The sequence below is a fragment of the Pseudomonas medicaginis genome (assembly GCF_965119365.1).
In the GTDB taxonomy this organism is placed as follows: domain Bacteria; phylum Pseudomonadota; class Gammaproteobacteria; order Pseudomonadales; family Pseudomonadaceae; genus Aquipseudomonas.
This window is the reverse complement of the sequence record NZ_OZ221631.1, coordinates 112,349-225,387: the sequence shown is the minus strand read 5'-3', so window position 1 is coordinate 225,387 and position 113,039 is coordinate 112,349. Positions and strand designations below refer to the sequence as shown.

Below are 113,039 nucleotides of genomic sequence, written 5' to 3'. Positions count from 1 at the left end.
GGCGTTGGGGCTGATCAGCCGGCGTCGGCGCAACGCGCGAATGTCGGCTTCCTGAGATGAGGAACCCATTGTGGGAGCGAGCTTGCTCGCGATAGCGGCATTGCAGGCACTACAGGTGCTGATGGATGACCCCATCGCGAGCAAGCTCGCTCCCACAGGGCAGGTGATATCGCCGTGGAGCGCTGTTCCTACATCTGCGTCGCCATGCCCTCCACATTCATGGCCGCCTGGCGCAACGCCTCCGAGCGAGTAGGGTGTGGGTGGCAGGTCAGGGCGATGTCCTCGGCTGAGGCGCTGAACTCCATGGCCACGCAGTATTCACCGATCATCTCGCTGACGCTCGGGCCCACCAGGTGCACGCCAAGGATCTCATCGGTGCGTTCATCAGCCAGGACCTTGGCGAACCCTTCGGTCTCATGGTTGATCTTGGCTCGGCTGTTGGCAGTGAAGGGGAACTTGCCAACCTTGTAGGCACGGCCTTCAGCCTTGAGTTGTTCCTCGGTCTTGCCGACGCTGGCCAGTTCCGGACGGGTGTAGATGACGCTGGGAATCAGCGCATAGTTGACCTCGGCGGCCTTACCGGCGATCTGCTCGATGCAGACCATGGCTTCGTCTTCGGCTTTGTGAGCCAGCATGGGACCGGCCGTCACGTCGCCGATCACCCAGACGCCGGGTGCTTCGGTGCGGTGATTCTGGTTGGCGAGCATGCCGCGTTTATCGGTGCTCAACCCGACGTTCTCCAGCCCCAGCCCTTGGGTGTAAGGCCGACGACCGATGGCGACCAGCACGTAATCGGCGTCCAGGGTCTGTGCTTCACCGCCCGCCGCCGGCTCGATCTGCAATTGCACGCCGCTGGCCGAGATGACGGCGCCGGTGACCTTCGAGCTCAGCTTGAACTGGATGCCCTGTTTACTCAGGGCCCGTTGCAGGGTCTTGCCGGCTTCGCCGTCCACCCCCGGGCAGATGCGATCGAGGTATTCCACCACGGTCACTTGGGCACCCAGGCGCCGCCAGACCGAACCCAGTTCGAGGCCGATGACGCCTGCGCCGATCACCACCAGATGCCGGGGCACCTCACTCAGGGACAAGGCGCCGGTGGAGTCGAGGATGCGTTGGTTATCGATGGTCACGCCTGGCAGGGGCATGGGTTCCGAACCGGTGGCGATGACGATGTCCTTGGCAATGAGTTCGGTCTTAGCGCCATCGTCGCCGGTAACGATCACCTTGCCGGGCCCGTCGATGTGGCCCCAGCCTTTGATCCAGTCGACCTTGTTCTTGCGAAACAGGAACTCGATGCCCTTGGTCAGGCCGGCCACGCTTTCGTTTTTCTGCTTCATCATTTGCGCAAGGTTGAGGGTGGGGCTGACTTCAATGCCCAGATTGGCGAATTCCGATCCCGTGGCGGCTTCGTACAGTTCCGAGGCGTGCAGCAAGGCCTTGGAGGGCATGCAGCCGACGTTCAGACAGGTGCCGCCCAGGGTGGCTCGGCCTTCGACACAGGCGACTTTCAACCCCAACTGCCCGGCCCGAATCGCCGCGTTATACCCGCCGGGTCCGCCGCCCAGAATGACCACGTCGTAGCTGCTCATCGCTGTTCTCCCGCTTGGCTTGATAAAAAATTATGTGCGTAATATGGGCGTTTTCAGAGTTTTCGGTCAAGGCTTAAGTCAAGAGGCCGACGCAGGCCTTGGCATGAAGAATTCAAAACGGAAATTTCACAGGAATCGTTATAAGGTAACGGCATATAACGGAGCGTCGGTGGCGTCTGTCCACGGGCCCGGATTCTGATCGCCACGAGTGCTGGGGTGGTATGCAAGTCGATCTTGATGTCGAGGGGGCACAGGTGGCCGAATGGCCGCGTTTTCAGCAAGCGTCGTTCCAAGGGCGCCGCTTGAAGCAGATCGCCTTCGCCCTGGGAAGCGTGGCGGTTTTGGGTCTGGTATTGGCGTTTTTTATCGGGGTGTTTTCGCCGCAATCGCTGTGGCCGGCCTTGCTGGTCAGCCAAGGCGCGGGGCTCCTGGTGCTGGTAGCGGGTCTGCAATCGGCCTGGTGGGTGACGCAATGGCGTAGCAGGGCGCTGCTGCCGGCTGTGGATAACCTGCCGGCGCAAGACGAGCCTGTTGATAATCTGGGTTGGTATGAGCGCTTGCTGGACGGCATCGGCGCTCGCTCGCTCGGCCTGCTCAGGCAAATCGGTGCGCCTGCGCTGTGGCTGGCCGGTTGGGCCGTGCTGGTATTGCTGAGCCTGGAGCAAGCCTGGAACTTGCAATTGCCGCCTGCTGCACTCGGCGTCTCGGCCAGCGTAGGGGCGGTGCTGTCGCTGTTATTGGGGTTCGGCTTATTGGTGCTCGAGCGACAATTGGCCCAGCAATCCCCCTTGGAATGGCCAGAAGCGCTGGCGCTGGCGCAGTTGACGCGCGTGGCGATCATCGTGCTGGTGCTCGGCGCCTTGTGCCTGCTGTTTTGCGCAGAAACGTCCACTTGGCCGTTGCGCCTGGCGGTGCTGATGGGGCTATTGCCGGGGCTGGTGGCGGCGGAGTTGCTATTGCGTGCGGTGCTGTCGTTGTTCATCCCACGCAGGGACACCCTGGAGCCGACGTTGCTGGGGCGCAGTGTCATCGCCGATCTGCTGCGCTGGCCGCCGCAGCCGCTGCTGGCCTTGCAGCATGAACTGCACAACCGTTTCGGTATCGACCTGCGCCAGATCTGGGCTTTCAGCTACATGCGCCGGGCCTTTTTGCCGGTGTTGATGCTGGTGGCACTGGTGGGCTGGTTGCTGACGGGGGTGCATGAAGTGCCGCTGCAGGAGCGGGGCATCTATGAGCGCTTCGGTAAACCGGTGGAGGTCTTCGGCCCGGGCCTGCACGTCGCACTGCCTTGGCCGTGGGGCAGGGTGCTCAACGTCGAGAATGGCGTGGTGCATGAACTGGCCACCAGCGTCGCGGATAGTCGCGCAGTGGTCGAGGCTGAACCGGCGGAGGGGCCGGCGCCGGCAGTTGCCAATCGGTTGTGGGACGCCAGCCATGTGAACGACAAGTCCCAAGTCATTGCCAGCCGTCGTGCCGATCAGCAGAGCTTCCAGATCGTCAACATGGACGTGCGCTTTGTCTACCGCATCGGCCTGACGGATGCTGCGGCACTGGCGGCGACCTACAACAGCGCCGATGTGCCGACGCTGATTCGCAGCACCGCCAGCCGCATCCTGGTGCATGAGTTTGCTTCGCGCACGTTGGACGGTTTGTTGGGTGCTGACCGTGTCAGCCTGGCCGACGAAATCGGTCGGGCGGTGCAGGCGGATTTGCAATCCCTCGACAGCGGAGTGGAAATCCTGGCGACGGTGGTGGAGGCGATTCATCCCCCGGCCGGTGCGGCCAATGCCTACCACGGCGTGCAGGCGGCGCAGATCGGCGCGCAGGCATTGATCGCCCGAGAGCGCGGCGCGGCGGCGGAACAGACCAACCAGGCGCAATTGCAAGCCAGCGTCGTCCATGACCAAGCCATGGCCACCGCCCGGGAAATCAACGCAACCGCCCAGGCCGCCGACCTGCGCTTCAGTGCCGACCGCAAAGCCTACGCCACGGCGGGGCACGCTTTTGTACTGGAGCACTACCTGGGCCAACTGAGCCAGGGCCTCGCCAATGCCCGGTTGCTGATTCTCGACCATCGCTTGGGCGGCAGCGGTAACGCGCCGACCATCGACTTGCGTACCTTCACGCTGCCGGCAGACCCTGCGTCGCCGCGTAACCCTGTCCCGCCAGGAGCTGCCCATTGAGCCAGTCCTCTTCACACGATCACCACGACCACGCTGGTCACGATCACGGCCATGCCGGTCATCACCATGGTCATCATCACCACCATCATGGCGATCCGCAGCAGGCCGGTCCGTTCCCGTGGCGGCGGATGGGTTGGGCGGTGTTGCTGGTGGCGTTTGCCATTGCGGCTGCAAGCCTGGTGCAAGTGCGCTCGGGGGAGGCCACGGTCATCACTCGTTTCGGTAATCCGGCGCGGGTGCTGCTGCAACCTGGCTTGGGTTGGCGCTGGCCGGCACCGTTCGAGGCGGCGATCCCGGTGGACCTGCGGTTGCGCACTACGTCCAGCGGTTTGCAGGATGTCGGAACCCGTGATGGGCTGCGTATCATCGTCCAGGCCTACGTGGCGTGGCAGGTGCAGGGTGACCCGGAAAACGTGCAGCGTTTCATGCGCGCGGTGCAGAACCAACCGGACGAAGCCGCACGGCAGATCCGCACCTTCGTCGGCTCGGCGCTGGAAACCACCGCCGCCAGTTTTGACTTGGCGAACCTGGTTAACACCGATGCCAGCCAAGTGCGCATCGCCGATTTCGAAGCTCAGCTGCGTCAGCAGATCGACCAACAGTTGCTCACCACTTATGGCGTGCGCGTGTTGCAAGTCGGCGTTGAGCGCCTGACGTTGCCCTCGGTGACGCTGACGGCGACGGTGGATCGCATGCGCGCCGAGCGTGAGACCATCGCCACCGAACGCACTGCCATCGGCAAGCGCGAAGCGGCGCAGATCCGCTCCGCCGCAGAACGTGATGCGCGAGTCTTGCAAGCCGATGCCACGGTGAAAGCCGCGGATATCGAAGCGCAGTCCCGGGTAGAAGCCGCCGAGATTTATGGTCGGGCCTACGCCGGCTCCCCGCAGCTCTACAATCTGCTACGTTCGCTGGATACCTTGGGTACGATTGTCAGCCCGGGCACGAAGCTGATTTTGCGCACGGATGCCGCGCCATTCCGGGTTCTGGTGGACGGACCTGCGTCGGTGGAAGGCAAAGGTGGAACACAACCATGAGTGTGGTTCCACGTGGAACAAATGAGTTATCCAGCCCGTGGATCCAGGCCGGACGCCTGGCGTTTCTGGCGCTTTACGCCGTCACGGTGCTGGCGGCGTTGGCCTGGGTCTTTTCCAACGTGCGACAGATCGACCCGCAGAATCGCGCGGTGGTGCTGCACTTTGGTGCCTTGGATCGCATCCAGAATGCCGGCCTTTTGTTGGCGTGGCCTCGTCCTGTGGAACAAGTCGTCTTGCTGCCCGCTGCGGATCGGGTGCTTGAGCGGCGGGTGGAAAATCTGCTGCGCTCGGATGCGGCCTTGCAGGCTGATCGTGTTGCCAGTTTCGCCACGCCGGTTAGCGATGCTTTGGCCGGCTCTGGTTATTTATTGACCGGTGATGCCGGCGTGGTGCAACTGGATGTGCGGGTGTTCTACAAGGTCACCGACCCTTACGCCTTCGTCTTGCAAGGGGAACATGTCCTGCCGGCACTGGACCGGCTGGCGACCCGCAGTGCCGTGGCCCTGACGGCGGCCCGGGACCTGGACACCATTCTGGTGGCCCGCCCCGAACTGATGGGCAGCGACAACCAGGCGGCCGAGCGTCGTGAACGCTTGCGCGGCGATCTGGTGCAAGGGCTTAACCGACGCCTGGCTGACCTGGCGGCGACAGGGCAGGGGCTGGGCATCGAGGTGGTGCGGGTCGATGTGCAATCGAGTCTGCCGGGGCCGGCGGTGAGTGCTTTCAATGCCGTACTGACCGCCAGCCAGCAGGCCGACAAGGCCGTGGCCAATGCCCGGACTGAAGCGGAAAAACTCACCCAGGCTGCCCGCCAAGATGCCGACCGTGCCGTGCAAGTCGCCCATGCCCAGGCCAGCGAACGGCTCGCCAAGGCTTCGGCCGACACGGCCACGGTACTGGGGCTGGCGAAGACCCAAGGCAGCGATCCGCAAATGCTGCTTCGCCTGTATCGCGAACGCCTGCCTGGGATCCTTCGCCAGGCCGGCTCAGTGACCACGGTCGACCCGAAAGACGATTCCCGCCTGATCATCCAGGGAGCCGGCCAATGACCGTCCAAAGCCCTGCAGTACCCATGTTGTCCTCGACGGAACAACGCACTGCCGCCCGGCAGTTGACCTTGGCGATGCTCGCCCTCGGCTTGCTCGCATTGGGCCTGGCATGGCGCGGCTGGTCGCCGGAGCAGAGCGGTGTCAGCCAGCTGTTGTTGGGGTTCGCCTCTCTGTTGGTGGCGGTGCCGGTGATGCGTTCGGCCTGGTACAGCTTGCGTTACCCAAGCCTGCATGGGATCACGGACCAACTGATCGCCCTGGCGATGCTCGGCGCCTGGGCCACCGGCGACCTGCTGACGGCGGCGTTGCTGCCGATCATCATGATCTTCGGCCATGTGCTGGAAGAACGCAGTGTCATTGGTTCCCAGGAGGCGATCCATGCCCTTGGCCAGCTGACCCGCAGCCAAGGCCGCAAGGTACAGGCTGACGGTTCGATCATCGATGTCGATAACGCGACGCTCCGGGCTGGCGATGTCGTGGAGGTGCGCGCCGGTGACCGGGTGCCGGCCGATGGTCGGGTATTGTCGGGCCAGGCCAGTCTCGACACTGCCCCCATCACCGGTGAGTCGGTGCCACTGGAGGCGGTGGCTGGCACGGACGTCTTTGGTGGCGCGATCAACCTCGATGGCCTGTTGCGGCTGGAGGTGACCCGCACCGGCGAGGAATCCACCCTGGGCAAAGTCATCGCCCTGATGCAAAACGCCGAACGCTCCAAGCCACCCATCACCCGTTTGCTGGAACGTTACGCTGGCAGTTACCTGGTATTGGTATTGCTGCTGGCCGCAGTGACCTGGTTCGTGACCAACGATGCCCAGGCGATGCTGGCGGTATTGGTGGCTGCGTGTCCTTGCGCGTTGGTGTTGTCGGCGCCGGCCACTGCCATTGCCGGAATCGCGGTGGCGGCGCGCCACGGGATCCTGATCCGCAGCTCGGCCTTCCTGGAAGAACTGGCGGACTTGACCTCGCTGGTGGTCGACAAGACCGGCACCTTGACCTATGGCGTCCTGCGCCTGCAATCCATCGAACGGGCCCAGGATGCCCAGGCAGCGTGGCTGCTGCCGTTGGCCGCCAGCCTCGGATCGGCCAGCAGTCATCCGGTCAGTCGTGCCTTGGCGGGGTTGGTGGAGCAGGGCGATTGCTTGCCCCTGACGGACATTCGTGAGCGCCAAGGGTTGGGTGTGGTCGCGATGACCGCCCAGGGCGAAGCGGCGCTCGGTCGGCCGGAGTTGTTTGCGCAGTTGGGCATTCAAACGTCAGCGGTTCCCGAGCACGATGGCCCGATTGCCGGCCTGGCCTTGGACGGGCAGTTCCTCGCCTGGCTGCTGTTGGCCGACAGTGTCAAGGCGGAGGCGCAGGTGGCCATGGCCGAGCTGCGGGAGTTGGGCCTGGGCCGCCAGTTGTTGTTGACTGGCGACCGCCAGAGCGTGGCCGCGACCCTGGCCCGGGACGTTGGCATCGGCGATGTGCAGGCCCAGGCCTTGCCGGAAGACAAGCTCAAGCGGGTCATGGCCGAGATCGACCATGGGTTCCGCCCCATGGTGGTGGGCGATGGCATCAACGATTCCCTGGCGCTCAAGGCCGGAGTGGTGGGTGTCGCAATGGGCGCAGGCGGTGCAGACATCGCCCTGGCGTCGGCAGACATCGTACTGATCGGCAGCGATCTGCGGCGCCTCGGCACCTGCGTGCGACTGAGTCGCCAGTGTCGGCGCACGTTGCAGGTCAACGTGATCATTGGCTTGGGCTGGACGCTGGCCATCGTTGCGTTTGCCGCCTTCGGCTGGCTTGGCGCGGCAGGCGCGATGATCGCTGCACTGCTGCACAATCTCAGTACCCTGCTAGTGTTAGGGAATGCCGGGCGCTTGCTGCGGTTCCATGAGCCACTGCTCAAGCTCCAAGCGAAGGGCACCGTTGGATAGCTTCAGGCGAACTGTGCGTTGCACGTGCAGTCTGCTTTTGGAGAGGGCATACCGCCGCAGCCGTGACCCACCACAAGGAGTGACCTGGGACAGCGATAGAAAAAGGCTATAAATTCGATAGCCTGCTATTTTTCTAGCATGGTCTACCCTCATTTCAGACGTCTGAAACAAGGGGGATTTTCCATGCTCGCGCAACTTCCACCGGCCTTACAGAATCTGCATCTACCGCTTCGGCTGCGGCTCTGGGATGGCCATGAATTTTCACTGGGTGACGACCCCAGTGTCACGATCGTGGTCAAGGACCCACAAATGGTCGCGCAATTCACTCATCCCAGCCTGGATGCGCTGGGGGCGGCGTTCGTCGAAGGCAAGCTGGAACTTGAAGGCTCGATCCACGAAGTCATTCGGGTCTGCGATGAGTGGAGCCAGGCATTGGTGGAGGACGATGCCGACAACCAGCCGGTGCGCTCGGTCCACGACAAGGAAACCGACGCCAAGGCGATCTCCTATCATTACGACCTTTCCAACGCGTTCTATCAGCTGTGGCTCGACAGCGACATGGCCTATTCCTGCGCCTATTTCGAGACGGGCAGCGAAACCCTCGAGCAGGCCCAGCAAGCCAAGTTCCGCCATCTGTGCCGCAAGCTGCGGTTGCAGCCGGGCGACTACCTGCTGGATGTCGGGTGCGGGTGGGGCGGCCTGGCGCGTTATGCCGCGCGGGAGTTCGGCGCCAGGGTCTTCGGCATCACCCTGAGCACGGCGCAACTGACGCTGGCCCGGGAACGGGTCCAAGCCGAAGGCCTGGAAGATCTGGTCGAGTTGCAGCTGCTGGATTACCGTGACCTGCCCCAGGATGGCCGCTTCGACAAAGTTGTCAGCGTCGGCATGTTCGAACATGTCGGTCACGCTAACCTGGAGCAGTATTGCAAAACGCTGTTTGGCGCCGTGCGCGAGGGTGGGCTGGTGATGAACCATGGCATCACCGCCAAGCACACCGATGGGCGTCCCGTTGGTCGTGGCGCGGGTGAGTTCATTGAGAAGTATGTATTCCCCAATGGCGAGCTACCCCACTTGTCGATGATTTCAGCGCAGATCAGCGAAGCGGGGTTGGAGATCGTCGATGTGGAAAGCTTGCGCATGCACTACGCACGCACCCTCGATCACTGGAGTGAGCGCCTGGAGGACAACCTCGCGGCAGCGTCCAAGGAGGTGTCGGAGCAGGCATTGCGGATCTGGCGTCTGTATCTGGCCGGCTGCGCCTACGCGTTCGCCAAGGGCTGGATCAACCTGCACCAGATCCTGGCGGTGAAGGCCCACGCCGACGGCAGCCATGAGTTGCCCTGGACCCGCGACGATCTCTACGTCCCTTAAAGAATCGGTGAAATAAGCCGGGCGATCCGCATGCCGATCTTCTGCAGGCGGTGGGTCTCCCGGCTTTCCTGTTTGTCGATTTCCAGGGCTTGTGCGAAGTCCTCTTCGAGCATCTGCTCGACCTCGCTGGCGAATGGGATATCCACGGTGAGCAGCATGACTTCGAAGTTCAAGCGGAACGAACGGTTGTCCAGGTTCGCGCTACCAATGGCGCTGATTTCCCGGTCGATCAGCACCACTTTCTGATGCAGGAAGCCCGGCCCGTAACGGAACATACGCACACCGGCCCGCACCGCTTCAAACGCATACAGGCTGGACGCTGCGTAGACGATCTTGTGGTCGGGCCGTGAGGGCAGCAGGATGCGCACATCCACGCCGCGCAGGACCGCCAGACGCAAGGCCGCGAAGACCGCTTCGTCGGGGATGAAGTAGGGCGTGGTGATCCAGACGCGTTCGCTGGCGGCGTGGATGGCTTCGACGAAAAACAGCGAGCAGGTTTCATAGGCGTCGGCCGGGCCGCTGGCCAGCAACTGGCAAAGCACGCCGTCATCGGGATAACTGTCCGGGAGGATCAGCGGGGGCAGCGAACGGGATGCCCAGAACCAGTCTTCGGCGAACGACTCTTGCATGCTCGCCACCACCGGTCCGCGCACTTGCACATGGGTGTCACGCCATGGCGCCAAGGGTGGTTTGTCGCCCATATACTCGTCGCCTACGTTATGTCCGCCGACGAACCCTTCCACGCCGTCCACGACGACGATCTTGCGATGGTTGCGAAAGTTGACCTGAAACCGATTGAGCCAGCCGCTGCGGGTGGCGAACGCTTTTACGTGGACGCCGCCGTCGCGTAAGGCCTGCACGTAGTGGTGGGGCAGGGAGTGGCTGCCGATGCGGTCATAGAGCAGGTACACCGCCACGCCCTCGGCGGCTTTCTTCAAGAGCAAGGTGTGCAGGCGTTGACCGAGGCGGTCGTCATGAATGATGAAGAATTGAATCAGCACGGCCTGTCGTGCCTGCCCAACGGCGTGGAAAATCGCTTCGAACGTAGCGTGGCCGTTGACGAGCAAACGCACTTGGTTATTCGCCAGGCACGGTGCGCGTCCCAGTTTCGGCATGGCCCGTAACGAGGCGTAGGCCTGGGAGGCACGTGCGGTCAGGGCTTCTTCGACCCAGGGGCGCCAGTTCAGCTCGGAGATCGCCTTGCGCATTTCTTCGTTGGCTTGCCGGCGAGCCTTGATGTAACCATCGAACGTGCTACGGCCGAACACCAGGTAAGGAATCAACGTCAGGTAGGGAATGAACGTCAGCGACAGGGCCCAGGCGATCGAGCCCTGGGCCGTGCGCACTGTCAGTACGGCGTGGACAGCAGCGATGGAACCCAGGGTGTGGAGCAGCGCGATCAGGTAACCGAAAACATGCGGGCCGAAATAATCCATGGGGCAGCCTTGCTCCTGAAGTTTCAATGCTTAACAGACCATGTTCCAAGGCGAATGTCGCTATTTAATTCACGGGTCCAGGCCCTGAACCGAACCCCGTGGGCAACGTCTAACGGCCACTTGTCCTCTGGAGTGCGTGTCATGAATGTTCGTTTGCTGGGTGTGGCCTTGGCGATGGGGTTGTCGGTTCCGATGGCGGCTCAGGCGCAGATGCTCCAGCCGGGTTTGTGGGAGTTGACCACCAGTAACATGAAGGTCGATAACCAGAACCTGCCGGACCTGCAACTGATCCTAGGCCAGTTGCAAACCCAGATGACCCCGGAGCAACGGGCGATGCTGGAAAAGCAGGGCATCACCATGGGCGGTAAAGGCATCCGCGTCTGCCTGACCCCGGCCCAGGTGCAAGCCAATGACATTCCGCTGCAGGATCCGCAATCGGGCTGCAAGCAGCAGATCACCGAGCGCACCGGCAATCAGTGGAAGTTTCGCTTCAGTTGCCCGAAAGCCCAGGGTAATGGGGTCGCGACGTTCCAGAGTGATCGTGAGTTCACCACCCAGGTCAACGGCACGTTCAATGCCACCGGTATCCAGCAGAACGGCAGCCTCGACACGCGCGCGGTGTGGCTGGGTCAGGATTGCGGGACGGTCAAGCCGAGGGCTTGAAGCTTATTTGAGTGGTCGCTTGGTGAGCTTGTGGGAGCCAAGCTTGCTCGCGATGCAGACCATTCGGTGAGTCGCCAAGCGCGTCACCGTTCATCCGCGGGCAAGCCTTGCTCCCACACAGGCTCTCAAGGCCGACTCAGCGCGTCATACAACGTATTGAGGTTGTATTCGAACAGGCCGGTGAACGTGCTGGCCGGTCCGCTGGCGGCCAGTGCGTCGGAGTAGAGCGTGCCGCCAATGTGGGCGCCACTCTCGTCGGCGATCTGCTTGAGCAGGCGCGCATCCTTGATGTTTTCCATGAACACCGCTTTGACCTTCGCCTGACGGATCTGGGTAATCAGTGCCGCGACTTCTGCCGCCGACGGTTCACGTTCGGTGGATAACCCCTGGGGTGCCATGAACTCGATGCCATAGGCCTGGCCCAGATAACCGAATGCATCGTGGGAGGTCACGATCTTGCGATTACCGGCAGGCAATGCGCCGAGCTTGGTCTTGGCTTCGGCGAGCAGGGCGTAGATCTTCTTCAGGTACGCCTGGCTGTTGCGTTCGTAATCGGCCTTGTTGGCCGGGTCGGCAACTTCCAGTGCCTTGGTGATGTTGCTGACGTACAGCTGCGCGTTTGCCAAGTTGTGCCAGGCGTGCGGGTCGGGGATGGTCTCGCCATCCTCGTCCAGTGACCGCGGGATGACGCCGCGGCTGGCGCTGATTACCGGGGCGCTGGTTTCGGTGCTGGTCACCAGGCGGTCCAGCCACGGCTCGAAGCCCAAGCCATTCTTGATGATCAGTTTTGCCTTGAGCAACGATTTGGCGTCGTCTGGCGTGGGTTCGTAGGTGTGCGCATCGGCGTCCGGCCCGACCATGTTGGTGATTTCTATATGCTCACCGCCGACCTGTCGGGTCATGTCGGCGAGGATGCTGAAGCTGGTCACCACCTGGAGTTTTTCGGCGGCGGACAGGGACATGGACAGCGTCAGACTGATTAGCACGAGCAGTACGCGCATCGGGAAACACCTCATTGGGATGTGAGCAAGGGCGGGCGGCGCAGCAAACCGTGCACCGGACCGAATACCACCGACAACAGATACAACACGCCTGCCACCAGAACGATGGACGGCCCGCTGGGCAGTGAGTAATAGAACGACAACAGCAGGCCCAGCCAAACTGAGAGGCAGCCGAACAACGCTGCGATCAGCATCAGCAGTGGCAGGCGACGGCTCCAGAATCGCGACGCAGCGGCCGGTAGCATCATCAGGCCGACCACCATCAGCGCGCCGATGGCCTGGAAGCCGATCACCAGGTTCAGCACCACCAGGGTCAGGAATACGCCATGGGCCAATGGGCCGAGACGACTGACGGTTTGCAGGAACAGCGGGTCCAGGGTGTCGAGCAGCAGCGGTCGATAAATCAACGCCATCGCCACCAGGCTGATGCCGCACACCCACAGCATGCCGGTGAGTGTCGGGCCGTCTACTGCCAAGGCGGAGCCGAACAGCAGATGAAGCAAGTCCAGGCGTTTGCCAGCCATGCCGAGAATCAGCACGCCCGCCGCCAATGAAATGGGATAAATCGCCGCGAGGCTGGCGTCCTCTCGCAGGCCGGTGCGCCGGGTAATCCAGGCGGCGAGCCCGGCCATGCTCAATCCCGCGCCCAGGCCGCCAAGGGTCAGGGCTGGCAGGCTTAGCCCGGCAAACCAGAAGCCCAGGGCTGCACCGGGCAATATGCCGTGAGCCACGGCGTCACCAATCAAGCTCATGCGCCGAAGAATCAGGAACACACCCAACGGTGCGGTGCTGCACGCCAACACCAGCCCTCCCAGCAGGGCCCGGCGCATGAAGACAAACTCTTGGAACGGTTGCCAGAGATGAGCGGCCGCGAGCATCAAGCCACCCACGTCTGGGGTTGTTGGGCAATCAAGTCCACACTGCGGCCGAGCATGCAGCCCGTGTTTCTGATCAGCAGCGTATGGGGAACATGTTGGCGCACCGCCGCCAGATCATGACATACCACCACGAGGGTCCTGCCCGCCGCGTGCCAGCGATGGATGTGCTTCCACAGGAGCGCCTGGCCTGGTTCATCAAGGGCGGCATGGGGTTCGTCGAGCAACAGCAGGGGCGCATCGGCCAGACTCAGGCGAGCGAGCAGGGCACGTTGCAGCTCGCCCCCCGACAACGCCATCAGCGGGCGATGCTCAAGGCCGTTTAGTGCCCAATCGTCCAGTACCGTCTGCAGCAACTGTCTACGCATGGCTGGCGTGTGGCGACTTCCCCAAGAACCGGCCGCTACCAGGTCTTGCAAACTGATGGGAAATTGCCGGTCCAGATGTTGCTGCTGAGGCATGAACGAAACCCCGCCTCGTCGTGGAACGTTCAGGGTGACTTTGCCGGAGAGCGGTTTTTGCAGCCCCGCGAGTACTTTCAACAGGCTGCTTTTACCCGAGCCGTTGCTACCGATGATGGCGGTGAGGCTGCCTTCCGGTCGCTCCATGGTGAGTGGCGGGGTGAGCGGTTGTCCGGGAGCTCCCCAGCGCAGTGCTTGGCAAGTGATCATGATGCGCCCCGGCTCCAGCGGCTTTGCGCCACGGCGTCATGGGCATGGAGGCTTTCGGCGTGAACGACGCGGACATCCAGGGCGGTGATCTCCGATGATCGAGCCAGGGCCGTGCTCAATCGCCGGGCGGCGTCTTCGCAGAACATCAGGTTTTGGCCGTTGGCCAAGGCGAAGGCTTGTTCATCGGCGCGTTTGACGGCGGTTTGCACAGCGGTGCCGAGGGCGGCTTCGGCTTCGTTGATGAACGACTGCAGCGGCAACTCCTCGACATCGGCATGGAGGCGCAGGGTCAGGGTCGCGGTACTGCGTTGGCTATGGGGGGTGGCGACAATACCGTTCGATGAGCCTAACCAAGCGAGGACTTCGGCGTGCTCGAGTTTTTTGTTGGCAAAGTCGTCGACGAATTGCTGCTGAATCAACTGCCGGGCTAGTGCTGCCGAACAAGGGCAAGTCGAGGAATAGGGAATCTGAATGTTCAGTTCCACGTGGAACATTGTGTTTTTCAAGTGCGCTTCGATGCTCACCGGATAGCTTTTCCAGCCTACCAACGGGCTGATCAACGCCGGGCGTTTGAGCAGCAGATCCGTATGCACGCAGAGCGAAGCCCCAGTGGATAAGCCTTCATGGCTGTCGAGAAATTGCTCCAGGATTTGACGTAATAGCGCTGGCGAAAGCGGCCTCTCTTCAAGCAACCCCAGCGCCAGGTATAAACGTGACATGTGAATGCCGCGCGCTTCGCCATCATCCAGGCTGACGCCGGCGTCGGCCGTTGCGCTCAGACGCTGGCCGTCTATCAGTACCGGCGTTGCGATACCACACATGCCCACCCAATCAAGGGGTAGGGTTTGGCGTGAAACCTGCGCAGCCACGTCGGGCAGCGTTAACGCGTTCATGGTCAAGGTCCATCGAAGGTTAGAAATCACATGTTATATTATAACAGTAGATTTAAAGAAACCTTTTCCATGAAAGGTGTTTCACCTTCGCCAACGTTCACGTTCCACGTGAAACATCAGCGCTGTGAATCCTGACAACCGTTCAGGCGCCCACATACAAATACGCCTGTGCTGCCTCCCGAACTTGAGAAGCGATTGAGGGTTGTCCAGCCCACACGGCGGCTGTAACCAACCCAACTTTCGCCATCTGATGCCAACCCAGTGAAGAACGTGAGCTGACCGTAGCGGCTGTTCGTTTGCGCCCAATAGCGGCGACTGGCCGCTTCAAAACCACGCAAATAAATAGTACTTCCAGCCGTCGCGACGCTGTAGGCGTTGCCTTGGCTATCCACACAAGCCAGCAGGTTGGCGCTGCGGGTGCAGTTCGCCAAGAGCGGGCTCTGGGCCGCAGCATCCAGTGCCCATAGCAACGGCAGGCTCGCAAGAACGAATTTCAGGTGAATGCGCATGGATTGAATCTCAGAGCAATGAAGACCGGCGGGGCTGGTTGAATACTGTTGTTATACTATAACATTAAAGCATCCAGGCCCCGAACCCCGCCAAATCCTGGAACGAGCCGTCGTCGAAGCGGCCGCCCGATGAGGATATACCGATGCCCAACCGCCTTCCCGTAACCGTGCTTTCCGGATTTCTCGGCGCTGGTAAAAGCACGTTGCTCAACCACGTCCTGCGTAATCGCGACAACCTGAGAGTCGCCGTGATCGTCAACGATATGAGCGAGATCAACATTGATGGCAGCGAAGTCCAGCGAGATGTCACCCTGAGTCGTTCCGAAGAGAAGCTGGTGGAAATGAGCAACGGCTGCATTTGCTGCACATTGCGTGAGGACTTGCTCGAAGAAGTCGGGCAACTCGCCAGGGAAGGGCGTTTCGATTACCTGCTGATCGAATCCACAGGGATCTCCGAACCGATGCCAGTGGCGGAAACCTTCACGTTCCGCGATGAAGAAGGTCGAAGCCTGGCCGATGTGGCGCGACTCGACACCCTGGTAACCGTGGTCGACGGGGTGAATTTCATGCTCGATTACCAGGCCGCCGAAAGCCTGGCGTCGCGGGGCGAAACCCTGGGTGAGGAGGATGAGCGCTCCATTACGGAGCTGTTGATCGAACAGATTGAATTTGCCGACGTAATTCTGATCAGCAAGATCGACCTGATCAGTCAGCATGAGCGGGAGGAGTTGACTGCGATTCTGCAGCGTCTCAACGCCCAGGCACAGATCATTCCCATGGCCATGGGGCAGGTGCCACTGGGCAAAATTCTCGACACCGGTCTTTTCGATTTTGAACGCGCCGCCCAGGCACCTGGCTGGCTGCAGGAACTGCGTGGCGGGCATGTGCCAGAAACCGAGGAATATGGCATCGCCTCGACCGCTTATCGGGCACGTCGACCGTTCCATCCCCAGCGCTTCTTCAACTTCATCGACCGTCCGTGGCCCGATGGCAAACTCCTGCGCTCCAAGGGATTCTTCTGGCTGGCCAGTAAGCCAGAGGAGGCGGGCAGTTGGTCCCAGGCTGGCGGTTTGATGCGGCATGGCTTCGCCGGGCGCTGGTGGCGGTTCGTGCCGAAAAACCAATGGCCGCAGGATGAAGAGAGCACGGCGGCGATCATGAAAAACTGGCTGGCTGCCACAGGTGATTGTCGGCAGGAGCTGGTCTTCATTGGCCAGGGTATCGATTTCGGCCAACTCGCCGCTGAACTGGACGCTTGCCTGCTCACCGATGCGGAAATGGCCTTGGGAATTGAAAGTTGGCGCTTGTTGCCGGATCCGTTCGGGCCGTGGCACGACGAGGTGGCCGCGTGATGCTGGCGCCCAGCCTGAAAAGAGCCGTACGGGTACGGCAGGTCCAAGGTGATACGCCGAGGATATTCACGCAGATCCTGGACGATGGCACCAACCTGGCGGTCTGGCAGCGGCAGCTTCCGGCACACATCAGCGACTTTGCCACCATGGTGCTGGCGATGGACCAGCCACTGGCTGAATCACGGGTGCTCGACTTGCCAGAGGATGACACCGTGCCGGCGCTGCATGGCCTGGCCGCTGGTTTCAGCGACGTGCACGGCTATGAAGGCTTCATCGCCGATGTCTCCTGGCTGGTCAGTGCGTTCGCCTGCCTGTTGGGCGCCCAACGTGTCGGTTTGCGTCTGCGCACACTGGACAAGGCCATGTGCCCGCGCTTCCACGTCGATCACGTGCCGGTGCGGCTGCTGACCACCTACGCGGGCGTCGGCAGCCAGTGGCTCAAGGAAGAGGCCATGGATCGTCGCCGCCTGGCGCAGGCTGAGGCGCCGCCGCTGGATCCGCGCATGATCCAGCAGTTCAGTTGCGGTGATGTCGGCTTGCTTAAAGGTGAAAAATGGCACGGTAATGAGGGGTTTGGCCTGATCCATCGCTCGCCGGAGCCCGCGCCGGGAGAGCGTCGTCTGATTCTCACGCTGGATTGGCTGGCTTAAGGCTTGAGCCAGGTGCCCTGGCTTTGGCCTTCGCAAAAGGGCTGCAAGTAGGCGGCATCAGTCGCCACGCCGTAATAGTGAATATCCTGGCGGTAAGGCATATTGGCGACCTGGGCGTTGCTGCAAACGCCGAACGCGCCGCCAGGGCATTGATCGACGTATTGCACCTCGACCTTCTGGCCGGCAAGCTTTGGTTGGCAGAAGCCATCGGCAAACAGCTTCTGTGGAATGCTGCGGTTCTGTTGGCAGACTTTCACGTCGAGCCGCTCCGCCTGGCTGTGAACCACGCAGGCCTGGGCCAGCGCCTGGTTCGACGTCAATGCCAGTAACCACCAGCCGATCATTCGCATCTTCACCTTCCTCGAAAGCCGTCGATTATGTTGCAGCACATTCCCACCCATGTCATTGCCGGTCCATTGGGTGCCGGCAAGACCAGCCTGATCAGGCATCTGCTGGCCCAGCGACCGGCCGATGAACGCTGGGCGGTGCTGATCAACGAGTTCGGCCAGATCGGCCTGGATGCCGCATTGCTGACCCAGGCGGGCGATGGTATCGCACTGGGCGAAGTGGCCGGCGGTTGCTTGTGCTGCGTCAATGGCGCGCCGTTTCAGATCGGCCTTGGACGCCTTCTGCGCAAGGCCCGGCCGGATCGGCTGTTCATCGAACCCTCAGGCCTGGGCCATCCAGTACAGTTGCTGCGGCAACTGAGTGAAGCGCCATGGCTCGGCGTGCTGGCGGTCCAACCCTGTGTATTGGTACTGGATGCCCGGGCGATGGCGGACGGCAAGCCCTTGCCCGACGCACAGCAACAAGCCCTGGCGGATGCCGGATTGCTGGTGCTGAACAAGTCCGAGACCGTCACGCAAGCCGATCGCGAACGGGTGACGGAGCGACTGTCAGGGCGTGCGTTGTATTGGACGCAACACGCGGCATTACCGATCGAGCAATTGCCAGGCTTGGCGGCTCGGGGCCGCGGGACTGTGGATAACGTGAACCTGCCCAAGAGCCTGGGTCGGATTCCGGCCATGTGGACCGACCCGACGCAGCCGATCTGTCTGTATCAGCAGCAGGAAGGCGGCTGGAGCATCGGTTGGCGTTGGCACCCCAGCCAACGATTCGACGCAGCGGCGCTGACGCGATGGCTACAAGGTCAGGACTGGAAACGGGCGAAGATGGTGATCCACAGCCTCGACGGTTGGGTTTCAGCCAATGCCTTGGGAAGGGCGAGGCTGGACTGGCAAGCCAGTGAATGGCGCCAGGACTCCCGGATCGAGCTGATTTTCGATGAGCCGCAAGACGTTGATTGCCTGCAAGCCAGCCTGGTGAATTGTCGGCGACCCTGAGTCAGCGGTGTCTCAAGGCTTCCACTTGTTGTGTTCCTGGCGCCACTGGCTCAACTCGATGACTTCGGCCCTGGCCCTGGTCTGGGTCGGTTCAATGGGCGGTGACGGTGTTTCTTCGAAGGGCATCGGGTAGGGCGCCAGCTCAATTTGTGCACTGTGGGCACCAAACTGGGTGATGGTGCCCGAATGGCGGCTTTCGCCGGTGACGGTAAACTCGAAGGTATAAACACGAGCCAGGCGTCGTCGACCCTTGGCGTCCTTCACGAAGCCGATTTTTTTCAGCGCCACGTTGCCGTCCAACAGCTCGACCTTGAGGTTGGCGCAATGCTGCATGACCCTCGCCAACGCTCGCTCGCGCAAGCCATGGTTGTGCCACAGCCAGGCACCGCCGGTCGCCAGCAGCATCAGCACGAAAATGTTTCCAAGGGTCAGCATGAACGAAGTGCTCCAACAAGTTGCTGTCAGCTTAACTGTCTCTCTGGTCTGTCGTACAGGCTGCGTTTAGTCGCATACTGCGCGGCTTGAATTCCAATCGTTTTACGGAAACTTCCCGCATGAAACGTACGCCTCATCTGCTTGCCATTCAGTCCCATGTGGTCTTCGGTCACGCTGGCAACAGCGCCGCGGTGTTTCCGATGCAGCGGGTCGGCGTGAACGTTTGGCCGCTCAATACCGTGCAATTTTCCAATCACACCCAGTACGGCCAATGGACTGGAGAGGTGCTGGCGCCAGAGCAGATACCGGCATTGGTAGAAGGCATTGCAGCCATCGGTGAACTGGGGCATTGCGATGCGGTGTTGTCCGGTTACCTGGGCAGTGCGGCTCAGGGACGGGCGATTCTGACGGGGGTGGCGCGGATCAAGGCCGCCAATCCGAAGGCGCTGTACCTGTGTGATCCGGTCATGGGGCATCCAGAGAAGGGCTGCATCGTGGCGCCCGAGGTGAGCCGGTTTCTTCTGGAAGAAGCCGCTGCCGTGGCGGACCTCATGTGCCCGAACCAACTGGAACTGGACAGCTTTTCGGGGCGCAAGGCCCAATCGTTGCTGGACTGCCTGGCCATGGCGCGGGCGTTGTTGGCCCGTGGGCCGAAGGCGGTGCTGGTCAAGCACCTGGCCTACCCGGGCAAACCCGATGACAGCTTCGAAATGCTGCTGGTGACCGCCGAGGGCAGTTGGCACCTGCGCCGTCCCCTGTTGGCTTTTCCGCGCCAGCCGGTGGGCGTGGGTGACCTGACGTCGGGGTTGTTCCTGGCGCGGGTCCTTCTGGGGGACAGCCTGGTGGCAGCGTTCGAATTCACCGCTGCCGCCGTCCATGAGGTGCTGCTGGAAACCCAGGCCTGCACAAGCTATGAGCTGGAACTGGTCCGCGCCCAAGACCGCATCGCCCATCCCCGTGTGCGGTTCGAGGCGGTGCCAATCAGCCTCTGATCACTGCAAGCTCCCACATGTCGGTCAAGGCCCGTCCGCCTTGATCTCCTGGTAGCGCCTTTCCAGTTCCTGGCGGATCTGTCGACGTTGCTGGGCTTGCTCGTAGCGGCGTTTTTCTTCGCTGTTTTGCGGCTGCAAGGGCGGTACGGCGGCGGGTTTACGCAGGTCATCCACCGCAACCATGGTGAAGAAGCAACTGTTGGTGTGACGCACCGAGCGTTCGCGAATATTTTCGGTCACGACTTTGATGCCCACTTCCATCGAAGTGTTGCCGGTGTAGTTCACCGAGGCCAGGAAGGTCACCAGCTCGCCGACATGAATCGGCTCACGGAAGATGACCTGGTCAACCGACAGGGTCACCACGTAACGACCCGCATAGCGGCTGGCGCAGGCGTAGGCGACTTCGTCGAGGTATTTGAGCAAGGTGCCGCCATGGACATTGCCAGAGAAGTTGGCCATATCAGGGGTCATCAACACCGTCATCGACAGCTGGGCGTTTCCGGGTTCCATAACGTACTCACGATTCAAGGCAGCTAGGTTGGAGTACACCTCTGCGGGTGCTGGTTAAGTGGCCTGCAAAACCGGCCATCGGTTTTAAAAACCACCGATATCGGGACGCTGCGCCTGTGGTTGCCGTCACGCGCCGATGGATCTGTTTCCATATATTGCACCGTCTTTTTGTCAGAAGTCGCGGTGTTACCCTTCAAAAGCCCATTGCGAGGGCAATTGCTACCGAGGAAACGGATTTCTCCAGCTCTGCAGTGAGTCATTTGAACAGGGAGCCCCGACATGCATGCCATCAGTTTCATCCAGGATTTGGCAATCATCATGATGGCGGCGGGGCTGGTGACCGTACTCTTTCATCGTTTCAAACAGCCCGTGGTATTGGGCTACATCGTGGCCGGCTTCATCATTGGCCCGCATACGCCTCCGTTCGGTTTTATCCACGACGAAGACACGATCAAGACCCTGGCCGAGCTCGGGGTGATCTTCCTGATGTTTTGCCTGGGCCTGGAATTCAGCCTGCGCAAACTGTTCAAGGTCGGAGCCACGGCCTTCATCGCGGCGTTCCTCGAAATCGTGCTGATGATCTGGATCGGCTATGAAATCGGTCGCTGGTTCGAGTGGAGCGCCATGGACTCGCTGTTCCTTGGCGCGATCCTGGCCATTTCCTCCACCACCATCATCGTCAAGGCCCTCAACGACCTGAAGATGAAGAACGAACGCTTCGCGCAGCTGATTTTCGGGGTGCTGATCGTCGAGGATATCCTGGGCATTGGCATCATCGCCTTGCTGTCGAGCATTGCCGTCAGCGGCGCCGTGAGCTCCGGCGAGGTGTTTTCCACTGTCGGCAAGTTGTCGCTGTTCATGATTGTCGCATTGGTCATCGGCATTCTGCTGGTACCGAGGGTGCTGGCCTACGTGGCGAAGTTCGACAGCAATGAAATGTTGCTGATTACCGTACTGGGCTTGTGTTTCGGTTTCTGCCTGCTGGTGGTGAAGCTCGAATACAGCATGGTGCTCGGCGCGTTCCTGATCGGTGCGATCATGGCCGAGTCCCGGCAATTGCTGAAGATCGAGCGCCTGGTGGAGCCGGTGCGTGATTTGTTCAGCGCGATTTTCTTCGTCGCCATCGGGCTGATGCTCGACCCGGTGATATTGCTGCAATACGCCTGGCCGATTGCGGTGATCACGGGCGCAGTGGTGCTCGGCAAGATGTTGTCCTGCGGCCTCGGTGCCTTTATCGCCGGTAACGACGGACGCACCTCGCTACGCGTTGGGATGGGGCTTTCGCAGATCGGCGAATTTTCCTTCATCATCGCGTCGTTGGGGATGACCCTGCAGGTCACCAGCGATTTCCTCTATCCGGTCGCGGTCGCCGTCTCGGTGTTGACCACTCTGCTGACGCCGTACCTGATCAGGGCCGCCGACCCGCTGTCCGTCAAGTTGGCGGCGGTCATGCCGCAACGGCTGACGCGGGTGCTGGGGATGTATGGCGAATGGCTGCGTAGCATCCAGCCCCACGGTGAAGGGGCGATGGTGGCATCGATGATCCGGCGGATTTTGCTGCAGGTCGGCGTCAACCTGGCGCTGGTGATTGCGATTTTTGTTTCGGGTGGTTTTTTCGCCGAGCGGATGTCGGCTTACCTGCAAGCATGGATCAGCGACCCGAGCTGGCAGAAAGCACTGATCTGGGGCGGGGCGTTGCTGCTGTCGCTACCGTTCCTGATCGCCGCGTACCGCAAGCTCAAGGCGCTGTCGATGCTGCTGGCGGAGATGGGCGTGAAGCCTGAGATGGCTGGTCGCCACACCCAGCGTGTGCGTCGGGTGATCGCCGAAGTGATCCCGATTCTCTCGCTGCTGGTGATTTTCCTGCTATTGGCAGCCTTGTCGGCCAGCATTCTGCCGACCAACAAGTTGCTGGTGCTGATTGCCGTGGTGGCGATTGCCGTGGCGGCATTGCTCTGGCGCTGGTTCATCCGTCTGCATACGCGGATGCAGGTGGCGTTGCTGGAAACCCTGGACAACCACAAGGAGTCATCCGGGCATTGACCGGCGCGGGCTCAGCTTTCCAGCCAGACGTCCCGGGCCCAGTGCCAGACCGACTCCCAGGTTTCCTCGGCGATCAGTTCTTCTTCGGCCTGCCACAGCACCACCGTACCGTCCTCTTCGACGCAATAGTAATCGTCGCCGTCCTGGCAGATCGGGATCAGGCTGCGGTCGACGCCGGCATCCCAGGCATTGGCGGCCACGTCCGGCAGGTAGGTGTGGGACTGTGGATCGGTGACGGTTACCGGCTCCAGGCTGCCGTAGACGACATCGCTGACGGTCAGTAAAAACTCCCTGAAGACGAATGGGATATCGATGAACAGCTGCTCTTCGATCTCTACCAGCAAGTCTTCGTCGGGCAATTCCAGCGGGACCGGTACGGGCTCGTTGGCTTCACGCAATTGTTCGATGATTTCTTCCACGTCCGGGGATCCTCTTTCTCGATGGCGCGGTTTTACATGGAGCGGTTTATACAGTAGCTCGCTATAGATGCAACCGCGAAATAGAAAACCCCGGCCTGGGCCGGGGTTCTTTATTTCAACATGCAAAGCGGGCAAAGGTTCAACCGTTTTGGCGGATACCTGCTACCAGCCAAGGCTGGTCATCGCCCTGGGCGCGTTCCATGTTCCAGCTTTCGCTGAACGCTTCACCCTTGTCGAAGCGAGAGTCCTTCGACACACCGCTGAAGGTCAGGGTGGCGATGGTCTTGTCGGCACGATCGTCGACGCCATCCAGCTGCACCTGCAGGTTATCGATGTAGGTGGACTGGAAGCCATCACCCAGCTCGGCCCGCTCGCGCTTGAGGAATTCCAGCAGTTGCGGCGTCACGAACTCGGCGATCTTGTCCATTTCGTTCGCGTCCCAATGCTGCTGCAGGGACATGAAGTGGCTGCGCGCGGCTTCGATGAAGCGTTGCTCGTTGAACCAGGCCGGCGCATTGATGACCGGACGGGCGGCTGCGGGAGCGGCTGAACCACCGAAGATCGAACCGCTGGCAGGCTGCTGCTGGTTGAACACTTCACGCTGCATCGGCGCGTGGCCAGCCGGAGCGAACTGCTCCTGCTGCTTGCGACGACGAGCGGCAATGAAGCGGAAGACCAGGAAGGCGATGACCGCCATGATCAGGATGTCGAAGATCTGCATGCCCTGGAAGCCGTCGCCCATGAACATGGAGGCGAGCAGGCCACCGGCGGCGATGCCGGCCAGGGGGCCGAGCCAGCGCGAAGCACCGCTGGCCTTGGTGGCAGCGCCCGCGGCACCGGCCGCGCCTGCGGTGGCAGCGGTGGAGCCGGCGGCAGAAGACGGCGCCATCTGGCTGGTCTGGTGAGTCGGGGCTGCTCCCGAGCTTTTACCACCGCCAAAGCGCTTGGCGGCATTGGCGTCGATGGCCATCGTCAGGCCGATGCACAACGCCATGGCGATGCTAAGAAAACGTTTCATATTAAGGCATTCCCATTTGTGGATAGCACGCGCGCCATGTTGCACAGCTGAACTGTTGCTGGCTAGCGGCAGAGTGTTTCGGGCTTTTGCGTGACAGGTTAGGTTCAGCTTCGGCTGTGCAAGAAGGCTTGTTCACTTTGGGCTGTAGGAAAGCGGAACAAGTTCTATCGGAAATGTTTCCCAGAACAACTGTGGGAGCGAGCTTGCTCGCGATAGCGGTGTGTCAGTCAGCGCCAATATTGACTGATCGACTACTATCGCGAGCAAGCTCGCTCCCACAAGGGCCTACACAATTCCCTAGATCGCCTCGAGCTTGGCATACCCCAGCATCAGCCACTTGCTGCCTTCGCTGAAGTTCACCTGCACCCGCGCCTGGGCGCCGGCCCCCTCGAAGTTGAGGATCACGCCGTCGCCGAACACCGAGTGCCGCACGGTCTGGCCAAGGCTGAAGCCGGTTTCCGGGATTTCGCTGCCGCCGAACAGGCTACTGCTGCTTTGTTGCTGGCCGCCACCGAACGGTCGGCTGACGCTGTTGGACAGCCGCACTTCCTGGATCAGGCCCTTCGGTACTTCACGTACGAAGCGCGACACTTTGTTGTAGGTCTCGCTGCCATACAAGCGTCGGGTTTCGGCGTAGGTCATGACCAGATTCTGCATGGCGCGGGTGATACCGACATAGGCCAGGCGCCGTTCTTCTTCCAGGCGCCCCGGTTCTTCCAGGCTCATCTTGTGGGGGAACAGGCCTTCTTCCATGCCCACGAGGAACACGTAGGGGAACTCCAGGCCCTTGGCGCTGTGCAGGGTCATCAGCTGGATGCTGTCTTCATGTTCGTCGGCCTGGGTGTCGCCGGCCTCCAGGGAGGCGTGACCCAGGAAGGCCGCCAGGGGCGACAGGTCTGCGTCTTCTTCGGTGTTTTCGAAGTTGCGCGCGGCGCTGACCAGTTCCTCGAGGTTTTCCACCCGGGCCTGGCCTTTCTCGCCTTTTTCCGCTTCGTGGTAAGCGATCAGGCCGGACTGCTCGATGACGGTCTGGGTCATCAAGTGCAGGGGCATTTCCCCGCATTTGGCGGCCAGGTCTTCTATCAGGTCCATGAAGGCCTTCAGGGCGCCTGCGGCGCGACCGGTCACGCCTTTGTTGGTCACCAGCTGGCGCATGGCTTCCCACATGGACACGTGGCTGTGGCGCGCATGATCGCGAATCGCCTCGACGGTTTTCTCGCCGATGCCCCGCGTCGGCACGTTGATCACCCGTTCCAGGGCCGCGTCGTTGCCGCGACCTTCGATCAGGCGCAGGTAAGCCATGGCATTCTTGATTTCAGCACGCTCGAAGAAGCGCTGGCCCCCATAGATGCGGTAGGGGATCCGTTCGCGCAGCAACGCTTCTTCCAGTACCCGCGACTGGGCGTTGGAACGGTACAGGATGGCGATGTCGCTGCGGGCCAGGCCGGTTTTGAGCGCGCTCTCGATGGTTTCCACCACGTAGCGGGCTTCGTCGTGCTCGTTGAAGGCAGCGTAGAGGTTGATCGCCTCGCCTTCGCTGCCGTCGGTCCACAATTCCTTGCCCAGGCGCCCGGTGTTGTTGGCGATCAGGGCGTTGGCGGCCTTGAGGATGCCGGCGGTGGAGCGGTAGTTCTGTTCCAGGCGGATGACTTCGGCGTCGGGAAAGTCCGCCGAGTACTGGTGAATGTTTTCGATCTTGGCGCCGCGCCAGCCGTAGATCGACTGGTCATCGTCACCCACCACCATCAGGCTGTCGCCGCCCTTGGCGAGCAGGCGCAACCAGGCGTATTGCACGGCGTTGGTGTCCTGGAACTCGTCCACCAGTACATGTCGGAAGCGCTTCTGGTAGTGAGCCAGCAGGCCCGGGTGGTCACGCCACAGGTCCAGGGCTCGCAGCAGCAGCTCGGAAAAGTCGATCACCCCGGCACGCTGGCACGCCGCCTCGTAGGCTTCGTAGATGCTGCGCATGGTCGCCAGGAACAGATCACCGCTGGCTTGGATGTGCTGCGGGCGCAGGCCTTCGTCTTTCTGGCCGTTGATGAACCATTGGGCCTGGCGGGCCGGCCAGCGCTGTTCGTCCAGGCCCAGCTCGCGGATCACCCGCTTGACCAGGCGCTGCTGGTCGTCGCTGTCCAGGATCTGGAAGGTCTGGCTCAGCCCGGCCTCCTGCCAATGCGCCCGCAACAAGCGGTGCGCCAGGCCGTGGAAGGTGCCGACCCACATGCCGGCGGGGTTGATGCCCATCAGTTGTTCGATGCGATGGCGCATCTCGGCCGCGGCCTTGTTGGTGAACGTCACCGACAGGATCGAATGGGGCGAGGCGTTCTCGACCTGGATCAACCAGGCGATACGGTGCACCAGCACTCGGGTTTTACCGGAGCCGGCACCGGCCAGGACCAACTGACGACCCACGGAGGCAGCTACGGCCTGACGTTGGGCATCGTTGAGGGAGTTCAGCAGAAGGGAGAGATCATCGCGCATCGGGGCATTCTAGGGTGCGGCGTCACCCCGGGCAAACCGAGCTTTGCATCAGCCGATAAAAGACCGCTGGGTGATGACCGGCGGGTCACAGGCTACAGGCGTTGGCGGGACTCGCCCGGGCGGGTCTCCACCCAATGAAATAGCGACTTTTTCAGTATTTTTATGAGCTGAGGCAGTGTGGGATGGCCCATGGCTTGTGTATGCTCGGTGCTCGTTTCGGGTTCTCCACGCTCCACTGAATAAGAACAACAACAGTGCCAATGACCCTCAATTACGATCCGGCGGGCCCCAGTGTGGAACCACGGGTCATCTGCAAGCAGTACGCCACGCAGATGGCGGTCGAGCGCACACGTCTGCTGTATCAAGGCTCACTGTTGCCTACCTTGTTCATGCTGCTCAACGGCCTGGTCAGCGCGGCGCTGTTATGGGAGCCGCGACGCTATTTCCTGGTCAGCGTCTGGCTCGTCTGGTTGTTGTCACTGGTGGCGTTGCGGGTGATCCAGGTGGCGGCGTTCGATTCGGCGATACCCAGCCGCCAGGCACACCCGATCTGGTTGCGTATGTTTTTGCTCGGCTCGGCGATGACGGGCCTGACGCTCGCCGGTGCCGGCATCGCGCTGGTCCCGGCCGACAGCTTCCAGCAGCAGGCCTGGGTGTTCGGCCTGATTGGCGCGGCCGCCCTGTCGGCCAGCGTGGCTTACGCCGTGAGTCTTCCGGCGTTCCTGTCCTTTGCCTTGCCTTGCCTGTTACCGGCCATTGGTTATCTCTTCTGGGGCGGCGATGACCAACAACGCGGGTGGGGCTGGCTCGGGTTGATTGTGCTGGTTTCCTTGAGCGTGGTGGCCTGGCAAGTCAACCGCTTGATCCAGAATGGCATGCTGCGCCGTTTCCAGAACCAGGCCCTGATCGAGCATCTGCAGCAAACCCAGGTCCGCAGTGCGCTGCTCAACGAGGCGCTGGGCAGGGAGGTGGAGCAACGGCGCTCGGCCGAGGAACAATTACGGGTGGCCCAGGTTGGCCTGGAGGCGCGGGTGGCGCAGCGCAGCCTTGAACTGGAGGTCGCCAGCCAGGCCCTGAGCAAGAGCGAGGCGCGCCTGGCCTTGGCCCTCAAGGCCAGTGAGCTGGGGTTGTGGGATTGGAACCTGCAGACTGACGAAGTCCATCACACTCAGCTCAAGGAACTGTTCGGCCTGGAGCCCGAATTCGTCACGGCGATGCTCAGCCACCTGACCCCGCGCCTGCACCCTCAGGACGTGCCGGCGCTCAAGCGGGCCCTGGTCGAACACCTCAAGGGGCGCAGCGAGGATTACCAGATCGAATACCGCGTGCGTCACGGCGATGGCCACTGGGTCTGGATCGAAGACCGTGGCCGGGCCGTGGAACGCAGCGCTAGCGGACGGGTGTTGCGCATGGTTGGTACCCGGCGCGACATCAGCGTCAGCAAGGAACTCGAGCAGCAACGGCAGTTGGCGGCCACGGTGTTCGAGGCCGCCAGCGAAGGCATCGTGATTTTTGATCCCAACTACCTGCTGCTCGCCGCCAATCAGGCGTTCACGCGGGTCACCGGTTTCAACATCGAGGACATGCTGGGGCGTAACGTGGTCGACCTGCCGTGCAGCCGCGATGCGCGCCGGCACTATCCCACCATTCGCCAATCGCTCAAGCAGCACGGCACCTGGCAGGGCGAATTGGTGGAGGCGCGGGCCAACGGTGAGTTGTACCCGCAATGGCTGCAGCTGAACGTCGTGCGCAATGCTCGGGGAAATGTCAGTCATATTGTAGGCTTCTTCGCCGATCTTTCGGCTCGGCGCGAATCCGAAGAGCGGATGCGCTACCTGACTCATTACGACGAACTGACCGGGTTGGCGAATCGTTCGCTGTTCCGCGAGCGCCTGAACGAAGCGCATCAGCGGGTGCGCCAGGGCGGACGGCGCAGCCTGGCGTTGCTGCATATCAACCTGGACCGTTTCAAATTGCTCAACGACAGTCTCGGCCATGACATCGCCGACCAGTTGCTGCAGAAAATGGCACGGCGCCTGATCAATGCACTGCCTGAGGCAGATACCATCGCCCGGTTATCCGGCGATGAGTTTGCGGTGTTGTTCGATGCCTATGGCAACCTTTCGAGCCTGGCGCGGGTGGCGACCCGATTGGCCGCCAAGCTGCGCGTGCCGCTGACCATCGAGGGCCATGAACTGGTGCTCAGCGCCTCCATCGGTATCAGCTTGTTGCCCGACAACACGCGGGAAATTGCCACGTTGGTCAGCCAGGCAAACATGGCCATGCAACATGCCAAGCACCTGGGAGGCAACAATTTCCAGTTCTATACCGAGAGTCTCCAGGCCAGCACGTTGGAGCGCTTGCAACTGGAGAATCAACTGCGCAAGGCCTTGGAAGAACATCAACTGAAGGTCTTCTACCAGCCAAAATTGTGCCTGGCGACGGGGCGCCTGAACGCTGCCGAGGCGCTGGTGCGCTGGGATCATCCGATCATGGGCCGGGTGCCGCCGGGGGATTTCATCGGTCTTGCCGAAGAAACCGGGCTGATCGGGCCGATTGGCGAGTTCGTGTTGCGCCAGGCCTGCTGGCAGGCGTGCGAATGGCAGCGCCAAGGGCTCGAGCCGATCAGGGTCTCGGTCAATCTGTCGGTGCACCAATTGCGCCAGGGCAAGCTGGTCAGCCTGGTGCGACAAGTGCTGGAGGAAACCGGCCTGGCGCCCCAGTACCTGGAGCTGGAGTTGACCGAGAGCCAGTTGCTCGACAGCGTTGAACACATCATCGCCACGTTCCAGCAATTGCGCGATCTTGGGGTCAAGCTGGCGATCGACGATTTTGGCACCGGCTACTCATCCCTGAGCTACCTCAAGCGTATCCCGGTGGACTACGTGAAGATCGACCAGGCATTCATTCGAGGGCTGGGTGAAGGCAGCGTGGATGCCGCCATTACCCGGGCGATCATTGCGATGGCCCATGGACTGTCGCTCAAGGTAGTGGCTGAGGGCGTCGAGCGGCAGGAGCAGCTCGAGTTCCTCAGGAACGAAGGTTGCGATGAGGTGCAGGGGTATCTGATCAGCCGGCCGGTGGAAGCGCAAGGCTTGGCCGTTTTGTTGCGGATGCAACACTTGACGGAATGAACCTGATCCAGATTTTTAACTTCCCGCCCAACCAATTTATTGGCCTGGCGGGAAGTCATGAATAGGTGCTTAGTGGGTCACCAGCACTTCATTAATATGATGCAGCAACTGCCCTTCGAAAAAAATGCTTACGCCAGTGACATGAGATTCCCCCGGCACTTTGTATTCGACAACTCTGTCGGTGACGACCGGCAGTGAAATGCCGTTGGTATCGTCAAGTTTCAGTTCCAATCGCAGATCAAAGGACTTGTCCTGCATTGGGCTGCGTACCAGCCTGGGTGTAATGCCGGTGTGGGGTACGGTTACAGTGCCGAGGGTACGGAAAGAAGCAGCACCTGGCATGCGATCGATATATGCGGCCCAATTCTTAGTTGTGATGGTCATGGTAGTAACTCCTGTAATTAAGTTGATTGCGTCCTGCGCGATCCAATATATCGACTTTGATTTGGTAGTGTCTGGAAGAATGCGACTGGTATTGTAAAAAGAAGTGAGTTGTTGGCGGGTTATCAGGTGCTTCGTTGTGGTCTGTTGTCCATTGCTGTGGGACAAGTTGTTGGGGAAGTTACCCATAGTCGGTGATTCAAATAACGGTTTTTCCCACTCGCCAGAGACACGGGCCGAGTCCGGGATCACCGGACTGGCAGCACAGAGGGTTTGTGCAACGGTACAAGCTGCTACATCGAGCGATCCTCGGCCAAAACAAAGGGGCCGCGAGACAATCCAGTTACGTTTTGGGCGGGCAAAGAGCCAATTCTTGTAGTATAACTACAAGCTTGCTACATCCCGGCATCTGCCCATAACAAGAGTCCAGCCCCTTGAACCTGTTGCAACACATCGCCCAGTCACGCCACTTGCTGCGCAAGTCGGAGCTGAAAGTCGCCGATCACGTACTGCTTGATCCTGCGGCCGTGATGCATAGCTCCATGGCCGATCTTGCCCACAGCGTCGGCATCAGCGAACCGACCATCGTGCGCTTCTGCCGGGCCATTGGTTGCTCGGGTTTCCAGGACCTGAAACTCAAGCTGGCGCAAAGCCTGGCCGCCGGTGCGAGCTTCGGTCAGTTTGCGATCCATGAAGATGATTCCGTGGCGGACTACAGCCTGAAGATCTTCGACACGACCTTGCATACCCTCATGGAGGTTCGCGAGAAGCTCGACCCGGTGGCGTTGCAAAAAGCCGTCACGGCCATGTCCCAGGCCCAGCGTGTCGAGTTTTATGGCTTTGGCGCTTCGGGCGCGGTGGCGGCCGATGCCCAGCACAAGTTCTTCCGGTTGCTGCTGACGGCGGCGGCCTATTCCGACCCGCACATGCAGGCCATGTCGGCGGTGACCTTGAAGCCCACCGATGTGGCGATCTGCATTTCCCAGTCGGGGCGTTCCAAGGATCTGCTGATCACTGCGAACCTGGTGCGTGAAAGCGGTGCTTCGCTGATCACCTTGTGCCCGAGCCAGACGCCGCTGGCGGAGCTCTCCACGGTGAACCTGGCCATCGACGTGCATGAAGACACCGAGATCTACACGCCGCTGACCTCGCGCATCGCTCACCTGGTGGTGATCGACGTACTGGCGATGGGCGTCGCCATGGCCCGTGGCCCGAGCCTGGTCAACCATCTCAAGAGTGTGAAGCGCAGCCTTCGCAGCCTGCGGTTGTCGCCCAAGTCGGTGAAGGCACTGGACGACTGAGCCCCAAGTCTTCAGGGCAAGCGCTCTTGTGGCGAGGGGATTTATCCCCGCTGGGCTGCGAAGCAGCCCCCAAAAAGGCAACTCGGTGTGCCAGGAAGATTGAGTTTGCTGCTTCAGGGCTGCTTCGCCGCCCAACGGGGATAAATCCCCTCGCCACAGGCTTAACCCTCTAAAAGATCCCGTCGCCCAAATTCATCGATCTGTAACCCTTGCGCCGCCAAACCGTCATCCCTCGCCGTCATCGTAAAGCTCCCGTATACGTCTTGGGAGTCTCGACATGACCCAGTCCTACGAAGAACGCAGCGCCGTCAAAACCCGTCGTCAGCAGGAAGACCAGCGCCGTATGGCGTTCCGTCGTGCCATCGAAGACCGCTACGAGCAGCGCCAGCTTCTGGCAGAGATCAGCGAATTTCCTGACGCCACAGAGTTCAATTACTGGCAGGCAACGCCGGCGGCTTCCCGTCGAAACGCTCAACCAGGCCGCTGATTTGCGCGCGCTCGCCGCGCACGAACGCCAGGAAAGCATGGGCCACCGGTGACAGGCGTTTGGCCCTGGCCTGTACCAGGCACCAACTGCGGTACAGCGGCAACTCCTCCACCGGCAGCTCAATGAGCGCGCCGGACGACAGCTCTCGGCTCACGGCGTGGCGCGTCAACAGCGCTACGCCCAGCCCGGCCACCACGCACTCGCGCTGGGCCTCCGCTGAAGCCACTTCCAGCGTCTGGGTGAAATGCACCCGTTTCTCCTTGAAGTATTCCTCGCAAGCCAGCCGCGTGCCGGATCCCGGTTCGCGCAACAGCAGCGTGTAGGGTTCCAGGTCCTGCAAGCGCAGTGGACCCAGGTGACACAGGGGATGATCGGGTGGCGCCACGGCGACGATCGGATTGTTGAGGAAGGGCAGGAACTCCAGGCCCATGTCCAGGGGCACCATGGACATGATCACCAGGTCGTCACGGTTGTCCGAGAGCCGGCGGATGACCTGGCCGCGATTGACCACCGTGAGGTTCAGGTTGACCTCCGGATGCTGGCGCTTGAACGCGGCGAACAGGTGTGGAACGAAGTACTTGGCGCTGGACTCCACCGCCAGCTTCAATTGGCCTTGCAGCGAACCCTGCATGTCCGAGAGCTGCATGTCGAGGTTTTCCAGGCGTCCGAAGATGTCTCGGCTGGCACGTTGCAGGGCTTCGGCGGCTTCGGTCATGTAGAGTTTTTTGCCGACATACTCGAACAAGGGCTGGCCAATCAGCTCTTCCAGGGATCGAATCTGTAGGCTGACGGCCGGTTGCGTGAGAGACATTTCGTCGGCTGCACGGCTGTAGGACCTCAGGTCGCACACCTCATTGAAAATCTGCAATTGACGCAATGTCATACGCATCAATGACTTACGCATTTTACAAGTACCCCTGGGTGAGACGGATAGCGCGACTATAAGTCTTTACTTATGCATGACCCAATAATTATTCATTTTTGTTAATCACCAGCCAGGACTAGTGTGGAGCTGCGACCGATTGTTACATCTGGTCACGCGTCGGCCTGGACCCCAGGCCGTGGTATCACCGGCTCAAGGGAACCTCCAATTGATAACAAAGATCCTGATCGCCAACCGTGGTGAGATTGCCGTTCGCATCGTGCGCGCTTGCGCCGAGATGGGCATTCGCTCGGTCGCGGTCTACTCCGACGCGGACCGACATGCATTGCATGTCAAGCGTGCGGACGAGGCCCACAGCATCGGCGCCGATCCGCTGGCCGGCTACCTCAACCCGCGCAAACTGGTGAACCTGGCGGTGGAAACCGGCTGCGATGCCTTGCACCCCGGCTACGGCTTCCTCTCGGAAAACGCCGAGCTGGCAGACATCTGTGCTGAGCGCGGCATCAAATTCATTGGCCCGTCGGCGGAAGTCATTCGCCGCATGGGCGACAAGACCGAAGCGCGCCGCAGCATGATCAAGGCCGGTGTGCCGGTCACGCCGGGCACCGAAGGCAACGTGTCGGGCATTGAAGAAGCGCTGACCGAAGGTGATCGGATCGGGTATCCGGTGATGCTCAAGGCCACGTCGGGCGGCGGCGGTCGCGGTATCCGTCGTTGCAACAGTCGTGAAGAACTCGAGCAGGCCTTCCCGCGGGTCATTTCCGAAGCCACCAAGGCATTCGGTTCGGCGGAAGTGTTCCTGGAAAAGTGCATCGTCAATCCCAAGCACATCGAAGCGCAGATCCTGGGTGACAGTTTCGGCAACGTAGTGCACCTGTTCGAACGCGACTGCTCGATCCAGCGCCGCAACCAGAAGCTGATCGAAATCGCCCCGAGCCCCCAGTTGACCCCCGAGCAGCGCGCCTACATCGGCGACCTGTCGGTGCGCGCCGCCAAGGCCGTGGGCTACGAGAATGCCGGTACCGTGGAGTTTTTGCTCGCCGAGGGCGAGGTGTACTTCATGGAGATGAACACCCGGGTGCAGGTGGAGCACACCATCACCGAAGAAATCACCGGTATCGACATCGTTCGCGAACAGATCCGCATCGCCTCCGGGCTGCCGCTGTCGGTCAAGCAGGAAGACATCCAGCACCGTGGCTTTGCGTTGCAGTTCCGCATCAACGCCGAGGACCCGAAAAACAACTTCCTGCCCAGTTTCGGCAAGATCACTCGCTACTACGCCCCTGGTGGCCCGGGCGTGCGCACCGATACGGCGATCTACACCGGCTACACCATTCCGCCGTTCTACGATTCGATGTGCCTGAAACTGGTGGTCTGGGCCTTGACCTGGGAAGAAGCGATGGACCGTGGCCTGCGAGCCCTGGATGACATGCGCCTGCAGGGGGTCAAGACCACCGCCGCGTATTACCAGGAGATTCTGCGCAATCCGGAATTTCGCAGCGGCCAGTTCAATACCAGCTTCGTTGAAAGCCACCCTGAACTGACCAACTACTCGATCAAGCGCAAACCCGAAGAGCTGGCCTTGGCCATCGCCGCCGCCATTGCCGCCCACGCAGGCCTGTAAGGAAAGTATGACCATGTCCAAGAAGATCTTTGTTACCGACACAATCCTGCGCGACGCCCACCAATCGCTGCTCGCTACCCGCATGCGCACCGAAGACATGCTGCCGATCTGCGACAAGCTCGACAAAGTCGGCTATTGGTCGCTGGAAGTCTGGGGTGGCGCAACTTTCGACGCCTGCGTGCGCTTCCTCAAGGAAGACCCGTGGGAGCGCTTGCGCCAACTGCGCGCGGCGCTGCCCAATACCCGCCTGCAAATGCTCCTGCGCGGCCAGAACCTGCTGGGCTATCGCCATTACAGCGATGACGTGGTCAAGGCGTTCGTGGCCAAGGCCGCGGTCAACGGCATCGACGTATTCCGCATCTTCGACGCGATGAACGACGTGCGTAACCTGCGAGTCGCCATCGAAGCGGTGAAGGCCGCCGGCAAACACGCCCAGGGCACCATCGCCTACACCACCAGCCCGGTGCACACCATCGAGGCGTTCGTGGCCCAGGCCAAGCAGATGGAAGCCATGGGCTGCGACTCGGTGGCGATCAAGGACATGGCCGGCCTGCTGACCCCGTATGCCACTGGCGAACTGGTGAAAGCGCTGAAGGCCGAGCAATCGTTGCCGGTGTTCATCCACTCCCACGACACTGCCGGCCTGGCCGCGATGTGCCAGCTCAAGGCCGTCGAAAACGGCGCCGATCACATCGACACCGCGATCTCCAGCTTCGCCTGGGGCACCAGCCATCCCGGCACCGAGTCGATGGTTGCGGCCCTTAAGGGCAGTGAATTCGACACCGGCCTGGACCTGGAATTGTTGCAGGAAATCGGCCTGTATTTCTACGCCGTGCGCAAGAAGTACCACCAGTTCGAAAGCGAGTTCACCGCGGTGGACACTCGCGTCCAGGTCAACCAGGTGCCGGGCGGGATGATCTCCAACCTTGCCAACCAGTTGAAAGAGCAGGGCGCACTGAACCGGATGAACGAAGTGCTGGCGGAGATCCCGCGCGTGCGCGAAGACCTCGGCTTCCCGCCGCTGGTGACCCCGACCTCGCAGATCGTCGGCACCCAGGCGTTCTTCAACGTGTTGGCCGGTGAGCGCTACAAGACCATCACCAACGAAGTGAAGCTCTATCTGCAGGGTGGCTACGGCAAGGCGCCGGGTTCGGTGAACGAGAAGCTGCGTCGCCAGGCCATCGGTAGCGAAGACGTGATCGACGTGCGTCCGGCCGATTTGCTCAAGCCGGAAATGACCCGGCTGCGGGGCGAAATCGGTGCACTGGCCAAGTCCGAAGAGGACGTGCTGACCTATGCCATGTTCCCGGACATCGGTCGCAAGTTCCTCGAAGAACGTGAAGCCGGAACCCTGACCCCGGAAGTGCTGCTGCCGATCCCCGAGGCGGGCAGCGTGGGCTCCGCGGGCGGAGAAGGCGTGCCGACCGAGTTCGTCATCGACGTCCACGGCGAAACCTACCGCGTCGACATCACCGGTGTGGGCGTTAAGGCCGAAGGCAAGCGTCACTTCTACCTGTCCATCGATGGCATGCCGGAAGAGGTCGTGTTCGAACCGCTCAATGAGTTTGTCGGCGGCGGCAGCAGCAAGCGCAAGCAAGCCACTGCGCCGGGCCACGTCAGCACCACCATGCCGGGCAACATCGTCGATGTGCTGGTCAAGGAGGGCGATGTGGTGAAGGCGGGCCAAGCGGTGCTGATCACCGAAGCCATGAAGATGGAAACCGAAGTCCAGGCGGCCATCGCCGGCAAGGTCACCGCCATTCATGTCGCCAAGGGCGACCGGGTCAACCCGGGCGAGATCCTGATCGAGATCGAAGGCTGAATAAACAGCCTCGATACAACGTTTTAACCTCGGGGGGGCATGTGCTCCCCTTTTTTTTTTCGTTGATGACCGAAAGAGCGCCCGTTCAGGGGCGACCTCCATCAAGCCCGCATGTCCAGCGCACCGACGGTCCCGGCTCGGCAACTGGATGCTGGGAGGTGGGTCCAGCTCTCGTCTGGGCTGGCTTTCAGGTGTTTCCCTATTCAGCGGTTATGCTGATACGCCTTCCCATAATGCCGCTCCATCCGCGCCTGAATCAGCTCCAACGCAATGGACATCAACCAGTAGATGATCGCCGCCGTGGTCAGCATCTCGATGTAGCGATAGCTGGAACGACCATAAGACTGCGCCAGGAACATCACTTCCCAGACCCCCATCACCGAGATCAGCGAGGAATCCTTGAGCATGGAGATGAACTGGTTGGTGGTGGGCGGGATGATGGTGCGCATGGCCTGGGGCAGGGTGACGCGCCAGAAGATCACGGTTTCGCTCAAGCCCAGCGCCAGGGACGCTTCGCGTTGGCCGTGGGGGACGCCAACGATGCCGGCGCGGAAGATTTCGCTCAGGTAGGCGCCGTAGTTCAGCGACAGGGCGATGATCCCGGCGGTGACGGCGCCGGGCACCACGCCCAGCTGGGGCAGGCCCAGGTAGATCAGCAGGATCTGGATCAGCAGCGGCGTGCCGCGAAAGAACGACGCGTAGAAGCTGGCGATGCCGAACGCCACCGCACTGCTGGACAGGCGCGCCAGGGCGGTGATGAAGCCCAGCAATGACGAGGCGACGATCGAACACACGCACAGGAACAGCGTCAGCACCGCCCCTTGCAGGAAACCGTTGGGGGCCAGGTGCAGCCCCAGCAGGTTCGGCAACTTGTCGAGGATGATGGAGAACTTCAGGTCAAAGCTCAGGAAGAAGCTGGCGAACAGCACCAGCATCGTTGCCCAGGTCAGGTACAACCGTGTGCGGAAACCAAGGATTTTCTGCAGACGCGACTCGGCCACCGGTTGCGGTGGCCGAGAAGGAGACGGGAAAGAGGTCATTGGGTGATGTCGGCGCCGATCCATTTCTGCGAGAGTTTGCTCAAGGTGCCGTCCTGTTTCAACTGGGCAAAGACTTCACGCACCTTGCTGTCCCACTGGGCGTCGCCTTTTTCGATGGCCACCGCGTTCGGTTCGGAATAGAGCGGCTCGCCGGCCAGCTTGAAGCGCTTGTCTTCGGTCAGGCGCGGCTGCGCCGTCACCAGGTTGGTCAGCACCGCATCCAGGCGCACCCCGGCGCCCAGGCCCAGGTCCTGGAATGCCACGTTGTCGGTGTCGTACGGGGCGATCTGCACGTCCTCGAACGGATAGCTCAGTTGGGTATCCTCGGCGCCTTCGATCACCAGGTTCTTGTTCAGGTAACTCTCGTAGCTGGAGGCGCTGGTGAGGCCGACTTTCCGGCCGCTCAAGTCCTTGGCGCCGTGGATGCGGTCGTCCTTGGCGTTGACCACGATCACCGCAGGCGAGGCGTAGTACTGCACCGGGAAGTCGAACACTTCGGCGCGGGCCTTGCTCGGTGTCATGGAGCAGATGCAGATGTCATAGCGCCCGCTCCAGTGCCCGGCCGCGATCACATCCCAGGACGGGGTTTCCAGGCGCAGCTTCACGCCCAGTTTCTCGGCCACGGCCTTGGCCACGTCGACGTCAAACCCGTCGAGCTGGTTCTGATCGTTGAGGAACGAGAAGGGTGGATAGCTTTCCATCAGCACGCCGACCAGTTCTTTTTTCTGTTCGATGCGGTCCAGGGTGGTGCCGGCGAACACCTGCGACGAAGCGGCCAGTAGCGTCAGGCCCAGGGCCAACAAAGGTTGAAGTTTCATGTGCAGTCCCTGGTAAAAATAAGTTGTGGTCAGCCAATGGCTGCGTATTAAATAGTTATAAGAACGACTCCGATAGTGAGTATTTTTCATAAGCTTATGAGTGAATCGCATATGGGCGCAGCAACGACAGTCATTCTCGATGGCGGCATGGGCCGCGAACTGCAACGCCGGGGCGCGCCGTTCCGCCAGCCCGAGTGGTCGGCCCTGGCCTTGAGCGAAGCACCGCAGGCCGTGGAGGCCGTGCACGCGGCCTACATCGCCAGCGGAGCCAATGTGATCACCAGCAACAGCTACGCGGTGGTGCCATTTCACATCGGCGAGGCGCGCTTCGCCGCCGAAGGCCAGGCATTGGCCGCGCTGGCGGGGGAGTTGGCGCAACGGGCCGTGCAGGCGTCCGGCAAAGCGGTGCGGGTGGCCGGTTCGCTGCCACCGCTGTTCGGTTCCTATCGGCCCGACCTGTTCGATGCCTCCCGCGCCAGCGAGCTGTTGACGCCTCTGGTCACCGGGCTGGCGCCTCATGTCGACCTGTGGCTGGCTGAAACCCAGAGCTCTACGGTCGAGGCGCGGGCGATCCACGCCGGCCTGCCGAAGGATGGCAAGCCGTTCTGGCTGTCGTTCACCTTGAAAGACGAAGACACGGACGAAGTGCCGCGCCTGCGTTCCGGCGAACCGGTGGCGGACGCTGCGGCGGTCGCGGCTGAACTGGGCGTCGAGGTGTTGCTGTTCAACTGCAGCCAGCCGGAAGTGATCGGCGCGGCCATCGATACGGCGCGTGACACCTTCGAACGCCTGGGTGTGAAGATCGACATCGGTGCCTACGCCAACGCCTTCCCGCCGCAACCGAAGGAAGCGACGGCCAATGATGGGCTGGACCCGCTGCGCGATGACCTCGATCCACCGGGCTACCTCCGATGGGCGGCGGACTGGCAGAAGCGCGGAGCCAGCCACCTGGGCGGTTGCTGCGGGATCGGGCCGGAGCACATTGCGGTGCTGGCGCAAAAGCTGGCCTGAGCCTTTGCCCCCCCGAATCCTCTGTGGGAGCGGGCTTGCTCGCGAAGAACGATAACGCGGAACCTTTGTCAGGCCGCGCCGGCCGCTTCGCGAGCAAGCCCGCTCCCACAGAGGGCCTTGCAAAGGTCATATCAGCTTACGCTTGCCTTCCGGTTCAGCCGCCTGCGAATACATATGTACGCCATGGCGGCTCGAACAGCGCGATAGGGTCCGGACTCTTCAATCAGAAACCGGACCCTCCAGATGTCGATTTTCCCCAACGATGAACCGGGCATTGTATCGCCTGGCCCCCAGTCGGACGTGACCGACGCCCAGGCGAAGGATCAACTCAGGCAGTTGGACTTGCTGGACACCCATCAGGTACAGCTGGCCCGTTTGTTCGCCGCCGTCCCCACCTTCGACAAGGTGATTGGAAACCTACTGGTCAGCCTGCTCAAGGCCAGAATTGCCCCACAGAAGTTTCGCGCATCGCTGCTTGCGGACCTGGAGCCGGACCACTGCCATGTGAACCGCTTCACCACGCGCCCGACTGGCGGACGCACCCTGACTTCAACAGAGAGTTTCAGCCAGGTCCTGCGCAGCAGCCTGCTGAGCGACACGGCGCCCATCTTCCCGAACGGCAGCGTCGGTTTTTTCACCCGCCCGGATTCCCTGGAGGACGCCGACAGCGTCTTTGCCGGCTCGCTGGATGGGGCCACGCTGCGGGTCCTGGAAGCGGTCTTTCATGTCCCCCATCCGCCCACGAACGAGCAGGTGAAGCGTCAGTTCCGAGATGAGCTGGCGCGTTTTCGCCAGCGTAAAAACTGGGAGGCGCCGCTGGGCGTGGCGGCCTCGTCCACCACGCAAGCTGCCCTCGCGCAACTGTTGTCCCGACGTTTCCTGCACCTGTTCGACCTGTACAAGGCCGATCGGGATCCTGTCGCACAATCCAGCCAGGGCACGAGAACCCAGCAAAGCGATGAAGACCGCCTGCTGGACCTCATCATCACCCATCCGTCCCAGGCCGACCGGAGCCGTTTGTTGCGCGCTCCCGTGCCCCATGTCTATGCGGTCATGCTCGACAGCGGCGCAGCGCAGTCGCAGAAGTGGCCGGCGGCGATGGTGATCAAGTTTACCGACCGGCCATCGCTGTTCCTGTATTCCCTGGAGCGTGGGCTTCAGCGCTTCGAGGCGTTCCAGGACCTGGCCAGCCGCGTGCGCCCCTTTCTTGACGGCCGGGAGTGCGTGATCCGGGACATTTCCACCGAACTGTCCGGGCATGTCTTCGAGGTGGCGGCGGAGGACCTGCTGCAGATGCAAGGCGCGGCGCTGGAAAAGGTCCTGGACGCGCCCGCGAACGCAACGGTTACGGTGGGCGACTTTGCCCGGCACACCGAAGATGCCCTCGGCCTGCCCCTGTTGTCGATGGCCGGGCCACTGGCGGCCCGTCAGGAAGCCTTGGTTGAGAAGCGGCGGCCCGCTTTCTACAAGACCGCGACCCAGGCCGAGCAGGCCCACTATCGTCGTCTCGAAACCCAGGTGTTCGACGCCGTCTACGCCCTGGGCAGCGATGTGCCGACGCTGGTGCAGTTCACTCGCCAGAAGATCAAGCAGTACCTCCAGCAAACCCTCCACCCGCGCATCGATGTGGACCCGGACCAGACCCTGGTCAGGCTGTTCTATGGCGACAAGGCCAACCCAAGGCAGTCCCGTACCAGCAGCCTGACCCAGTTGATGCTCGACAATCTGCGGGCGCAGCAATATCCAAATGCCATGCGCGAAGTGCTGGCGGTCTACCTGATCGACCGCCACGGCCAGCGCATCCGGCACCCGGACAGTGGTTTCTCGATCACGGTGACCGGGAGCGAACTGGCCAGGATGGCGACGAGCATCGATGCCGGTGGCAATTATGAGCGCCTGCTGCGCGAGCGCATGAATGAACCTCGCTACAAGGCGGCCTGGCAGGCGGCGTACCGGGCCAACCTGGCATTCAAGGGCTACGAGGCGGCGCTCCAGGGCGACGCCGTGTTCAAGGCCCGTGTGATCGATCCGGTCGCCAAGCCCGCCCATCCGCGAAAGCTTTTGGCCCGTTGGCTGGAGGCGATCCTGCAATCTCCCACGGTTGCCGCGCGGCCATGGGTGGGCGGACGCCGGGTTCATGTCTACGGTCTGCTCCTGGGTGGCAGCGTCGATGGGCAGGGCAACATGCCGCGCAATGCCCTGAGCATCGACGGTGCGTTGATCTTTTCAGACCAGGCTGGGCCAGACATCAAGGGCACCGTGGGCGTGTACTTTCCGGACAGCCCCCAGGGCAATGACCTGCATGAGTTCGCCGACCTCAGCGATGGCATTACCGGGCTGCTGCAACAGGAAGAATGGCGCACCTACTTGCGCTCGCGCATTTCCGCCCTCGATCAAGAGGAGATCAAGCGCGCCTTGGGGCAGCACCGCGGTCGGCCCCTGATCCGTGGCGTTTTGATCCGCGACGATTGGCTTGAGAGCTTTCACCGCGCCCACGTCAACTTCCACAGCGCCTACGCGGACCATCGCTCCAACAGCAATCGGGACATCGGCCTGCAAACCACTGCGCGGCTGGTGATGATGGCGGTTGAAATCGTCATGGACCTGGCCGGCCTGCTGTTGATCCCCGGTTTCCAGATGCTGACCCGTGCCGTCAGGACCGGCTTGCTGGTGCTCAAAACCGGTGCCGTGCCCACGAACACGGCGGCGCTGGCGTTTGTCCATACGGTGGCCAACACCCGCAAGACCGTCGGCCTCGGTGGGGTGACTTTCAATGTGCGAGGGGGCTCCTCCTTCCTGGCGGTAACGGCCCGCCAAAACCAGGTTGGCGCGCCGTTTGGCCTGCCCCTCGAAGCCGCGCTCTATCGCCGCTATGCCGTGGCGGATACCACGGTGCTCCGAGGGCTGCCTGCCGATGCCCGGGGCTTCTATCGCCCCACGCTCACCGACAGCGCCACGGGGCGCGCCGCGCGCCGAGTGTATGTGCGGCAACCCGACGGAACGGTATTTCGAGTCCACGACCATACGCCGTTCAATGCCATCGAGGCGACCATCGTCGACCCGGTTTCAGGGCTGAACATCCGTTCCAGTGGCGTGATGAGAAGCACCGTGGCCCGCGCGCCCAATGGCGAGTGGCACGCCGTCGGCTTTGGCCTGGGCGGGGGTAAACGGCCGCCCGGGGGCACGCCGCAACCGGGTCCGTCAGGCCCCAAGCAACCCTCGACAGCGCTTCGCGCCGTGGCCGACCTGATCCGCACGCCGAACGAGTGGGACGTCGAGATCATGGACCTCGTCCCGTCGCTCATTACCCGCCTTCCAAGCTGGCCGCAAAACCGCAGCTTGCTGATCGTCGATCAACGGCGTGGGCACGTGGATTGGTCGATACGCTTTACCCCAGGCCAGGTTGAAAGCGGCTATCCGACGGGCACGCATCCGCTGCGGTCCGACACCGACGTCGTGCTGATCCGCACGGGTGAAAACCACTACACGCTGCGGCTGGCGGGCGACACTGACGTCACGTTCGACCCCGACGGCAATTGCTTCTTCAATGCCGTCGCCCGGGGGTTGAACGAGGGCCAGTCGCCACAAACGTTTTCGATGCAGGGGCTGCGCAATGAAACCGCCGCTTACATCGAACGCCACCCGGAGATGGGCCAGTACCTGGTAGCGCCGCCCACCGGCCTGCAGCAAGCCCTCGCCGACAACGCACGCTCCCTGGAGCACCTGATGGGCAAGGCGGCGGTCTTCGACCTGAGCCAGATTGTCTACGGCACGCACAACCCGCATAACCTGTTTCAACCGCTGGTGAATTTCCTCAACCTGTATGCTGACGACGTGGCGCGTCGAACATTGAACAATGCCTGGAACGCCGTCCTGCCTCCGGAGGTGCTGCGCCACATTGGCAGCTACCTGTCCCCCCGGGCGCCGGGCCGCCCGATATTGAGCAGCGTTCCGTACTACACGCAAACCGATCGGTCCTTGCGGACCTTCTTCGAGGACACGCTGCTGCCACCCATCGAGCGATCGGAAATTGCCGAACTGCTCAACAATGAATACCTCATGTTCTCCCAGGACGTGGTGCACATCATGCTCGAATACGGGATCAAGGCCCGGGAGCTGACCGACCATCACCCCCGCAACAGCCTGGCCTATGTGCGCTACGACGAGGCGCTGCATGGCCACCTCGACGAGACGCAACTCGAAGAGGTGCTCAACGGTGCCTACCTGGTGGATCGCGATGACTTGAAGAAGGCCAAGAGACGGTACGAACAAGAGACCGGCAATGTCATGGATGACGACGCGGAGCTGTTGGAGCAACACATCTATTACGACCGGGCCGATGACCTCGTCGACCTGCTGACCGTGGCTCTCGAGCGATTTCCTGTCTTGCAGGCGCGGGCAACTATTCTTCTCAAGTCCCCGGTGATCGCTTCCAACCTGGGTGGCTTGTTCCCCGTGAACCTGCTTTCGCAATGGATACGCACGCCGAGCATTTCCAACACGCGACTTCAGCTCATCGGCGATTACGTCAGTGGTCGCTATGACGAATTGACGAGGTATGGAGGCATCGATATCAACTGGATGCGGCCGTTCGATGACTGGAACCTGCACAGCCTGTTCGCGCATCGGCAGGCTTTGCTGGACTTCTTCGGCTTCCTCCAGGAGGTCCGGTACATCAAGGACAGTGACCTGTCGGCTGTCGCCAGGTTGTTCAGTGTGCCAGGGCAGCCGCTGTCCAACAGCCGGGTGGCGATCCTGTTCAACCGGCCGAACCTGTGGGTCTCCATACGTTCGATGCGCGGGATCTCGCACGAAAGCGCCAGGACCATCTGGCACGACTTGATCGGGCCGCAGTTCAGCGACGACAACATCCGCTTCGCGCTGGGGCGGCCAGGTTCGCTCGACAGCGAGTCGGCGCTCACCGGCGCCTTGATCGATAGCCTGGTCAACGACGAAGCCCGGGCGCATCGGCTGATCCTGGGTGCCTACGCCATGAGCGACAGGCAAGCCCAGTACTTCCTCTACAACTTCGATTTTTCAGCGAGTGCTGCGGGGCACAGCCGGCTGAATTTCGCCAGTTATGTGAGCGCCCATGGATCCATACCGCAATGGGCCTGGTCGTATGCCAGAGGCGGCGTGACGCCCGAGGTGCTCAAACCATTTCTGGCCACGCGCAAACCGCCTGAGTCCTGATAGGCCTTTTTGAACGATCGCCACCGCGAACGGAGGCGCGGTGGCGATCATTCATCAGGCTGAGCGACACGCCGTCAGGCTGCGCACCTGCCCGGCCTCGCTTTGATTCTCCTCGCTCAACCAGCGCTCGAACCCTGCACCGATCGCCGGCCACTCCGAATCCAGCATCGAATACCACGCGGTGTCGCGGTTCTGCCCCTTGACCACCATGTGCTGGCGAAACACGCCTTCGAACGTGAACCCGAGTCGTTCGGCGGCATATTTGGAGCGAGCGTTGCCGTTGTTGCACTTCCATTCCAGCCGGCGATAACCCAGGGCGAAAGCCTCCTTCGCCAGCAGGTAGACCGCCTCGGTGCTTTTCGGCGAGCGCTGCATCGGCGCGCCGAAGGTCACGTGGCCGATCTCGATGCGGCCCTGGGCCGGTACGATCGACATGAGGCTGAGAATGCCCTGCACATCGCCGCTGGCGCGGTCGATCACGCTGAAGAAATACGGGTCGGTGTTGGCGGCATGATTCTCCAGCCAGGCATCGAACGCCTTGCGCTCGGAAAAGGGACCGTAGGGCAGGTAGTCCCAGAGCTTCGGATCGGCGCCCGGGCCTTCGAGCGCCTGCCACAAACCGTCGGCATGGCGCGCCGGGTCAAGTTTTTCCAGGCGGATGAAACGCCCTTCGATCAGTTGGGTGGACGGCGCCGGGACGCCTTTCCAATCGGTCAGTGAAGTCGACATGCAGTGTTCCTTACAAGGCTTTGCGAAATTGAATGAAGCCGGGGCGTTCGGCGATGCGCTCGTAGAGCTGGATCGCCGTGGCATTGGTTTCATGGGTCAGCCAGTGCACCTTGCAGCAACCGTCTGCCTGGGCGGTGGCGTAGACAAACTCGATGAGCTGGCGACCCACACCGGTGCCACGGCTTTGTTCCGTCACCAGCAGGTCTTGCAGGTAGCAGGAGTTCTCGATGCTCCAGTTCGAACGGTGATAGATAAAGTGCACCAGGCCCACCGCCGTGTCGCCCTGCCAGGCCAGGGCACCATGGGTCGGTTCGCGCTCATCGAGCAAGCGTTGCCAGGTGCTTTGGCTGACCGCCTCCGGCAGTTCGGTGTTGTAGAAGCGCAGGTAGGCATGCCACAACGGCAGCCAGGCGGCGTGATCGTTCGCGTTGACGGGGCGGATATCGAGTTGGCTCATGTTCACTCCTTGGACGATTGTTCAGGCATCAGGTGGGCGAGCGCCCGGTCCTGCGGGTCGGGGCTGGCGGCGAGCCCGTTGCGTACCCCGGCGATATCCACGGGGCTACGGTTCTGGCTGAGCTTGCGCTTGCCCTCCAGTCGTTGGATGGGCAAGGCGAAGCCGACGATGGCCTTGAGCATGCTGTCGATGTACTCGACCGGTGCATCCTCGATCTTCCATGGCTGCTCGCGGCCGGTTTCGTGGCGGTCGGTGAGGGCGCCGACCAGCTTGCGCAGGCGATGCGCGTCGCTGAACACCTCGGCGCTGCCATAGGCGTGTACGGCCACGTAGTTCCAGGTGGGCACGACCTTGCCGTGTTCGGCTTTGCTCGGGTAGAAACCCGGGCTGACGTAGGCGTCGGTCCCGGCGAATATCACCAAGGCCTGCGCGCCGGCTTCGAGGTCGCGCCATTGTGGGTTGGCCCGGGCCATGTGCCCGTAGAGGCTTCCGTTCGGCCCCTGGTGCGGGTCCAGCAACAGCGGCAGGTGGCTGGCCTGCAAGCCCTGCTCGCCGTGGGTGACCAGCAACGCAAGGCGGCACTCGTTGATCATCCCGTGCAATTGGGGCAGGTCTTCGACGGCAAAGGCTTTGGGGTTGTACATGATGATTTTCCTTGGCGAATGCGAGCATCGTAGGCAGGCTATTGGTCTGTTGTAAGAGCCACTTCTGGCCAATTCGATAGGTCCATTCGCGAGGGCTGTCATGCACAACGCCGTACCGCCACTGTCGTTCAACCCCGCAGGCATCGAGCTGGACCGCCGCCAGGGGCTCAGCCGCCAGCTGTACCAAGCGTTGCGCGCCCGGGTGCTGGACGGACGCCTGGCCAGCGGCACGCGCCTGCCGGCCAGCCGTGACCTGGCGGCGGCCTTATCGATTTCGCGCAACAGCGTGGTCCGGGCCTACGATCAGCTGTACGCCGAGGGTTTCATCGAGGGGCGGGTAGGGGATGGCACTTATGTGGCCGAGCTTTCTTCTCTGGTGCCGGGCCGGCCTCATCGCGAGCAGGCTCGCTCCCACAGTGGAACGCGTGCCCCTGTGGGAGCGAGCCTGCTCGCGAAAGGGCCCTTGGGGGAAAACATATCCACAAAAGTATCCACAGGGTTTTCAACAGGCTTACCCACAGCCTTATCCACAGATTGGCTGGATTTGCCTGTGGTTTCATCCAGTAAAGTTATCCACAGTGGTGCGTTGAACCGCGTCGAAAAACACCATTTGCCCTCTCCACCCAGTGGCCCGCCACGGGCGTTCAGGGTCGGTGTGCCGGCTTTCGATCTGTTCCCTTTCGACGTCTGGGCCAAGCTTAATGCGGCTTTCTGGCGCAAACCGGATCTGCAGCAGCTGTGTTATGGCGACGCCCAAGGGGATGCGCGCTTGCGCGGGCTGATCGCCGCTTATTTGCGCAGCTCCCGAGGGCTGCATTGCACCGCTGAGCAAATTGTGATCACCAGTGGCGCACAACAGGGCATCAGCCTTTGTGCACAGCTGCTGGTGGACCCGGGCGACGTCGTCGCGGTGGAAAATCCCGGCTATCGCGCGGCCGGGCATGCGTTTGCCGTTGCCGGTGCCGATGTCAGGGGCGTGCCGGTCGATGGCGATGGCTTGGATTGCTCGGCGCTCGATGCGTTGAGCCATTGTCGGCTGGCCTACGTCACCCCGTCCCACCAATATCCGACCGGGGTGGTCATGAGCCTGCCTCGGCGCCTGGAACTGCTGGCCTGGGCTGAGCGCAACGACGGCTGGGTCGTCGAGGATGACTATGACGGCGAGTACCGCTACAGCGGCGCGCCCCTGGCGCCGTTGGCGGCATTGGACCGCCAGGGGCGGGTACTTTATGTCGGCACGTTCGGCAAAGTGGCGTTCCCGGCCCTGCGCCTTGGCTATCTGGTGTTGCCCGCGGGGCTGGTGGACGCCTTCGCCCGACGTCGCGCGGTGGACGTACGCCACTCCGAAGTCAGCACCCAGGCGGTGATGGCCGAGTTCATGGCCGCGGGGCATTTCCAGCGGCATATCAGGCGGATGCGCCGGGCCGCCCTGGCTCGGCGTGACGCGTTGCTGGCGGGCTGGCCGAAAGCGATTGCAGGTATTGGCGCCATGCCCACGGTGGTGGCCGGGCTGCATGTCACGGTGCCGGTGGACAGCGTTGAACGTGAACGCGAACTGATCGCCAAGGCGACGGCGGCAGGGGTCGAAGTCAATGGTTTGAGCAGCTATTGGTTGCCCAGCACCACCACGCCCATCCGTGGCGGGCTGGTGCTGGGGTTCGCCGCCGTCCCGCCCGCGGCGATTGCGACCGCGTTGGCGAGCCTGGCGCAAGCCTGGAAGCCCTGAGACCTCGGTTCATGACCGCCATGCTGTTCACTCTAAGGAAGGAGCTGAAACTGTGGCGAGGGGATTTATCCCCGCTGGGCTGCGCAGCAGCCCCAACCTAGGCGACTCAATCCACCTGATAAACCGAGTCGCAGGGCTTTAGGGCCGCTTCGCAGCCCAGCGGGGATAAATCCCCTCGCCACAATGAACCGGCACGTCTTGAGTGAACAGCCTTACGGTTCATGACCGGGCTTTTTGGAAGAACACCTCCTTGGCCTGGTCCACGGCAATTTCGCTGCGGTAACGATCAATCAGTTGGCGCTGGCTGAGGGCTTGGCTGGCGTCGGTGGCGATAGTTTCCTGAGCGGCTTGTTCAATGGTTTTCAAGCGCGCCGACAGGAACGCATAGGCGGGCACCCAGTTCGTCGAATAGCGGAAGTCGGCGAACCAGAGTGTCGTGCCGCTTTTCACGTCCTTGATCTCATACCGGTCGAGGTAGCCGTAGGGCGGGGTCTTGATGCGTTGCCGGCTCTTGTGTTTGGTGATGGAAATCTGGTTCCGGTTTTTAAGCCACAGGATGCTGCTCATGGTCGGCGGGCGTTGCTTGATGACATTCAATACGGTGTCGAAACCCAGGACGTACAACGCGCTGGCTTCCCGCTCAAGCTGCGCGCGCAGGCTTTGGGCCGAGCGCCGTTGTGCTTCTGGCAGCTCGAACGTTTCGTTCGAAGCCACGCCTTGGGCCTGATCGAGGGCTTTTTGGATGGCCGCGCTGATTTTCTCCATCCTGCTGGCGTGGGCATTGAGGATCATCCCGATCCCGGCGGGTGTCTTGCCGGGCTGCCTGACGGTGGCTTCCATCTGCGCCTTGAACGCCGTCAGGCCGTTGATCAGGTCCAGGCCCTTGGTGACGCTGACGTCCAGGGACGGGACGGTGGGCGGCATTGCGTCGGATTTGACATGGGGAATCCACTCGCCGGTTTCCTTGCGATGGAACGTGATGATGTTCTCCCCCGAGAACGGGTTCTTCACATCGACCCAATCGGTTTCCTCCATCAACCGGGACAGGCGCGGCTCGCCGCTGACCAGCCCCCAGAAGCGCGCGCGAATGAATTTTTTCCTCGGCCGGGGGCGTTGCTCGTACGGGGAACCGGCGTTGCGCTTATCCCGGCGTTCATCGAGGGCCGCCGCCAAGTGCTGCATCGTGGTTTGCTCCAATGTGGCAATCCCCTTGCGCAAGCGGGCGAGCTGGAGCGACCGCACGCTGCCCTTGTATTCGTTGCCCAGGTAGTTGAGATGTTCGTCGATGGCGGCGAACTGTTCGGCCAGGCTGCCGAAGGCGTCGATGCGCTCGTCGAGCCGGATCACGCTACGCTCATCGATCGCATCGCGCAGGCTCTGGAACGCGACCGTGGCGTTGTCGACGATCTGGTTGATCGCCTCCCAGCCCTCGGGCATCGACTCGACGCTGTCGAGCGTCAGGCACAAGTGCCGGAACATATCCAGCTTGATCAGGCGCAGGTCGGCACTGGTATAGAGCGGCATTTTCTTGCGGTGCCGGTGGATGAATTCGAAGCCTTCGTAGCCGACATTCTTCAATTCGGTGAAGCGCGTCTCCATGTAGTCCAGGCGCTCGATCATGTCGTCGCCGACGCTGACCATGCTTTCGGCCGCATCGATATGCTGTTGCTCCAGCACCTTGACCCCGGAGGTGATCATGCCCTTGGCCTTGCTCATGGCCGGGGCGAACCGTTCCTCAAGGGCCTCCATCTCGGCGAAGGTGAAGTTGATCTGCGCATTCAGGTAGCCGAGCCGTGTGCGAGGGTAGTCGGGCCGGGACTGAAAGAGTGGCCATTCCAGCAGTGTTTTCAGCGCCTGTTCGTAGTTTTCCCGCTGGGCCTTCAGCGTTGCGACATAGGCGTCGCGCTTCACCTCCCTGGCCGTGCCCGACGCCTCGTCCATCTCCACGGCTTGCATGGTCAACAGCTTCTGGTTCTGCGGTTTCCTTTGTTCAAACTCATTGAGCGAAGCCAGCAGGTCGATCCGGCGTCGCTGCGCATCGGCGATGACTTTCTGCCGGATGCCCTTGGACCCGCTGCCACGTACACGCAAGCGCGTGTCGATGTGCCATTTGCCATGGGCATCACTCGTCAACGGAGGGCCCTGGCGCGCGGGATTCTTTGCGTCGACGATGGAGACCAGCTCGCCTTCGACCTGCACCTTGAACCACTTGCCCGCCATTTTTGCGTGCCAGACCCCGTCCTGTTCGTAGAGCCCCTTGAGGGCGCCGTCGGTTCGGAATTGGCCGCGTTCCGCCGGTTCGTCGGTGCTGAAGCTGTCGAGAAACCGTGTGCTGTCCTTCGACGTGCCCATCAACGCGCCGCTTGAGCGGATGGCCTCGTAGTGTTCAGTCGGCAGCGAAGCGCTCGGAAGCGGTGCGAGTCGTTCGATCACCAATTCATGGGGTGGTTTGGGCAGGCTTTCCAGCTCGCTCACCACCTGCGGGGTCTGGAGCGGTCGGGGGCTCCTGGCTGACCTGGCGCGGTCGATGGCATGGGTGATGATCGCCAGCGCAATGTTCAGCAGCAGGTCGGTGAACGCTTCCCACTTGGCCGGCCGGTCGGCCGCGTCCTTGCCCTGGGTGAGCTTGTCAATGTCGTCCAGGATCTGCCAGAGCCAGCCGGCGGTGCCAACGGCGGTTCCCAAATACGGCAGGGCCAGGTTGAACAGCAGCCAACCCGCCCGCTTGAAGGTCTCCCAGCGGTTTTCCCGGTTGGACACCGATTGACGATCAGCCAGCTCGACCAGGGCGTTGGCATTGGCCTTGAACAACTGCGGCAGGAAATTCGTCCCCAGGGTCTTGTCGGTCAAGCTGACGGGACCGCTGTTGGCTAAGGAGCTCAAGGGGGCGGCCACGAATGCCACGATGCTCCAGGGGGAGGGCAAAAGGTCTGGGAAGACAAACCGGCCGTAATCGTCCCGCACCCCATCGGGCAACCAGGCCAGCACCGATTGGCGTAACGAAGGGGTTTGCCGGATGGCATACAACAGGTTGCTGAAGGAGGGGTACTGGCTCAACTGTGGTTCCAGCAAGGGGCGATACAGCAGGCAGGGGCCGGCGCTGGAATCCTCGGGGCCGATGATGAACATGTTGCTTACCGCATCTTGCGCGTCACCCAGTTGCAGTTCCGGCACGAAGGCCAGTTGCCGCAGGACGATGGTTTTGCCGTCCACCTTGCGATCAGCTGGCGCAGGTTCCATCAGCGCGGCGACGTAGCGGTAGCCCGTATCGTCCAGGTGACCCTGGCCGCGAATCTTGCATTCCAGCGCCAGCATCGGCAGCTGGATGCGCAACTGAGAGGTGTACAACTGTTCGCGGCGGCTCGATTCGGCCGGATCGTCGAGCAGTGTCTGCCTGATCAGCTCGGGGTAGACACGACCGATATCGGCCTGGGTGATGAGGTTCTCGATGTAGTCGACGGTGATCCATTCAGGCAGCGGCGTGTCGTCCCGGAACTTGACGGTCTTGTCGCCAAGGGGGAGGGCGATCAGGTTCTGCAGGGCCAACTCGACGAGGCTGAAGCGGGTGGTCTCGATCTGGCCGGGCACCACGAAGCTCCCCCAGATCACCGGGCTGCGAACTTCGATTTCGATGGCTGCCAGGTCGAGCGTCGAGGCGTCGGCGTGGTCCGCGACCATCTGCTTTTTCAGCAGGCTCAACGTGAAGTCCTTGAGCGACGCGATCCCGTCCAGGTAGGTCTTGCCGGCATGCACCTGGTTCAGGATCGACAGGTTCTTCATGTGCTGGGCAAACAGGATCTGATCGGACGGCGAGGCGTCCAGCAGCCAATGGGGCATCTGCTTCTGGAACCAGGCCACGAGCGCATCCTCGTCGCCTTCTTCACCGCTGGCAGGGGGCTCGTAGGTCGCCCAGGTCTGCGGGGAGGAGCCGATGATCTTGACCTGCTCGGCAATCATCCCGCAGGCCTTGTGATCGAAAATATTGCCTTCGGGCTCGTACAGCCGCCACTGGACCTTGCGGTAGGCGGCCGTCCCGAAATGGGCGGGCAGGGATTGGCCCAGGGCCTGCTGTGAATCGAATGTCTGGTAACCGTTGGCGATCGAGTACTTGAGGATGACCTCCTTCTTGTCGACGGTGCCGATCAGCACGACGATCGAATTGTCACTCAGGCGCTTTACCTCGGGACCGTCGACGTTGTCGATGTCGATCAGGTAGGCGTGGGTGTCGTATGGGTCCTTCTCCTTGCGATCCTTGCGGTCGGGGTAATGGAACAATTGCCGGGCCATGTCGCACTCGGTGGCCGTCCAACCCTTGATACGTCCAACGTTCCAGGCTTGGCGCAACGCGTTGGAGAGTTGGTGCCAGCGGGGGCCGGACTCGCCGAGTGAGGCGTTCCAATAGGCCAGTTGCTGCTCCTGGCAGGCCGTCAGCATGGCCGGCATCAGTTCATTGAGCAGGTGCCCGATCTGATCGATTCGCACCGGCAAATGCACAGTGGGGGTCGTAAGCGGTAGCTGGGTCAGGAAATGCAGGCCTTCGATCAGCAGTATCGAATCGCCTTTTTCGTTCACCAACCCGGCCAGCATTTCGCTGAGGGTTTCGTAGCGCGTGGGTCGTCGCACGATTTCGTCATCGACAATGTCCCAGTCCGGCTCGCCCACCACGGTGTTGTGCGGATCGAGGTTCAGCGTGGGATAGAGCTTCTTGAGGCCATCGCGCAGCAGGATCGATGCGACCTCCGGATACGTGGGCCCGGCGAGCAACTGATTCAGGATTGCGTCCTTGGCATCGGCCCTGGGCATCGTGGTGGTGGCAGTGGGTGTCATCTGAGTCTCCCTGTCTCGCGACGTATGGAATGGCGAAGCCGAGCGCTTCGGGATTGCCATGCTAGCGGCGCGAAAAACAGGGAAGGTGGTAACTATGTATGGGGCGTGGGAGGTGACGGGGATAGCGCCTGTGGGAGCGAGCTTGCTCGCGAAAGCGGTGTATCAGGCGCCGGTGATGTTGAATGTGCCGGCGTCTTCGCGAGCAAGCCCGCTCCCACAGGTTCTCTGTTTAGCTTGATAAACTCACTGACCGGACTTGATCCGCGTCCAGGCCCGCGTCCGCGCCCGTTCGGCATCCCTGGGCAGTGGTTGCAAGGTGTAGAGCGTGGCCATGGCCGCTGCGGTCGGGTACAGGTTGGGGTTGCCGCGGATCGCGGGATCGACCATTTCCGTGGCGTCCTTGTTCGGGTTCGGGTAGCCGACAAAGTCGCTGACCGGGGCGATCACCTGCGGTTGCAGCAGATAGTTGATGAAGGTGTAGGCATCCTCCGGGTTCTTCGCGCCTTTGGGGATGGCGAGCATGTCGAACCAGATCGGCGCGCCTTCCTTGGGCAGGCGCATGTCCACCGTCACGCCGTTCTTGGCTTCCTTGGCGCGGTTGGCCGCCTGGGAAAAGCTGCCGGAGTAACCCACTGCGACGCAAATGTCGCCGTTGGCGATGTCGGCCATGTACTTGGACGAGTGGAAATAGGTGATGTACGGACGGATCTTCATCAACAGTGCTTCAGCCTTGGCATAGTCCGCCGGCTTCTTGCTGTTGGGGTCCAGGCCCAGGTGCTGCAGGGCCAGGGGCAGGATTTCCGATGGCGAATCGAGCAGCGCGACGCCGCACTGCTTGAGCTTGCTGATGTTCTCTTCCTTGAAGATCAGGTCCCAACTGTCCACCGGCGCGCTGTCACCCAGGGCGGCCTTGACCTTGTCCGGGTTGAAGCCGATCAGGATGGTGCCGTACATGTAGGGCACGGCGAATTGGTTGCCCGGATCGTTGGCTTCGATCAACTTCATCAGCTTGGGGTCGAGGTGGTTCCAGTTCGGCAGCTTGCTGCGGTCCAGGGGCTGGAACACCCCGGCTTCGATCTGCTTGGCCAGGAACACATTGGACGGCACCACCACGTCGTAGCCGGAGTTGCCCGTCAGCAGCTTGGCCTCCAGGGCTTCGTTGGTGTCGAAGATGTCGTAGACCAGTTTCACTTGGCTGTTCTGCGCCTTGAAATCGTCCAGGGCCTTGGGCGTGATGTAGTCGAACCAGTTGTAGACGCGCAAGGTGCGCTCCTCGGCCTGGGCCGCGCCGCAAAGCAGCGCGGCGCACAGGGCCGGCGCCATAAAACGCTTGAATCTGTTCATGCTGTGATTCCTCATGGGGCGTTTTGGAAACCTTCAAGGACGTTCACGGCATTGATGCCGATTTCTGCCACCGCGTAGCCGCCTTCCATCACGAACAAGGTCGGTTTGCCGAGCGCCGCGATGCGCTTGCCCATCGCCAGGTAGTCCGGGCTGTCGAGCTTGAATTGCGAGATCGGGTCGTCCTTGAACGTGTCCACACCCAGGGACACGACAATCACGTCGGCGTCGTAGCCTCGGATCTGCCCGCAGGCCTGCTCCAGCGCCGCGCTCCAGGTGTCCCAGCCTGAGCCGGCCGGCAAAGGATAGTTGAAGTTGAAACCCTCACCGTCGCCCTCGCCATGCTCGTCGGCATACCCCAGGAAAAACGGAAACTCCGCCTCCGGATGGCCGTGGATCGAGGCGAACAACACGTCGCTGCGCTCATAGAAAATCGACTGGGTGCCATTGCCGTGGTGGTAATCCACATCCAGGATCGCGACCTTCTTATGGCCCTGGTCGAGAAAGGCCTGGGCGGCGATGGCGGCGTTGTTGAGGTAGCAATAACCGCCCATCAAGTCGCCGGCAGCGTGGTGCCCCGGCGGGCGGCACAACGCAAAGGCACTGCGGGCGCCGCGCTGGATGTCTGCCTGGGCGGTGAGGGCGACTTGCGCGGCGCTGTAGGCTGCCTGCCAAGTACCGGCGGTAATCGGCGCGCCGCCGTCGAAACTGTAATAACCCAACTGGCCGTGCAGGCTCGTGGGGATGACCGAGCGCAGGGTTCGCGCCGGCCAGGTGAACGGCAACAGATCGCCGTCGCGGTTGTACTTGGCCCAGCGGTCCCAGGCGCCTTTGAAAAACTCCAGATACGCCGCGCTGTGGATGCGTTGGATCGGCCCCAGGCCAAAATCCTGCGGCGCCTCCACCGGCCCCAGCGCTCGCGCCTTGACCCGCTCCAACACATGGTCGGCCCGCGAAGGCATCTCGAAACAGGGCATCAACTGCCCGTCCATCAACTCGCAGCGGCCGTGATGCAAGTGGTGATCGTCGGAATAGATCGTCAGCATTTATTGTTCTCCGCAAGGCTGTTCCCGTTAGCTGACAGTCTTGCGGGATGCGGTATTGGAGAGAACGGCAGGAGCGGCCAAAAGGGGATCGAAATGGCCAAAAGGTTTGACCGTAAATGGCTCTTTGTTGGCGCGCCAAGGAGAGGTCAAGCACCATCCCTGCGGTGAGGGGATTTATCCCCGTTGGGCTGCGAAGCAGCCCCAGACAGTCAACATGGTCTGTCTGGCTGCTTAACTGACAGGCATTCACCGCTCCAGCATTCGTCCCCAATGCACCCTCTCGACGCGGATCATCAAGACCAGACGGGAGAGCAACGTGTCTGAAACTACCCAGCGGGTTATTGCCCTGGGGGTGGGCACCATCGCCTTAAGCGATGGCATCAGGAAGATGTTGCCCGGACCCGGCCAAGTCACCTTCTGAACTCCGGGACTAGGGGGCTATGTGGCCCCCGGATAAGGACTCTCAGGCACCCGCTGTTACTGGGCTCGTGTGCCCCTGGGCAAAGCGAGTCGCCGATGTTTGTAGCAATAACACAATGGACAAGGTAATCATCAGAAACGGTATCAGCCACGCGCTCTCGATCAATGCCAGCTGCAGGCTCAGGATTAACAGCAAGACCGGCGTTGCGAGGGCGTTCGCCCGGCTAACACACGCACCAACGGCAGCCTCGCTGTAGCGGTAGGCAATCGCTGCTCGGATATGCACCCGCGCACCGCCAAAGGCCATGCCAAGGATCAGCAGGCTTAGAGCCTTGAGCACTAGGGTATCGGGCACAATAAACCATACCGCTGCGGAAATGACGGCCAGCCCGATCAGCCCCGAGAGAAATACCGATAGATTGCGACTGGTATTACTCAGAATGATCAGTACTCCCACCAACGCCATCCCCATGCCAAACACGGCATCCAGCACACCAAGCTCAAATAGCGCCCAGCCATGGCTCGACACATACACTGGAAGCATGAAGTTGAAGGCACCGAGGATTGGCCAGATCAGCACCATTGGCACAAACAGGGTGAGCGGAAGCTTGGCTGGCGCAACTGTCTCGCTGGCCTCTTGTGCCACCACCGAGCGACCATGGCGGATGTAACAAATCGCTGAGACCAGCAGGAATCCAGCGCCCAGAAAAATAAAGAACCCCATGCCCGGCAGGATCGGCATCAAACCGGCTGCCAACAACGGCCCAATCATCAGGGCTGCTTGACCGGTTGCAGTTGTGGCACCGCTGATTCGCCTGACAGAGGCTTCATCCATACCGCGCTGAACCTGGGTGAACCACATATCCAAGCTGGCTTCGAGCAGCATGAAAACCAGCCAGACAAAAAGGTTGGCGGCTAGCAATGCAAGGGTGATGTCCCGGCTTGCCCCTACCACCAGGCTGAGACCAGCCAGACAAAACGTAAACCAGCTGCTCATTTTTCGGCCGTTCATTCGCGCCGACAGCCGCTTGATAACCACCGGTGTGATGAAGGCTGGAAGGAAGGAGCAAAAAATCGCCAATGCCAAAGGCAAATAACCACCTTCGTTCTGGTTGAGGATGGTCCACGTCAGGGAGACCACCAGTGCCCCGGAACATAGGCGGTAAGCGGTTGAGCAGACTAAAAAAATAGCCAATTCTTTTGAAAAATGCTTCATGAAGATTTCCCTATCGTAAGCGTTTCGGCATTGTTAAGACGCTTTGAAAGTTGAACTTTGCAACTGCATCAACGAGCAAGCATGCGTTCCAAAATGACAAACGAAACGCACTTGTTTTGGGCGCTTTGGTCGAGTTGGCATTGAAGTGGTGCATCGCTCTTGTGGCAAATTCTAAACCCGAGCAAGGTCGTGTCATCTGTGTATGACGGTCTTGTTAAACAACTGCTCAATGCTATGTCGTAGGTTGAACAAGATGACGCCGCAGAAGACCAAGCCTATCGATAGAATGACGGTTCCATTTATCGGGTAGCTAAAGAACAGGTAGGAAATGATTATGGCGAAAAATGGAACCAGCAAGCCAATGGGGGCCACGGTGGATCCGGAATATTTTCTGATATTGTAGTTCCATATCCAGTACCCCATCAGAGTAGTCACGTAAGACTGTGAGACCAGCGACACTATGACTTTGTAGCTTATCGCATCCCTCAGGCTATAGAATGCGTCGGCACCTTCAAAGTACAAGGCAAGAATAAAGAGGATGGGAAGGCTGAATAACAAACTCCAAATCATGAATGGCAGCAGGTCTTTAGGTTTGTATTTTTGAATGATGAACGTACACAAACTAAAGCAAAACGCTGCGAGCAAGCAGATAGCGACGCCCAACGGGCCTGAACCTTGATTGTTCTTGATTAGCATCAAGAAAAGACCAGAGAGTGATATCGCGAGGGCGATGATGCTGATGTGGGAAGCTCTTTCCTTAAAGGCAATCAGGCCAATGATAAATGTAATGAATGCGCTGAGCTGAATGATGAGGGATACAGTGCCGGGGGAGGTGCCTGTATAGATGGCAATGTTGGCGCACCCCCATATTCCGCCCCCGAACAATATTCCATATGCGGCGAGTACATAAGCTGGAATCTTGGGTCTTGGCATGAAAAATACAAACGGGAAGACGCAAAGCGAAAACCTGATGAATGTCATCACGAAGGGTTTTATTTGCTCAAGCCCTACTTTGATTAAGGCGAAGTTTCCTCCCCAGATCAGCGCCACAAGCAATAAAAATGCGTAATCATGTGGGGCAATTCTTTTAGAGCTGTTCATTGGTCAGAATCCACTCTTTAGCATGTCATCATACACATTGCGAAAAGGCGATATTTTGGTGATTTCCTGCAAACACTCATCGAAAATCTGTTGTCCCATGGGCGTCAACACACCGTCCCGCTTGATCTGAGCGGCAGTCGCGAAAAATCTCTTCTCAGCCACCCGCCCTTTCTCAAGCGCCTCCTCTGCTAGTTTTGCAGGCGCTATTTTTCCCAAGCCAGACATCGCTAGCGCAATTCTAGCCAGTACGAAAAGTGCGTGGAATATACCTAGCATGGGACGTGCATCAGGCCTGAACGGCGCTGTGTATAGTTCGCTCTCAGGATTCAAAACAAACTTGTCATCTGTGCTTTTTAAAAACAGCCTTAAATGGGCGGCCTCATGGACTACCTGTTGTGCGTAATAGATGGGACTATGGACTTCATCGGCCCATATCAAAACCAGCCCTAATAAATTGTAACTGCTGGCCGATCTGATATGGTATTCATCGCCAGGGCCAGTCAAGACTATTTCATCTATTAAGATTTCAGCCTCGTTGTATAGGTCTATCGACTGGGCCTTAAGAAGTTCTATTCCTGCAATTAATTTGGCTTTCTCGATCTCGGCAACATCGGCGCCGATGAAACCAATGCTGATTTTACCAGACGCCTCTTCTCTTATTTCATCGACCACCAAGTCAATTTCTTCTTTTCGGTTGTTTTCAGAGAATCCAGAAACCCTGAATCCTTCCGACCCTTGCCTTTCATTTTGCTTGGCTTCTTGAAAAAAATGTAAGCCTGAATCCGCATCATTGGCTTGCAAGCTTTTGATGCACTTATTGTAGAATGCGAAAGACTTCCAAGGCAGCTTGGTCACAGAGTCGGATTTTTGATAGTCATCATTAAAGATGCTTGCCAAGTAGGTCATCGACTCTTTGTATTGATTGAGCAATGCGTAGGAATCTTGGCGATACTCTTCATTTGTGATTAAGATGCTCAATTGATCCTCCTTGAAACGGACTCTCCATAAAAAGAAGGACCGCCATAGCGATATGGCAGTCCTTCTAATAAATCACCGCCGAAATTTATTCGCCGATAGATTTGTTTACGCTCGACAGCGCAACCATTGCAGTCAGGCTCAGTGCGGATTGAGATACGATCAGTTTGGACATATCGAGTTTCATAAAAAGCTCCATTTTTTTGAAAGATTATGCCGTTCGCATTTCATTGCAAGGCAGAGCGAAACTAACATAGCCATTTTGATAAATGACACTGTTATTTTCTTGCTCTATATACTCATTTGCTATATTGGATCCAATTTGCTGGAATATAGAGGGTCGCTTGGCCTTCGAAGACATGAAGAGGGGACAATGATGAAAAGGGGATTATTGGCTGGAAATAAATTTGTCCCCTTATTTAGTGCAAGTATTCGGCGGATGGAAATTATTGGGTAAGGCCCACCAAGGCCAGGGCGACCTACCGGCAGCCCGCCAAGGCTGGGAACAAGGCCTTGAAGCCGCCCGAGCCCACCGCTCCCCGAATACCAATCAACCAAGCCGCCCACACACAAACCCTGTGGCGAGGGGATTTATCCCCGCTAGGCTGCGAAGCAGCCTCAAAACCCCAGCTCATGAGCGATCCCAATTCACGTATTGACATATCGAAAAATCTCGATATCCTCGCCACATGGACCTACTCGAAATATTCAAAGCCCTCTCAAACCCGACACGTCTCCAAATCCTGAAAGGTTTGAAGGATCCGGCAAAGAACTTCCCCCCGCAGGATGAGGGTGACGTTCATACGGTCGGCGTCTGCGTCAGCAGTATCCAGGAAGGGATCGGCCTGTCGCAGTCAACGGTGTCCGGTTATCTGGCGACGTTGCAACGGGTGGGTCTGGTCGAAGTCAGGCGCATCGGCCAGTGGACCTATTACAAACGCAATGAAGCAACCATCAGTGCTCTCGCCGAGATCATTGGGAAAGACCTATAGCGTTTTTTTACCGCATGATATCGAGATATCTCGATATCCCTTTTTATCGATGCGAGGATTTACTATGAAAGCGATGATGCTTAAATAATTCGGCGGTCCTGAATCGTTCGAACTCCGCGACGTGCCCAAGCCCGTGCCGCAAGCGGGGCAAGTCCTGGTCCGCGTACACGCCACTTCTATCAACCCGCTGGATTACCAGGTTCGACGCGGCGACTATCCCGACCTGGTGCCACTGCCGGCCATCACCGGCCACGACGTCTCCGGCGTGGTCGAAGCCGTCGGGCCCGGTGTGACCTCCTTCGCGCCTGGAGACGAAGTCTGGTACACCCCGCAAATATTTGAAGGGGCAGGCAGCTATGCCGAGTACCACGTCGCGGCCGAAAGCATTGTCGGGAAGAAACCGCCCGAGCTGAGCCATCTTGAGGCCGCAAGCTTGACCCTGGTGGGCGGGACGGTGTGGGAAGCACTGGTGGTGCGCGCGGCGCTCAGGGTCGGGGAGAGCATTCTTGTCCACGGCGGCGCTGGAGGCGTCGGGCATGTCGCGATCCAAGTGGCGAAAGCCATGGGCGCCCGGGTGTTCACCACCGTGCGCGAAGCGAACGCTGAGTTCGCCCGCAACTTGGGTGCCGACGTGATCATCGACTACGAGAAAGAAGATTATGTCGACGCCGTCCTCCGGGAAACCGCTGGCCGCGGCGTGGATGTCGTGTTCGATACCATCGGTGGCAACACACTGTCACGCAGCCCTGACGTGCTCGCCCAACTGGGCCGCGTCGTCTCGATCGTGGACATCGCCCAGCCACAAAACCTCGTCCAGGCCTGGGGCAAGAACGCGAGCTATCACTTCGTGTTCACCCGGCAAAACCGCGGCAAGCTCGATGAGCTGAGCACATTGATAGCCCGCGGTCAGCTGCGCCCCCATGTCGGCGCCGTCTATTCGCTGGCCGACATTCCCCTGGCCCATGCCCGGCTGGAAAGCCCCAACAACGGCCTTCGAGGCAAAATCGCCATTGCCGTCGAGCCATCGCTCATTCCGTAAGTACGGACTTTTAGCCAATTTAGAGGTGCATCATGGTTTATGAAATCGCTGTGCTTCCTGTTCACAAAGAACGCATTGAAACGTTCCGCCGCGCATTTGCCGAGGTCGCTCCATTGCTCACCAGGGCCAAGGGTTACGGCGGCCACCTTTTAGCGCAAGGGATCGAAACCCCCGAGCAGTTCAACCTGATCGTGCGATGGCAATCACTGGAAGACCACACACCGGGCTTCGAAGCGAGCGAAGACCATCGGTTGTTCATGATGGGGTTGGAGGAATATTTTTCGGAGGAGCCGAGGGTCTGGCATGTTGAGGGGGCGGTTTTTGAGACCAGCGCGGGTGCTGCTGGCGCCTTGTGGCCTTGAAAGCAAAGCCCGTGGCGAGGGAGCTTGCTCGCGATAGTGGTAGACCAGCCAAGCCCGTTGTCGACTGACCTGCCCCAAACGCCAGCAAGTTTTGCTCCCACAGGTTTGTGGCTTAACTGACCGGCATTCCCCCGTTCGCTCGATCCAGCAAGCTGAAATGATTTGTAGTAGAAAAGGGGGCGGATTTATTTTCTGAAAATAGATTCGTCCCCTTATCCCGTCCCCTTATCCAAAATCCTCCTTGAGCAAACCCGGCTAGGCACGCTCCCCCGCTATAGTCGACTCTATCGCCGACCGCCCCCAGGAGCCTCTCCCAGTGTCCGAAACGCCGACCCACCTCGCCTACACCAAACGTTTCAACGCCGTCCTTGCCTACATCGATGCCAATCTCGAAGGTGACCTGTCGGTGATAACGTTGAGCCGTGTGGCGAACTTTTCGGCTTTTCACTTCCACCGACAATTCACCGCGTTCGTTGGCGTGCCGGTGTCACGTTATGTGCAGCTAATGCGACTGCGACGCGCGGCACACAGCTTGGCGTCTCTCGTGGATTATTCGGTATTGGACGCCGCGCTTTGTGCCGGTTTTGAAAGCCCGGAGGCCTTTTCCAGGGCGTTCAGGCGGGCGTTCGGTATGGCGCCGAGTACGTTCAGGAAGGCACCGAACTGGCAGACCTGGAATGCGGTGTTCGCAATCCCTCACTTTTCCAGGACGATCATCATGCAACTACAAATCGTGGAGTTCCCTGAAACCAAGGTCGCCGCGCTTGAGCACTGCGGGCCCGCTGGGCTCGTCAATCAGACGACGAACCGGTTTATCGAGTGGCGCAAGCAGAGCAGGCAGTCACCAGTGGCGTCGAGTCGTACGTTTGGGATCCCGTATAACAACCCCGATACCACCGCTCCAGAAGACTTTCGCTTCGCCATCTGTGGCGAGATTCACGAGGCGGTGGCGCCGAACGGGTTTGGCGTGCACGAGCGTGTCATTCCTGCTGGTCGTTGCGTCGTGGTGCGGCACGTGGGGTCGCCGGATCATATCGGCGAAACGATCTATCCGATTTATCGCGATTGGCTGCCTGCCAGTGGAGAAGAGCTTCGTGACCATCCGCTGTTCTTCCATTACCTGAGCGTCTACCCAGAGACACCGCAGGATCAGTGGCAGACGGATGTGTATGTTCCGCTGCAGTAGCGGAGCTTCGTTATTGCCTCGGTCAGTAAGGTAGCTGTAACGTCGATCCTCAGCTAGCGAGGATATGTCATTGAACGACTCTGAACATCTGAAGGACCTGTGCACCCGTTTCAACTCTGGAGAACATCTGGAGTTCACTTTTTTCTGGGGACACCAGCGCAGCAAAACCGGCGTCACGGCTTCGTGCTTCAGCCAATGGTTCGAGGCCGACTTCACTGTCGACGGTCAGTATTACCCGACAGCCGAGCACTTCATGATGGCTGAGAAAGCAGCCCTGTTCGACGATCAGGAAATCCGTACGCAGGTGCTCCACGCGCCTACTCCTAATGCCGCCAAAGCACTTGGCCGCAACGTGCGCGGATTCAATGACAAGATTTGGCTGCAACACCGCTACGACATCGTCGTCCTAGCGAACCAAGCCAAGTTCTCTCAGAATCCGCCGTTGCACGAATACCTTCTACAAACCGGTTCGCGCGTTATTGTCGAAGCCAGTCCGGTTGATAACATCTGGGGGATAGGGCTCGCGCAGGACAACGCGGATGCGAACAATCCGAATCTGTGGAAAGGCTTGAATCTGCTGGGATTTGCGCTGATGCAGGTGCGGGACGGGGCTAGCATGCCGGCCCAGAGGTAATGTTCTGACCTTACGCATGGAAATCGAAAAAGGGATGGATTTATCTATGCGCCCGGGGACAGGTCGTCGGTTCACATAGAAATAAATCTGACCCTTTTTCTTCTGTTAATCACGCAGCGGTTTTGTCGGAACCTGGCCTTTTCGCGACGACGTTACGTAAGGCTCTTCCCCAATACGCGATAGAAACTGCCTGGTCTGGCGATTGGATCGCAGACAGACGACACGACATGTCGATGGGGCCGTTGCCGCGAGCTGCTTCATCTTGGCACGCGCCGATTTACGGGTAGTCCACATGAAGTTGAAAAATTCCGGGAGTTTCCCTAGCTGCTCTGGGCAATCCTCTGGAAGGTCGGGGCGAGGGCGGCCTCGCTGGATCAAAGTCCTGAGAAGTACACGCCAAAACCGAAGCACCGGTGATCGATCAATCCATATTAAGAGATCGGCTCTGGCAATCCGGTTGTCCCAGGTGGCTGAATGACCACCCTCGAAAATCCACTGATCGCGAGCCTCGACCTCGCGACAAAGGCGAGTCTTCTCATCTGCGTTTCGCTCGATCCACCCCGGTTGCCAATGGATCGTGTCGATATGGATAACCGGAAGACCGGTGTGTTTGCCCATCTCCCGAGCCAGCGTGCTTTTTCCTGACCCTGGTTGGCCGACAATCATGACACGCTGCATAGGAGCTCCTGCTCTTTTAACGTCCTGATAATACTGGGCAGCGTGATCATCAACCAGCCACTTTCATCAAGTAGAAAGAGCAAATACAGAAGTAAATCAGTCCCTTGCCCCGTTATTGAGGGCTATCAACGAATGGCAAATCTACCTCGTAAATACCTCGTGCCGCTCGCACCGAAAATGGCTGTGCGATGGGCCGCACATCGCTTAACTCCCATGCGAGCCAGCCCTCCGAAAAGCGGCTTGCACAGGCGGCTTGCACATCTGCGACTTGGAATGGGCGAACTGCTTTTACGCGCACGATTGCAACAGCAATACCTTCGTCTTCATCACCATCGGTGTGAAGAAATCGTCCATTTTCAACAACCAAAAGATCTTCGGATGGATTCAGATGGGGATGCCAGCGGCGGACTTCCAGCGTCTTCTCCCCGGAAGCGATCTTGCCTCCATTAGGCTGAACAATCGATAAAGCTTTCATGGTCTTTTGCTGGTCTTCCGGCTGCCTGCGGTGCAAGTAAGGCCCCATATTCCGGCGAGCCTGGTCTTCAAGTAAGCCCACGGTGACCTCTATCCCCGCTTGTCGAAGAATGGCGATACCTGCTCCGGCATTGCGTGGGTCTGGATCCAGTATTGAGACAAGTACGCGTGTAACTCCCGCGCTGACCAACGCCAGGGCGCATGAAGGCGTCCGGCCAGAGAATGAGCAAGGTTCCAGGGTGACGTAGGCCGTCATGTCGTCGAGGCCTTGTTCCAACTGCGAAAGCGCCATCGCTTCCGCGTGATGTTGTCCCGGTGATTGCGTGTAGCCGCTGGCGATAATGGAGCCGCGACGCACGATGACGCACCCAACCGGTGGATTGGGCAGGCAATCAGGCAGTGCGCGCCTGCCTTGATCCAGCGCTTGGCTCATGAAAAAGCGATCTGTATCGGAGAAAGCATCGTTCTTGCTGGGGAGCGACATACCTGGTTCCTTGGTAGCGACAAAGCCCGGTCAGGATACAGCGCTGGGCTCTACAGAAAAAAGGGAGCGTATTTAATGTCAGAAATAAATTCGTCCCCCTATTCCGAAAGCCCTGTAGTACATCTCCTAAGCTGTCATTGAGGTATTGAGCCTCTTACATCGCTGTGCTTAATTAAAAATCCAGACAAGCAGTTCTGGCCACAGCACATTTAACTTTACGATCAAAAGGACTTGAACTCATGAAGCAGAACGGAATTGATTTGCCCCCGACTCAGGTAAATGGTACGTGGCGTGGCTCTGCAGGTGGATATTGGTCCACGGACGGTATCATCATAGATGGCACTTATATATTTCCACCGCCTCAGCCAGACGTACTAACAGAAGAAGATGATTTTTATATAGCTGATCTTATAAAAACTCAAACTGGACTTAACGATTTTACGTTTAACCTTAAAGTTCTCGATAAAGCGATAAAGCGATAAATCATAAAAACGCTTATGGTGCAATAAAAGACATATGGCAAATTGTCGAGCGGGAACGTGGCTGGGTAGATCCTTACTGGCGTATAAATGACGTATTCTTCAAGAATAAAGCTATTTGCTTTAGTTTTGCTGATGCGCTTGAGAGAAGCGGCTTTACGTCGAGGGAAGCTATTATAGCCATCGCCCACTCAAAATACGCTCGCAGTACAACATTCAAGTTGGAAACCCCTAAACTATCTGGAGGTACATTCAGCCCGGTTAAAGCCTTGGCACACTATTTATGGGGGAAGGGAGAGAAACTTGAGGTTGATATAAATACTATTGGTTTACAAATAAGAGAACACAAGCTCTCATTGTTGAAACAGACTATTAAGAGCACTAAATCACCGGGTACGTATCATCTGGTGGACCCAAAGGTGGCTTACGATACCGGCAAAGACAGTCTTATAAGTGGCGCTTACCTTGGGCGAATCACGCTCCATGTTGAGGGTGATTTCACTCGCAACCAAGATACATCTTGGCGGTTTCTGGGAACAGTCAAAGCCTACCATGACTTTTATGACTTCGATAAAAGCGATAGACCACTCGCGCTTGAGCAACTAACTACGGCTGGCAGGGCCCTACCAGGAAAAGGGTACGAAATAAATATTTCGGGCGAGCATAAAATTCACTTGATAGGAAAGGGGTTTCAGACTCCTAACTTCTGAATAGTAGTGCCATGGCATGGGCGATGCTGTTGCCATGGCGCAAGGACAAAAAAATATGAAGATAAGGCATTCTCTGTTTTTTTATTTGGCAAGTCTCTCAGCTACTCCAATAGTCGGTGGCTACAATTTATACTCTAACTTTGAGAGCGACTTGTATGCGGTCGAACATGACACTATCGCTATCCCATTCACAGCAATTATTGGCACGCTATTCCTATCGTTGCTAGTTCTAGTGCTGCAGCGACCTTATCGGTTAAAAAAATCAAGCAACATGCCTCGCCCCCTTCTTGCAAAACTCGCAAGTGTTTTCGCCACTGTCGTAACGACAGTCCTACTGCTTGATAACCTAATTTACTGGTTGCACCCCAACCATTTGCCAACTTTCTTGATGTTTTTAACAGTTTCTTATTTTTATATGTGTTATCAGCTTCAGCTTTATGGCATTAAAAGTACGGGCTCTGGTCACTAGGGAGAACTCTGAAAGCGAAAAACACGAGAAGAGGGGGTTTCTACATATGCAGATCAGGCAGGCCGTTTACGTTTAGTTGTTTGCGGTCCATCGATCAACGTGTTGCAGATCACCCTTAAGGACAGCGAGCGCGGATGTATGTGCGACTTGCATTTTGGCGAGGCGAAAAAGCGCCCACCATGAAGGCAACAGCAAGGTCGTCGAGGTCTACGACAAGATGCCGCCCCGACTCCCCATCGCGAGGGAGCTTGCTCCCGCGTGAGTGCAAGGCACTCACAAAAAAAACACCCCGGCGGTGCGTCACTGCACGGACAGAGTTCGGGTCATGGAGCGGGTTATGTCGATATGCCACAGCCGGCCTTGATGGTCGAAAAGCACCCATTCATTGCCCACGCAAGACAGTTGCGCATGATGCAGCGGCCAGTGCAGGACGGCGCATAACCGCTCACTTTGGCGGTGGATGAAGTGCCAACGTGCCTCATCGTCGCCAGTTGCGTAGCAGACTACCAACCACTGCTCGAACGAGCAGACGTTCAACAGGTCGGTAAACTCTTGAGTCAGGCCAGGCAGGGGATAGCGCTTGCTCGTGCCGCCCTCGTACGCCCTCAGCATGGGATCTCTGTCGGCTTCATGCTCGATCCAGAACTCAGTGATCCGGCCTACCGCGTTATACACCTGCCAACTGTGCTCCTCACGCCTGCTGGGCATGGATTCGCGGCTGAGCAATCGACGGTCGGGTAGGCGGTAATGCCAGAGCTGGAAGTCCTTCCCGAAGGAAGGCAACCCGCCCGCGTAGATCTCCGACGTGCCAGAGCGTTTCGAACCGGCGATCCACGTCCACGACGCGCAATTGCGAGCCTCGGCCGACGGGTGCCGTCGAAATGCTTGGCGAAGGCGTCCAGCATCAGGGATCCCTCAGGGTCTGTCCCCGGTTTTACGGTTTTCCAGATTAAAAATCAATTTTCCTGCCGCCGATTTGAGTTTCCGAATCATTCTGACCGGCAACCATAGCCGAAGCGCTAATTGCATTTTGATTCGCCCAATCACGAAGTTTTATAAACTCGTCTTTGCGCATTTTGCTCATGGGTACTAAACGCGAAATAGTAGTTTCAAAATCAACCATGGTCAGGTCGCTTACATCACCAGAGTTATTCATCCGTCGTGAGAACGCTTCAATCAGCGAGTCCCCAACCCAAGCTTCGATTTCAGCACCAGAAAGCACAATGTCTTTACCAAAATTCGACTCGCCTCCTAGAGCAGACAATCGATCCAAATCAAATTTTTTTGGGTCTCGTTTCAATTTTTTCAAATGTATTTCAAGAATCTTCTTTCTTTCCAATGTCGACGGAAAGTCAACGAAAAATATTTCGTCGAATCGCCCCTTTCTCAACAACTCCGGAGGTAAGCTGTTGATGTTATTAGCGGTAGCAAATACAAAAACAGGTGCCGTTTTTTCTTGCATCCAAGTCAACAGTGTGCCGAATACGCGTGTAGCCGTGCCACCATCAGATGATCCTCCGGAAGAGCCGGAAAGTCCTTTTTCAATTTCATCGATCCATAGGATGCAGGGTGAAATAGCTTCGGCAGTACGTAGTGCTGAACGGATATTGGATTCTGAAGAGCCAACCACCCCTTGGAATATTTTTCCCATGTCCAAACGTAATAAGGGCATGTTCCATGACGACGATACGCATTTCGCCGTTAGAGACTTACCGCAACCAGGAACTCCAGTTAAGAGCAAACCCTTCGGGGTTCCGACACCGAAATCCTTGGCAATCTGCCCAAAACACTGGCTACGCAAATGGAGCCACTTCTTAAGCGTTGCCAAGCCTCCTACATCCTCAAGGCTTACTTTTGAGTCTATGTATTCCAAGATGCCTGTTTTCCGTATAATTTGCTTTTTTTCGGAAAGCAGGTCCTTTACTGTACTTTCATTTAAACTCAGACTGGATACCAGTGAGCGAGACAAGCTATTGTCAATTTCTAATCCCGTGAGGCCCAAGGCGGCATCAATAAGCTTATCTTTGGTTTCGCTGGAAAGATCAATCTTAACGTTGTTACTGCCTTGCCAGGAGTTAACAAAATTATTTATCTGATCCTTAACTTCATCTCTTGATGGCAAAGGAAAATCGATCAGCGTGATTTCCTTTTGAAGTTCATTGGCAATTTCAAAGCTGGGCGCCACGATGATGCAGTTGCTGCGATATCCACGTGAGCGGATATTAATGGCTAAATCTCGAAGCCGACGACGATAGACAGGATTTGAGCTTGAGGTAAGGTAGTTATGAGCATCACAAAAAACAAAAATATTTTTGCTATCCTCCTCCTTCGCTTTTTCTTCGCAAAAGTCCAAGGCCATTTTCAGATCAAAGGTTTTATCCCCAGCCACGACGCCATTTATCTGGACTCCCAGCGTCGAGTTCCAAACGAACAAACGATGACTAAGCGCCTTGGCAATTTCAGAAACTTCATTGAGCGCACGCTCTTCCTCGAAAGTTTCAATCACCAAAATCGCATAACGCGCTTTGAGGTAATCTGTTATCTGCTTGGTACGCGTCATGTCTATTACCCCTGCGCTTGAACTGAGTTATACATGCATCGGAAGACCGGTTTTGGTAACGCCAGAATTTGAAATAACAAACTCGACGACTCTTCTTGTACGAAAAAAGTCAATATCGACTCTGTCACTGGTTTTGATAATCTGCTTGTGCTGATAGGGATGTTTCGCGTTATGCCGATACCGCCCCGCCAGCGTCAAGTCTACGGCTTTAACAACTCGAATCATGGCCTCATTCTGGAATATTTCTTTTGGCGTATAGCCTGTATAAAGTATCCAGTTTTTCTCGCCATTCACGGCCTGTATTAATTGCTCCAAGGCCGGCGCCTGATCGAGCGGCTCCCCTCCAGAGAGGGTAACCCCAGCGATGTCTAGTGCATTTATCTTCTGTGCCAATTCATAAATAGGCATCAGCGTACTCGCTTCGCGAGGGTGGGTGCTCTGATTGAAGCAGCCCTTACAATTCAGCGCACAACCCTGCACCCATAATGTCAAGCGTAACCCGGGGCCGTTAACGCGGCTCAACTCCATATGGTGTACGTTGATTTCCATTTAGAAGTTCGCACTGAGAATTTGAAGGGTTTGCTCTTCATGGACTACGGTATATTCCGGTTTCCACTCAGTCACAAGCTCCGCAGTAGGGCTAGAAAGTAGAGATTCAAGCTCTTCAGTAAGTTTTGTGCAGATATCCCCTTTCACCCCACGCACTTCCTCCGTAATTTTATCGCCCGTAAAGGTGACATAAATGCTGTATTCGTGGTTAGATCCAAATTCAATCTCGAACCCTTGAGGAGTTTCTTTCACTCTTGCTGGAACACCTGATGCTTCTATGCGCTGGATGGTTTCATCGATGGCTACGCTGATGTACGCTTTCTGAAAGTTTAAAGCCAAATCAGCCATTATCGCTTCATCGCCGGCCGAAAGAGTTCCACGTTCGATGAGGAGTTTATAGGAGCCCTTCTCAATTTGGCAGACAAATAGATTGAATTTGTCTGCCGTTTGGCCACAAATAGCTCTAAATTGCTGCTTGCCCATGTAACCTATTTTGCTCAACACCTTTTTACTGAAGTCGCTGACAAATACCGAAACCAGACCGGTCGTTGGGCTAAGGCCCATCTTGCCAAATGCTTTGGCAATGGCTTCTTCATCAACATAAGAAAATTCAAACGTTGTACAATGGGACATTGTTAAAGCTCCAACTTGCGACGGAGAACATCTTCTTCGGCGTTCTGGATAGCAATTAATACGTCAGGGGCAACCTCAATATTGCGCATAGGTGCCTTGGATACAGGCGTAGCCTCAGGCGCAACGGTTTTTGAAACCGAGGTTGGTGTTCCAGAGTTGACAACCACTCGACGTCTTTGGGCTGCCGGTGATGCACCACTATCACCAAGGAGGCCTGCATCAATCGTTTCCAACAGCTTTCTTATTACCAGAGTTGGATTTGATGTGAGCTTTTCATATAGTCCAATGCGCAACAAAGCATCGGCTCCATCATTGAATTGCAATTTAACGAAGTAATTTTGATTTTCATCGCCAATGATGCCAATGCGCGAAAGCTGACTCAGATCCCGTGACAGTTTTCTCCAACGCTCACCATCAAATGACGCTACAGTTAATCTTGTCGCTGTTGCGGCAAAGGCATTGCTACCAATTTCAGCCCCGTCCGCATCAAAATTCTGGTAGCTAACCAGAACTTTCTCCCCTACAGGAAATCCCAGAGCGGTTGCCAAGTATTCATTGGTCGAAAAATCGATATCGGCATGAAACTTTAAGCTTTTTGACAGAATATAAAGGCTAAAGAGGCCTAATAACCCATAACTTATTGCACTCAGCGCGTGCTCCGGCGCAAGAAATACAAAAACTGCGAAAATGAAAACAATGATCCCGTAACCGTAATTTATGGCCGTTTGTGTGCTGAGTTTTTTATCTCTATAACCTTGAAATGTTTTGCCGGGAACATATTTTTTTGAAGGTGCAAGTAGTAGGGTGCATGCACCAAAAAAAACCAGACAAATTAGCCCTATTGCAGCTTGGCGCTTTTGCCCATTTTGCAATCCGTCAAGAAACATCCACGTACCGGTAACGATGAAAATAGGTAAAGATGCCAGTACTGCAAGTCCGGTTTTCTTACCTTTGGTGGCCATCATCATAGCCCACATCGGGATAGTCTTTATCATTTACAAACCTTCTAGATTTGGTGCAGAAACGCGGCAGGGAGGGGGTGACGGTAGAACTACTCTACATGACGATCTTTGGTTTATCACGCACTAGGAATGGTCTGAAGTAGCCATACGTTTCGAGCTAATTTCGACCATTGCCGATTTTGAAAGTGACGAGTCGATCCAAAACAGATCATGCGAAGACGCTCTTTTACCGCTCACTCCAGTTCGCTCGGCGAGCTCTTCAATCAGCGTTTCATGGCATCACACTCGTTGCGCAAGTCGCTATTGCTGATGGAGCCACAACTTTCCCCCTTCGTCTTGGCATAGCAATATTGGCGTTGGTCGCTGTCGCTGATGCTACCGCAGCTCTCGCCCTTGGTTTCCGCATAGCATGTATTACGCAGGTCACTGTCCCTGATAGAGCCACAGCTTTCCCCCTTCGTCTTGGCATAGCAATAATTGCGCTGGTCGCTGTCGCGAATGCTACCGCAGCTCTCGCCCTTGGTTTCCGCATAGCAGGTATTACGCAGGTCACTGTCGTTGATAGAGCCACAGCTTTCCCCGTTCGTCTTGGCATAGCAATAATTGCGTTGATCGCGGTCGCTGATGTTGCCGCAACCAGCATAAGCGTATCCACTTAACATCATTAACACTGCAATGATGACTTTCATCTTCCTCTCCATTGATTGCCAGGGCGCGCCTGGCGCTTATTGATCCAAGATCATTTGCGGCAAAAAAGGCTATCATATTGACATCATTCTATGGATAAGTTCCATGATCGAATATGAGGGGCGCAGCTCGCCAACCTGCTTACAGCTGCCGCCCACTACTTGACGATGATCCGTTGGAAAGGCACCGGAAATACCGCCTTTCGCGCCGAACTCGATTGCGACAGGGTGGTGCACAAGGACTTTTCACAGCTGCTCGCCATCCCCCTGCGCGAAGGTTGTGATTTGATGGATAGGATGGCTCGACGCTTGCGGGCACAGGCTAAGGGGGGAAGGTGGTGGGAATGCAGGAAAAAATTTGAGAATAATTTAGAGATTGTTCGCCCGCTTCTACGGATAAAAAAACCAAAACCCGACGCAAAACGTCGGGTTTTTCATTGGGAAATAAATCCTATTGCCGCGGTTCCACGTTATCCAACACCCGATTCGCCAACAACGAACTCAGCTCAATCAACTGCTGAATCCCAAGCGCCATATGACGCCGCGATCCATCCAGATCAAACGCCAGATCACTCACCATCGCATCAGCCGAAGCCAGCGTCTCATTGAGGTTAGCGAGCAGGCATTCGTTATCGAGGCCTTTCACGACGGTGAATAGCTGACCCGGTTTTGGCTCGTCTTTAGATTTTTCAGCTTTCGGCAGCAAGTAGTGATCGAGCACGCGTTTGGTGGTTTCGTCTTGCTGCTTGGCTTTGGATTTTGCGGATTGCGGGGTAGGGGCCGAATCCGGGGGATTTGGAGTTGCTTTGAACATTCTCACGTTTCCTTTGTTGGTAGGCCGCTACCGTCTCGCTACTAAACGAAAGGGAGGCAGCTGTGCGCAAGTTAGTAGACCGGTAGGAAAACGGAAAACCCGGCGCGCCCGAAGGCGCCATGCGCACAGCCACCATCGAGTGCAGGCAATGCCTGACTGATGAGACTCATGCGACCGTATCCTTAACCGGGCTACTAAACCCGACCACTGATGGGCAGTGGCAAGGAAACGATAGAACCCCGAGACAAGGCGCACAAGCGGGCGGATTCTGGCGTAGTTGTAGGTAAAGGCGCAAGGATGCGTGGGTTGGGGGTGGGGTGTAGGTGGGGTCTGTAGGAGCAGGATTTGTCGGCGATGCGGGTGACTTGTTTTGGTCTGGAACCGAGTCGATTTCATCGCGAGCAAGCTCGCTCCCACAGGGATTGGGGGCTGTTGCGGATAGTGTGTTCACTTTCACCCGGCGTGGGAGTGGGGGCAGGAGGCCCCTCGTCCTGAACCGGCCACCGCATTGTGCCATGTAGATCGCATTCAGCCTTTTGGGGGCTGCTGCGCAGCCCAGCGGGGATAAATCCCCTCGCCACAAGGGACTTACTCATCACAAGGAATCGGCATGGCTTAGCTGAGCGGTGTGCCTCTGGAGGCGCTATTTGCGCTTGAGCATCTCCGGCAACTGCGCCACCAGCTTCTGATTATTCAGCGGCGCGCGGATGAACCCGCGTTGCTTACCGTCCGGGCCGATGACGGCGAGGTTGCCGCTGTGATCCACCGTGTAGTTGGGTTTGCTGGTGTCCGCCGGGATGAACGGGATGCTCACCGCATTCGCCAGTTTCTGCAGGTCTTCAACAGACGAAGCCGTCAGGCCAATGAACTGCGGATCGAAGTAGCCCAGGTACTGCTTGAGCTGCTTGGGTGTGTCGCGGTTCGGGTCGACGCTCACCAACATGATCTGCAACTTATCCACAGCCTCCTTCGGTAACTCGCTCTTGATCTGGCGCAGTTGGGCAAGGGTGGTGGGGCAGATGTCCGGGCAGAAGGTGTAACCGAAGAACAGCAGGCTCCATTTGTCTTTCAACCCGTCCATCGCCACAGGCTGGCCGTCCCAGAAATAAATCCGTCCCCTTATTCAACGAAAGCACTTGGCCCGCAACGTGCGCGGATTCAATGACAAGATTTGACTGCAACACCGCTACGACATCGTCGTCCGAGCGAACCAAGCCAAGTTCTCTCAGAATCCGCCGTTGCACGAATACCTTCTACAAACCGGTTCGCGCGTTATTGTCGAAGCCAGTCCGGTTGATAACATCTGGGGGATAGGGCTCGCGCAGGACAACGCGGATGCGAACAATCCGAATCTGTGGAAAGGCTTGAATCTGCTGGGATTTGCGCTGATGCAGGTGCGGGATGGGGCTAGGTTCTGTACGAAAAGAGATGTCGCAAACACCGCATGGAGCATGCGAGTGAGACCATGGCGGCATAACTTTTTGCGAGCTTGTCGAAGCGTGTCACGATCCGACGGTTCTCTTTCAGCCAGCCAAACATGCGCTCGATGATGTTGCGCTGTCGGTACTTGGGCCGATCAAACAGTCTGGGTAAACCAGGCTTGGGCTTGCGCTTCATTGAGCGCAGCGGGATGACGGGCTGCATTCGATATTGGTCGCAGTAGCGGCGCAGCGCTTCGGCATCATAGCCCTTGTCGGCGAGCAGCCATTTACAGCGCTTGCGCGGACGGCCACGTTGGCTCGATGGAATGCTGACCTCGTCCAACAGTGGTTGTGCGTAGCTGATGTCACTGGCTTGACCGCCAGAGAGGAGGAAGCGCAACGGTGTTCCGTTGGCGTCGCAAAGCATGTGGATTTTGGTTGTCAGGCCGCCGCGACTACGGCCTAGAGCGTGATCGGCAGGCTCGTCAGCCCCCCTTTTTTCCCGGCGCCAGATGAGGCCCGGGTTGCGCGTACTGCTGTTGAGTCGATCATCCAGGTTTGCAGATCGATCAAGCCCTGCTCATTCAATCTCAGGTGCAAGCGTTTGAGCATCTGTTCGAACGTTCCCTGATTTCGCCAGCCCCGAAACCGTTGATACACCGTTGACCATGGGCCGAAGCGCTCAGGCATATCTCGCCATGCAGCACCCGAACAGAGCACCCATAGCACGCCGTCAAGCATCAGTCGGTCGCTCAGTCGAGGCCGCCCCCGGCCATGAGTTTCGATGAAGAGATCGGAGACCACATCCCAGGCCTCATCCGAGAGTTCATAACGCTTTGCCATCACAGAATTCCTTTCCGCTGATGGCGGGTGACTCTACAAAATCTCAGCGTGCAAGGAGCGCCAATTGGGTTTCTCGGGATTTCGTACAGAGCCTAGCATGCCGGCCCAGAGGTAATGTTCTGACCTTACGCATGGAAATCGAAAAAGGGATAGATTTATCTATGCGCCCGGGGACAGGTGGTCGGTTCACATAGAAATAAATCTGACCCTTTTTCTTCTACTCTCCCTTTTTGTGCTTGTGAGGTTTCAGGTCTGGATGCTCCTTTTGCTTGTCAGGCGTGACTCTCTGCCTTTTGTCCGGGGTACCATCCTCGTTGGTTCTTTTAGGGCCTGGTTTGATGCTCATGGTAGATTTCCTTTTCCGCTTGGAGTGCTAAGTACTGCTATGTAATTAGTACAGCCTTCTACCTCTGTCAAAACAGACCAGGGGAAAACGGGGGACACGGAAGGAGCAGTCTTAATGGATTATCTGATTCGATACGCTACGAATGCAGATGCACCTGAAATCAGCCGAACCATCATAAACACGCTGCGCCAGTCCAATGCACAGGACTACTCATTCGAAATCATTGATCAAGTAGCGCAAAATTTTTCTCCCGTGGCGATCCTCTGTTTGTTGACTGAGCGCCAGGTACTCGTAGCTACCGCCAACAGTCATATCGTGGCAACAGCGAGCCTCGATCAGAACGTTGTCCGAAGCGTGTTTGTCGACCCGAGCCATCAAGGAAAGGGTATCGGAAGACTCTTGATTGAAAGGATTCAAGCCATGGCCAAAAACGCAGGTTTGAACTTGATACTCGTTCCCTCTTCAATCACCGCGGAGGGATTTTATGTTTCGCTTGGTTTTAAAAAAATCCGAGATGAGTTTCATGGTTCGGAGCGTACGATCATCATGGCGAAGACAGTAGGGCTATAGCGTCCAAACGGACATCCAGGACCAAAAATGGATTTCATCGCTGATTTTTTGTTCAACCTGCTGGCCCACCGGATTGGCGTTTTCGTGCTTCGCCTGCTGAGCGGCGGCCGTTTCAAGGGAGAGAGCGGTTTTGCCTGGGGTTGGGCAGTCCTCGTCGGTAGCTTGGTGATGTTTGCACCTTTCGTTTGTTTCATCGCCTTGCTGATCTATGCCGGCGGATGAGGGGTGATCGCTATGGCGCAAAGCAATAGGTCTAGACGGACTGCTATCGACCAGTAGCAGACGGACCGTAGGTCACCATAATCGAAGGAGTCTTTACACCCCCCAGCCGACACTGGCCAAGCGAAACGTTGTTGATGCTGGCTGGCTCCAGGAGAGTGAGGTGGAGGTCCTGTGATATCAAAAAATAAATCTGTCCCCTTATTCCAGCGGATTCTGATGCGGTTGTAGGCAAAGGCGCAAGGATACGTGGCTCGGAGGTGCGGTGGTCAGATCCTGGCCTGATCGAAATCCGGCGGAAGAAATTAGGGATGGACCACAATTTGAGTTTACTTCGGTCCGTCTCATAATCGTGGTCTGTCCCCGCTTTCTGTCCCCGCTTTCTCAAAATTAACTGAAGGAATGACGATGCTTCGTAGCCTGCTTGTTGCAGCAGTTACTCTATTTCTCACCGCCTGTGTAGGCATCATTCATGAGACGCCAGAAGCTCAGCAGCAGATGAAAAGGGATTTAAATCTGACCACCATCATCGACTCGTCAAGAATGAACTGGTGTGTTCATCCCTACGGCAGCGCCCCGGGGTGTAAGCCCAATAGGGGCGTTGGCATCGTCACTCCAAATGGCTTGGTAATGGCCCATTTTGTCAAAGATAAGTACGTGCTAGCCCGTCCTCAAATCTGAGGACATCATCTGTTCGAGTGTGCCTGGTGGAGCGTCTGCAGACGGTTACTTCTTCGCATTCGCCGCTAATGAGGCGTACATGCTGGGGCCTCTTAAAGCAGATCGAGACGAGATCAATACCCACTTCAAAGTCCAAATGTTTAATTACCTTCACAGCAAGGGCCAGTACAGCTATAGCGGTCCGGAGGTGAACTTCCAGCGTCCAAGCGGCGAGAAGGTCAAGCAGACGACCGTCATTTCTGCTGGCCCGGCTACTAGAGTCTCCAGTGAAATGGTCGATGTGCTCGAAATATACAGCCCATGTAAGTAGGAAAGGGGACAGAAAACAGAAATGGGGGAAATTTATTTACTGAAAATAAATCTGTCCCCATTTTTCGCGTCGAGTTCGGCTGGGGGGACGAGGATTTTTACCGAGCCCCACAGGCCACCTTGAGCCCGGCCCTGCGAGCCTTGTTCGGGTCGACGGCAACCGTGCTGCATGCGGTCAAGATTGACGCAGACCCCAGGCGGCGCTTCGCCGCAAGCGAGGTCATCGAGGTGCGGGTGACGGAGGATGGCTACCGACGACTGCTCGCGTTCGTGGCCGGGACCTTCACCCACTCAGCGACGGGCACCTTGGTGGTGCTCGGGCCTGGCCTGTATGGAGAGAGCCGGTTCTACCAGGCCGAGGGTCGCTATTCGCTGTTTTATACCTGCAATACCTGGGTCGCAGAGGCGCTGGCTGCGAGCAACTGTCCAATGTCGCCTGCAGCGGTGATTACGGCGGGGAACCTCATGTCGCAGTTGCGCCGGGCGACAGGGGGCGGTGCATCCTGCCTGGCTACTCGCTAACCCGTGCCTGACAACAGTGTAGTCCAGTGATGCTGACATCCAGTTTCAGTGAATGTGACCCACCCAAAATCACGCGAAAAGTCTGCTAGCCTCATTGTGATCTTGGATCACCGGAACCCAGTACAGAGCAAACAAAGTCGGTGCATTCGTGGCTTCTAGTCGGCCATTTCAGGAAGAACAAATGACAGATCGCAGACCTTTGAACTCGAATGTAACTTCCTGGCTATAGCAAGCACCACGACAGGTAGAGGAGGTTCAAATGTCCAACGAATACTCGGTCTATCGCCGAAATGGGACCTACTACGTTCGCGACTTGAAAGGTAACCGCTGGACCGTGCAGCAAAGGTACGGAACCAGAGACCTTAGCGATGGCTCGCCCATCAATCCGTACGAAGAAATCTTGCTGGAAGATGACCGGTCGATCGTGCGTGTCATTCCCAAGACGGGCCGTGCCCCGACCTACGGACGCTTTTCCAACTACAAGAATGCCTCACCGGAAAAAATTACCAAACGCAGGTTTCGAGCGGTCAATCACGGGCTGATGAACTTCGTGCTGCTGCAAGGTTCATGGGCTTGGTTTGTGCCCTACGAGGGCAAGAAACAACCGCCGGTGCACGATCTGATGCATGGCTTCGTCGGTAAACGCATACACACTAAAAAAATGAAAGCTGCGACATTGGCAGAAGTGGGCGAGGAACTGTCTGCAACGCAGTACGCTCGCAAGGGGGGCACGCTCACCTTCAACAAGGGGCATTCGGCAATTCGGTACGACTGGTGCCATTTGGTCGGTCATGGGCTGCTGGGTAAAGACATTGCGGACAACATCGTAGCGGCAACCACTTTCCAAAATTCTGAACAGCTGATTCTCGAGACCGTCCTGCATGACTACCGGATGGAGGGAATGATGTTGAAAGTCGAAGCGAAACTAGCATACGGCTGGAAACACCTGGCAGAGTCCATCTGGTTCAGGGTCATGCTGAACGGCGACACCATCTACTCACGAACCATGGATGCAAGACGGGCCACCAAGCCAGACTTCAACGAGTACACCAAAGTCTCGACGGATATGCGGCGTCAACTGAACCGTGGGCTCAAAAAGCATTACTCGGGCGATGACATGACCATGGACACCTTCGAGGCCATCAGCAATAAGTTGGGGATCGTTGACCCTTCACAATCCACCGGTCTCTGGAAGTCTCTTATGGAGACACTTCGCGGAGAGGACGAACTGGCTGCGGACTTGATGGACTGAACGTTCGAGGGGTGTGCAACTGGAAAAATGACTTTATTCGTCCGCATCTACGGATAGAAGAACCAAAACCCAACGCAAAACGTCGGGTTTTTTCGTTGGGAAAAAATACTGTTGTAGGCACATTCAGCACTGATGCATGCTGACCCGCCGCTATCGCGAGCAAGCTCGCTCCCACACAACTCCTACAGGTGGGGCGAGTCCCCGCTACAAATTGCGCCGTTATTTACGCTTGAGCATCTCCGGCAACTGCGCCACCAGCTTCTGATTATTCAGCGGCGCGCGGATGAACCCGCGTTGCTTACCGTCCGGGCCGATGACGGCGAGGTTGCCGCTGTGATCCACCGTGTAGTTGGGTTTGCTGGTGTCCGCCGGGATGAACGGGATGCTCACCGCATTCGCCAGTTTCTGCAGGTCTTCAACAGACGAAGCCGTCAGGCCAATGAACTGCGGATCGAAGTAGCCCAAGTACTGCTTGAGTTGCTTGGGCGTGTCGCGGTTCGGGTCGACGCTCACCAACACGATCTGCAACTTATCCACAGCCTCCTTCGGTAACTCGCTCTTGATCTGGCGCAGTTGGGCAAGGGTGGTGGGGCAGATGTCCGGGCAGAAGGTGTAGCCGAAGAACAGCAGGCTCCATTTGTCTTTCAGTTCGTCCATCGCCACGGGCTGGCCGTCCTGGTCGGTCATTTTCACGTCCGGCAGGGTGCGGCTCTGGGGCAGCAGGATGATGCCGGCATCGATCAACGCCGTTGGGTCGCCCTGGCCTTTGCCGGACAGCACCTTGTTGATGGTCAGGCCGAGGATCAGTGCGATCACGGCCGCGAGGATAAAGACGGTTTTCTGGGTTCGAGTCATAGGCTCAACAGTAAGTAATGATCTACAAGCAGGGCGATGAACAGCAGGAACAAGTAATAAATAGAGTACTTGAACGTATTGATCGCCGCGTGCGGCCGAGTGCCACGGTACAACACCACGGCCCATTGCAGGAACCGGGCGCCCAGCACCAGCGCGCAAACCAGGTAGAGCATCCCGCTCATATGGATCACGAACGGCATCAGGCTCACCGCCAGCAGCACCAGGGTGTACAGCAGGATATGGATCTTGGTGTAGTGCTCGCCATGGGTCACCGGCAACATCGGGATGTCGGCCTTGGCGTATTCCTCCTTGCGGTGGATCGCCAGGGCCCAGAAGTGCGGCGGGGTCCAGGCGAAGATGATCAGCACCAGCAGCAGCGGTTCGGCGCTGACATGGCCGGTGGCCGCCACCCAGCCCAGCAGAGGTGGCGCTGCGCCGGCCAGGCCGCCGATGACGATGTTTTGCGGCGTTGCGCGCTTGAGGAAGCCGGTGTAGATCACCGCGTAACCCAGCAACGACGCCAAGGTCAGCCAGGCGGTCAGCGGATTGGTGAACGCCAGCAACAACGCTTGGCCGATCACCGCCAGCGCCAGGGCGAAGGTCAGCGCGGCGGCCGGGGAGATCCGCCCTTCGGCCAAGGGCCGCTTGTGGGTACGGGCCATCACCGCGTCGATGCGCCGGTCCACCACATGGTTGACCGCCGCCGCGCCACCGGCACACAGGGCGATGCCCAGGTTGCCGAACACCAGTACTGTCCACGGTACGCCGGCGCGGGTGGCGAGGAACATGCCGACCAGGGAGGTGATCAGCATCAGCACCACCACTTTGGGCTTGGTCAGCTCCAGGTAATCGCGCCAGATCGCCTGGCTGTGGCGTTCACCGGTCAAGGTTGCCATGGCATCTCTCCTTTTATTGTGATGGGGCTGGCGCCGTGTTTAGGCGGGTTGAACCGCCAGCGCAGCGGGACTTGATGCTTGACCCGGACCAGGCTGGTACGGGCGTGATAATTGACCAGCACCAGGGTCAGCAGCAGCGCGGCGCCCCCGGCGTTGTGGGCGACGGCCACCGGCAGCGGGAGATGAAACAGCACGTTGCTGATGCCCAGGGTGATTTGTGCCCCTAGTGCGATCAGCACCAGGCCGGCCAGGCGGGTCATGCCGACGGTTTTCAATTGCCAGGCCAGGCCCAGTAACACCACGGTCACCAGCAGCGCACCGATACGGTGGGTCAGGTGGATGGCGGTGCGGGCGTCGCTGTCCAGTTGCCCACCCAGGTAGTTCGGGCCGATGTGCTGGGTCAGGTGAAAGCCATTGGCGAAATCCGCCGGTGGCAGCCATTGGCCGTGGCAGGTCGGGAAGTCGATGCAGGCCACGGCGGCGTAATTGGAGCTGACCCAGCCACCCAGGGCGATCTGGCCGATCACCAGCAGCAGCCCGGCCGTGGCCCAGTGTTGCAGGCGCTTGGGCACGGTCAGCGCCGGCAGAACCCCGGACAGTCGCAAGGTGAGCAGGAACAGCAGGCTTAATGTGGCGAACCCGCCCAGCAAATGTCCGGTGACCACTTGCGGCCACAGTTTCAGGGTCACGGTCCACATGCCGAACGCGGCCTGGGCGAACACCACCGCCAGCAGGAACAGCGGCAACTTCAGCGGCAGGCCGGGATGGCGGCGGTTCATCCAGGCCCGGGCGGCCAACACGGTAATCATCAAGCCCAAGGCCCCGGCGAAGTAGCGATGGACCATCTCATTCCAGCCCTTGTGGGCTTCCACCGGGGCGTCGGGAAAGTGCAGCTCGGCATGGGCCAGTTGGGCTTCGCTCTTGGGCACACTGATGAAGCCATAGCACCCGGGCCAGTCCGGGCAACCGAGGCCGGCGTGGGTCAGCCGGGTGTAGGCGCCCAGCAATACGACGATCAGTGCCAGTAGCGTGGCGAACAGCGCGAGGCGAAATCCAGGTTTGGCCATGTCGATGCCCTCATCCGATGTTCGACAGTTTCAGCAGGTGGCGCAGGTCGTTGAGCAGGTCCTTGCCCTTGACCCGGGCGTCGTAGCGCAGCACCAGGTTGCTGTGGGGGTCGATGATCCACAGTTGGGCTCCGCCGGAGCCTTGGGCGCCTTTCTGATAGGCCGGCAGGTCCAGTGGGTAGCGTTGCAGTTGCGGGTATTCGCGCTGCAGTTGGGCGTCGTACTCGGCGTCCAGCGGTTGCGCCACCGCCAGGGCATGGCTGGCGCGAGAGGCTTCGCGACCGAGGCCGATCTGGACTTGCCGGGCCAGGTACACCAGTTGCCGGCAATCCACCGAGCACGCCTGTGGCGCCGTGACCAGGAGCTGCCAGCGCTGCTCATCGGCCTGCACACCAATCTCGGCGCGGGTCTGGCCGTTGCCGATCAGTTCGCCGTGGTAGCTGCGGCTGTCGGGCACCCAGAACTGGAATTTGTACATGCCGGTGGCCAGGATCATCGGGCCGATCACACCGAGCACGATCAGCAGCAATTGCACGCGGCCCTTGCGACGGTTGTGTGCCACGGGCGCCTCAGACGTGTTGGTTGGATTCATGGTGTTTCCCATGGTGTCTCCCTGCGTTGTGCCATCCGAGATAAAGGAACAGGCCGAACAGCGCCGCCGCCATGGCGAACCACTGCACGGCATAGCCGAGGTGTTTTTCCGGGCCCATGGCCACCACCGGCCAATCGGTCCGGTAGGCGCCGGGGCCGCTTTGTTGGCGTACTTCATAGGCGAAACCGTTGCGGCCCAGGTCGGCCCAGAGCTTGTCCGGCTCGATGGCGGTGACCAGTCGCGGCCACGGAGCGCCCGCCGGGTCGGCGTGGAGCTGGAAGGTGGCGCCCGGCGCAACGTAGACCCAGGCCTGGAGGCTCACCGATTGTTCCGGCGTGTTGAAGGCCGGCGGGGTGCGCCGGTCCGGCCAGGGCAACCAGCCGCGATTGACCAGCAGCCACAGCCCGGTCCGGTGGTCGAGGAACGGTTGCAGCAACTCGACGCCGACCTTGCCGCCGTGCTGGCGGTTGTCCAGCAGGACGCTGTGCTCGGCGTCGAACTGGCCCTGCAACGTGACCGCTCGAAAGGCCGGATCGCTGGTGTGCGCCAGCTCGGTGCTGTCCATCGGCGGCGCGACGCGGCGCTCGGCGTAGTTTTCCAGGAGCACACGCTTTTGTTCGCCCCGGCTCAATTGCCAGAACCCCAGGCACACCATCACCGGCACCAGCACGGCGACCACCAATGACGGCACGATGCCCGGCCGGAAGCCTTTCATGGCGCCGTCCGCAAGCGGTTCAACGGGATAGCTATACTCACGTGCATCGCGTCCCCCCGGAGTGTTCCTGATGCTAAAAGCAGCCATCGTCCTGATGCTGATTGCCACGATTGCCAGCCTGTTCAGCGGTCTGTTTTTTCTGGTCAAGGACGACAGCGATTCCAATCGCCTGGTCATCGCCCTGGCGGTGCGGGTCAGCCTGGCCGCTGCCACCGTCGGCTTGATTGCCTGGGGTTTCTTCAGCGGCCAGTTGGTGTCTCATGTGCCGTGGTGACGGCGGTTTCAGAGTACGTAGACAAAGATGAACAAGCCGATCCACACCACATCGACGAAGTGCCAGTACCAGCTCGCCGCCTCGAAGCCGAACTGATGCTCGTTGTCGAAGTGCCCGCGCATGATGCGCATCAGCATGACGAACAGGATGATCGTGCCGATGGTGACGTGGGCGCCGTGAAAGCCCGTGAGCATGAAGAAGGTCGCGCCGTAGACGCCGGAGCCCAGGGTCAGGCCCAGTTCCTTGTAGGCGTGGATGTATTCCTCGGCCTGGAAGCCCAGGAAGGCGCAACCCAGCAGCACGGTGATCGCCAGCCAGAGTTTCAGCGCACCGCGATGGCCTTTTTTCAAGGCATGGTGGGCGATGGTGACGGTGACGCTGGAACTGACCAGCAGCACGGTATTGAGCAGCGGCAAGCCCCAGGGGCTGATGACGTCCTTGGGCGCCGGGAAGAGTTTCGGATCGGGATTGTTCAGCAAGGGCCAGGTGAACTGGAAGTTCGGCCAGAGCATATGGGCCAGGCCCTTGGTGCCTTCGCCGCCCAGGGCCGGTCCCGACACGTGGCGCACGTAGAACAGCGCACCGAAGAAGGCGATGAAGAACATCACTTCGGAAAAGATGAACCAGCTCATGCCCCAGCGGAACGAACGGTCGAGCTGGGCGCTGTACAGCCCGGCGCGACTTTCCTTGACCACCGCGCCGAACCAGCCGAACAGCATGTAGGCCACCAGCAGGCCGCCGACGAAAAAGATCAGCGGGCCGTGGGATTCGGGCCGCGCGGCTTTCAGGTCGTTGAACCAGGTCGCCAGGCCATACACCGTGACGAACATCCCGACCGTGGCGATGATCGGCCATTTGCTCTGGGCCGGAACGTAATAGTGTTCGTGAGTTGCCATTTATTGTTCTCCTTATCGGGCACGCTATCGGTCAGTGTTTAGAGCCACCGGTGGATGACGAGCGGTGATGTCGAACAGCGTGTAGGACAGCGTCAGATGCTTCACTTCCTTGGGCATGTCCCGGTCAACGATGAAGCGCATGGGCATTTCGATGCGTTCGCCGGGTTGCAGCACTTGCTGGGTAAAACAAAAACATTCGGTCTTGTGGAAATACGCCGCCGCAGTGCTCGGCGCGATGCTCGGAACCGCCTGGGCACTCATCGGCCGGTCGGTGGGGTTGTGGGCGACAAAGACCATCTCGTTCACCGCCCCCGGCTTGACCACCAGTTGGTCGCCCTTGGGGTAGAAGTCCCAGGGCATGTCCACTGAATTGGTCGACACGAACTGCACGCGAACCTGCCGCGACTCATCGACGACCTGCTCGCCCTCGTACTGCCCGGCGGTCTTGCCATTGATGCCGAACGCCTTGCACATCACGTCGTAGATCGGCACCAGGGCAAACCCGAAAACGAACATGGCCACCACCACGATCAGCAGGCGGGTGACCAGTTTCTTCATTGAGATTGAATCAGCCATGCCTTCCAATCCTCACCGAGGACCCTGTGGGAGCGAGCTTGCTCGCGATGCAGACGACGCGGTGTGTCAGGTACACCGGCATCGCGAGCAAGCTCGCTCCCACAGGGGCTACATTGGCCATCTCATTTCACTTCCGGCGGCGTAGTGAAGGTGTGATACGGCGCCGGCGACGGCACGCTCCACTCCAGGCCTTCGGCACCATCCCACGGCTTGGCCGGAGCCGGCTCGCCGCCCCGGATGGTCTTGATCACGATGAACAGGAAGAAGAGCTGCGTGGTGCCGAACATGAACGCGCCGATGGACGAGACCATGTTGAAGTCAGCGAACTGCAGGTTGTAGTCGGGAATCCGCCGGGGCATGCCCGCCAGGCCCACGAAGTGCATCGGGAAGAACGCCAGGTTCATGCCGACGAACGACAGCCAGAAGTGCAGCTTGCCAAGGGTTTCGTCGTACATGTGGCCGGTCCATTTCGGCAGCCAGTAGTAGGCCGAGGCGAAGATCCCGAAGATCGCGCCGGGCACCAGTACATAGTGGAAGTGCGCGACCACGAAGTAGGTGTCCTGGTACTGGAAGTCCGCCGGGGCGATGGCCAGCATCAGCCCGGAGAAACCGCCGATGGAAAACAGGATCACGAACGCCACGGCAAACAGCATCGGCGTCTCGAAGGTCAGCGAGCCTTGCCACATGGTGCTGGCCCAGTTGAACACTTTCACCCCGGTGGGCACGGCGATCAGCAGGGTGGCGTACATGAAGAACAGCTCGCCCACCAGCGGAATGCCGACCACGAACATGTGGTGCGCCCAGACGATGAACGACAGGAACGCGATGGCGGCCGTGGCATAGACCATCGAGGTGTAGCCGAACAACGGCTTGCGGGAGAACGCCGGGATGATCGAGCTGACGGCACCGAAGGCCGGCAGGATCATGATGTACACCTCGGGGTGACCGAAGAACCAGAACACGTGCTGGAACAGCACCGGGTCACCGCCACCGGCGGCACTGAAGAAGCTGGTGCCGAAGTGGATGTCCATCAGCATCATCGTCACGCAGCCGGCCAGTACCGGCATCACCGCGATCAGCAGGAACGCGGTGATCAGCCAGGTCCAGACGAACAGCGGCATTTTCATCAGGGTCATGCCGGGGGCTCGCAGGTTGAGGATGGTGGCGATCACGTTGATCGCGCCCATGATCGAGCTGATGCCCATCAGGTGGATGGCGAAGATGAAGAACGTCACGCTTTCCGGCGCATAGGTGGTGGACAGCGGCGCGTAGAAGGTCCAGCCGAAGTTCGGCCCGCCCCCGGGGGTGAACAGCGTCGACACCAGCATCAGGAACGCGGCCGGCAGCAACCAGAAACTGAAGTTGTTCATGCGCGGCAGAGCCATGTCCGGCGCGCCGATCATCAACGGGATCATCCAGTTGGCAAGGCCGACGAACGCCGGCATCACTGCGCCGAAGACCATCACCAGCCCATGCATGGTGGTCATCTGGTTGAAGAATTCCGGCTGCACGATCTGCAGGCCGGGCTGGAACAGCTCGGCGCGGATCACCATGGCGAACGAGCCGCCCAACAGGAACATCGAGAAGGCGAACCACAGGTACAGCGTGCCGATATCCTTGTGGTTGGTGGTCAGTACCCAGCGCATCAGGCCCTTGGCGGGGCCGTGGGCGTGGTCGGCGCCGGCATGACCGTGGTCATCGATCACAGCACTCATGTCCTGTCTCCTTCGAACGAGTGGGCTGGACGGCCCGGGGCGATGAGCCCCGACCGGTTGCGGGAACAAGCGTCAGGCCGGCTCATTGGCTTTCCGCCTGTTTGAGTTCCAGCACTTCTTTTGGCGTCACCATGTCGCCCTTGTTGTTGCCCCAGGCGTTGCGTTCATAGGTCACGACGGCTGCGATATCGACTTCCGACAATTGCTTGCCGAACGCGGCCATGGCGGTGCCGGGTTTGCCGTGGAAGACAATGCTCAGGTGATCCTTGATCGGCCCGGTGGCGATCTTCGAGCCCTTGAGCGCCGGGAACATCGGCGGCAAGCCCTGGCCTTCGGCCTGGTGACAGGCCACGCAGGTGGTGTGGTAGACCTTGTCGCCACGCTCCTTGAGTTCGTCCAGGGTCCATTCCTTGCTGGTCAGCTCTTTAAGCTGCGCGGCTTCGGCCTTGCGTTCAGCCAGCCATTTCTCGTAGTCGGGCTTGCTCTTGACCTCCACCACGATCGGCATGAAACCGTGGTCCTTGCCGCACAGCTCGGCGCATTGGCCGCGGTACAGGCCGGGTTTGTCGACACGGGTCCAGGCTTCGTTGACGAACCCGGGGATGGCATCGCGCTTGACCGCGAAGGCCGGCACCCACCAGGAGTGGATCACGTCGGCGGAGGTCACCAGAAAGCGGACCTTGGCATCGACCGGCAGCACCAGCGGCTTGTCGACCTCCAGCAGGTAGTGCTCGCCCTTGGCGCTCTGGTTATGGATCTGTTCGGCGGGGGTCGCCAGGTTGCTGAAGAATTCGACGTCCTGGCCCAGGTACTTGTAGTGCCACTTCCATTGATAGCCAGTGACCTGGATATCGATGTCCGACTCGCTGGAGTCGTACATCTTGATCAGGGTGGCGGTGGCAGGAATCGCCATCAGCACCAGGATCAGGAAGGGCACGATGGTCCAGAGGATTTCAACGCGGGTGTTTTCGTGGAAGTGCGCGGCATTCTGGCCGGTTGAGCGGCGGTGCATCATCATCGACCAGAACATGGCGCCGAAGACGATGATGCCGATGACCACACAGATCCAGAAGATGGTCATGTGCAGGTCGAACACTGCGTTGCTGATCTGTGTCGCTCCAGGCGCCATATTCACAGTCCAGGCCGCTTGTGCCTGGCTGAAAATCGACCACAACAGGAGGCCCATCCATACGTGTGGATGTCGCGTCATTGCGGGTTCCCCTTATCGTTCTTGTTATCCCGTAGGCTTAACGCCTGCGGCAAGGGAGAGCGGCTACATCAGACTACGAACTCGACCGCCGTGCCTTGCTGCCTGTGTATCGGGTTCATCAGCTAACTCCATTCCAAACCGAGTATAGACAGCACCTGCAACCTCGCAACGCGATGGCGTAAATCGTTTGAAACACCCGGGGCTTGCACTAGAGCCCACGAATGGAGAAGGATGCGAACTGAGTGATGGCAAACCGATATAACTGTGACGCAGCAAGGAAGAGTCAGTTATGAAAAATAGGTCTTAGGAGTGTTTTTGCGCCAGCTAAGTTATGTCTTCCCTATTTCTTTGCCTTTGTTTCCTGGAGTTGTCATGAACACCGCCGCATTGCGCGAGCAGATCCAAAACGCCCAACAACACGAAGCCGAGACCGGCCAGTTGGCCCGTCAGTTGCAATCCCAGTTACCCCACCTGCACCGTGCTATCCAATTGCCCGAGGCGAATGCCAACGCCGTCCTGGCGCGCTTTGTCGCCGCCTACATCGATGAAGTGCCTGACCTGCTGGATGCCGCCAATGAAGTCGCCAGGGAGGCGGGCATCGAGCCGCAGATCAAGCCGGTCCTGAAGATTGCCGAACAGTACTTCCTCCAGCCGCCGACGATCATGACCGGCCATGTCGGGCTCGACAGCTTGCTGGACGAAGCCTACCTGGCCCACCGATTCGTCGAAGAGGTCAACGACCTGTACATCAAGCATTTCGGCCAGCCATTGATCCCCCTGGACATGACGGTCGCCAACCTGATCGCTCACCAGTTGATCGGTGAGGCGTTTGCCAATCAGCTCGATGAAGTGGTCCATCACACGTTCGATGAGATGCTCAACGAGGAGACGTTTGCATTGGAGTCGGTCGAAACCTACCGCGAGAAGCTCAGCAGCCCGGAAACCGGCGCGGCCTGGAAGCGCTGGCCGTGCATGTCCCGCCGCCTGGGCGTGGGCCTGGAGCTGGATCAGCCGGCGGCTTGATCCATCAGGAAAACTTAAAACCTCTGTGGGAGCGAGCTTGCTCGCGATGGCATTGCATCAGCAACATCACAGTTGACTGACACGCCGCCTTCGCGAGCAAGCCCGCTCCCACATTGAATCCGGGTGGTTCATAAAACATGTGTCCCGCAACAGCCCACTGTGGGAGCGAGCTTGCTCGCGATTGCATTGGACCAGCAACATCGCAGTTGGCTGATACCGCTATCGCGAGCAAGCTCGCTCCCACAGGGTTTCCTGGGTGTCAGGCAGAAGCCGCGCCAACCCCCACGGTCGTGCGCAACCGCCCCTCCAACCGACGCTTGAGCCCGCGGGGTTCGATCAACAGTTTCGACCCCTTGCTGGCATTCGCCCGGCCCCATTCTTCCAGCAACTCCAGGCACGAGTGATCGATGTAGCTCAGGTTATTGAGCGGTACATGCACGGTCGCGCCCGTCGGGATGGTGCCCAGCACCTGGGTCAGGGCCGGCACCTTGAGGAAGGTGGCCGCCCCGACCAGTCGCAGTTCCATCTCGCCTTCCTGGGGCAGGTCAATCAGGCTGATTTTCAGTCGCGAGGCTTTCCAGGCCAGTTTCACCAGGGTCAGGCCGAAGCCGATCAGCACGCCGGTCAGCAGGTCGGTGAAGATGATCGCCAGCGCCGTTGCGGCGTAGGTGAACATCGGCATCCGGCCATAACGGCCCAGGCTGCGAAACGCCTTGAGGTCCACCAGTTTGAAACCGGTGTAGACCAGCACGCCCGCCAGGCTCGCCACCGGAATGCTTTGCAGCACGCTGGACAGCAGCAGCACGAACAGCAACAACCACAGGCCGTGGAAAATCGTCGACATCCGCGTGGTGGCTCCGGCCTGGACGTTGGCCGAACTGCGCACGATCACCCCGGTCATCGGCAGGGCGCCGAGCAGGCCGCAGAGCATGTTGCCGATACCTTGGGCCGACAGTTCCCGGTCGAAGTCCGCACGTTCACCGCTGTGCATGCGATCCACGGCGGCTGCCGACAACAGGGTCTCGGCACTGGCGATGAAGGCGACGGCGAACGCTGCGATCAGCAGCGTCGGGTCGGCCAGGTTCAGCAGGTCCGCCGGGCGCAGCCAATCAATGGCTTCGGCCAGGTTCTCCGGAACCTCCACGCGCTTGACCTGCAAGGCCAGCACCAGGCTGGCGATGGTCGCCAGGCCGACACCCAGCAAGGCGCCGGGAATGAAGCGCAGGCGGTGGGGACGAAATTTTTCCCACAGCCACATCACCGCAATCGTCGACAGGCCGAGCAGGCCGGCCTGCCAGCCGAAGGACGGCAAGGCCTGGGCCACCGCCGCGGGGAATGCCGTCAGGTTATCCAGCCCTGAGGGCTTGGGCGCGGCATCGAGCATCACATGGACCTGGGACAGCACGATCAGCACACCGATGCCTGCGAGCATCCCGTACACCACGGCAGGCGCGGTAACCCGGAACCAGCACCCCAGGCGAAAGCGCCCGGCCAACAATTGCAGGAGCCCGGCCAGCAGCAGGATCGGCCCGAGCATCGCCACGCCATGTTGGCGCACCAGCTCGAAGACCAACACCGCCAACCCGGCGGCCGGGCCGCTGACTTGCAGCTTCGAGCCGGCCATGAACCCTACGATCAGCCCGCCGACGATACCGGTAATCAGGCCTTTGGCCGGCGGCAAGCCGGAGGCGATGGCAATGCCCATGCACAAAGGCAGGGCCACCAGGAACACAACCACCGAAGCCAGCAGCTCCCGTGGCAGAACAGCTTTTAATTGAGCAGCACGCATGGCGACTCTCCCGAAGTTTTCTTCAGGCATGGCGAGGCCCTACCGCCCAAATGGCAGTAAGGCTTGCACCACACAAGGATGTTTAGGAGTGGTTAGAAGCGCGCTTTGGGCGTCGCCACCGGTATCGGATGGCTGCCATCGAGCGGCAGGAAACGTCCCTGGTCCGCGTCAAAGGCTTTGATCTCGCTGGTCTCGATGTTGTACACCCAACCATGGATGAACAACTGACCGCTGGCCATGCGCGACGCTACCGACGGATGCGTTCGCAAATGCTGCAACTGCGCGATCACGTTCTCTTCGGTGAGGATGGGCATGGTCTGTTTTTCGTCGCCGCACGGACAGTTGTCGTGGACCATGGTCTTGGCCACTTCGGCGTGGCGCAGCCAGGCCTTGACCGTGGGCATTTTTTCCAGGGTGTCCGGATTCAGCACGGCACGCATGGCGCCGCAGTCGGAATGGCCGCAGACGATGATGTGCTGCACACCGAGGGCCAGCACGGCGTATTCGATGGCGGTGGAGACGCCGCCGTTCATCTGCCCGTAGGGCGGCACAACGTTGCCGACGTTACGGGTCACGAACAGGTCGCCGGGGGAGCTATGGGTGATCAACTCGGGCACGATGCGCGAATCGGCGCAGGTGATGAACATCGCCCGGGGCGCCTGGGCGGTGGCGAGTTTCTTGAAGAGTTCTTCCTGTTGCGGAAAGATCTCGTGATGGAAATGCAAAAAGCCGTCAACAATATGCTGCAGCGCTGCATCGGCGGTTTCCGCCTCGGGTTGGGCTGGAGCCGACGCAGCCAACGGCTGTTTATCCTTGTCACTCATGATTCATCCTCTTTTGACGGTATGACGCCAGTGGCTGGTTAAAAAACATCCAGGTCGAGATGTCCGACCCGTCAGTCACTCGCTGAACAAGGTAGCGGCCGAAACTTAACTCAAACTGAAATCGAAGGCTCTAGGACAACGATTACAGAGATGGCGAAACACTGGCGCAGTTCACTTCCAGTGGCCTTTCCAGGGTCAACTTTAATCAAATCAAGGACATCTGTCGGCCCGGCGGACAGAAGGCATCGCAGTCAAGATTGTAGCCTTCGCGGCGCTCGAGTCCCAGGCGCTTGAGTGCCTTGGAAAATCGCTGGGCCAGCAGGTCGGCGAACGGGCCTTCACCCCGCATTCGCGCACCGAAGCGGCTGTCATACAGCTCGCCACCGCGGCTCTGGCGCACCAGGCTCAGTACGTGGGCGGCGCGTTGCGGATAGTGTGCCTGTAACCACGCCTCGAACAGCGGCGCGACCTCCAACGGCAGGCGCAGCATGACGTAGGCGGCGTTCTGCGCGCCGGCGGCGTGGGCTTCGGCCAGCAGGCTCTCGATCTCGCTGTCGTTGATCATTGGGATCATCGGAGCACACAGCACCCCCACGGCAATGCCCGCCTCGCGCATGACCTTGATCGCCCGCAACCGCGCCTTGGGCGCCGCCGCGCGGGGTTCGAGAATACGCTTGAGCTCATCGTCCAGGGTGGTGAGGCTGATCATCACGTGCACCAGGCGTTGTTGCGCCAGCTCGGTCAGCAGGTCCAGGTCGCGCAGGATCAGCGAACCCTTGGTGACGATGGTCACCGGATGCCGATAACGCAGCAGCACCTCGAGAATCCGGCGGGTTATCCGTTGCTCACGCTCGATAGGCTGATAAGGGTCGGTGTTGGAGCCCAGCGCGATCGGCGCGCATTGATAACCGCGCCGGGACAACTGCTCCTCCAGCACCTCGGCGGCATTGGTCTTGGCGATCAGCTTCGTTTCGAAGTCCAGCCCCGGCGACAGGTCCCAATAGGCATGGCTGGGCCGTGCATAGCAGTAGACGCAACCGTGTTCGCAGCCTCGGTACGGGTTGATCGAGCGGTCGAACGGGATATCGGACGAGGTGTTGCGGGTAATGATGGTCTTGGCCGTTTCGATGCGCACTTCAGTGCCCTGGGTCGGCGGGACTTCCTGATACCAGCCGTCATCTTCGACCACCGAGCGACTCGGGGCGAAGCGGTTGTGCGGGTTGGTCGCGGTGCCGCGGCCGCGAGGTGGGAGGGACGCTGGCATGGGAATACTCCAAATGCTGTATGCGCATACAGTATTCGCTGCGTCCGATTAAGGCCAGTGCCATTCAGCGGTCCGTCGATCGGAGCAACGTTCACAACGCTTTGACGTTCTCCTCACAAGCTTTTAACCGCAGCGAACCGACACTGTTCATCCCGCATCCCTTCGTTTTCGGTCGTCCGTGCATGCTCAAGCTCTGTTCCCGTTTGCTGTTCTGCCTGGCCCTGCTCGTCGGATTGGCCGAAGCCCCTGCCCAAGCGGCCGACTTTCCTGAGACGAGGCCCGCTGAATGGGCGCAGCCGGTGGAAAAGGACTACAACCTCTACCAGATGTCGCCGACGCTGTACCGCAGTTCCCTGCCGGACGGCGGGGCGCTGCCCTTACTGAAGAAGCTTCGGATCGGCACGGTCATCAACTTCCTGCCGGAGACAGACCAGCGTTGGCTGTCCGCCCCCGGCATCGAGCAAGTGCAGTTGCCCTATCGCACCAATCACGTCGATGACAGCGACATACTCAGGGCCCTGCGGGCGGTCCAGGCGGCCGAGGCCAAGGGCCCGGTGCTGATGCACTGCAAGCACGGCTCGGACCGCACCGGGCTGGTGGCCGCCATGTACCGGGTGGTGGTACAGGGCTGGAGCAAAGAGGACGCATTGAACGAAATGACCGAAGGTGGCTTCGGTGACAGCCATCACTTCAAGGACGGCGTGCGCTACATGATGCAGGCCGATGTCGACAAACTCCGCGTGGCGTTGGCGAACGGCGAATGCAGCACCAGCGTCTTTGCCCTTTGTTCCTTGGAAAGCTGGGTCAATTCAACGACGTCGGCGCAGCCCCTCGACCCCCGGATTGCGCTGCCGAAGCATTGATCGGCGGCGTGCCGGTAAAGGCGGCGATGGATTCGGACAGCGGTCGTGAGTCGCCCGGGGCAAAGATGGTTTCGCGCAGCGCCCGGCCTGTTGCCGGGTTGAACAGCCCGTCACGCTGGAATCGCTGGAACACGTTGGCAGCCAGCGCCTTCGACCAGGCGTAGGCGTAGATCCGCGCGCCATAGCCGGTCACCAGGTAATCCAGGCCGTTGGGCCAGCGCTCGCTCGCGGACACCGGCAAGTGCCCCACCTGCGCACTGGCTTGGTCGAAGACCTGCTGGACGGTCCGCCCGTCGTCGTGGGTGCGGTGCAACTCCATATCGAATAACGCGTTGCGCAGCAGGACGGCGGTCTCCCAACTGGCCTGGGTGGTAGCAAAGGTCAACAGTTGGCCGGCGACCTCATCAGGCATCGGCGCCCCGGTTTGGTAGTGCCTTGAGACACGCACCAGGCATTGCCGGGAGAAGCACCATTGTTCGAACAACACCCCGGCAAACTCGGCGGTATCGCGGGACAAGCCGGAAATGCCCGACAGATCACGGTATTCGGCACGGGTCAGGACATGCTGCAGGCAATGACCGAACTCATGGAAGAGGATTCGCAGTTGCAGATGATCGAGCAAGACGGGGCCCGGCCCTGCGTTGCGCGGCAGCCAGCCATGCAGCGCCGCAATGGGGTGCCGGGGGCGTCCCTCCGCAGTGATGCGGCGGCTTCGCAGGGTGGTGGTATTGGGGTAACCGTCTCGGTTGGCATCCGAAAACGGATCGAAATAGAGGTAGCCAATGACCGCTCCCCATTCGCGGACTTCGAAAAGGCGCACATCCGCGTGCCAGGTCGTCACGTCATGTCGCTCGGTGAAGCTCACCCCGAACAGCTCCGTCGCCATCAGCAATAGCTGTGTGAACGTGGATTCCAAGGTGAACCAGACGCTCAGCGCTTCCTTGGAAAGACCGGCCGCCTGCTGGCGAAGTCGATTCGCCAGGTAGGGGTAGTCCCACGGCTGGAGTTCGTTGAAACCTTGCCGCGTGGCAAAGGCCTTGAGCTGGCGCGCGTCCCGCTCGAAAGTGCTGTGCTGTCGTGTGAGTTGGGCCTGCAGGAACGCCAGGACCTCGTCGGTCGACGCGGCTTGCTCGGGTTCTATCGCCATTTGAGCAAAATCCGTATAGCCCAGGGCATTGGCGTACAGGTGACGGTCTTTCAACAACTGCCTGAGTATGTCGCTGTTGTCGAATTGGCCCGCCTGGGGGCCCTGGTCGGAGGCGCGTGTGCTGTAGGCCTCGTACATTTGCCGGCGTAGCGAGCGGTTGTCAGCGTATTGAGTGACGATGCCAAACGATTCCTCGCTGAGCGTCAGCAACCATCCCGTGCGTCCGGCATCGCGTGCCTGCTGGGCCATGCGTTGTTTGAAGCGCGCCGGCAGGCCGCTCAGCGGTGCGTCATCGTCGAACGCTTTGCTCCAGGCCTGATTGGCCAGGTGCAGGTTATCCAGGAATAACCCCTGGACCTCGTTGATGCGCAACTTCAATAGATTCAGGTCGGTCGTCAGGTTTTCAGCCGACCTGTTCTGGTGAAATTGGCCGAGGATTTTCTTCAGCACCCGTTGGCGAGCCGGGGCGAAATGCTTGGCGATCTGGCTGTCTGCCAAGCGCTGGTAAAGCGTGAACAGCGCGGGGTGTTGTTTCAGTTCAACCTGGAAGTCATGCAGCCGTTCAGTGCATTCCAGAGAAGCCTGCGCCCAGGCCGCTCCTGGCCTGGTGGTGGTCAGAAGATGCAGCAGATAACCGAAACGTTCCAGGCGCGCATGGATTTCATCCATGGCCAGCACCAGGTCATCCCAGGTAGGAAAGGGTGTCTGGGTCTTGATGATGTCGGCCACTTGAGCACGACTGTCGACCAGGATCCGGTCAAGGGCCGGCGAGAAATGCCAAGCCTGGATGTGGGCAAACGGGGGCAGGTCATGGGCCTGCAACAGCGGATTGTCGTCGTCGAGCATGGGAACCTTCCTGTCAGTCTGGACGTGATGAACAGTCTGCAAAGGAAGGGGCTCAGGCCTGGCGGTAACTATGTATCGCTTCCGGGCCAGGGGGCCCGGAAGCTAATGCCGCAGATGTCAGTCGGTTTTTTTCTTCAACTTGGGGTTGGGGAAAAACTGTACCGCCTGGACCTTGGCGTCCGGCACCTTGAGCGCCGAGGTGTTGACCCGGGTGCCCAGCTCCTTGGGCACCGACAGGCCTTGCTCGTTGAGCGTGTCGCAATACCCGCAGGCCACGCATTCGCGGTGAGGCACGCCGTCTTCGTTCCACATCATCAACTTGTCCGGCTCACTGCACGCCGGGCAGACCGCCCCGGCGATAAAGCGTCGTTTGGTAATCACAGGCCCCTCGCTCATGCTGCCGCGCCCTCAGTCAGGCCGCTATGGCGCAAGAGTGCGTCAATCGACGGCTCACGGCCACGGAAGTCGACGAACAGCACCATCGGTTCCTGGGAGCCGCCGCGGGCCAGGATGGCTTCGCGGAACGCGCGACCGGTGTCGGCGTTGAGCACGCCATCTTCTTCGAACTTGGAGAACGCATCGGCCGACAGCACTTCCGCCCATTTGTAGCTGTAGTAGCCCGCCGCATACCCGCCGGCGAAGATGTGGGCGAAGCTGTTGGGGAAGCGGTTGTAGGCCGGCGGACGCATGACCGAGACTTCGTCGCGCACGCCTTCGAGTACTTGCAGCACGCTGCGGCAATCGCCGTGGGTGGCGTGCAGCTCGAAGTCGAACAGCGAGAACTCCAACTGGCGGACCATCATCAGGCCGGACTGGAAGTTTTTCGCCGCGAGCATTTTCTCCAGCAGGTCCTGGGGCAGTGGCTCGCCGGTTTCGTAGTGGCCGGAAATCAGCGCCAGGCCTTCGGGCTCCCAGCACCAGTTTTCCATGAACTGGCTCGGCAGCTCCACGGCATCCCAGGCCACGCCGTTGATGCCGGACACGCCAGCATGTTCGACGCGGGTCAGCAGGTGGTGCAGGCCATGGCCGAACTCGTGGAACAGGGTGGTGACTTCATCGTGGGTCAACAGTGCCGGTTTGCCGCTGTCGGCGGGGGTGAAGTTGCACACCAGGTTGGCGACCGGGCTTTGCAGGACACCCTCGAAGGTGCGACGACGGTCGCGGGCGCCATCCATCCAGGCGCCGCCACGCTTGTTGGCGCGGGCGTAGAGGTCGAAGAAGAAGCGGCCGACGTGCTGGCCGTTCTCTTTAATCTCGAACAGGCGCACGTCCGGGTGCCAGCTGTCGAAGCCTTTCAGTTCAGCGATCTCGATGCCATAGAGGCGCTGCACGATGGCGAACAGGCCGCTCAATACCTTGTCGATCGGGAAGTAGGCGCGCAGGGCTTCCTGGGCCACGCTGTAACGCTGCTGGCGCAGTTTTTCACCGTAGAAACCGCTGTCCCAGCTTTGCAGGTCGGGGCAGCCTTGCTCGGCGGCGAAGGCTTTGAGCTGTTCCAGGTCCAGGGCGGCGAACGGCTTGCTGCGTTTGGCCAGGTCCCGCAGGAAACTGAGCACCTGGTCGCTGGATTCAGCCATTTTGGTCGCCAGGCTCAACTCGGCGAAATTGGCGAAGCCCAGCAGTTGGGCCAGTTCCTGGCGCAGGTCGAGGATCTGTTCCATCACCGGGCCGTTATCGTTCTGGCCGGCATTCGGGCCCTGGTCCGACGCACGGGTGCAGTAGGCCGCATAGACCTCTTCACGCAGGGCGCGGTCCTCGGCGTAGGTCATCACTGCGTAGTAGCTGGGGAATTCCAGGTTGATCAGCCAGCCGTCCAGCCCCTTGGCCTGGGCGGCGGCGGCCATTTGCGCCTTGGCCGAGTCGGTCAGGCCGGCGAGGGCGGCTTCATCGGTGACGTGCTTGGTCCAGGCCTGGGTCGCGTCCAGCAGTTGGTTGGAGAAGCGGCTGCCCAGCTCGGACAGTTTGCTCTGCACCTCGGCGTAACGCTTCTGCTGCTCCGGTGGCAGGTCGATACCCGACAGGCGGAAATCGCGCAGGGAGTGTTCCAGGATGGTTTTCTGCGCCACGTCGAAACCGGCGGCTTCAGGGCTGCTCGCCAGGGCTTCGAAGGCCTGGAACAGCTCGCGGTTCTGGCCCAGCTCGGTGGAGTAGGCACTCAGCGCCGGCAGGCAGGCCTCGTAGGCTTCGCGCAGTTCCGGGCTGTTGCGCACGGCGTTCAGATGACTGACCGGGCTCCAGGCGGCGCCCAGGCGATCATTGAACTCGTCCATCGCCAATACCAGGCCGGCCCAGGTAGGCTGCTGGACTTGGGTCTTGAGGAGCTCGGCGATGGCGGCACGGTTGTCAGCCAGGATCTGCTCGATGGCCGGTTGCACGTGCTCGGCACGGATCGCCGAGAATGGCGGCAGGTCATAGGGCTGCAAAAGAGGATTGTTCACGCTCACGGTCGACACCTTGGCTGGAAGAAACATCGGCCCATCTTAATTACAATCGACGTTCACCGCAGCTAGCAGCGCCTATCACCGGATAAGAGAGAGCCTATCGTGACCCTTCGCACGTACCAGAACCACAGCCCGCGGCTTGCCCGTGGCGCTTTTGTCGACAGCACCGCGGTGGTGATCGGCGACGTCGAAATCGGCGAAGACAGCTCCGTCTGGCCGCTGACGGTCATTCGCGGCGACATGCACCGCATCCGTGTTGGTGCCCGTACCAGCGTCCAGGATGGTTGCGTGCTGCACATCACCCATGCCGGCCCCTTCAATCCGGAGGGTTTTCCATTGTTGATCGGCGACGACGTGACCATCGCCCACAAGGTCATGCTCCATGGTTGCTCGGTGGGCAGCCGCGTGCTGATCGGCATGGGCAGCATCGTCATGGACGGCGCGGTGGTGGAAGACGACGTCATCATCGGCGCCGGCAGCCTCGTACCGCCGGGCAAGCGCCTGGAGAGCGGCTTTTTGTACGTGGGCAGCCCGGTGAAACAGGCCCGGCCACTGACAGATAAGGAACGCGCGTTTTTCACCTACAGCGCGGCGAACTACGTGAAGCTCAAGGACCTGCATCTGGCTGAAGGCTACGACCAGGTCTGAATCGCCCCGCCACATTCCAGGAATGCTCATGCATTACCAAACGATACTGTTCGACCTCGACGGCACCCTCACCGATCCCCGGGAAGGGATTACCCGTTCGATCCAGTTCGCCTTGAGCAAACTGGGCATCGACGAACCCGACCTGACCCGCCTCGAGCACTTCATCGGGCCGCCGCTGTTGCAGGCCTTCATGCAGTTCTATGACTTCGACGAAGCGAAGGCCTGGGAGGCGGTGAATTTCTATCGCGAACGCTTCAAGGTCACCGGCCTCTACGAAAATCGCGTCTTCGACGGCGTGATGCCGCTGCTGGAAAGCTTGGGCGGCCAAGGGCGGCAGTTGTACATCGCCACGTCCAAACCCTGGGTCTTTGCCCGGGAAATCGCCCGCCACTTCGACTTCGCCCGGCACTTCAAGGTGATCTACGGCAGCGAACTGGACGGCACCCGCACCAACAAAATCGAGCTGATCGCCCACCTGCTGGCCGAAGAAGGCCTCGACCCGGCCAGCACCCTGATGATCGGCGACCGCAAGCACGACCTGATCGGCGCCCACAGCAACGGCCTGGATGCAGCGGCGGTGGGGTATGGGTTTGGCAGCCATGAAGAACTCAGCGCCGAGGGCCCGGCGTATCACTTCGAGACGGTGGATGCCTTGCATCAGGCGTTTTTGCGGCGCTGACTGGACTGCCATCGCGAGCACATCCTTCCGGTCTAAAGGCGCACACGTGTGGCGAGGGGATTTATCCCCGTTGGCTGCGCAGCAGCCCTAAAGCAGTTAACTCAGCATTGCCTGGTTTGGGGGCTGCTGCGCAGCCCAGCGGGGATAAATCCCCTCGCCACAGGTATCAGCCTGTCCCGGTCCCGGCAGGGGGTATATGAAAGCGGCGATTCAGGCCCTGAACTGGCTTGGCGCCACGCCGCTCCAGCGCACGAAGGCATGGCGGAAGCTGGCGGTTTCGCTGAAGCCCAGGCGTTCGGCGATTCGATAGATCGGTAATTGGTCATCGCAGAGCATCTGCTTGGCCCGTTCGAAGCGCAGTTCGTCCAGCAGTTCCTGGTAGCTGCAGCCCAGGTCCTTGAGGTGGCGACGCAAGGTGCGCGCCGAGCAGTTCATCTGTTCGGCCAGGCCTTCCAGGCCGGGTGCTGCGTCCAGTTGGGCGTCGAGCAACTGGCGGATCCGCCCTAGCCAGACCTGGCGGCCGGTGAACTCGGTGTTTTGCCGGCGACAGCGTTCGGCCATGGCGTGATGGGTGATGGGGTCGGCCAGGGGCAGGGCTTGATCGAGCCAGTGACGGTCGAAGGCGAAAGCGTTATCGACGCTGTCGAAGCGCACCGGGCAATCGAAGAGCGCTGTGTAGCGCGCCTGGTAGTCGGTGGCAGGATGTTCGAAGCGCGCAGCGTGCAAGGGCAGTGCATGACCCAAAAGGTCATTGCAGATGACCTTCAACGACACCATGCAGAACTCGGCATTGAACACCGCCAGGGCCGGGTTCTCCCGATAATCGCTGGCGCTGAACCAGATGTGCTTGCCGTCGTCGTCCAGGCTCAGCTCGAAGAGTGTTCCCAATAGCGCCGGATAGCGCAGCGCCAGGCGCAAGGCGTCACCTAAGGTGGCACTGGTGAGCAGGGCATAGCCGAGCATGCCGTAGGACGAAACGTGCATGCGCAGGCCCAGTTCCAGGCCAATGTCGCGCTTGAGGGCCACGGCGTTGGCGCAGACTTGCATCTCCTGGTTGGTGGTAATGCGCGTATCGGCCCGGCTCAGGTCCGCCGCGCTGATACCGCTGCCAGCCAACAAGGCATCACTGGGCAATCCTTCGCTTTTAAAGGTGCTCAGGACCAGCGAGACGGCGTTGAGGGTGGTGAGGTGGGAATGAAGCATGTCCGTTTCCAGCCTGGGGAAGCTGGAAACGGAGCAAGTTATATGCCGGATGAAAATCGGAAGCTCGACACAATACCCAGTGTGGGAGCGAGCTTGCTCGCGATGGCGGTGTGTCAGTCGCCGCTGAAGTTGACTGTCAGCCCGCTATCGCGAGCAAGCTCGCTCCCACAGGGATTGCCGGGTATCAGATCAGCTCGCCGCACAGATCCAGCTCTACCAGCCGCCGAACCTCTTGCACCGGCAGGCCCGCGCCGATCAATGCCTGCAATTTGCCGAACGCGGCCTCGCGGGTCATGCCGCCGCCGGACAGCACGCCGACACCGCGCAAGCGGCTACCGGCTTCATACACGTCCAGCTCGACGCCACCTTCGTGGCATTGGGTCACCGCCACGACCACCACGCCGCTGTCCCGCGCCCGCTCGAGGCTGGCGAGAAAGGCCGGGTTGTCGCTCGGCCCGGTGCCGCTGCCGTAGCACTCCAGCACCAGGCCCTGGATACCGCTGCCCAGCAGGCCATCGAGGACCTGCGCACTGATGCCGGGAAACAGCGGCAGCGCCGCGATGTTCGCCACTTGCTTGGGTTGGTTGTAGTTCAACTGCATTGGCAGGGCCGACGCAGGGGTGCCGCCGCCCTGGCGTTCCAGGCGCTTGAACGGGTGGCGACCGAAGCTGCGCACCTTCGCGCAACGGGTCGGGGCCAGCAGCTCACCGTGGAAGTACAGGTGCACGCCTGGCGCCAGACCCTGGCCGAGGGCGACCAGGGCGCCGCTGAGGTTTTCCCAGGCGTCGCTGTCGGTCACGCCGGCGGGTAGCATCGAGCCAGTGAAGCAGACCCGTGCAGGCAGGCCCAGCAGTTGAAAGCTCATCGCCGCCGCGCTGTAGGCCAGGGTGTCGGTGCCGTGCAGGATCAGTACGCTGTCGCAGCCCTGCACGTCCACCGCATCGACCACCGCTTCGCGCAGTTGCTGCCAGTAGGCCGGGGTCATGTTGGCGCTGTCGATCAGCGGCGACATCTCCCGGAAGCGCCACTGCGGTATGACGAGTTCGGGTTGGCTGTGCAGGTAATCGCGCATCCGCGCTTCGAAACCGGATGCCGGGGCCAGGCCGTGGGCGCTGGCCTGCATGCCGATAGTGCCGCCGGTGTAGAGCACCATGACGTGCTGGGCGGCAGGGTAGGTCAAGGAATTCATGGTTGTTCTCCGAAGACGAAAACGGCAGCGTGGGTCAGCTGCCACAACATAAGGCCGAGCATGACGCCGACCTTACGTTGTGTCACGCCGGGCGCAGGGGGTGCGCCCGGTTTTTACAATCAGCCTGGCGCTCAGCGTTGCGCTGCGGCCACGCCAGCCGTCGCGGCGTCAGGCTTGGCAACCGGTGCCGACGGGGTGGCTGGCCATGCGTTGCGGTCCAGGTCCAGGTCCGGGAACTTGCTGGAGTCGAACACGGGCACCTTGATGCCGGCCGCACGCTGGTCATCGTAGTCACGCAGGATGCGCATGCCGATCTTGAACAGCAGGAACAGCGCGATCAGGTTCACGAACGCCAACAGGGTCATGGTGATGTCGGCGAAGGCGAACACGGTGCCGAGGTTTTCGATGGCGCCCCAGAAAATCAGGACCAGCACCAGCGCGCGGTAGCCCATCAGGACCTTGCGGTTGTCACCGATCATGAAGCGCAGGTTGTTCTCACCCAGGTAGTAGTTGTAGAGGATCGAGGTGAACACGAACAACGACAGGGCCACGGAGATGAATATCCGGCCCCAGTCACCCACGACGGCCGCCAGGGAGTTCTGGGTCAGGGCAATGCCGTCGCCTTCGAAGCCCGGGGTGTAGAAGCCCGACAGCAGGATCAGCAGCGCGGTGCAGGTGCAGATCAAGAACGTGTCCAGGAACACGCTGAACGCCTGGACCACGCCCTGGGCGACCGGGTGCTCGACCGAGGCGACGGCGGCAACGTTAGGCGCACTGCCCAGGCCGGCTTCGTTGGCGAACACGCCACGCTTGACGCCCATGACGATGGCGCTGCCGATCAGGCCGCCGAAGGCCTGGTCGAGGCCGAAGGCGCTCTTGACGATGGTTGCCAGCATGCCCGGTACGTGTTCGAACTGCAGGACGATCACGTAGAGGGTCACGGCGATATACGCCAGGGTCTTGACCGGTACCAACAGGTCGGCAACCTTGGCAATGCGCTTGATTCCACCGATGAACACCAGGCCCAGCAGCACCGCCAGGCCGATGCCGGTGTAGGTGGTGTCAAAGCCGAAGGCGTTGTTCAGGGAGTGGGTGACCGCATGGGCTTGCAGGCCGTTGAAGGCGAAGCCGAAGGTCACCAGCAGCAGGAATGCCATGATCATGCCCAGCCAGCGTTTCTGCAGGCCGTGCTGGATGTAATAGGACGGGCCGCCACGGAACTGGCCTTCGGCGTCGCAGCGCTTGTAGAGCTGGCCGAGGGAGCACTCGAAGAAGCTGCTGGACATGCCGACCAGGGCGGTCACCCACATCCAGAACACCGCACCAGGTCCGCCGAGGGTCACGGCGATGCCGACACCGGCGATGTTGCCCGCGCCGACACGGCCGGCCAGGCTGAGCATCAGGGCCTGGAAAGAACTGAGCTGGTCAGTGCTGCTTTTCAGGCTGTCACGGAACACCGTGAACATGTGGAAGAAGTGACGGAACTGGACGAAACGCGAGCGGATCGTGAAGTAGCCGCCGAGCCCGACAATGAGCGCGATCAGCACTTTCCCTGATAGGAAGTCGTTGATGACTTCGAGCATGAGTATTCCTCGCTGTTTTTTGTTTAAGCAAATGCTGGCCATTTGGAAACATCGCGTTACATCGGTCGGCGCGCGGCCCGATAGATGAGGCGAAGTTTCGTCCCGGTCCATTTTCGCGGGTTGTTATTAGTTCGGTTTTCGCATGTTTAAGGATCTCGTTGCAGACGACCGCTCATGCGAAGAGGGGCGGCACTATACCTATCAGTGCGGTGCCCGTCTGCACAGTTGTGGTGCGTCCGACGAAACGGATCCTTTGAAACACCTGGCCTTACGGTCAGGTTCTGGTGGGGAAGAGCCTGCTCGCGTTGGCTGGCGACGCGGTTTACAACGGGCAGCGCGTCGTCTTTTATCGCGAGCAGGTTCCTTCCCACAGATTCGGTCATCCTTGGCTGCTATCAATTAAAAAAAGGGCTTGGGGAAGATCCCCAAGCCCTCAAAAGGTGAGAGGTGTCTAGTCCCTCGACCTGGTGAGCGGTGGTCGTGTCGATCACGCTTTGAGCGGGACCAGACGCGGAGCAATCATGTTTTCCGGGCGCAGGATGTCGTCGAGCATGGCGTCGTCGAGCAAGCCTTCTTCGCGCACCAGTTCCAGCACGCCGCGGCCACTTTCCAGGGCAACACGGGCGATGCGGGTGGCGTTTTCATAGCCGATGTACGGGTTCAGGGCGGTGACCAGGCCGATCGAGTGCTCGACCAGTTCGCGGCAGCGCGCTTCGTTGGCGGTGATGCCGACGATGCAGTGCTCGCGCAGCATGTCCATGGCCCGTTGCAGCAGGCGGATCGAGTCGAAGATCTTGAAGGCGATCAGCGGTTCCATCACGTTCAGTTGCAGTTGGCCGCCTTCGGCCGCGATGGTCAGGGCCAGGTCGTTGCCGATGATCTGGAACGCCACCTGGTTGACCGCTTCGGGGATCACCGGGTTGACCTTGCCGGGCATGATCGAGCTGCCTGGCTGGCGGGCCGGCAGGTTGATTTCATTGATGCCGGTGCGTGGGCCGCTGGACAGCAGGCGCAGGTCGTTGCAGATCTTCGACAGCTTGACCGCGGTACGCTTGAGCATGCCGGAGAACAGCACGAAGGCGCCCATGTCGGAGGTGGCTTCGATCAGGTCGGCGGCCGGGACCAGCGGCTGGCCGCTGATAGTCGCCAGGCGTTGCACGGCCAGGGCCTGGTAGCGCGGGTCGGCGTTGATGCCGGTGCCGATGGCGGTGCCGCCCAGGTTCACTTCGGTGAGCAGTTCAGGCGCCAGGGTTTTCAGGCGCGCCAGGTCTTCGCTCAGGGTGGTGGCGAAGGCCCGGAATTCCTGGCCGAGGGTCATCGGCACGGCGTCTTGCAGTTGGGTGCGGCCCATTTTCAGGACGTGGCTGAATTCTTCACCCTTGGCGGCGAACGCCTGGATCAGGCTGTCGAGGCTGGCCAGCAACGCGTCGTGGCCCAGCAGCAGACCCAGGCGGATCGCGGTCGGGTAGGCGTCGTTGGTGGACTGCGCCATGTTCACGTCGTTGTTGGGGTGCAGGTACTGGTACTCGCCTTTCTGGTGGCCCATGGCCTCCAGCGCGATGTTGGCGATGACTTCGTTGGCATTCATGTTGGTCGACGTGCCGGCGCCGCCCTGGATCATGTCCACCACGAACTCTTCGTGGAAGTCGCCGCGGATCAATCGTGCACAGGCTTCGCTGATGGCGGCATGCTTGGCTTCGCTGAGCTGGCCCAGTTCGCGGTTGGCGTCAGCGGCGGCCTGTTTGACCATTGCCAGACCGACCACCAGCTTAGGGTAATGCGAGATCGGAACGCCGGAGAGACGGAAGTTGTTTACCGCTCGTAGGGTCTGGATGCCGTAATACGCTTGCGCCGGTACTTCGAGTACGCCAAGCAGGTCTTTTTCTGTGCGGAATGATGCAGCGGAGGACATGACGGAAATCATCTCGATAAGGACCCGGTCTGAGCCGGAACGCTGTGGATCCTAGGCTCTGGGAAAAAATAGGGCCAATGCTGTTAAACACTGGCCTATGCATATTCGGCATAATGTGGGTGTGACGCCGACGGTGCGGCGAACGTGTGACCTGTTTTGGTGCATGTAGGGGAGGACGTGATGAATCTTGAAAGCAAATGGCTTGAGGACTTCAGTGCCCTGGCCGCTACCCGCAGTTTCTCCCAGGCGGCCGAGCGGCGTTTCGTGACGCAGCCGGCGTTCAGCCGGCGAATCCGCAGCCTCGAGGCGGCGCTGGGGCTGACCCTGGTCAACCGCTCCCGTACGCCTGTCGAGCTGACGGCGGCGGGGCAGTTGTTCCTGGTGACGGCGCGTACGGTGGTGGAGCAATTGGGGGAAGTGTTGCGTCACTTGCATCACTTGGAAGGCGGGCAGGGCGAAGTCATCCAGGTGGCTGCCGCCCACTCCCTGGCGCTGGGCTTCTTCCCACGTTGGATCGCGCAATTGCGCAACGAAGGAATGAACATCGCCACGCGGCTGGTGGCGACCAACGTCGGCGACGCCGTCCACGCCCTGCGTGAAGGCGGCTGCGACTTGATGCTGGCTTTCTACGATCCGGATTCGGCCATGCAGATGGACCCGGAGATTTTCCCGTCGCTGCACCTGGGCCAGACCGAAATGCTCCCGGTGTGCGCCGCCGATGCCAGCGGCAACCCGCTGTTCGACCTTGAAGGCGAGGCGAGCGTGCCGCTGCTGGCCTACAGCGCGGGGGCGTTCCTCGGCCGCTCGGTCAACCAGTTGTTGCGCCAGCGGGCGCTGCGTTTCACCACGATCTACGAAACGGCCATGGCCGACAGCTTGAAGAGCATGGCCCTGGAAGGCTTGGGCATCGCCTGGGTGCCACACCTGAGCGTACGTGCCGAACTGGCCCGGGGTGAACTGGTGATCTGTGGCGGCGCGCAATGGCACGTGCCTCTGGAGATCCGCTTGTACCGCTGCGCCCTGGTGCGCAAGGCCAATGTGCGGTTGTTGTGGCGCAAGCTCGAAGGTGGCGTGGCACAGGGTGTGGCCGGATCCTGAAGACAACGCAAATCCCCTTTGTGGGAGCGGGCTTGCTCGCGAATGCGGTGTGCCTGTCGCCATCATCTGAGCTGACCCACCGCATTCGCGAGCAAGCCCGCTCCCACAAGGGATTTGTGTCGTTGTTCTGCTGACCTCGAAGTCAATAAAACCGCCGCTTCACCCCAAATGACAGATGGTCGGCGAAAGTGCGTTTAACGCACCATTTTCGGTATACTGCCCGGCCTTCGGTCGGTTCGCCCGGCCATCATTCGTACAACAAGCCACGCCGGTCTCCCGCGTGGCTTGTTGTTTTTTGACGCGCCTGCGGGCGCCCAGAGAGAAGAGGCACGACGATGAGTGCACTGGTTGGCGTGATCATGGGCTCCAAGTCCGATTGGTCCACCCTTAGCCACACCGCCGATATGCTGGAAAAGCTCGGCATCCCTTACGAGGTGAAAGTGGTCTCCGCCCACCGTACCCCGGACCTGCTGTTCCAGTACGCCGAAGAGGCCGAGGCGCGTGGCATCGAGGTGATCATCGCCGGTGCCGGTGGCGCGGCCCACTTGCCGGGCATGTGTGCGGCCAAGACCCACCTGCCCGTGCTGGGCGTGCCGGTCCAGTCGTCGATGCTCTCGGGCGTCGATTCGTTGCTGTCGATCGTGCAGATGCCGGCTGGCATCCCGGTCGCGACCCTGGCCATCGGCAAGGCCGGCGCGATCAACGCGGCGCTGCTGTCGGCGAGCATCCTGGGCGCCAAGCATCCACAATTTCATACCGTGTTGAAAAAATTCCGCGCTGAGCAGACAGACAGCGTCCTGGACAATCCAGACCCACGCATTGCCTGAGGTTGTTGACGAATGAAGATCGGTGTAATCGGTGGCGGCCAGTTGGGTCGCATGTTGGCCCTGGCAGGTACGCCGCTGGGGATGAACTTCGCTTTCCTGGACCCGGCGCCGGACGCCTGTGCCGCGGCACTGGGTGAACACCTGCGGGCCGACTACGGCGACCAGGATCACCTGCGCCAATTGGCCGATGAAGTTGACCTGGTGACCTTCGAGTTCGAAAGCGTCCCGGCCGAAACCGTGGCCTTCCTGTCCCAGTTCGTCCCGGTCTACCCGAGCGCCGAAGCCTTGCGGATCGCCCGTGACCGCTGGTTCGAAAAGAACATGTTCAAGGACCTGGGCATCCCCACGCCGGCTTTTGCCGACATTCAGTCCCAGGCCGACCTGGACGCTGCCGTCGCTGCCATCGGCCTGCCCGCCGTGCTCAAGACCCGTACCCTGGGTTACGACGGCAAGGGCCAGAAGGTCCTGCGCAAGCCTGAAGATGTGGCCGGTACGTTCGCCGAACTCGGCAGCGTGGCCTGCCTGCTGGAAGGCTTCGTGCCGTTTACCGGGGAAGTCTCGCTGATCGCCGTGCGTGCCCGCGACGGTGAGATCCGCTTCTACCCGCTGGTGCACAACACCCACAAGGACGGCATCCTCAAGCTGTCCGTCGCCAGCACCGATCATCCGCTGCAGGCCCTGGCCGAGGACTATTCCAGCCGGGTGCTCAAGCAGCTCGATTATGTCGGCGTGATGGCGTTCGAGTTCTTTGAAGTGGACGGCGGCCTCAAGGCCAACGAAATCGCCCCTCGGGTACACAACTCCGGGCACTGGACCACCGAAGGCGCCGAGTGCAGCCAGTTCGAAAACCACCTGCGGGCGGTGGCCGGGCTGCCGCTGGGATCGACCGCCAAGGTCGGTGAGAGCGCGATGCTCAATTTCATCGGCAAAGTGCCGGACACCGAGAAAGTCCTGTCGATCGCCGACTGCCATTTGCATCACTATGGCAAGGCGTTCAAGGCCGGACGCAAGGTCGGTCACGCCAACCTGCGCTGTGCTGACCGGGCCACGCTGGCCCAGCAGATCATCAAGGTCGAGACGCTGATCGCCGAGCAATAATCTGCAATCCTGGTGGAACCATTCGTCGGCTCATCCCTCTCATGGCTAAGTGCCAAAGCCTGACCGGGCTTTGGCTTAGCGACTCAATGAGAGGGAAATGCCATGGGAATCATCGGAACCATTTTTATCGGCTTGATCGTCGGCCTGCTGGCACGCTTCCTGAAACCGGGCGATGACAGCATGGGCTGGATCATGACCATCCTGCTCGGTATCGGCGGTTCGTTGGCGGCCACTTACGGCGGCCAGGCCCTGGGCATCTACCAGGCCGGCCAAGGTGCCGGTTTCATCGGTGCCCTGGTGGGCGCAGTGGTATTGCTGGTGATCTACGGCCTGATCAAAAGAAACTGATTCAAATGCGATAAAGCCCTCTCTGCCTGGCGCGCAGAGGGGGCTAGAATGCTCGGCGTTTCACTTTCCACTCATTGCCGAGTCCCTTCATGCGCCGTCTAGTGTTGACCCTTCTTCTGCTGGGCAGTGGCCTGGCCCATGCCGCCGAGCTGCCGGAAACCGACTGGCTCGAATTGATGCCCAAGTCTGACCAGAAAGCCCTCGAGGCCATGCCCGAGATCGACCACAACTCCCCGGAAGCCAGCGGTACCTTCACCGAAAAAGGGGGGCTGAAGCAAAGCAAGGGCTTGCCGGCGGTGATGTATTCGACCAAGACCGTGGCGGCGATGAACGATAGGCACATCCGCATCGGCGGTTACCCGGTGCCGCTGGAAACCGACGCCAAGGGCCGCAGCACGCTGTTTTTCCTGGTGCCTTACCCCGGCGCCTGCATCCACGTCCCGCCGCCGCCCCCCAACCAATTGGTGCTGGTGCGTTATCCCAAGGGCCTGAAGCTCGACGACATCTACACACCGCTGTGGGTGACGGGCACGCTGAAGATCGAAAAGGTCGACAACGACCTGGCGAGCGCGGCCTATGCGCTGGAGGCGGAGAAGGTGCGGGTGGTGCAAGAAGCGGATTTGTAATAGGTCTGTTGGCCTGACACCAATCCCAATGTGGGAGCGAGCTTGCTCGCGATGGCGTCGGGTCAGTTGGCTTTGATGCTGACTGACACACCGCTATCGCGAGCAAGCTCGCTCCCACAGGGGGTTTGCGGTGTGGCTTAGAGCGGCTTGCTGCAGAGGCTCACGCCGAGGGTATGGCTGGCCTGCGGCAGCAGCGTCACCACATCGTCCATCACGTTCGCCGTCTCGATGCACAGCATGCGCTGCCAGCCATCGTCGGCCATGTCGCTGAAGGCCTTGGCGCGTTCGGTCCAGGGGTTCCAGATCACCGCCGAACGTGAACCGCTGCTGGTCAGCTCGATCCGTCGCTCCCAGTGCGGGTCAAGGATGCTCAGCGTCGGCGGGGTATCGAGGTAGATGCGGTCGGTCTCGCCAGCAAAGTGCAGGTTGCCGGCCTGGGTGACGGTTTTCCAGTCGTCCAGGGTTTCGATGTAGCTCAGGCCATCGACCCCTTCGACCTGTACGTTACGCACGTCGCTGACGGCAAAGTAGCTGTGCAGCGCCTGGCTGAGGCTGACGGTTTCGCTGCCACGGTTATGGCTGGTGAGGCGAATGTGCAGTTGATCGTCCATCACGATGGCCAGCGTCAGGTCGACCTGATGAGGCCAGCCCGCAAGCCCATTCTCGGGGTAGGGCAGCACGAATTCCACCTTGAGGCTTTCGCCTTCGGTCTCGATGCCCTTCAATTCCCAATCCATCGTCCGCACCAGGCCGTGGGCGGTGGCCGGGTCGTTGCTCACGCGCATGGCCTGTACGCTGTCGGGGTTGCGGGTCAGGTTGCCGAACCATGGCCAGCACACCGGCACGCCCGCGCGGATGCTCTTGCCGGCCTTGAATGTGGCCTGGTCGTTGAGCCAGATCAGGGGCGGCTGGCCGTCCACTTGATAGCTGAGGATGTGCGCGCCTTGCTGGGCCACCAGCAACTCGGCCTGACCGTGACGGATGCGCCAGGCGTTCAGCTCATCCAGTTTGACCGCTTCGACATTGGGCGTGGGCATGTTGCAAATCTCGCTCGGGAACAGGGACTGCAATGGACCGCAGAACGGCCGCCATGTTTAACGGGCGCGCGGCGGAACCGAGCGGGTACGACCGCTGCCGTCGATGGCAACAAAGACGAATACCGCCTCGGTCACCTTGCGCCATTCACTGGACAGCGGGTCGTCGCTCCAGACCTCGACCATCATCTGGATCGAGCTGCGGCCGATTTCCAGCGCCTGGGTATAGAACGATAACTGCGCGCCCACCGCCACTGGCACCAGGAACGCCATGCGATCGATCGCCACGGTGGCCACGCGTCCGCCGGCCACTTTGCTGGCCATGGCGGTGCCGGCCAGGTCCATCTGGGACACCAGCCAGCCGCCGAAAATATCGCCGAAACCGTTGGTCTCGCGAGGGAGCGCGGTGATTTGCAGGGCCAGGTCGCCTTGCGGGATTGGATCTTCTTGTTCGAGCTCTATCATGCCGGGGGTGCCTCTGACCCGTAACGCTGTCTGGTACTTCAGGTGAATAGCCGTCTTTGTAAAAAACGATTCAGCCCGAACATACTGCGTTCGTCACGTTTTTCGTAAAGGCGCGCCAAAGGGAAACTCTGCGAAACCGGCTGGTTCTGGTACTACGCCACCAACGACGTTTTCGCACAGCAACCCCTTACAGAGTACTGCAAGGTTGCGAGTATATCGGGCGATAGACGTCGAGACGACCACTCGGTTCTGATTTTGACTGTCAAATACGCGCCTCTATGTGCTTTTTCGAACAATTTGCTATCGTGCCGAACCTGCCCAGGCCCCAACCCGTGTCGCCAGGGTTGCAGAACCGACTATAAGAGAAGCCCTTGCCATGACCACTGCGCCTTCGAGCACGGCGACGCCCGCACAACCGGCACGTCCACTGACCCGCAACGATTACAAGACCCTGTCGCTTTCCGCCTTGGGCGGTGCACTGGAGTTCTACGATTTCATCATTTTCGTGTTCTTTGCCACCGTGGTCGGCAAATTGTTCTTTCCTGCCGAAATGCCTGAGTGGCTGCGCCTGATGCAGACGTTCGGCATTTTTGCCGCCGGTTACCTGGCCCGGCCACTGGGCGGGATCATCATGGCCCACTTCGGCGACCTGTTGGGGCGCAAGAAGATGTTCACCCTGAGCATCTTCATGATGGCGGTGCCGACCCTGATCATGGGCTTGTTGCCGACCTATGCGCAGATCGGCATGTGGGCGCCGATCCTGCTGTTGCTGATGCGTGTGATCCAGGGCGCGGCCATCGGCGGGGAAGTGCCGGGCGCCTGGGTATTCGTTTCCGAACACGTTCCGGCGCGCCACATCGGCTATGCCTGCGGCACGCTGACCTGCGGCCTGACGGCGGGGATTCTGTTGGGTTCGCTGGTCGCCACGGCCATCAATACCCTCTATACGCCGATGGAAGTGGCCGATTACGCCTGGCGGATCCCATTCCTGCTGGGTGGTGTGTTCGGGCTGTTTTCGGTGTATCTGCGGCGCTGGCTGCACGAAACGCCGGTGTTCGCCGAGTTGCAACTGCGCAAGGCCCTGGCCGAGGAAGTGCCGCTGAGGGCCGTGCTGCGTGATCATCGCGGCGCCATCGCCATTTCCATGCTGCTGACCTGGCTGCTGTCGGCCGGCGTCATTGTGGTTATTCTGATGACACCGACCGTGCTGCAGACGGTGTACCACTTCAGCCCGACCGTCGCGTTGCAGGCCAACAGCCTGGCGATCGTGTTCCTGAGTTTCGGTTGCATCGGTGCGGGGGTGTTGGCCGACCGTTTTGGTGCCGGGCGGGTGTTTGTCTTCGGCAGCGGGTTGCTGATGGTCACCTTCTGGACCTTCTACCACTGCCTGTTCGACCACCCCGAATGGCTGTTCCCGCTGTATGCCTTGAGTGGGTTACTGGTGGGCACCATCGGCGCGGTGCCCTATGTCATGGTCAATGCCTTCCCGGCCGTGGTGCGCTTCAGCGGCCTGTCGTTCTCCTACAACCTGGCCTATGCAATCTTCGGCGGATTGACGCCGATGATCGTGACCCTGCTGCTGAAAGAAAGCTCGATGGGGCCGGCATATTACGTCGCGGCCATTTGTGGGATCGGGATTGTGGTGGGCGGCTACCTTTGGAAGAAAGGGCGCTAAACGGCTGAACGGGCTCTTGTGGCGAGGGGATTTATCCCCGTTGGGCCGCGAAGCGGCCCTCGAGCCAGCGCCTCGGTGTTCCAGACTGATTGTATCCAGCCATCGGGGGGCTGCTTTGCAGCCCAACGGGGATAAATTCCCTCGCTACACCCTCCTGCAAAACTCAATGCTGGCCTTTCATCCAATTGTCATATTTCAGCCATAGAGTGTTCATACGGCTTACCGATACTTTGCCGACTTAACACACCCTATCTGCTAGGAGTAAGGCATGAAACTGAAGCGTTTGATGGCGGCAATGACGTTTGTCGCTGCTGGCGTTGCGACTGCCAACGCGGTTGCCGCTGTTGACCCTGCGATCCCGAGCTACACCAAGACCACTGGTGTATCGGGCAACCTCTCCAGCGTCGGCTCCGATACCCTGGCCAACCTGATGACCTTGTGGGCCGAGAACTACAAGAAAGAATACCCGAACGTCAACATCCAGATTCAGGCCGCCGGTTCCTCCACCGCGCCGCCCGCACTCACCGAAGGCACCGCCAACCTGGGCCCGATGAGCCGCAAGATGAAGGACAACGAGCTGCAGGCCTTCGAAACCAAATACGGCTACAAGCCAACCGCTATCCCGGTGGCCGTGGACGCCCTGGCCGTATTCGTGCACAAGGACAACCCGATCAAGCACCTGACCATGGCTCAGGTCGACGCCATTTTCTCTTCGACTCGCCTGTGCGGCGCCAAGGCTGACGTCAAGACCTGGGGTGACCTGGGTGTGACCGGCGACTTGGCCAACAAGCCGGTCCAGCTGTTCGGTCGTAACTCGGTGTCCGGCACCTACGGCTACTTCAAGGAAGAAGCCTTGTGCAAAGGCGACTACAAGCCAAACGTCAACGAGCAACCCGGTTCGGCTTCGGTCGTGCAGTCGATCAGCAGCTCGCTTAACGGCATCGGCTACTCGGGTATCGGCTACAAGACCGCCAGCGTGAAAACCGTTGCCCTGGCCAAGAAAGAAGGCGGCGAGTTCATCGAAGACTCCGAAGAAAACGCCCTGAACGGCAAGTATCCGCTGTCGCGCTTCCTCTACGTCTACGTCAACAAGGCGCCGAACAAGCCCCTGGCCCCGCTGGAAGCCGAGTTCGTGAAGCTGATCCTGTCCAAGCAAGGCCAGGAAGTCGTGGTCA

General features: G+C 59.8%; 102 protein-coding genes and 3 pseudogenes (2 of these 105 running past the window's edge). 47 read left to right on the top strand and 58 right to left on the bottom strand.

Annotated features, from left to right (window positions below; translation table 11 throughout):
- On the top strand, positions 1-55 hold the 3' end of the coding sequence (locus tag ACMTA2_RS01030) for a hypothetical protein (RefSeq protein WP_413793355.1). It extends 2,096 nt beyond the left edge of the window; 55 of the gene's 2,151 nt are visible here — the last part of the coding sequence; its start codon lies beyond the left edge, outside the window; the stop codon is at positions 53-55.
- A gap of 133 nt (positions 56-188) precedes the next feature.
- Here the strand turns inward: ACMTA2_RS01030 and lpdA are convergent, their stop codons facing one another.
- Positions 189-1,589: a dihydrolipoyl dehydrogenase gene (gene lpdA / locus ACMTA2_RS01025; RefSeq protein WP_413793354.1), complete on the bottom strand. Its 1,401-nt coding sequence runs from the start codon at positions 1,587-1,589 to the stop codon at positions 189-191.
- A gap of 221 nt (positions 1,590-1,810) precedes the next feature.
- Here lpdA and hflK (ACMTA2_RS01020) point away from each other — a divergent pair, with 221 nt between their 5' ends.
- From hflK (ACMTA2_RS01020) to cfaB, 5 genes are all read left to right on the top strand, one after another.
- Positions 1,811-3,772, top strand: a complete 1,962-nt coding sequence (hflK, locus tag ACMTA2_RS01020; RefSeq protein WP_413793353.1) for a protease modulator HflK — start codon at positions 1,811-1,813, stop codon at positions 3,770-3,772.
- On the top strand, positions 3,769-4,809 hold the full coding sequence (gene hflC / locus ACMTA2_RS01015; RefSeq protein ID WP_413793352.1) for a protease modulator HflC: 1,041 nt from the start codon (positions 3,769-3,771) through the stop codon (positions 4,807-4,809). The genes hflK (ACMTA2_RS01020) and hflC overlap by 4 nt, the downstream gene beginning before the upstream one ends.
- Positions 4,806-5,858, top strand: a complete 1,053-nt coding sequence (gene hflK, locus ACMTA2_RS01010) for a protease modulator HflK (RefSeq protein ID WP_413793351.1) — start codon at positions 4,806-4,808, stop codon at positions 5,856-5,858. The genes hflC and hflK (ACMTA2_RS01010) overlap by 4 nt, the downstream gene beginning before the upstream one ends.
- The gene (locus ACMTA2_RS01005) at positions 5,855-7,774 is read left to right on the top strand and encodes a cation-translocating P-type ATPase (RefSeq protein ID WP_413793350.1); all 1,920 of its coding nucleotides are present in this window, start codon (positions 5,855-5,857) and stop codon (positions 7,772-7,774) included. Before hflK (ACMTA2_RS01010) ends, ACMTA2_RS01005 begins: the two co-directional genes overlap by 4 nt.
- A 183-nt stretch (positions 7,775-7,957) precedes the next feature.
- On the top strand, positions 7,958-9,145 hold the full coding sequence (gene cfaB, locus ACMTA2_RS01000) for a C17 cyclopropane fatty acid synthase CfaB (RefSeq protein ID WP_413793349.1): 1,188 nt from the start codon (positions 7,958-7,960) through the stop codon (positions 9,143-9,145).
- On the opposite strand, the gene cls is transcribed toward cfaB, so the two are convergent.
- Positions 9,142-10,581 (bottom strand): cardiolipin synthase, encoded by a 1,440-nt coding sequence (gene cls / locus ACMTA2_RS00995; RefSeq protein WP_413793348.1) that lies wholly within the window; start codon positions 10,579-10,581, stop codon positions 9,142-9,144. The two genes, cfaB and cls, sit on opposite strands and share 4 nt — an antisense overlap.
- 141 nt (positions 10,582-10,722) lie before the next feature.
- On the opposite strand from cls, the gene ACMTA2_RS00990 reads away from it, so the two are divergent.
- Positions 10,723-11,244, top strand: coding sequence for a DUF3617 domain-containing protein (locus tag ACMTA2_RS00990; protein WP_413793347.1), 522 nt, complete (start codon positions 10,723-10,725; stop codon positions 11,242-11,244).
- Between the two features lie 125 nt (positions 11,245-11,369).
- Here ACMTA2_RS00990 and ACMTA2_RS00985 read toward each other — a convergent pair whose 3' ends face one another.
- From ACMTA2_RS00985 to ACMTA2_RS00965, 5 genes are all read right to left on the bottom strand, one after another.
- A complete protein-coding gene (locus ACMTA2_RS00985) occupies positions 11,370-12,245 on the bottom strand; it encodes a metal ABC transporter substrate-binding protein (protein ID WP_413793346.1) in 876 nt (291 codons plus the stop codon).
- Positions 12,246-12,256: 11 nt separating this feature from the next.
- On the bottom strand, positions 12,257-13,123 hold the full coding sequence (locus tag ACMTA2_RS00980; protein ID WP_413793345.1) for a metal ABC transporter permease: 867 nt from the start codon (positions 13,121-13,123) through the stop codon (positions 12,257-12,259).
- Positions 13,123-13,791 carry a metal ABC transporter ATP-binding protein gene (locus tag ACMTA2_RS00975; RefSeq protein ID WP_413793344.1) on the bottom strand — a complete coding sequence of 223 codons (669 nt, stop codon included), beginning with the start codon at positions 13,789-13,791 and terminating at the stop codon, positions 13,123-13,125. Before ACMTA2_RS00975 ends, ACMTA2_RS00980 begins: the two co-directional genes overlap by 1 nt.
- Complete coding sequence (folE2, locus tag ACMTA2_RS00970) at positions 13,788-14,684, bottom strand: GTP cyclohydrolase FolE2 (RefSeq protein WP_413793343.1); 897 nt, start codon at positions 14,682-14,684, stop codon at positions 13,788-13,790. Before folE2 ends, ACMTA2_RS00975 begins: the two co-directional genes overlap by 4 nt.
- Positions 14,685-14,800: 116 nt before the next feature.
- A complete protein-coding gene (locus tag ACMTA2_RS00965) occupies positions 14,801-15,193 on the bottom strand; it encodes a glutamine synthetase (RefSeq protein WP_413793342.1) in 393 nt (130 codons plus the stop codon).
- 143 nt (positions 15,194-15,336) lie between these two features.
- Between ACMTA2_RS00965 and zigA the strand changes: the two genes are divergently transcribed.
- Positions 15,337-16,545 (top strand): zinc metallochaperone GTPase ZigA, encoded by a 1,209-nt coding sequence (gene zigA / locus ACMTA2_RS00960; RefSeq protein WP_413793341.1) that lies wholly within the window; start codon positions 15,337-15,339, stop codon positions 16,543-16,545.
- Positions 16,545-17,195, top strand: a complete 651-nt coding sequence (locus tag ACMTA2_RS00955) for a DUF1826 domain-containing protein (protein WP_413793340.1) — start codon at positions 16,545-16,547, stop codon at positions 17,193-17,195. The genes zigA and ACMTA2_RS00955 overlap by 1 nt, the downstream gene beginning before the upstream one ends.
- Here ACMTA2_RS00955 and ACMTA2_RS00950 read toward each other — a convergent pair.
- Entirely contained in the window at positions 17,192-17,545 is a 354-nt protein-coding gene (locus tag ACMTA2_RS00950) for an NADH:ubiquinone oxidoreductase (RefSeq protein WP_413793339.1), read from the bottom strand. The genes ACMTA2_RS00955 and ACMTA2_RS00950 overlap by 4 nt on opposite strands.
- A 27-nt stretch (positions 17,546-17,572) precedes the next feature.
- Between ACMTA2_RS00950 and ACMTA2_RS00945 the strand changes: the two genes are divergently transcribed.
- Positions 17,573-18,538: a CobW family GTP-binding protein gene (locus ACMTA2_RS00945; protein WP_413793338.1), complete on the top strand. Its 966-nt coding sequence runs from the start codon at positions 17,573-17,575 to the stop codon at positions 18,536-18,538.
- 12 nt (positions 18,539-18,550) lie between these two features.
- Here ACMTA2_RS00945 and ACMTA2_RS00940 read toward each other — a convergent pair whose 3' ends face one another.
- Positions 18,551-18,973, bottom strand: coding sequence for a DUF3301 domain-containing protein (locus ACMTA2_RS00940; protein WP_413793337.1), 423 nt, complete (start codon positions 18,971-18,973; stop codon positions 18,551-18,553).
- 119 nt (positions 18,974-19,092) lie between these two features.
- Here ACMTA2_RS00940 and pdxY point away from each other — a divergent pair, with 119 nt between their 5' ends.
- The gene (pdxY, locus tag ACMTA2_RS00935; RefSeq protein WP_413793336.1) at positions 19,093-19,965 is read left to right on the top strand and encodes a pyridoxal kinase PdxY; all 873 of its coding nucleotides are present in this window, start codon (positions 19,093-19,095) and stop codon (positions 19,963-19,965) included.
- A gap of 24 nt (positions 19,966-19,989) precedes the next feature.
- Here the strand turns inward: pdxY and ACMTA2_RS00930 are convergent, their stop codons facing one another.
- A complete protein-coding gene (locus ACMTA2_RS00930) occupies positions 19,990-20,475 on the bottom strand; it encodes an acyl-CoA thioesterase (protein ID WP_072343578.1) in 486 nt (161 codons plus the stop codon).
- 279 nt (positions 20,476-20,754) lie between these two features.
- Here ACMTA2_RS00930 and ACMTA2_RS00925 point away from each other — a divergent pair, with 279 nt between their 5' ends.
- Entirely contained in the window at positions 20,755-22,518 is a 1,764-nt protein-coding gene (locus ACMTA2_RS00925; protein WP_413793335.1) for a cation:proton antiporter, read from the top strand.
- A gap of 11 nt (positions 22,519-22,529) precedes the next feature.
- On the opposite strand, the gene ACMTA2_RS00920 is transcribed toward ACMTA2_RS00925, so the two are convergent.
- The 3 genes from ACMTA2_RS00920 to uvrD form a co-directional block, all read right to left on the bottom strand.
- A complete protein-coding gene (locus tag ACMTA2_RS00920) occupies positions 22,530-22,937 on the bottom strand; it encodes an SMI1/KNR4 family protein (RefSeq protein WP_003187120.1) in 408 nt (135 codons plus the stop codon).
- Between the two features lie 139 nt (positions 22,938-23,076).
- A complete protein-coding gene (locus ACMTA2_RS00915) occupies positions 23,077-23,955 on the bottom strand; it encodes a Tim44 domain-containing protein (RefSeq protein ID WP_413793334.1) in 879 nt (292 codons plus the stop codon).
- 297 nt (positions 23,956-24,252) lie between these two features.
- A complete protein-coding gene (uvrD, locus tag ACMTA2_RS00910; protein WP_413793333.1) occupies positions 24,253-26,436 on the bottom strand; it encodes a DNA helicase II in 2,184 nt (727 codons plus the stop codon).
- Between the two features lie 260 nt (positions 26,437-26,696).
- Here uvrD and ACMTA2_RS00905 point away from each other — a divergent pair, with 260 nt between their 5' ends.
- Positions 26,697-29,570, top strand: a complete 2,874-nt coding sequence (locus ACMTA2_RS00905) for an EAL domain-containing protein (protein WP_413793332.1) — start codon at positions 26,697-26,699, stop codon at positions 29,568-29,570.
- A 69-nt stretch (positions 29,571-29,639) separates the two neighbouring features.
- Here ACMTA2_RS00905 and ACMTA2_RS00900 read toward each other — a convergent pair whose 3' ends face one another.
- Entirely contained in the window at positions 29,640-29,954 is a 315-nt protein-coding gene (locus ACMTA2_RS00900) for a hypothetical protein (protein ID WP_413793331.1), read from the bottom strand.
- 431 nt (positions 29,955-30,385) lie between these two features.
- Between ACMTA2_RS00900 and hexR the strand changes: the two genes are divergently transcribed.
- Both hexR and ACMTA2_RS00890 read left to right on the top strand, forming a co-directional pair.
- The gene (hexR, locus tag ACMTA2_RS00895; protein ID WP_003187110.1) at positions 30,386-31,252 is read left to right on the top strand and encodes a transcriptional regulator HexR; all 867 of its coding nucleotides are present in this window, start codon (positions 30,386-30,388) and stop codon (positions 31,250-31,252) included.
- A 277-nt stretch (positions 31,253-31,529) separates the two neighbouring features.
- Entirely contained in the window at positions 31,530-31,739 is a 210-nt protein-coding gene (locus tag ACMTA2_RS00890; protein ID WP_413793330.1) for a PA3496 family putative envelope integrity protein, read from the top strand.
- Here ACMTA2_RS00890 and ACMTA2_RS00885 read toward each other — a convergent pair.
- Positions 31,681-32,643 carry a LysR family transcriptional regulator gene (locus ACMTA2_RS00885; protein ID WP_413793329.1) on the bottom strand — a complete coding sequence of 321 codons (963 nt, stop codon included), beginning with the start codon at positions 32,641-32,643 and terminating at the stop codon, positions 31,681-31,683. The genes ACMTA2_RS00890 and ACMTA2_RS00885 overlap by 59 nt on opposite strands.
- A 187-nt stretch (positions 32,644-32,830) precedes the next feature.
- Here ACMTA2_RS00885 and ACMTA2_RS00880 point away from each other — a divergent pair, with 187 nt between their 5' ends.
- Together ACMTA2_RS00880 and oadA are read left to right on the top strand one after the other, a co-directional pair.
- A complete protein-coding gene (locus tag ACMTA2_RS00880) occupies positions 32,831-34,246 on the top strand; it encodes an acetyl-CoA carboxylase biotin carboxylase subunit (protein ID WP_003206982.1) in 1,416 nt (471 codons plus the stop codon).
- Between the two features lie 13 nt (positions 34,247-34,259).
- Entirely contained in the window at positions 34,260-36,068 is a 1,809-nt protein-coding gene (oadA, locus tag ACMTA2_RS00875) for a sodium-extruding oxaloacetate decarboxylase subunit alpha (RefSeq protein ID WP_413793328.1), read from the top strand.
- A 203-nt stretch (positions 36,069-36,271) separates the two neighbouring features.
- On the opposite strand, the gene ACMTA2_RS00870 is transcribed toward oadA, so the two are convergent.
- Positions 36,272-37,108: an amino acid ABC transporter permease gene (locus tag ACMTA2_RS00870; RefSeq protein WP_413793327.1), complete on the bottom strand. Its 837-nt coding sequence runs from the start codon at positions 37,106-37,108 to the stop codon at positions 36,272-36,274.
- Positions 37,105-37,926, bottom strand: coding sequence for an ABC transporter substrate-binding protein (locus ACMTA2_RS00865; RefSeq protein WP_413793326.1), 822 nt, complete (start codon positions 37,924-37,926; stop codon positions 37,105-37,107). The genes ACMTA2_RS00870 and ACMTA2_RS00865 overlap by 4 nt, the downstream gene beginning before the upstream one ends.
- A gap of 111 nt (positions 37,927-38,037) precedes the next feature.
- Between ACMTA2_RS00865 and ACMTA2_RS00860 the strand changes: the two genes are divergently transcribed.
- Positions 38,038-38,937, top strand: coding sequence for a homocysteine S-methyltransferase family protein (locus ACMTA2_RS00860; RefSeq protein ID WP_413793325.1), 900 nt, complete (start codon positions 38,038-38,040; stop codon positions 38,935-38,937).
- Between the two features lie 243 nt (positions 38,938-39,180).
- Positions 39,181-44,130, top strand: a complete 4,950-nt coding sequence (locus ACMTA2_RS00855; RefSeq protein WP_413793324.1) for a dermonecrotic toxin domain-containing protein — start codon at positions 39,181-39,183, stop codon at positions 44,128-44,130.
- 54 nt (positions 44,131-44,184) lie between these two features.
- Here ACMTA2_RS00855 and ACMTA2_RS00850 read toward each other — a convergent pair whose 3' ends face one another.
- Genes ACMTA2_RS00850 through ACMTA2_RS00840 form a run of 3 tightly spaced genes read right to left on the bottom strand, consistent with a single transcriptional unit; the run spans position 44,185 to position 45,960 of the window.
- Positions 44,185-44,859 (bottom strand): GNAT family N-acetyltransferase, encoded by a 675-nt coding sequence (locus tag ACMTA2_RS00850; RefSeq protein WP_413793323.1) that lies wholly within the window; start codon positions 44,857-44,859, stop codon positions 44,185-44,187.
- Between the two features lie 10 nt (positions 44,860-44,869).
- Positions 44,870-45,316: a GNAT family N-acetyltransferase gene (locus ACMTA2_RS00845; RefSeq protein WP_413793322.1), complete on the bottom strand. Its 447-nt coding sequence runs from the start codon at positions 45,314-45,316 to the stop codon at positions 44,870-44,872.
- Between the two features lie 2 nt (positions 45,317-45,318).
- Entirely contained in the window at positions 45,319-45,960 is a 642-nt protein-coding gene (locus ACMTA2_RS00840) for an FMN-binding negative transcriptional regulator (protein WP_413793321.1), read from the bottom strand.
- Between the two features lie 100 nt (positions 45,961-46,060).
- Here ACMTA2_RS00840 and pdxR point away from each other — a divergent pair, with 100 nt between their 5' ends.
- On the top strand, positions 46,061-47,686 hold the full coding sequence (pdxR, locus tag ACMTA2_RS00835; protein WP_413793320.1) for a MocR-like pyridoxine biosynthesis transcription factor PdxR: 1,626 nt from the start codon (positions 46,061-46,063) through the stop codon (positions 47,684-47,686).
- Positions 47,687-47,905: 219 nt separating this feature from the next.
- Here the strand turns inward: pdxR and ACMTA2_RS00830 are convergent, their stop codons facing one another.
- From ACMTA2_RS00830 to ACMTA2_RS00805, 6 genes are all read right to left on the bottom strand, one after another.
- Complete coding sequence (locus ACMTA2_RS00830; protein ID WP_413793319.1) at positions 47,906-52,513, bottom strand: dermonecrotic toxin domain-containing protein; 4,608 nt, start codon at positions 52,511-52,513, stop codon at positions 47,906-47,908.
- A gap of 243 nt (positions 52,514-52,756) precedes the next feature.
- On the bottom strand, positions 52,757-53,857 hold the full coding sequence (locus ACMTA2_RS00825) for a polyamine ABC transporter substrate-binding protein (RefSeq protein WP_413793318.1): 1,101 nt from the start codon (positions 53,855-53,857) through the stop codon (positions 52,757-52,759).
- An 11-nt stretch (positions 53,858-53,868) separates the two neighbouring features.
- A complete protein-coding gene (locus tag ACMTA2_RS00820) occupies positions 53,869-54,900 on the bottom strand; it encodes a histone deacetylase family protein (protein WP_413793317.1) in 1,032 nt (343 codons plus the stop codon).
- 463 nt (positions 54,901-55,363) lie between these two features.
- Positions 55,364-56,536 (bottom strand): MFS transporter, encoded by a 1,173-nt coding sequence (locus tag ACMTA2_RS00815; protein WP_413793316.1) that lies wholly within the window; start codon positions 56,534-56,536, stop codon positions 55,364-55,366.
- A gap of 192 nt (positions 56,537-56,728) precedes the next feature.
- Positions 56,729-57,637, bottom strand: a complete 909-nt coding sequence (locus tag ACMTA2_RS00810; RefSeq protein ID WP_413793315.1) for a DMT family transporter — start codon at positions 57,635-57,637, stop codon at positions 56,729-56,731.
- Positions 57,638-57,640: 3 nt separating this feature from the next.
- Positions 57,641-58,615, bottom strand: coding sequence for an aKG-HExxH-type peptide beta-hydroxylase (locus ACMTA2_RS00805; RefSeq protein ID WP_413793314.1), 975 nt, complete (start codon positions 58,613-58,615; stop codon positions 57,641-57,643).
- Positions 58,616-59,052: 437 nt separating this feature from the next.
- On the opposite strand from ACMTA2_RS00805, the pseudogene ACMTA2_RS00800 reads away from it, so the two are divergent.
- The 6 genes and pseudogenes from ACMTA2_RS00800 to ybiA (ACMTA2_RS00775) all read left to right on the top strand — a co-directional run.
- A pseudogene (locus tag ACMTA2_RS00800) lies at positions 59,053-59,271 on the top strand (hypothetical protein); the annotation flags it as partial.
- Positions 59,272-59,301: 30 nt separating this feature from the next.
- On the top strand, positions 59,302-59,604 hold the full coding sequence (locus tag ACMTA2_RS00795) for an ArsR/SmtB family transcription factor (RefSeq protein WP_003177098.1): 303 nt from the start codon (positions 59,302-59,304) through the stop codon (positions 59,602-59,604).
- Between the two features lie 121 nt (positions 59,605-59,725).
- Entirely contained in the window at positions 59,726-60,643 is a 918-nt protein-coding gene (locus ACMTA2_RS00790) for a zinc-dependent alcohol dehydrogenase family protein (RefSeq protein WP_413793313.1), read from the top strand.
- A 32-nt stretch (positions 60,644-60,675) separates the two neighbouring features.
- A complete protein-coding gene (locus ACMTA2_RS00785; protein ID WP_413793312.1) occupies positions 60,676-61,005 on the top strand; it encodes an antibiotic biosynthesis monooxygenase family protein in 330 nt (109 codons plus the stop codon).
- Between the two features lie 316 nt (positions 61,006-61,321).
- On the top strand, positions 61,322-62,191 hold the full coding sequence (locus ACMTA2_RS00780; protein WP_413793311.1) for an AraC family transcriptional regulator: 870 nt from the start codon (positions 61,322-61,324) through the stop codon (positions 62,189-62,191).
- 70 nt (positions 62,192-62,261) lie between these two features.
- Entirely contained in the window at positions 62,262-62,825 is a 564-nt protein-coding gene (gene ybiA, locus ACMTA2_RS00775; RefSeq protein ID WP_413793310.1) for a riboflavin biosynthesis intermediates N-glycosidase, read from the top strand.
- A 105-nt stretch (positions 62,826-62,930) separates the two neighbouring features.
- Here ybiA (ACMTA2_RS00775) and ACMTA2_RS00770 read toward each other — a convergent pair whose 3' ends face one another.
- Complete coding sequence (locus ACMTA2_RS00770) at positions 62,931-63,503, bottom strand: P-loop NTPase family protein (protein ID WP_413793309.1); 573 nt, start codon at positions 63,501-63,503, stop codon at positions 62,931-62,933.
- A gap of 112 nt (positions 63,504-63,615) precedes the next feature.
- Positions 63,616-64,461, bottom strand: a complete 846-nt coding sequence (gene ribD / locus ACMTA2_RS00765) for a bifunctional diaminohydroxyphosphoribosylaminopyrimidine deaminase/5-amino-6-(5-phosphoribosylamino)uracil reductase RibD (protein WP_413793308.1) — start codon at positions 64,459-64,461, stop codon at positions 63,616-63,618.
- A 239-nt stretch (positions 64,462-64,700) separates the two neighbouring features.
- On the opposite strand from ribD, the gene ACMTA2_RS00760 reads away from it, so the two are divergent.
- The 3 genes from ACMTA2_RS00760 (at position 64,701) to ACMTA2_RS00750 (ending at position 66,119) form a co-directional block, all read left to right on the top strand.
- A complete protein-coding gene (locus tag ACMTA2_RS00760; RefSeq protein WP_413793307.1) occupies positions 64,701-64,943 on the top strand; it encodes a hypothetical protein in 243 nt (80 codons plus the stop codon).
- A gap of 218 nt (positions 64,944-65,161) precedes the next feature.
- Positions 65,162-65,650, top strand: coding sequence for a lipid II-degrading bacteriocin (locus tag ACMTA2_RS00755; RefSeq protein WP_413793306.1), 489 nt, complete (start codon positions 65,162-65,164; stop codon positions 65,648-65,650).
- A 16-nt stretch (positions 65,651-65,666) separates the two neighbouring features.
- On the top strand, positions 65,667-66,119 hold the full coding sequence (locus ACMTA2_RS00750) for a hypothetical protein (RefSeq protein ID WP_413793305.1): 453 nt from the start codon (positions 65,667-65,669) through the stop codon (positions 66,117-66,119).
- Between the two features lie 300 nt (positions 66,120-66,419).
- On the opposite strand, the gene ACMTA2_RS00745 is transcribed toward ACMTA2_RS00750, so the two are convergent.
- The 8 genes and pseudogenes from ACMTA2_RS00745 to ACMTA2_RS00710 all read right to left on the bottom strand — a co-directional run.
- Positions 66,420-66,731: a hypothetical protein gene (locus ACMTA2_RS00745; RefSeq protein ID WP_413793304.1), complete on the bottom strand. Its 312-nt coding sequence runs from the start codon at positions 66,729-66,731 to the stop codon at positions 66,420-66,422.
- A 337-nt stretch (positions 66,732-67,068) separates the two neighbouring features.
- On the bottom strand, positions 67,069-68,679 hold the full coding sequence (locus tag ACMTA2_RS00740) for an AAA family ATPase (RefSeq protein WP_413793303.1): 1,611 nt from the start codon (positions 68,677-68,679) through the stop codon (positions 67,069-67,071).
- 27 nt (positions 68,680-68,706) lie between these two features.
- Entirely contained in the window at positions 68,707-69,228 is a 522-nt protein-coding gene (locus tag ACMTA2_RS00735; protein WP_413793302.1) for a 4Fe-4S single cluster domain-containing protein, read from the bottom strand.
- Positions 69,229-69,861: a DUF2997 domain-containing protein gene (locus ACMTA2_RS00730; protein ID WP_413793301.1), complete on the bottom strand. Its 633-nt coding sequence runs from the start codon at positions 69,859-69,861 to the stop codon at positions 69,229-69,231.
- Positions 69,862-69,863: 2 nt separating this feature from the next.
- Positions 69,864-70,856 (bottom strand): hypothetical protein, encoded by a 993-nt coding sequence (locus ACMTA2_RS00725; RefSeq protein ID WP_413793300.1) that lies wholly within the window; start codon positions 70,854-70,856, stop codon positions 69,864-69,866.
- A gap of 230 nt (positions 70,857-71,086) precedes the next feature.
- Positions 71,087-71,512 carry a hypothetical protein gene (locus ACMTA2_RS00720; RefSeq protein ID WP_413793299.1) on the bottom strand — a complete coding sequence of 142 codons (426 nt, stop codon included), beginning with the start codon at positions 71,510-71,512 and terminating at the stop codon, positions 71,087-71,089.
- A gap of 448 nt (positions 71,513-71,960) precedes the next feature.
- Positions 71,961-72,323 carry a DUF6124 family protein gene (locus ACMTA2_RS00715; RefSeq protein ID WP_413793298.1) on the bottom strand — a complete coding sequence of 121 codons (363 nt, stop codon included), beginning with the start codon at positions 72,321-72,323 and terminating at the stop codon, positions 71,961-71,963.
- A gap of 643 nt (positions 72,324-72,966) precedes the next feature.
- Positions 72,967-73,422, bottom strand: a pseudogene (locus ACMTA2_RS00710) (SCO family protein); the annotation flags it as partial.
- Positions 73,423-73,434: 12 nt separating this feature from the next.
- Between ACMTA2_RS00710 and ybiA (ACMTA2_RS00705) the strand changes: the two are divergent.
- A pseudogene (gene ybiA / locus ACMTA2_RS00705) lies at positions 73,435-73,729 on the top strand (riboflavin biosynthesis intermediates N-glycosidase); the annotation flags it as partial.
- Position 73,730: 1 nt separating this feature from the next.
- Here the strand turns inward: ybiA (ACMTA2_RS00705) and ACMTA2_RS00700 are convergent.
- Positions 73,731-74,587 (bottom strand): IS5 family transposase gene (locus ACMTA2_RS00700; RefSeq protein WP_413793297.1). Its coding sequence is split into 2 segments (ribosomal slippage): positions 73,731-74,233 and positions 74,233-74,587, totalling 858 coding nucleotides; the frame shifts between segments, so codons are not numbered across the junction.
- A 460-nt stretch (positions 74,588-75,047) separates the two neighbouring features.
- Between ACMTA2_RS00700 and ACMTA2_RS00695 the strand changes: the two genes are divergently transcribed.
- From ACMTA2_RS00695 to ACMTA2_RS00675, 5 genes are all read left to right on the top strand, one after another.
- On the top strand, positions 75,048-75,503 hold the full coding sequence (locus ACMTA2_RS00695) for a GNAT family N-acetyltransferase (protein WP_413793296.1): 456 nt from the start codon (positions 75,048-75,050) through the stop codon (positions 75,501-75,503).
- Between the two features lie 27 nt (positions 75,504-75,530).
- A complete protein-coding gene (locus ACMTA2_RS00690; RefSeq protein ID WP_413793295.1) occupies positions 75,531-75,725 on the top strand; it encodes a hypothetical protein in 195 nt (64 codons plus the stop codon).
- Positions 75,726-76,130: 405 nt separating this feature from the next.
- A complete protein-coding gene (locus ACMTA2_RS00685) occupies positions 76,131-76,403 on the top strand; it encodes a hypothetical protein (RefSeq protein ID WP_413793294.1) in 273 nt (90 codons plus the stop codon).
- Between the two features lie 369 nt (positions 76,404-76,772).
- Positions 76,773-77,234, top strand: coding sequence for a DUF2459 domain-containing protein (locus ACMTA2_RS00680; protein ID WP_413795760.1), 462 nt, complete (start codon positions 76,773-76,775; stop codon positions 77,232-77,234).
- Between the two features lie 259 nt (positions 77,235-77,493).
- On the top strand, positions 77,494-78,486 hold the full coding sequence (locus ACMTA2_RS00675; RefSeq protein WP_413793293.1) for a hypothetical protein: 993 nt from the start codon (positions 77,494-77,496) through the stop codon (positions 78,484-78,486).
- A 219-nt stretch (positions 78,487-78,705) separates the two neighbouring features.
- Here ACMTA2_RS00675 and ACMTA2_RS00670 read toward each other — a convergent pair whose 3' ends face one another.
- From ACMTA2_RS00670 to ACMTA2_RS00650, 5 genes are read right to left on the bottom strand one after another with little or no spacing between them, the layout of a single operon-like run.
- Positions 78,706-79,341, bottom strand: a complete 636-nt coding sequence (locus ACMTA2_RS00670; RefSeq protein WP_413793292.1) for an SCO family protein — start codon at positions 79,339-79,341, stop codon at positions 78,706-78,708.
- A complete protein-coding gene (gene cyoE / locus ACMTA2_RS00665) occupies positions 79,338-80,237 on the bottom strand; it encodes a heme o synthase (protein ID WP_413793291.1) in 900 nt (299 codons plus the stop codon). Before cyoE ends, ACMTA2_RS00670 begins: the two co-directional genes overlap by 4 nt.
- On the bottom strand, positions 80,225-81,304 hold the full coding sequence (locus ACMTA2_RS00660; protein ID WP_413793290.1) for a COX15/CtaA family protein: 1,080 nt from the start codon (positions 81,302-81,304) through the stop codon (positions 80,225-80,227). Before ACMTA2_RS00660 ends, cyoE begins: the two co-directional genes overlap by 13 nt.
- A 10-nt stretch (positions 81,305-81,314) precedes the next feature.
- Positions 81,315-81,908 carry a PA_0111/PP_0108 family protein gene (locus tag ACMTA2_RS00655; RefSeq protein ID WP_413793289.1) on the bottom strand — a complete coding sequence of 198 codons (594 nt, stop codon included), beginning with the start codon at positions 81,906-81,908 and terminating at the stop codon, positions 81,315-81,317.
- Positions 81,874-82,611: an SURF1 family protein gene (locus tag ACMTA2_RS00650; protein WP_413793288.1), complete on the bottom strand. Its 738-nt coding sequence runs from the start codon at positions 82,609-82,611 to the stop codon at positions 81,874-81,876. The genes ACMTA2_RS00655 and ACMTA2_RS00650 overlap by 35 nt, the downstream gene beginning before the upstream one ends.
- 70 nt (positions 82,612-82,681) lie before the next feature.
- On the opposite strand from ACMTA2_RS00650, the gene ACMTA2_RS00645 reads away from it, so the two are divergent.
- Positions 82,682-82,885, top strand: coding sequence for a twin transmembrane helix small protein (locus ACMTA2_RS00645; protein WP_413793287.1), 204 nt, complete (start codon positions 82,682-82,684; stop codon positions 82,883-82,885).
- Positions 82,886-82,893: 8 nt separating this feature from the next.
- On the opposite strand, the gene ACMTA2_RS00640 is transcribed toward ACMTA2_RS00645, so the two are convergent.
- The 4 genes from ACMTA2_RS00640 to coxB form a co-directional block, all read right to left on the bottom strand.
- Positions 82,894-83,781 (bottom strand): cytochrome c oxidase subunit 3, encoded by an 888-nt coding sequence (locus ACMTA2_RS00640; RefSeq protein ID WP_413793286.1) that lies wholly within the window; start codon positions 83,779-83,781, stop codon positions 82,894-82,896.
- A 24-nt stretch (positions 83,782-83,805) separates the two neighbouring features.
- Complete coding sequence (locus ACMTA2_RS00635; protein ID WP_413793285.1) at positions 83,806-84,357, bottom strand: cytochrome c oxidase assembly protein; 552 nt, start codon at positions 84,355-84,357, stop codon at positions 83,806-83,808.
- Between the two features lie 122 nt (positions 84,358-84,479).
- Positions 84,480-86,072, bottom strand: coding sequence for a cytochrome c oxidase subunit I (gene ctaD, locus ACMTA2_RS00630; RefSeq protein WP_413793284.1), 1,593 nt, complete (start codon positions 86,070-86,072; stop codon positions 84,480-84,482).
- Positions 86,073-86,154: 82 nt separating this feature from the next.
- Positions 86,155-87,282: a cytochrome c oxidase subunit II gene (coxB, locus tag ACMTA2_RS00625; RefSeq protein WP_413793283.1), complete on the bottom strand. Its 1,128-nt coding sequence runs from the start codon at positions 87,280-87,282 to the stop codon at positions 86,155-86,157.
- Between the two features lie 372 nt (positions 87,283-87,654).
- Between coxB and ACMTA2_RS00620 the strand changes: the two genes are divergently transcribed.
- Positions 87,655-88,305 carry a hypothetical protein gene (locus ACMTA2_RS00620; RefSeq protein WP_413793282.1) on the top strand — a complete coding sequence of 217 codons (651 nt, stop codon included), beginning with the start codon at positions 87,655-87,657 and terminating at the stop codon, positions 88,303-88,305.
- Positions 88,306-88,564: 259 nt separating this feature from the next.
- Here ACMTA2_RS00620 and ACMTA2_RS00615 read toward each other — a convergent pair whose 3' ends face one another.
- From ACMTA2_RS00615 to ACMTA2_RS00605, 3 genes are all read right to left on the bottom strand, one after another.
- Positions 88,565-90,094, bottom strand: a complete 1,530-nt coding sequence (locus ACMTA2_RS00615) for a SulP family inorganic anion transporter (RefSeq protein WP_413793281.1) — start codon at positions 90,092-90,094, stop codon at positions 88,565-88,567.
- A gap of 92 nt (positions 90,095-90,186) precedes the next feature.
- Complete coding sequence (locus ACMTA2_RS00610; RefSeq protein ID WP_413793280.1) at positions 90,187-90,918, bottom strand: carbonic anhydrase; 732 nt, start codon at positions 90,916-90,918, stop codon at positions 90,187-90,189.
- A 205-nt stretch (positions 90,919-91,123) separates the two neighbouring features.
- Positions 91,124-92,182: a PA0069 family radical SAM protein gene (locus tag ACMTA2_RS00605; RefSeq protein WP_413793279.1), complete on the bottom strand. Its 1,059-nt coding sequence runs from the start codon at positions 92,180-92,182 to the stop codon at positions 91,124-91,126.
- Positions 92,183-92,364: 182 nt separating this feature from the next.
- Here ACMTA2_RS00605 and ACMTA2_RS00600 point away from each other — a divergent pair, with 182 nt between their 5' ends.
- Complete coding sequence (locus ACMTA2_RS00600; protein WP_413793278.1) at positions 92,365-93,045, top strand: dual specificity protein phosphatase family protein; 681 nt, start codon at positions 92,365-92,367, stop codon at positions 93,043-93,045.
- Here ACMTA2_RS00600 and ACMTA2_RS00595 read toward each other — a convergent pair.
- The 3 genes from ACMTA2_RS00595 to prlC form a co-directional block, all read right to left on the bottom strand.
- On the bottom strand, positions 92,987-95,038 hold the full coding sequence (locus tag ACMTA2_RS00595; RefSeq protein ID WP_413793277.1) for a M3 family metallopeptidase: 2,052 nt from the start codon (positions 95,036-95,038) through the stop codon (positions 92,987-92,989). The genes ACMTA2_RS00600 and ACMTA2_RS00595 overlap by 59 nt on opposite strands.
- Before the next feature lie 117 nt (positions 95,039-95,155).
- On the bottom strand, positions 95,156-95,434 hold the full coding sequence (locus tag ACMTA2_RS00590) for a YheV family putative zinc ribbon protein (protein ID WP_413793276.1): 279 nt from the start codon (positions 95,432-95,434) through the stop codon (positions 95,156-95,158).
- Positions 95,431-97,509 carry an oligopeptidase A gene (prlC, locus tag ACMTA2_RS00585; RefSeq protein WP_413793275.1) on the bottom strand — a complete coding sequence of 693 codons (2,079 nt, stop codon included), beginning with the start codon at positions 97,507-97,509 and terminating at the stop codon, positions 95,431-95,433. Before prlC ends, ACMTA2_RS00590 begins: the two co-directional genes overlap by 4 nt.
- Positions 97,510-97,581: 72 nt before the next feature.
- Between prlC and ACMTA2_RS00580 the strand changes: the two genes are divergently transcribed.
- Both ACMTA2_RS00580 and ACMTA2_RS00575 read left to right on the top strand, forming a co-directional pair.
- Positions 97,582-98,127 (top strand): gamma carbonic anhydrase family protein, encoded by a 546-nt coding sequence (locus ACMTA2_RS00580; RefSeq protein WP_413793274.1) that lies wholly within the window; start codon positions 97,582-97,584, stop codon positions 98,125-98,127.
- A gap of 28 nt (positions 98,128-98,155) precedes the next feature.
- Positions 98,156-98,806 (top strand): HAD family hydrolase, encoded by a 651-nt coding sequence (locus ACMTA2_RS00575; protein ID WP_413793273.1) that lies wholly within the window; start codon positions 98,156-98,158, stop codon positions 98,804-98,806.
- A 210-nt stretch (positions 98,807-99,016) separates the two neighbouring features.
- Here ACMTA2_RS00575 and ACMTA2_RS00570 read toward each other — a convergent pair whose 3' ends face one another.
- From ACMTA2_RS00570 to aspA, 4 genes are all read right to left on the bottom strand, one after another.
- Positions 99,017-100,009, bottom strand: coding sequence for an AraC family transcriptional regulator (locus ACMTA2_RS00570; RefSeq protein WP_413793272.1), 993 nt, complete (start codon positions 100,007-100,009; stop codon positions 99,017-99,019).
- 184 nt (positions 100,010-100,193) lie between these two features.
- Entirely contained in the window at positions 100,194-101,198 is a 1,005-nt protein-coding gene (locus ACMTA2_RS00565; RefSeq protein ID WP_413793271.1) for an asparaginase, read from the bottom strand.
- 131 nt (positions 101,199-101,329) lie between these two features.
- Positions 101,330-102,781, bottom strand: a complete 1,452-nt coding sequence (locus tag ACMTA2_RS00560) for an alanine/glycine:cation symporter family protein (protein ID WP_413793270.1) — start codon at positions 102,779-102,781, stop codon at positions 101,330-101,332.
- A 487-nt stretch (positions 102,782-103,268) separates the two neighbouring features.
- Positions 103,269-104,693: an aspartate ammonia-lyase gene (gene aspA / locus ACMTA2_RS00555; RefSeq protein WP_003196363.1), complete on the bottom strand. Its 1,425-nt coding sequence runs from the start codon at positions 104,691-104,693 to the stop codon at positions 103,269-103,271.
- Between the two features lie 180 nt (positions 104,694-104,873).
- Here aspA and ACMTA2_RS00550 point away from each other — a divergent pair, with 180 nt between their 5' ends.
- From ACMTA2_RS00550 to ACMTA2_RS00530, 5 genes are all read left to right on the top strand, one after another.
- Positions 104,874-105,791 carry a LysR substrate-binding domain-containing protein gene (locus ACMTA2_RS00550; protein WP_413793269.1) on the top strand — a complete coding sequence of 306 codons (918 nt, stop codon included), beginning with the start codon at positions 104,874-104,876 and terminating at the stop codon, positions 105,789-105,791.
- A 335-nt stretch (positions 105,792-106,126) separates the two neighbouring features.
- Positions 106,127-106,618: a 5-(carboxyamino)imidazole ribonucleotide mutase gene (gene purE / locus ACMTA2_RS00545; RefSeq protein ID WP_003196369.1), complete on the top strand. Its 492-nt coding sequence runs from the start codon at positions 106,127-106,129 to the stop codon at positions 106,616-106,618.
- A gap of 12 nt (positions 106,619-106,630) precedes the next feature.
- Complete coding sequence (locus ACMTA2_RS00540; RefSeq protein WP_413793268.1) at positions 106,631-107,716, top strand: 5-(carboxyamino)imidazole ribonucleotide synthase; 1,086 nt, start codon at positions 106,631-106,633, stop codon at positions 107,714-107,716.
- Between the two features lie 102 nt (positions 107,717-107,818).
- Positions 107,819-108,064 carry a GlsB/YeaQ/YmgE family stress response membrane protein gene (locus ACMTA2_RS00535; RefSeq protein ID WP_003196372.1) on the top strand — a complete coding sequence of 82 codons (246 nt, stop codon included), beginning with the start codon at positions 107,819-107,821 and terminating at the stop codon, positions 108,062-108,064.
- A gap of 89 nt (positions 108,065-108,153) precedes the next feature.
- Positions 108,154-108,690: a DUF3299 domain-containing protein gene (locus ACMTA2_RS00530; protein ID WP_413793267.1), complete on the top strand. Its 537-nt coding sequence runs from the start codon at positions 108,154-108,156 to the stop codon at positions 108,688-108,690.
- A gap of 137 nt (positions 108,691-108,827) precedes the next feature.
- Here the strand turns inward: ACMTA2_RS00530 and ACMTA2_RS00525 are convergent, their stop codons facing one another.
- On the bottom strand, positions 108,828-109,727 hold the full coding sequence (locus ACMTA2_RS00525) for a D-hexose-6-phosphate mutarotase (RefSeq protein ID WP_413793266.1): 900 nt from the start codon (positions 109,725-109,727) through the stop codon (positions 108,828-108,830).
- Positions 109,728-109,784: 57 nt separating this feature from the next.
- On the bottom strand, positions 109,785-110,189 hold the full coding sequence (locus ACMTA2_RS00520) for an acyl-CoA thioesterase (protein ID WP_003177184.1): 405 nt from the start codon (positions 110,187-110,189) through the stop codon (positions 109,785-109,787).
- Positions 110,190-110,565: 376 nt separating this feature from the next.
- Between ACMTA2_RS00520 and ACMTA2_RS00515 the strand changes: the two genes are divergently transcribed.
- Both ACMTA2_RS00515 and ACMTA2_RS00510 read left to right on the top strand, forming a co-directional pair.
- On the top strand, positions 110,566-111,864 hold the full coding sequence (locus ACMTA2_RS00515) for an MFS transporter (RefSeq protein WP_413793265.1): 1,299 nt from the start codon (positions 110,566-110,568) through the stop codon (positions 111,862-111,864).
- Positions 111,865-112,132: 268 nt separating this feature from the next.
- Positions 112,133-113,039, top strand: partial view of a phosphate ABC transporter substrate-binding protein PstS gene (locus ACMTA2_RS00510; RefSeq protein ID WP_413793264.1) — the 5' portion only. It continues 92 nt past the right edge of the window; only the first 907 of its 999 coding nucleotides appear in the window; the start codon lies at positions 112,133-112,135; its stop codon lies beyond the right edge, outside the window.

Coding starts and splice junctions, on each gene's coding strand:
- lpdA (WP_413793354.1), bottom strand. CDS start 1,589: ATGAGCAGCTACGACGTGGTCATTCTGGGCGGCGGACCCGGCGGGTAT.
- hflK (WP_413793353.1), top strand. CDS start 1,811: ATGCAAGTCGATCTTGATGTCGAGGGGGCACAGGTGGCCGAATGGCCG.
- hflK (WP_413793351.1), top strand. CDS start 4,806: ATGAGTGTGGTTCCACGTGGAACAAATGAGTTATCCAGCCCGTGGATC.
- ACMTA2_RS01005 (WP_413793350.1), top strand. CDS start 5,855: ATGACCGTCCAAAGCCCTGCAGTACCCATGTTGTCCTCGACGGAACAA.
- cfaB (WP_413793349.1), top strand. CDS start 7,958: ATGCTCGCGCAACTTCCACCGGCCTTACAGAATCTGCATCTACCGCTT.
- cls (WP_413793348.1), bottom strand. CDS start 10,581: ATGGATTATTTCGGCCCGCATGTTTTCGGTTACCTGATCGCGCTGCTC.
- ACMTA2_RS00990 (WP_413793347.1), top strand. CDS start 10,723: ATGAATGTTCGTTTGCTGGGTGTGGCCTTGGCGATGGGGTTGTCGGTT.
- ACMTA2_RS00985 (WP_413793346.1), bottom strand. CDS start 12,245: ATGCGCGTACTGCTCGTGCTAATCAGTCTGACGCTGTCCATGTCCCTG.
- ACMTA2_RS00980 (WP_413793345.1), bottom strand. CDS start 13,123: ATGCTCGCGGCCGCTCATCTCTGGCAACCGTTCCAAGAGTTTGTCTTC.
- ACMTA2_RS00975 (WP_413793344.1), bottom strand. CDS start 13,791: ATGATCACTTGCCAAGCACTGCGCTGGGGAGCTCCCGGACAACCGCTC.
- folE2 (WP_413793343.1), bottom strand. CDS start 14,684: ATGAACGCGTTAACGCTGCCCGACGTGGCTGCGCAGGTTTCACGCCAA.
- ACMTA2_RS00965 (WP_413793342.1), bottom strand. CDS start 15,193: ATGCGCATTCACCTGAAATTCGTTCTTGCGAGCCTGCCGTTGCTATGG.
- zigA (WP_413793341.1), top strand. CDS start 15,337: ATGCCCAACCGCCTTCCCGTAACCGTGCTTTCCGGATTTCTCGGCGCT.
- ACMTA2_RS00955 (WP_413793340.1), top strand. CDS start 16,545: ATGCTGGCGCCCAGCCTGAAAAGAGCCGTACGGGTACGGCAGGTCCAA.
- ACMTA2_RS00950 (WP_413793339.1), bottom strand. CDS start 17,545: ATGCGAATGATCGGCTGGTGGTTACTGGCATTGACGTCGAACCAGGCG.
- ACMTA2_RS00945 (WP_413793338.1), top strand. CDS start 17,573: ATGTTGCAGCACATTCCCACCCATGTCATTGCCGGTCCATTGGGTGCC.
- ACMTA2_RS00940 (WP_413793337.1), bottom strand. CDS start 18,973: ATGCTGACCCTTGGAAACATTTTCGTGCTGATGCTGCTGGCGACCGGC.
- pdxY (WP_413793336.1), top strand. CDS start 19,093: ATGAAACGTACGCCTCATCTGCTTGCCATTCAGTCCCATGTGGTCTTC.
- ACMTA2_RS00930 (WP_072343578.1), bottom strand. CDS start 20,475: ATGGAACCCGGAAACGCCCAGCTGTCGATGACGGTGTTGATGACCCCT.
- ACMTA2_RS00925 (WP_413793335.1), top strand. CDS start 20,755: ATGCATGCCATCAGTTTCATCCAGGATTTGGCAATCATCATGATGGCG.
- ACMTA2_RS00915 (WP_413793334.1), bottom strand. CDS start 23,955: ATGAAACGTTTTCTTAGCATCGCCATGGCGTTGTGCATCGGCCTGACG.
- uvrD (WP_413793333.1), bottom strand. CDS start 26,436: ATGCGCGATGATCTCTCCCTTCTGCTGAACTCCCTCAACGATGCCCAA.
- ACMTA2_RS00905 (WP_413793332.1), top strand. CDS start 26,697: ATGACCCTCAATTACGATCCGGCGGGCCCCAGTGTGGAACCACGGGTC.
- ACMTA2_RS00900 (WP_413793331.1), bottom strand. CDS start 29,954: ATGACCATCACAACTAAGAATTGGGCCGCATATATCGATCGCATGCCA.
- ACMTA2_RS00890 (WP_413793330.1), top strand. CDS start 31,530: ATGACCCAGTCCTACGAAGAACGCAGCGCCGTCAAAACCCGTCGTCAG.
- ACMTA2_RS00885 (WP_413793329.1), bottom strand. CDS start 32,643: ATGCGTAAGTCATTGATGCGTATGACATTGCGTCAATTGCAGATTTTC.
- oadA (WP_413793328.1), top strand. CDS start 34,260: ATGTCCAAGAAGATCTTTGTTACCGACACAATCCTGCGCGACGCCCAC.
- ACMTA2_RS00870 (WP_413793327.1), bottom strand. CDS start 37,108: ATGACCTCTTTCCCGTCTCCTTCTCGGCCACCGCAACCGGTGGCCGAG.
- ACMTA2_RS00865 (WP_413793326.1), bottom strand. CDS start 37,926: ATGAAACTTCAACCTTTGTTGGCCCTGGGCCTGACGCTACTGGCCGCT.
- ACMTA2_RS00860 (WP_413793325.1), top strand. CDS start 38,038: ATGGGCGCAGCAACGACAGTCATTCTCGATGGCGGCATGGGCCGCGAA.
- ACMTA2_RS00855 (WP_413793324.1), top strand. CDS start 39,181: ATGTCGATTTTCCCCAACGATGAACCGGGCATTGTATCGCCTGGCCCC.
- ACMTA2_RS00850 (WP_413793323.1), bottom strand. CDS start 44,859: ATGTCGACTTCACTGACCGATTGGAAAGGCGTCCCGGCGCCGTCCACC.
- ACMTA2_RS00845 (WP_413793322.1), bottom strand. CDS start 45,316: ATGAGCCAACTCGATATCCGCCCCGTCAACGCGAACGATCACGCCGCC.
- ACMTA2_RS00840 (WP_413793321.1), bottom strand. CDS start 45,960: ATGTACAACCCCAAAGCCTTTGCCGTCGAAGACCTGCCCCAATTGCAC.
- pdxR (WP_413793320.1), top strand. CDS start 46,061: ATGCACAACGCCGTACCGCCACTGTCGTTCAACCCCGCAGGCATCGAG.
- ACMTA2_RS00830 (WP_413793319.1), bottom strand. CDS start 52,513: ATGACACCCACTGCCACCACCACGATGCCCAGGGCCGATGCCAAGGAC.
- ACMTA2_RS00825 (WP_413793318.1), bottom strand. CDS start 53,857: ATGAACAGATTCAAGCGTTTTATGGCGCCGGCCCTGTGCGCCGCGCTG.
- ACMTA2_RS00820 (WP_413793317.1), bottom strand. CDS start 54,900: ATGCTGACGATCTATTCCGACGATCACCACTTGCATCACGGCCGCTGC.
- ACMTA2_RS00815 (WP_413793316.1), bottom strand. CDS start 56,536: ATGAAGCATTTTTCAAAAGAATTGGCTATTTTTTTAGTCTGCTCAACC.
- ACMTA2_RS00810 (WP_413793315.1), bottom strand. CDS start 57,637: ATGAACAGCTCTAAAAGAATTGCCCCACATGATTACGCATTTTTATTG.
- ACMTA2_RS00795 (WP_003177098.1), top strand. CDS start 59,302: ATGGACCTACTCGAAATATTCAAAGCCCTCTCAAACCCGACACGTCTC.
- ACMTA2_RS00785 (WP_413793312.1), top strand. CDS start 60,676: ATGGTTTATGAAATCGCTGTGCTTCCTGTTCACAAAGAACGCATTGAA.
- ACMTA2_RS00770 (WP_413793309.1), bottom strand. CDS start 63,503: ATGCAGCGTGTCATGATTGTCGGCCAACCAGGGTCAGGAAAAAGCACG.
- ribD (WP_413793308.1), bottom strand. CDS start 64,461: ATGTCGCTCCCCAGCAAGAACGATGCTTTCTCCGATACAGATCGCTTT.
- ACMTA2_RS00760 (WP_413793307.1), top strand. CDS start 64,701: ATGAAGCAGAACGGAATTGATTTGCCCCCGACTCAGGTAAATGGTACG.
- ACMTA2_RS00750 (WP_413793305.1), top strand. CDS start 65,667: ATGGGCGATGCTGTTGCCATGGCGCAAGGACAAAAAAATATGAAGATA.
- ACMTA2_RS00745 (WP_413793304.1), bottom strand. CDS start 66,731: ATGCTGAGGGCGTACGAGGGCGGCACGAGCAAGCGCTATCCCCTGCCT.
- ACMTA2_RS00740 (WP_413793303.1), bottom strand. CDS start 68,679: ATGACGCGTACCAAGCAGATAACAGATTACCTCAAAGCGCGTTATGCG.
- ACMTA2_RS00735 (WP_413793302.1), bottom strand. CDS start 69,228: ATGGAAATCAACGTACACCATATGGAGTTGAGCCGCGTTAACGGCCCC.
- ACMTA2_RS00730 (WP_413793301.1), bottom strand. CDS start 69,861: ATGTCCCATTGTACAACGTTTGAATTTTCTTATGTTGATGAAGAAGCC.
- ACMTA2_RS00725 (WP_413793300.1), bottom strand. CDS start 70,856: ATGATAAAGACTATCCCGATGTGGGCTATGATGATGGCCACCAAAGGT.
- ACMTA2_RS00720 (WP_413793299.1), bottom strand. CDS start 71,512: ATGAAAGTCATCATTGCAGTGTTAATGATGTTAAGTGGATACGCTTAT.
- ACMTA2_RS00715 (WP_413793298.1), bottom strand. CDS start 72,323: ATGTTCAAAGCAACTCCAAATCCCCCGGATTCGGCCCCTACCCCGCAA.
- ACMTA2_RS00695 (WP_413793296.1), top strand. CDS start 75,048: ATGGATTATCTGATTCGATACGCTACGAATGCAGATGCACCTGAAATC.
- ACMTA2_RS00690 (WP_413793295.1), top strand. CDS start 75,531: ATGGATTTCATCGCTGATTTTTTGTTCAACCTGCTGGCCCACCGGATT.
- ACMTA2_RS00685 (WP_413793294.1), top strand. CDS start 76,131: ATGCTTCGTAGCCTGCTTGTTGCAGCAGTTACTCTATTTCTCACCGCC.
- ACMTA2_RS00675 (WP_413793293.1), top strand. CDS start 77,494: ATGTCCAACGAATACTCGGTCTATCGCCGAAATGGGACCTACTACGTT.
- ACMTA2_RS00670 (WP_413793292.1), bottom strand. CDS start 79,341: ATGACTCGAACCCAGAAAACCGTCTTTATCCTCGCGGCCGTGATCGCA.
- cyoE (WP_413793291.1), bottom strand. CDS start 80,237: ATGGCAACCTTGACCGGTGAACGCCACAGCCAGGCGATCTGGCGCGAT.
- ACMTA2_RS00660 (WP_413793290.1), bottom strand. CDS start 81,304: ATGGCCAAACCTGGATTTCGCCTCGCGCTGTTCGCCACGCTACTGGCA.
- ACMTA2_RS00655 (WP_413793289.1), bottom strand. CDS start 81,908: ATGGGAAACACCATGAATCCAACCAACACGTCTGAGGCGCCCGTGGCA.
- ACMTA2_RS00650 (WP_413793288.1), bottom strand. CDS start 82,611: ATGAAAGGCTTCCGGCCGGGCATCGTGCCGTCATTGGTGGTCGCCGTG.
- ACMTA2_RS00645 (WP_413793287.1), top strand. CDS start 82,682: ATGCTAAAAGCAGCCATCGTCCTGATGCTGATTGCCACGATTGCCAGC.
- ACMTA2_RS00640 (WP_413793286.1), bottom strand. CDS start 83,781: ATGGCAACTCACGAACACTATTACGTTCCGGCCCAGAGCAAATGGCCG.
- ACMTA2_RS00635 (WP_413793285.1), bottom strand. CDS start 84,357: ATGGCTGATTCAATCTCAATGAAGAAACTGGTCACCCGCCTGCTGATC.
- ctaD (WP_413793284.1), bottom strand. CDS start 86,072: ATGAGTGCTGTGATCGATGACCACGGTCATGCCGGCGCCGACCACGCC.
- coxB (WP_413793283.1), bottom strand. CDS start 87,282: ATGACGCGACATCCACACGTATGGATGGGCCTCCTGTTGTGGTCGATT.
- ACMTA2_RS00620 (WP_413793282.1), top strand. CDS start 87,655: ATGAACACCGCCGCATTGCGCGAGCAGATCCAAAACGCCCAACAACAC.
- ACMTA2_RS00615 (WP_413793281.1), bottom strand. CDS start 90,094: ATGCGTGCTGCTCAATTAAAAGCTGTTCTGCCACGGGAGCTGCTGGCT.
- ACMTA2_RS00610 (WP_413793280.1), bottom strand. CDS start 90,918: ATGAGTGACAAGGATAAACAGCCGTTGGCTGCGTCGGCTCCAGCCCAA.
- ACMTA2_RS00605 (WP_413793279.1), bottom strand. CDS start 92,182: ATGCCAGCGTCCCTCCCACCTCGCGGCCGCGGCACCGCGACCAACCCG.
- ACMTA2_RS00600 (WP_413793278.1), top strand. CDS start 92,365: ATGCTCAAGCTCTGTTCCCGTTTGCTGTTCTGCCTGGCCCTGCTCGTC.
- ACMTA2_RS00595 (WP_413793277.1), bottom strand. CDS start 95,038: ATGCTCGACGACGACAATCCGCTGTTGCAGGCCCATGACCTGCCCCCG.
- ACMTA2_RS00590 (WP_413793276.1), bottom strand. CDS start 95,434: ATGAGCGAGGGGCCTGTGATTACCAAACGACGCTTTATCGCCGGGGCG.
- prlC (WP_413793275.1), bottom strand. CDS start 97,509: ATGTTTCTTCCAGCCAAGGTGTCGACCGTGAGCGTGAACAATCCTCTT.
- ACMTA2_RS00575 (WP_413793273.1), top strand. CDS start 98,156: ATGCATTACCAAACGATACTGTTCGACCTCGACGGCACCCTCACCGAT.
- ACMTA2_RS00570 (WP_413793272.1), bottom strand. CDS start 100,009: ATGCTTCATTCCCACCTCACCACCCTCAACGCCGTCTCGCTGGTCCTG.
- ACMTA2_RS00565 (WP_413793271.1), bottom strand. CDS start 101,198: ATGAATTCCTTGACCTACCCTGCCGCCCAGCACGTCATGGTGCTCTAC.
- ACMTA2_RS00560 (WP_413793270.1), bottom strand. CDS start 102,781: ATGCTCGAAGTCATCAACGACTTCCTATCAGGGAAAGTGCTGATCGCG.
- aspA (WP_003196363.1), bottom strand. CDS start 104,693: ATGTCCTCCGCTGCATCATTCCGCACAGAAAAAGACCTGCTTGGCGTA.
- ACMTA2_RS00550 (WP_413793269.1), top strand. CDS start 104,874: ATGAATCTTGAAAGCAAATGGCTTGAGGACTTCAGTGCCCTGGCCGCT.
- purE (WP_003196369.1), top strand. CDS start 106,127: ATGAGTGCACTGGTTGGCGTGATCATGGGCTCCAAGTCCGATTGGTCC.
- ACMTA2_RS00540 (WP_413793268.1), top strand. CDS start 106,631: ATGAAGATCGGTGTAATCGGTGGCGGCCAGTTGGGTCGCATGTTGGCC.
- ACMTA2_RS00535 (WP_003196372.1), top strand. CDS start 107,819: ATGGGAATCATCGGAACCATTTTTATCGGCTTGATCGTCGGCCTGCTG.
- ACMTA2_RS00530 (WP_413793267.1), top strand. CDS start 108,154: ATGCGCCGTCTAGTGTTGACCCTTCTTCTGCTGGGCAGTGGCCTGGCC.
- ACMTA2_RS00525 (WP_413793266.1), bottom strand. CDS start 109,727: ATGCCCACGCCCAATGTCGAAGCGGTCAAACTGGATGAGCTGAACGCC.
- ACMTA2_RS00520 (WP_003177184.1), bottom strand. CDS start 110,189: ATGATAGAGCTCGAACAAGAAGATCCAATCCCGCAAGGCGACCTGGCC.
- ACMTA2_RS00515 (WP_413793265.1), top strand. CDS start 110,566: ATGACCACTGCGCCTTCGAGCACGGCGACGCCCGCACAACCGGCACGT.